Origin of the sequence: Rhodococcus (subgen. Prescottella) equi (assembly GCF_003013675.1) — a bacterium.
Taxonomy (GTDB): domain Bacteria; phylum Actinomycetota; class Actinomycetes; order Mycobacteriales; family Mycobacteriaceae; genus Prescottella; species Prescottella equi.
Map to the genome: position 1 here is coordinate 5,149,319 of NZ_CP027793.1, position 102,241 is coordinate 5,251,559.

Below are 102,241 nucleotides of genomic sequence, written 5' to 3' on the forward strand. Positions count from 1 at the left end.
GGCGAGCACGGCGTTGCGCACGTGGGCCGGGATCTGGTCGATCGTGACCTCGGTGCGGTTACCCTCCGGCGGCACGACGCGCGTGATCTCGGTGGTGCCGTCGGACGCCAGGATGGTCGCCACCTGATTCGTCTTCATGTCTCCGGGGCGTGGGACGTCCGCGAAGATGTACGCGACCATGAAGCCGAGGATCGGGACGATCAGCCCGACGGCCACCACCGCGGCGGTGACGCGTCGTGCGATCTTCCACTTGCTCGACTTGGTCTTCTTCGGCCCCTTGGGCGGCTGACCGCCCGAACCCCCACCCGACTTGCGGGCCGTCGGCGGCGGACCGACCGGCGGACGCCCACCGGGACCGCGGCCACCGCCGCCGCCCGTAGCCGGACGCGGACCACCCTGCGGAGGACGTCCACCCTGCGGGGGGCGTCCGCCCTGCGGCTGCCGCGGTGCTGCGGGGCGGCCCCCCGGCGGTGGGCCGGGGTTGCGGCGCGGCGCGGGGCCACCCACAGGTCGGCCGGGCTGCTGCCCGGCCGGTCGTCCACTCTGCTGCGGGCCGTTGGGACGTCTAGGTCCGTTGGCTCGACCCTGAGGGTTGTTGGGGGAACTCACGTACGAATCTCCAGTAATCGGGTGACTGTGGGCAGTCCTCGGTTGCGTCGGTCGGTGGGCACAGCTGTCGGATCCCTACTCGCTCGCGGTGCGGCGACGCGGGGACGAAGACCTCCGCGGCCGTTTCGGTGCAGGCACTGCACCGAGAACGTAGGACTGGACCAGGTGGTTCCAGCTGCATGTGCGGCACACCTCGACGACGTGAACCGAGAACTCCTCCTCGGTCGCGGCCAGACGAACCAGTTCCTCGGGTGTCCGTGCCGACCCCGACACCGGACCCAGCTTGTCGCCGAACACCCAAGATACGAGGGTCAACTCTTCTTTACGACAGATCGGGCACATCACCTCGCTACGGCGGCCGTGGAACTTGGCCGCACGCAGCAGGTACGGGCTCGCATCGCAGACCGCGCTGACGCCGGTCCGCCCCGAGTACACCTCGGACAGCAGGGACCGTCGCTGCAGCGCGTAATCCACGACCTGCCGCTGTATCCGCACGGAGACCAGAGTACGTGCGTCCACCGTCGGTGGGGTGGAGCGGGAGTGACCGCACGTGGGGACGAACACAAGGTCTTGACAGGCGCCGGACGGCGGGGGCGGGACGGCGTCGCCGCGTCCCTCGGGCCGTTACCTAAACTCATGACCATGTCCGGACAGGCTTCCGCACGCACACGCGCGCGCGACATCGATCGTGCGCAGACGTGTGGACTGCTCGACGCTGGATACAGCGAGGGCCAGCTGACAACCAGCGAGTACGACACCCGCACGGCCGCCGCGATGAAGGCGAAGACTCTGGGTGAACTCGACGCGCTGGTGTCCGATCTGCAGATCCCGGCGCACCTGTCCGAGGCGGTGGTCCGCGAGGCCCCCGGTTCCCGCCGCAAGCGCCGGGGTCCGGTGATCGCCGTGGCCGTCGCGGCGGTGGCCGTCGTGATCGGTCTCGTGGCCGTCGTCACACGCGGTGACGACGCGAGCCCGCAGACGGACCCCGTCCGCGAGGTCGTGGCCGCCGAACGACCGGCCGCGGCACCGGCACCCGCACCGATTCCGGGCGAGCCCGACGCGATCGTGATCGAGCCGATCGACACGACGACCGCCGAGGGGATCGAGGAGTTCCTCCAACAGTTCCAGATCAAGTTCGGCGACCAGATCGTCGACGAGCTGTATCTCAAGCAGCGCTACGCCACCTTCACCCGGATGCTGCCGGAGCAGCCGCATCGCGTCCAGCGTTGGGACTACTACCGCGGTTTCAATCCGAGTGGGTCGCCGTCCTCCCGTCCGTCCGACGCGTCGGTCGACCTCGCCGGACTCCGGATCGAAGGGCTCCGGAACCTGATCCGGGACGCACCGTCGACGTTGGGGCTGCCGGGCGGCCGGGTCGACAGCATCATCGTCAGGCCCAACCCGATCACCGACGAGCCCGAGATCCTGGTCTACGTCGAGGACCCCGGCCTGTTCTCCGGACACCTCTACGCGACGTTCGACGGGGTCGTCACCGACGTCTCCGCCCCGTCGCGCGCCGGCGGCTGACCGTGACCGCTCCTCGTGGCACGGCGACCGATTCGCCGCGGCAGCCGAACCGGCGCCTGATCGCGGTCGTCGCCGCGGCGGCCGTCGTCGTGGCCGGGCTACTCGTGGTGGTCGGGACCGGCCGGTGGGGCCACTCGGCGGGCACCGATCACACGGCGAGCTCCTCCGGCCCCGCGAAGCTGACCACCGCCGCCGGGCTCGTTCGACTGCTGGACGAGATCCAGCGAAAGTTCGGCGACTCCACGGTCGACGCGCTCGACATCTATCCCGAGTACGCGCTATTCAACCGTCCCGTGCCCGGAAAGCCCGGGATGTCGGTCTCCTATCAGTACGAGATGGACGACGGCGAAGCCCGCTTCACGGAGGCCGGCTCCCCGTCGCCGCGCAGCGGCAACGGCGTGCCGATCGATCTCGCCCCGCTGCGCCCGAACGTACCCACCGTGATCGGCCTGCTCTACGGCGCCGATCGCACGCTCGCCGTCGCCGACCCGACGTCGACGCACATCTCGATCGAACAGGACGAGCACGGGCCGACGGCCGAGATCTACCTGGGAAACGACGAGCAGGGTACGAGCGGCTTCCTGACGGTGGGCTTCGACGGTCAGGTCCGCGCCGTCCGCGGCGCCGACCGATAGACCGCTGGAACCCCGTGGACGCGGACACGCGACATTCCGACCGGTTCCCTATGATCACCGCGTGCCAGAGCGAGTCTCCGCCAGAAAGCGCGCCCGTGACATCGACCGTGCGCAGACCTGTGCGCTCCTCGACGCCGGGTACGGCGAGGGTCAGCTCGACCCCACCGAGTACCAGAACCGCACCACACAGGCCATGCAGGCGAAGACGCTCGGGGAACTCGCCTCTCTCGTCGCGGATCTGCAGATCCCTGCCCACCTCGTCGAAGCCGCACGCGAATCCACACCGACGCCACGCACTCCGATCGAGGGTCGCGCAGTAGCGGCTGTCGTCGTCGCGGTCCTGGCGATCGGCGCGACAGCGCTGTACACGAACCGGGGCGGCGACACCGCGCCGGAGACCGTGGCTGCGGCCGGAGCGGCGCCGATCCCGGCCGGCGAACCGGAGCCGATCACGGTGGAGGCGTACGACCCGGTATCCGCCGAGGGCATCCGTGACTTCCTGACTCGGTATCAGCAGAAGTTCGGCGATCTGCTGGTGGACGATGTGATCTTCTACCCGACCTACGCGTTCTTCACCAGGGCGCTTCCGGACCAGCCGCATCGGGCGCAGGACTGGAGCTTCCGGGGCGGCTTCTCGACATCGCGGGGACCGGACGGGCGCGAGCTCGGCACCGTCACCGTGGACCTCGCGACCCTCGACGTCGACCGTCTCGCCGAGGTGCTCGCTTCCGGGGCGGACCGGGTCGGGCTTCCGACCGCACACGTGGAACACGTCTTCGTACGCCCGGATCCGCCCGACGACGTCCTCGTCTCTGTCCTCTTCCAGGATCACGAGGAACGCACGGGCATGATCGACACACGGATGGACGGCACCGTCGTGGACGTCTCGCCGGCCGAGGGACGGTGACCGTGTCGAACCGGCTCCCCGGACGAACGCCGACGCGGATTCGTGCCCGCGACGTCGACCGCACCGCGGTGCGGGCGGCACTCGACGCCGCCTTCACCGACGGCCAACTGAGCGACGTCGAGCACCGGAGGCGAACGGAGGCGGCACAGTCGGCGCGCACGCTCGACGACCTCGACCGGCTCGTCGGCGACCTGCAGGCACCGCCGACCCTGAGCGGCACCACCGCGCCGACATCGATGTCGACGAGCACACGCTGGGCAGTCGCGCTGTCGGCCGCGGTCGTCGTGATCTGCGGCATCGTTGCGGTCACCTCGGATCGCGACGTCGTTCCGGCGTCGTCCGGGGCGTCGTCGGTGGAGCTGACCACGGCAGCCGGCTTCGGCCGGATGCTCGACGACATCGAACACCAGCTCGGCAGCGGGGAGGTCGACCGGCTGATCGTCTACCCGGAGTACGCGTCGATCTCTCGCGCGGTCGTCGGGGCCCCCGGCAGCGAGCAGTCGTACCGCTACGAGGACGGCCACCTCACCGACAACGGGCGCTCGCCCGGGCGTACTGCGGGTGTGCCCGTCGACCTCGCGGAGCTCCGCCCGAACGTCGCCCGGCTCATGGGTTTGCTGTACGGCGCCGACCGCACGCTGGGTGTGAGCGATCCGACCCAGGTGTATCTGATCGCGCAGCGCGACGACGACGACGGATCGATCGTGAGCGTCCATGTGACCGACGAGAACACCGGCGCACAGGGGTTCATGACGGTCGGTTTCGACGGTGAAGTGCGCAGCGTCTACCGGGCCGACCGGTAGGTCGTCCGGCGAGAATCTCGGATGACCGTGCGTCCGTATATATCGGTGCGATATAGTTGGCAATCGCATCTATCGGTTATGTTCGGGACTCTCAGGGGGTGTGGTCTTGCTCGAGCTCGCAATTCTCGGGCTGCTCCTCGAGTCACCCATGCACGGTTACGAGCTCCGCAAGCGGCTGACCGGCCTGCTCGGTGCATTCCGCGCCTTCTCCTACGGCTCGCTCTACCCGACCCTGCGCCGCATGCAGGCCGACGGGCTGATCGCGGAGGACGCAGGCGCGGACGGCACCGTCAAGCGTCGGGCGCGCCGCGTGTACGAGCTCACCCCCGCCGGTCGGAAGCGTTTCTCCGAGCTGGTGGCGGACACGGGGCCCCAGAACTACACCGACGACGGTTTCGGCGTTCACCTCGCCTTCTTCAGTCGCACCCCCGCCGAGGCGCGGATGCGAATCCTGGAAGGCAGGCGACGTCAGGTCGAGGAGCGTCGAGAAGGCCTCCGCGACGCCGTCGGGCGGGCCACCGGATCACTCGACCGCTACACCCGCCAGCTCCACCAGCTCGGTCTCGAATCGAGCGAGCGCGAGGTGCGGTGGCTCAACGAGCTGATCGCCGCCGAACAATCATCAACAGCAGCAGCACCCAAGAAGAAAGAAGGAGAACCCGACCATGGGTGAGAACAGCACCGCGGTGCGTGTAGCCATTGTGGGCGTGGGTAACTGTGCCTCGTCCCTGGTCCAGGGCGTGCAGTACTACAAGGACGCCGACGAGAACTCGACGGTTCCCGGTCTGATGCACGTCACCTTCGGCCAGTACCACGTGCGCGACGTCCAGTTCGTCGCCGCATTCGACGTCGACGCCAAGAAGGTCGGGTTCGACCTCTCCGAGGCCATCAACGCCAGCGAGAACAACACCATCAAGATCGCCGACGTCCCGCCGCTGGACGTTCCGGTCCAGCGCGGCCCGACGCTCGACGGCATCGGCAAGTACTACGCGCAGACCATCGAGGTCTCCGACGCCGAGCCGGTCGACGTCGTGAAGGTTCTGAAGGACGCACAGGTCGACGTCCTCGTGTCCTACCTGCCGGTGGGCTCCGAGGAGGCCGACAAGTTCTACGCGCAGTGCGCGATCGACGCCGGCGTCGCGTTCGTCAACGCGCTGCCCGTCTTCATCGCCTCCGATCCGGAGTGGGCCGAGAAGTTCCGCGCGGCCGGTGTCCCGATCGTCGGCGACGACATCAAGAGCCAGGTCGGCGCCACCATCACCCACCGCGTGATGGCCAAGCTGTTCGAGGATCGCGGCGTCGTGCTGGACCGCACGTACCAGCTGAACGTCGGCGGCAACATGGACTTCAAGAACATGCTCGAGCGTGAGCGCCTGGAGTCGAAGAAGGTCTCGAAGACGCAGGCCGTGACCTCGAACCTCGAGGGCCCGCTGGCCGGCAAGGTCCACGACCGCAACGTCCACATCGGCCCCTCCGACTACGTCGAGTGGCTCGACGACCGCAAGTGGGCGTACGTCCGCCTCGAGGGTCGCGCTTTCGGTGACGCCCCGCTGAACCTGGAGTACAAGCTCGAGGTGTGGGACTCCCCGAACTCGGCCGGCATCATCATCGACGCCATCCGCGCGGCGAAGATCGCCAAGGACCGCGGCCTCGGTGGCCCGATCCTGCCGGCATCGGCGTACCTGATGAAGTCCCCGCCGGTCCAGATGGCCGACGACAAGGCTCGTGCCGAGCTCGAGGCCTTCATCATCGAGGCCTGAGTCTCCGCGTAAACCTCCTGTGGCGGTGGTCGATTCCTTCGACCACCGCCACAGGTGTATTACGGGGATTCTCCGGATTAATCGGTGGTCCGGCGAATCCTCCGGTGCTACGGTGGCTTTCGTGGGCACTCTGAATCAGTAGATCGGGACGCCGCGTCGAGCTCGCTCCGCGGCGGGTCCTGAGCGCGCAGAATTCCGGTTCGGCTCGGCCGGGCCGGATTGCGCGAGGGCACCTTTCCCGATCTCCCCGGATCCTCTCCGGGTGCAAGGAGCGCTCTCATGCCCGTCTCCCAATTCTCCCTCCGTTCCGTATCGAAGCGATACGGCGACCGTGTGGTCCTCGACGCGGTCGACCTCACCATCACTCCCGGCACGAGGGTCGGCGTCGTCGGCGACAACGGGTCCGGCAAGTCGACGCTGCTCGCGCTGCTCGCAGGCCACACGCCCGCCGACAACGGCGAGGTGCATGTCGTCGCGCCGGGCGGCCTCGCGTATGCCGCACAGTCCCTGGATCTTCCGGAGGAGGCGACCGTCCAGGACGCGATCGATCACGTGCTGCGCGATGTCCGGGCCCTCGAGGCCCGCATCCGCCGCTTGGAGCGGGAACTGGCACGCACGTCGCCCACCGCACTCGACGCGTTGCTGTTCGAGTACACGTGCGCGACAGCGCTGTTCGAAAGCACGGACGGGTACACGGTCGACGAACGGGTCGACACCGGTCTGCGTGCGCTCGGCCTGCCGGATCTCGATCGCGCCCGGCCGTTCGGCACGCTCTCCGGTGGGCAACAGGCCCGGCTCGCGTTGGCCACCGGTCTGGCCGCGAACGCCGAGCTACTGCTGCTCGACGAACCCACCAACGATCTCGACGACGACGCCGTCGCCTGGCTCGAGCAGCGGCTGCTCACCCATCGCGGCACCGTCGTGGCGGTGACGCACGATCGGGTCTTCCTGGAGAGGCTGACGTCGGTGATCGTGGAGGTCGCCGACCGCACGGTGCGCCGCTACGGCGACGGGTACGCCGGGTACCTCGTCGCGAAGGCCACCGAGCGCCGGCGACGACTGCAGGAGTACGAGGACTGGAGGTCCGAACTCGCGCGCAATGCCCGGCTGGTCGACGCCAATGCGGTGCGGTTGGCGGCCATTCCGCGCAAGCAGGACAAGGCCGGATTCGGGCACGGAGCGTTCCGGGCCCGCGGACGCGATCACGGTGCGATGGGCCGAATCCGCAATGCCAAGCAGCGGATCGAACAGTTGACGACCCAGGCCGTCGCACCACCGACCGAGCCGTTGCGGTTCACCCCGTCACTGGTCCTGTCCGAGACCGCGGCACCCGAGGCGCCGGCGATACGCCTGGCCGACATCCGCGTCGGGAACCGGCTCGCCGTCGCGGGACTGCAGGTGCCGCGCGGCGGCCGGCTGCTCGTCACCGGCCCGAACGGTGCCGGCAAGACCACCTTGTTGGACGTGATCGCGGGCGAGATCGCAGCCGACACCGGGACGGTCGCGGTATCCGCCCGGGTGGGGTACCTGCGACAGGCGCCGCAGTCGTGGCCCACCGGAGCGACGCTGCTGGAGGCCTACGCCTCCCGAAGGCCCGGATACCAGGAGGACGCTGCCGCCGACCTGCTCTCGCTCGGCCTGTTCCGCCCCGACGACCTGCATCGTGCAGTCGGGGACCTGTCCTTCGGGCAGCGCCGGCGTCTCGAGGTGGCGCTGCTCGCCACCTCGGACGCCGACCTGCTGCTGTTGGACGAACCGACCAATCACCTGTCTCCGGCACTGGTCGAGGAGCTGGAGGAGGCCGTCGACTCGTTTGCGGGCACGGTCGTCGTCGTCACGCACGACCGGCGGATGCGACGGCGGTTCCGGGGGGAGCGCCTGGCACTGTGACGACCGCCCTCGGTTCACGCCATCTTGGAGACCACCGACAGCGGCAGCACCTTCATCGCCATCGACACCGGAAGCCACGGCCACGCCGGGACGTACGCCTTGTGTGGTTCCTTCTCGATGGCGGCGGCGAGAGCGCGGGAGCCGGTCTCGGTATCGACGATGAACGGCACCTTCTTCACCTTCTCGTTGATCTCCGAACGGATGAAGCCGGGGAAGATGGTGCTGACGTCGATGCCGGTCTTCGCGAGGTCCGCGCGCATGCCCTCGCCGAGCGCCGCGACCCCGGCCTTCGACGCCGCGTACGTGGTGAGGTTGCGGGGCATGCCGCGCATCGCACTCACCGACGAGATCAGTACCACGTGACCGGCGTTGCGCGGGCGGAACAACTCGAGCGCCGCCTCGCTCTGCGCGAGTGCACCGAGGAAGTTCGTGCGTGCCGTCTGCACGTTCGCGCGAAAGTAGCCGGTGCCCAACGGTTGTCCCTTGCCGAGGCCGGCGTTGACGATCACCCGGTCCAGGCCGCCGAGTTCCTCGTCGAACTCCCGGAACACGCCGAACACCTCGTCGGGGACGTCGACGTCGAGCTTTCTGATCGCGACCGTGATCTGCGGGTGCGCCGCGAGCAGTTCGCCGCGCAGCTCCTCGAGCCGTTCGGTGCGCCGGGCTGCGAGCGCGAGATTGCGCCCGCGGGCCGCGAATTCACGAGCCATGCCGCGTCCGAGGCCGGAGCTGGCGCCGGTGATGAGAATGTTCCTGCGAGGCGTGCGGCTCACTGGTTGCCCTCCGTGTCGATCAGTTCGTTGCAGCGGGTGTCGAGGTACCCGACGGCGATCCAGAAGTGCTCGAACGCCGAGTTGGTGGTCTGCCCGTGATGGAAGCGGTAGTAGATCTGTTGTGCGATCACCGCCAGCCGGAACAGTCCGAACACCTCGTAGAAGCGCCAGTTGTCTATCGGCAGACCCGTTCGCTCGCCGTAGTATTCGACGATCTCGCGACGAGTGAGCATGCCCGGCAGATCCGACGGCTGACGCTTGGTGGCCAGCATCATCGGGTGATCGTCGGCCTGCACCCAGTAGGCCAGGCTCGACCCGAGATCCATGAGCGGGTCGCCGACGGTGGCGAGTTCCCAGTCCAGCACGGCGCGTGGCCGCAGGTCGTCACCGAGGACGACGTTGTCGAGCCGGAAGTCGCCGTGGATCATCGACGACGCGACGTCGGCGGGCTGGTTGTCCGCCAGCCATCCCGTCACCCGCGCGAAGTCCGGGACGTTGTCGGTGCGGGCAGCCGCGTAGCGCTTGGTCCATCCCGCAACCTGTCGTCCGACGTAGCCTGCGCCGCGGCCGAATTCGTCGAGTCCCGACGCCGCCGGATCCACTCCGTGCAGCTCGATGAGGAGATCGACCACTCGCAGGCACAGTTCGCGGGTGTTCTCGGGAGTGAGGCCGAGGTCGTCCGGGGGAGCGGAGCGCAGGATCGTGCCGTCGACGCGTTCCATCACGTAGAAGTCGCTGCCCAGCACCGCCGGATCGGTGCACAGGCCCACCATCGCCGGTACGTGTGGATACACCGGCGCGAGCAGCGACTGGATGCGGAACTCGCGGGCCATGTCGTGCCCCGACGACGGCTTGGCGCCGGCCGGAGGCCGGCGCAGCACCAGGTCGCGGTGCGGGTAGCGCAGCAGGTAGGTCAGGTTGGACGCCCCACCGGCGAACTGGCGGACCTCGGGAACACCCTCGAAGTTTCCGGAAGCGTTGTCGCGCAGCCACCGGTCGACGGCTGCGACGTCGAACGCGTCCTCGTCGCGCACCGCGCGCGCGTTGTCGGGAAGCTCCGACGGACCGGCCGTCACTGGTACTTGCCCAACTCGAAACGGGCCACCAGGCCCTGGTGCACCTCGTCGGGGCCGTCGGCCAGCCGCAACGCCCGCGCGGCCGTCCAAGCGCCGGCGAGCGGGAAGTCGTCGGACAGGCCACCACCGCCGTGGATCTGGATCGCGAAGTCGATCACCCGCTCCGCGACGCGGGGCGCGGCCACCTTGATCTCCGACACCGCCGACCGGGCGCCGGCGATGCCCTGGGTGTCGAGCAGCCACGCGGTGTGCAGCACGAGCAGGCGCAACTGGTTGATGGCAATGCGGGCGTCGGCGACGCGTTCGCGGTTGCCGCCCAAGTTGATCAGCGGTTTACCGAACGCGAGGCGCTCGGTGCCGCGGCGGATCGCCAGCTCGAGCGCGGCCTCCGCGAGACCGACCAGACGCATGCAGTGATGCACCCGGCCCGGCCCGAGCCGACCCTGTGCAATCTCGAAGCCGCGTCCGGGACCGGCGATGATCGCGTCGAGTGGAAGCCGCACGTCGGTGAACGACACCTCGCCGTGCCCACCGGGCTCGTCGTAGAAGCCCATCGTCGAGAGCATCCGCTCGACCTTCACTCCGGGGGTGTCCATCGGGACCAGCACCATCGAATGTCGTTGGTACTTGTGTGCTTCCGGGTCGGTGAGGCCCATGAAGATGAGGATCTTGCAGTCCGGGCTGCCGATGCCGGTGCTCCACCACTTGCGCCCGTTCAACACCACCTCGTCGCCCTCGACGACCGCGGTGGCGGCCATGTTGGTGGCATCGGACGACGCGACCCCGGGTTCGGTCATACAGAACGCCGAGCGAATCTCGCCGTCCAGCAGCGGCTTCAGCCACCGCTCCTTCTGCGCGGCGCTGCCGTAGTGGTAGAGCACCTCCATGTTGCCGGTGTCCGGTGCGTCGCAGTTGAACACCGAGGCCACGAAGGGGGAGCGGCCCATCTCCTCGGCGAGCGGCGCATATTCGACGTTGCTCAGGCCGGCACCGAGTTCGGCGTCGGGCAGGAAGAGATTCCACAGACCCTGGTCCCTGGCCTTCGCCTGCAACGCGCGGAACTCGTCGGGCACCTGCCACATGTCGGCACCGGAGACGTCGGCCCGCTGCGCGAACGGGTCGACCCGCGCGGCCCGCAGCTGGGCCTCGACGGGAGCGACCTCGGTCGCGATGAACTCACGCAGTCGGTCGAGGTACTCCTGCGACCGCGCGCTCGGGGCGAAATCCATGCTGCCTCCGTCACGTCGACTAACTGAGCATTGCTCAGTTAACCTAGACGTAGACTTGCCCCGCAATCAAGAACCTGGACGGTGTCATCTCGTGTCGATCGAAACCGCGGCCCCCCGGCGGCGACTCCCGCCCGAGGAGCGTAAGCGGCAACTCGTCGCGATCGGCCTGCAGGAACTGTCCACCCGCCCCATCCACGCGCTGTCGATCGACCAGGTAGCCGAGAAGGCCGGGATCTCCCGCGGCCTGCTGTTCCGGTACTTCCCGACCAAGCAGGACTACTACGTCGCCGTCGTCGGCGCGGCCGCCCGGAGGCTGCTGCGGGCCGCGGCGCCGGACGCGGCCGCCCCCACCGACGACCAACTGCGGGCCGTCGTGCACGCCTTCGTCTCGTTCATCGACCGGCACGGCGACAACTACCAGTCGTTCTTCCACGGCGGCTTCGGCGCCGACCCGCAGATCCAGGAGATCCGCGAGAACATGAAGAACACCATGGTCGAGCGCACCCTCGCGGCCACCGGCACCGAACCGACCCCGGCCGTCCGAATGCTGCTGCGGGCGTGGTGGTCGATGGTCGAGAGCCTCGCGATCGACCGCACCACCGATCCGGTCTTCAACGTCGACGACGTCGTCGAGCATGTTCTCGCCGCGCTTCCGGTGGCCGCCGACGCCGCCTCGGGACCCGAGGCCTGCTCCTAGCGCACCACCAGATCGGTGTCGGTGGCGCTCAGGGTGATCGGCGCGATCCGCTCGCCGCGCATCCAGTCCCGGACGAACGCGTCGAGCACCGCGTCGGCGCCGCGCGCGTCGAACACCGCCTGCGGGATCTCGATCGCCCCGACGAGATGCCTGGGCTGCGCGTCGAGTCCGGCCCCGCGCGGCGCGAACCGCAGACCGTCGGCAGTGTGCAGCAGCACCGGGACAGCGGCGCCGTCGGGTGTGGTCACGACGGCGTTCCGTGTCGTGGCCGCGGGATCGAAGTGGTCGATGGACAGCCGGTAGCCGGACGGCCCGGCATGCAGTCCGGCCTGGTCGAGCAGGCGCGGATCGACCACCGAGTACGGCAGGCCGACGTCGAGCAGGAACGCGCCGTCGACGAGCGTGTCCCGGGCCGGGAGCGATGCCGACAGGTTCCACGGGGCGGGCGGCGCCAGGCTCTCCGCGGACCGGTCGTGCGGCGAGTTCTCCAGCGGCGTACCGGGCAGGTCGACGCCGGTCGCGGTGAACTCCCACGACCCGGCGTTCAGGGCCTTGTGCCAGAAGCCCGCCGTCCCCCCGCGACGCCCCGCGACACGCAACTCTCGGGCGCCCGGGCCGACGCCGGTCGAGTGCACGCTGATCGCCGACGTGATCTCGCCGGGAATCTTCGGTTGGTGCACCCAGTCCTGTGCGGGTAACCGGATCGCCGCGTAGTCGCGGTTCAGCAACTCCGCGAACAGGTTCGGCGCCGACGGCTTGCCGTCCTGGCTGTCCCAGCTGTAGCGGAAGAACACCGAATCCGAGCCCGCGGCGTCGAAATCGAAATTGCGCGTGTACATATCGCCGAACTCGTTGACCACGAACGTCGTCGAGCCCGCCGACGACAGCGCCACCGACCGGAACCGCCCGCCGAGCGGTCCGCCGATCTCGTAGCTGTCGTCGTTGGGCAGCCACGGGTCCGCGTACGTGATGCGACTGCCGTCCCCGGTGAGCGACGGGACCATCGTCATCTTGCCGAGGCCGACGTGATGGATGCGGCCGTCTGCGTCCACGTACGTCTGGTTGTCCCACGGCGACGACACGCTCAGCGCCCACCTGCCGGGGTCGGGACCGGCGACGCGTTGGCCCGTGCCCGCCCACAGCGGGGCGCCGAACGCCGACGTCCAGTTCCACAGCAACGGCGAGTGGGACACGTTGTCGAGCGTGTACATCCAGCCGTCGCCGTCGATCGCGACCAGTTCGTCGTCGTCGACCGAGATCCCCACGAGGACCCCTCGAAGGCAGTCCGGCAGCGGCGCGTATCGCCACGATTCGACGTTCTCGCCGCCGCCCGTCCGCGGCCGGGTGAGCAGGGCGCCGTCGACGAGGGCGAAATCCCAGAACCTGTTGAACTGCGTGGTCTGCGTCCGCAACTCGACCGACGCGGGGGCGGCGACACCGACGGCCTCCGGAAGCAGCCCGAGCCCGTCCCGTCCGCCCGTCGACGGCGCTCCCGGCGGGAGCTGAGCGGTTCCGAACGGCACGCAGGCCGCGGGGGCGGAGGCGCCGGCCGAGGGAGCCGCGGTCACGAGCGTCGTCACCGCGGCCGCACAGGCGAGCGCCCCGAGGAGACGGCTCCGGCCCGGGGTCGGGCATCTGTCGCGATCGCTCACGCGATCCAATATCCCCCAGAACCCCCCGGCCGGAGCAATACTCGCTACGAACGTGACCCGCACCCCGCTATCCGGGCAGAGTGATCTTCACGCCCGGCAGGATCTCGATGACCCGCGGTGCGGGCGGCGGGGGCAACTGTGGTGCGGGCGCCGCGGGCGGAGCCGCCGGGGCAGCGGGGGCAGCAGCCGACGAACTGGCGGGACTAGACCCGGAGCCGACGCCGGTGTAGGCCGGGACACCGGCCTGACCACCGATCGGGGCGGGCCACGGGAACTTCTCGACCGGGGCGTCCTCGAGTGCGCCGTCCATCGTCTTCTTCCAGATGTCCGACGGCAGGCCGGAGCCGTACACAGGGCCACCCCAGCTGTTCTCGATCGCCTGGGCGTCGGCGGTGCCGACCCACACCGCGGTGGACAGTTGCGGCGTGTAGCCCACCATCCACGCGTCCTTGTTCTTCCCGGTGTCGCCGAGCTGCGCGGTGCCGGTCTTCGACGCCGACGGCCGTCCCCCGGCAAGTCCGTGACTGCGCGAGTACGCGGCGATCGGCAGCATCGCCTGCGAAACGTTGTCGGCCACGGCCGCGTCCAGCCGGCGCTCGCCCTCGGACGCGGGCCGGTCGAGCAGCACCACCCCGTCGGCGGTCACGACCTTCTGCACGAAGTAGGGCTTGTGGTACATGCCCGACGCGGCCAGCGTCGCGTAGGCCGAGGCCATGTCGATCGGCCGGGTCAGATACTGCCCCAGCACGATTCCGTTCTCCGGCGACCCACCCTCCTGCGTGAGCGTGGGGTACTGCCACCCCGGAACGGTTTCCGGGATGCCCGCCTGGTGCGCCGCGTCGGCGATCTTCTGAGCACCGTCGTCCATCGACAACGTCAACCGGTAGAAGCTGGTGTTGAGCGAACGCTTGAGAGCCTCGGCGATGGTGCACTTGCCGCACGACTCGCCCTCGACGTTGTTGATCGTCACGCCGTAGACCGACAGCGGGGAGCTGTCGTAGGTCTGGGACAGCGGAATGTCCTGCTGGAGCGCGGCGACCAGGCCGAACACCTTGAACGACGATCCGGTCTGCAGGCCCGCCTGCGCGAAGTCGAAGCCCTTGCCGTCGTCGCCGCCGTAGTACGCGCGGACCGCGCCGGACTTCGGGTCGATCGAGACGACCGCGGTACGCAGGTTCTCCGGCTCGCCGTCGAACGTGTCGGCCACGGCCTCGAGCGCCGCCTGCTGGGCGGTGGGATCGATCGTCGTCGTGATCTGCAGACCCTCGGTGTTGAGATCCTGTTCGCTCACCCCGGATTCGGCCAGCTCGCGCAGGACCTGGGCCCGGATCAGGCCCTCCGGTCCGGGCGCGGCACCGGAGTCGGCGTTGGGCGCGGTGGGCAGCGCGTCGGGGAACACCATCGACTGCCGTTCGGTGGGCGCCAGCGCGGACATCGTCACCATGCCGTCGAGGACGTAGTTCCAGCGCGCCTGCAGCGCTTCCGGATCGGTCGTCGGGTCGAGGCTCGACGGGCTCTGGATCACCGCCGCGAGCACGGCCCCTTCCGCGACCGTGATGTCGGCCAAGGGCTTGCCGAAGTACGCGGTGGCGGCGGCCGAGATGCCGTACGCGCCGCGGCCGAAGTAGATGGTGTTGAGGTAGGCGGCCAGGATCTCGTCCTTGGACCACTCGCGCGCCATCTTCGAAGAGATGACCAGTTCCTTCATCTTGCGGGTCACCGACCGCTCCGAGCCCACCAGCGTGTTCTTGACGTACTGCTGGGTGATGGTCGACCCGCCACCCGCGCTGTCGCGGCCGAGCACGTTGTCCCGGGCGGCGCGCGCGAAGCCGGAGACCGAGAAACCCGGATTGGTGTAGAAGTCGCGGTCCTCGGCCGACAGCACCGCGTTACGGACGTGCCCGGGAATCTGGTCGATCGTGACCTCGGTGCGGTTGCCCTCGGGCGGCACCACGCGGGCGATTTCGGTGCCGTCGGACGCGAGGATCGTCGAGACCTGGTTGGTGACCATGTCGCTGGGCCGCGGAACGTCGGCGTTCTTGTACGCGACGCCGAACGCCACCAGGGGCGTGGCGATCAGCAGCAGGACGACGACGAGGCTCACGTAGAGGGCGATCCGGCGGCCCTTCCGACGCGGTTTGCGGCTGCGGGCCTTGGGCGCCGGGTCGGCCGTATGCCGACCACCGGCACCACCGGTATTGGTTGAATTCACAATCGAACTTCCGTCTCAATCAGTGCACTGCTCACGAATTTTCGCACTGCTCAGCGGCTTCGAGCCGCATTTGCTGCGACACGCAGCAGCCACCGCGCAGTGTCCCGATGCCTCCCCGGACGCCCCCAACAGGTTGACAGCGTGGGCCCGTGCATGCAACCTCTATTCCACTAATGTTGTAGTGAAATGGAGATTCGATGGTGGAGTTCCACATCAACCGTCGCTCCGGGATCCCCGCGTACGTGCAGCTCGTCCTGCAGGTCAAACAGGCTTTGCGCCTCGGCGACCTGAAGACCGGCGATCAGCTGCCCACGGCGAAGGAGGTGGTCGGGGCCGTGACCGTCAACCCGAACACCGTGCTCAAGGCCTACCGGGAACTCGAGAGCGAGGGACTGGTGGAGGCGCGGCCGGGCCTGGGGACGTTCGTGACCCAGTCGCTGGCCAAGCCGGGCATGGCCGAGCGGGACGCCCTGCAGTCCGCACTCGCCGACTGGGCCCGCCAGGGCGCGGCGGCCGGTCTGGACCGCTCGGATCTCGAGGCGCTCGTCGCGGCGGCATTGGACAACGAATTCGGTGGAGAGGTGGACAGATGAGCGAGGCGACGACCGCAGCGCTGACGATGCGTGACGTACACAAGCGGTTTCGCCGCACGGAGGCGTTGAACGGTTGTTCGTTCGAGGTCGAGCGCGGCAGCATCACCGCACTCGTCGGGGCCAACGGCGCCGGCAAGTCGACGCTCATGTCGATCGCGGTCGGGCTGCTCGAGGCCGACTCCGGTGAGGTGACCGTCCTCGGCCGCCGGCCCGACCGGCGGGGAATCTGCCCCGGACTCGCCTACGTCGCGCAGCACAAGCCGCTGTATCGAGGATTCTCCGTCGCGGACATACTGCTGTTCGGCGAGAAGACCAACACCACGTGGGACCGTGACTACGCCTCGCGACTGGTGGCCGAGGCGCAGATCCCGCTCTCCGCGCGCGTGAAGACGCTGTCTCCGGGCCATCGCGCCCGCGTCGCCCTCGCGGTGGCACTCGGGCGACGGCCCGACGTCCTCCTGCTCGACGAGCCGCTCGCGGAACTCGACCCGGTCGCGCGGCGCTCCGTGGTGCGCACCCTGATGGAGGACGCCGCCGAGCGGGGCACCACCATCGTGCTGTCGTCGCACGTGCTGTCCGAGGTCGCCGAGATCGCCGACCGGCTGATCATTCTCGGCGCCGGACGTGTCCGCCTGTCGGGCGCACTCGACGACCTGCTCGACGAGCATTACCTGCTCCGCGGCGCCGGTGACCCGCACGGCGTCGTCGGCACCGGCGCGATCGTCGAGTCGCACCAGCGCACCCACCTGGTTCGAGGCCCGCGCCCCGCCGTCTCCGACGGCTGGCACACGGAGCCTCCGAACCTCGACGACATCGTCCTGGCCTACCTGACCACGACCGACGAAGAGGCAGCATGATCTGGGTTACGTGGCGGCAGTTCCGGACGACGATCCTGGCCGCGGTCGGGGGAATCCTGACGCTGGCAGCGATCGCGCTGATCTGCGGGACGATCGTGCGGCAACGCACCGGACAGCGGTCCGCGGTGACGGCCGACTACGTGGACGAGAGCACGTTCGAGTGGCTGGTCGCGGCGAGCCTGGTTTCGATCGGAGTGCTGGCCGCACTGCTGCCCGCCGCGCTCGGGGTCCTCGTCGGTGTCACGGTGTTCTCCCGAGACATCGAACGCGGAACCCATGTCCTGGGCCTGTCCCAGTCGGTGAGCCGCGCGCGTTGGTACGGATCTCGGCTCCTCGTCGTGTTCGTTCCGGTTTCGATCGCGATGGCCGTCCTGGGGGCGGCGCTCGAGTGGACACGCACCGCCGATGCCCTCTGGCACTACGGCTACCTGTCGCGCGCCACCTGGAGCGGGCACTCCAGTCTCACCTTCCCCCTCTTCCAGTCGGGTGCGCTCACCGCAGCCACCTACACGGCGCTGGCGCTCGCCCTCGGCAGCCTCGCCGCCCTGCTGCTGCGCAACACCCTGGGTTCGATGGTCGTGACCCTCGTCGCGGTGTCGGCCTTCATGCTCGGGTTCCAGTTCGGCGCGCGACCGCACTACGCGAGCCCCGTGGTCGAGGCACGGCCACTCGATGCGCAGTACCGGGTCGCCTACACCTCGGACCAAGGATCGGTCTGGCAGTTGAGCGAGGGGTACGTCGACGCGCAGGGCCGTCGCGTCGAGTTCGACTACCGCAAGTGCAACCAGATCGGCGAGAACCTCGAGTGGAGTCAGCGTCCGGACGAGACCTTGGCCGACTACGAGGCGCGTGAGGCGACGATGATCGCCACACAGGACCGCGAGTTCGAGGCCTGTCAGCGAGCGCAGGGACTCGACCATTACGAGGTCCGCTACCACCCGGACAGCCTGTTCCGCCGATTCCAGGTCACCGAAGCGTCCCTCGCACTGGGGCTCTCACTTCTGTTGATCATTCCCTCGATGTGGGCGGTGCGCAGGCTGCGCCCCTGACAGCCGTTCCGGTCACCGATCAAACGCTCGACGTCGACTGCGGCGTCGAGCGTTTGACGTTCCACACCCTTTCGACAATCCCGGCAAACCGCCTAGGCGGAATCACTTGTGGCACCCAGGCGCTCAATAGCCCTGCAAGAAAACCGAATTCGCCGGGTAGGGCAACTCTCCGATTCCGGCCACAAATGTCCCACTGAACGGGCATGTGACTGGCGTCACGCTTTTGCGATCAGTGTGATGTGAGAGCGCCGTCGGCCGACCGAAGGTGCCACGGCGGGAACCTGCGCACCCGCCATCTCCGGAGATCTCACAGGACCCGAAAACATCTGGTCCCGTTGCTTATCGGTGTCTGAAAGGATTCCACGGAAATGGTCACCACCCCGACCGGCGGCCCCGCGCCGTCGCCCACCGACCCCTCGGGTCGGAACGCCGAGGAAGGCTGGAGCCCTCGGCTCGCCCTCTCACTGCTCTCGATCGTGCTTCTGCTCGAGCTACTCGCCGTCAGCTACATGATGATCTCGACGGCCCTGCCCGCCATCTCCATGCACTACCAAACCACTCAGGGCGCGTGGCTGCTCACCGCATTCCTGCTGGTGGGCGCCATGGCGGCACCGCTGATCGGCAAGCTCGCCGACATGTACGGCAAGCGCAAGATGCTGCTGGCCTGCGTCGGTATTTCACTCCTCGGCTCGTTCCTGTCGGCCATCGCGTCGTCGTACGCGATGATGATCGCCGGACGCTGCCTGGCCGGCCTGATGGTGCCGACCCTGTTCCTGAGCTACTCGCTGATCCGGGACGTCTTCCCGAAGAAGACCGTTGCGCTCGCCGTCAGCATCGCGACCAGCGGCATGGGCCTGATCGCGATCGCCGCGCCGTTCCTGACGGGCTGGCTGCTCGACGGCTACGGCTTCCGTTCCATCTTCTGGTTCTTCGTCATCTGCCTCGCCGTGCTCGGCGGGTTGATCCAGCTCACGACGCCCGAGTCGAACGTGCGCCTGCGCTCGCGGATCGACCTCGTCGGCGCGATCCTGCTCGGCGGCGGCATCGCGGGCATCCTCATCGCGGTGAGCTTCGGTCCCTCGTGGGGCTGGACCGACGGCGGCACTCTCGCATACCTCATCGGCGGCATCGTGCTGCTGATCGGCTGGGTGGTGTCCGCGAAGATGATCGCGGAACCGCTCATCGACCTCGACGTACTCGGCAAGCGTCCCGTGCTGCTCACCACGATCAGCGCCGGCGTGGTCTACGGGTCGTCGGGCCTGTTCACCATCCTGCTGCCGATGATGGTCATGACCCCGGCCCTGTTCGGCCTGGGCTACGGCTTCGGCGTCGACGCGGAGGGCTTCGCGCTGTACCAGGTTCCGATCGGCGGCGCCGTGGTCCTCGGTGGTCTGCTCGTCGGCATCCTGGTCGGCCGCAACATGCGTCCGCGGCCCCTGCTGGTGACCGGCCTGCTGCTCAACGCCGTCGCATTCGCCCTGATCGCGCAGACCCACGACGCCAAGGGCATCGTCATGATCATCTGTGCGATCTTCGGTTTCGGCATGGGCATGGGCTACGCGTCGATCCCGAACCTGCTGATCGAGGCCGTGCCGCCGCAGCTGCAGGCCAGCTCCGCCTCGATGGTCGGTGTCTCGCAGTCGGTGTTCCCGGCGATCCTGCCGGTGGTCGCGTTCGCGGTGATGAACAACTCGCACATCGTCCAGTTCCCGCCGGAGATCCAGGCGACGCTGCAGGGCGCGGTCTTCTACGACAACGCCGGATTCCAGGTGGCCTTCTGGATCGGCGCGGTCTTCGCGCTCGTCGGCGCAGTGGTCGCCTTCCTGCTGCCGCGCAACATCGCCCAGGTCGAGGTTCCCGCCTCGATGACGGGCCGGACCACGGACGGCGACGAACTCGTCGCCGCCGGCTGACGATCACCGATCGTCAACGTGTCGAGTGGAATTCAGCCCGGTAGGGGAATGGTGACCCCCGGGAGGATCTGAATCCCCGGCGCCGGTGCGGGGGCCGGTGCCGGGGGAGCGGGAGCAGGCGCCTGCGGTACGGGGGCGGGAGCCTGCTCCCGCTGCTGTTGTTGCGGCGCAGGCGCATTCCACTGTTCCTGGGGTGCGGTCTGCTGTTGCGGGGCGGGCGCCTGCTGGACCGGAGCCTGCGGATAGGTCTGCACGGGAGGCGTCCACGCGGGCGCCTCCTGTTGCTGCGTCTGCACCGGACGCTGTCGGGTCGGCGCCGACTCCGAGTACTGCTGCTCGCTGGTGGTCGATCCCCCTGTCGCCGGTGCCCGACTCTGCTGGCCCCCGGACTGCGGCGCGGGCTGCGTGTTCTGGAACTGCTCGTTCGACGTGCCGTTCAAGGCCCCGTCCATCGTCTCCTTCCAGATGTCCGAGGGCAGCCCGGATCCGTAGATCGCGCCGCCCCAACTGGTTTCGATGGCCTTTCCGTCGGCGGTCCCGACCCACACCGCGGTGGACAGCGACGGCGTGAAACCGACCATCCAGGCGTCCTTGTTCTCGCCGGTGTCGCCCAACTGCGTGGTTCCGGTCTTGGCGGCCGACGCCCGTCCACCGGCCAGTCCGTGGTTACGCGAGTACCCGGCGATCGGCACCATCGCCTGCGTGACGGCATCGGCGATCGCCGGATCCAACCGCTGCTCACCGTCGTTCGGTTCCCGATCGAGCAGCACCCGTCCCTCCGCGTCCACCACTTTCTGCACCAGATACGGCTCGTGGAACCTGCCCGACGCCGCGAGCGTCGCATACGCCGACGCCATGTCGATGGGCCGGGTCTGATACTGCCCCAGAACGATTCCGGTCTCGGGTGGACCACCGGCCTGGGTGAGCGTCTCGTGCTCGAGGCCCGGGATCTGCTTCGGGATGCCCGCCTGGTGGGCGGAGTCGGCGATCTTCCGCGCGCCGTCCTCCATCGACAGCGTCAGCCGGTAGTAGCTGGTGTTCAGCGAACGTTTGAGGGCCTCGGCGAGGCTGCACGTTCCGCACGTCTCGCCCTCCACGTTCTCGACGGTGAGGCCGCCGACCGTGAGCGGGGCACTGCTGTACTGCGCGCTGAGCGGGATCTTGTCCTGCAGCGCCGCGATGGCCGCGAACACTTTGAACGACGACCCGGTCTGCAGCGGCGCCTGCGCGAAGTCGTACCCGGTGCCGTCCGCACCGCCGTAGTAGGCGCGGATCGCCCCCGACCTCGGATCGATCGACACCACCGACGCCCGCAGCTGGTCCGGCTGCTTGCTCAGGGTGCGGTCGACGGCCTCGACGGCCGCCTGCTGGGCCTTCGCGTCGATCGTCGTGGTGATCTGCAATCCGCCGGTGTTCAGATCCTGCTCGCTGACCCCCGCCGCCTCGAGTTCCGCGGCCACCCGCGTCCGGATCAGGCCCTCCGGACCGGGGGCGACGTCGTCGGGGTTCGGGGGAGCGACGGGCAGGACCTCGGGGAACTGGGTGGCGGCCCGTTCGGTGGCCGCGAGGACCCCCATCTCGACCATGCCGTCGAGCACGTAGTTCCAGCGCTCACGCAACGCGTCCGGGTCGGTCGCCGGGTCGAGCAGCGACGGACTCTGGATCACGGAGGCCAGCACGGCGCCCTCCGCGAGCGTCAACTCCTCGACCGGCTTGTCGAAGAACGCGCGTGAGCCCTGCGCGATGCCGTACGCGTTGCGGCCGAAATAGATGGTGTTGAGGTAGGCGCCGAGGATCTCGTCCTTGGACCACTGCCGGGCCATCTTCGCCGACACCACCAGCTCCCGCGCCTTGCGGACCACGTTGCGATCCGTGCCGACCAGAGCGTTCTTCACGTACTGCTGCGTGATCGTCGACCCGCCGCCCGCGCTCTCCCGGCCCAGGACGTTGTCGCGGCCGGCCCGCAGGAAGCCCGAGATCGAGTATCCGGGGTTGGAGTAGAAGTTGCGGTCCTCCGCCGAGAGGACAGCGTTGCGGACGTACCCGGGCACCGCGTCGAGCGGCACCTCCGTCCGGTTGCCCTCCGGCGGCACCACCTTCGCGACGACACTGGTGCCGTCGGACGCGAGGATCGTCGCCACCTGCGCCGGACGCATCTCCGACGGGCTCGGTACGTCCGCCAGCACGTACGCGACGCCGAACAGGATCAACGGAACGATCACGACGGCGGCGGCGATACGCAGCACCGTACGACGGCGGGATCGCGGCGCTGGTCGCCGCTCGGGCTTCTCGGGTGTCGGGTTGCTCGTGGAATTCACGCGCACTACTTCCGGTCCGAAATCGGCGATCCGGCCGCGCCCTCGCACCGGGGGTGGGTCGGATCCGGTCGTCCTCCGATCGTCGCACCTCGAGGTCACGAGAGTATGTGATTGGTCGAGGTGCGAGGACGGACCCGGCATACCCGACGTCCCACTCGCCCCTCGCGTTTTGCGCACTTGTCGCGAGTTCCGGAGCGAATTCCGCGCGATAAGTGCGCAAAACGCGGGGAGGGGGACGGGGACGGAGGGGCGCGATCGGGGGGGAGGAGGGAGGCGAGGGGTCAGATGCGTCGATGGAAGACGAGCGCGCCGGCGAGTACCGCGACGCAGCCGAGCAGGATCAGCGACGCCGTCGCCGACGGCTCACCGCGGACGATGGGGACGACCGCGGCGAGGAACGCCATGAACGTGAAGAACCCGAGAATGCCGATCAGCATCTCCAGCGACTGGCGTCCCCGCGACGGTTTGCCCGACGGCATGTCAGCTCTTCACGCCGCCCGCGGTGAGGCCCGAGACGATGCGGCGCTGGAACAGCAGCACCATGATCACCAGCGGGATCGTGACGATCGTGCCGGCCGCCATGATCGCCGCGTACGGCTGCTCCCACGAATTGGCGCCGGCGAACCGGGCGATCGCGACGGTGACCGGCTCGGTCTTCTCCGTCGACAGCAGGCTCGCGAGCATGAACTCGTTCCACGTCGCGATGAACGCGAGGATCGCGGTGGTGAACAGCGCGGGCGCGGCCAGCGGGAGAATCACCAGGCGGAAGGCCTGGAACCGGCTGGCGCCGTCGATCCGGGCGGCCTCCTCGAGTTCCCACGGCAGATCGGACAGGAACGACGTCAGCGTGTAGATGGTCAGCGGCAGCACGAACGAGATGTTCGGGATGATGAGCGCCTGGTACTGGCCGATCCAGCCGAAGTCGCCGAACAGCTGGAACAGCGGCGTCATGAGCGCGACCGTCGGGAACATCGACGCGCCCAGGATGATGCCGGTGACGATGTACTTGCCGCGGAACTCGATGCGGGCGAGCGCGTACGACGCGAACACGCCGAGCAACAGTCCGACGGCCGTCGTGACGACACCGATGACGAGGCTGTTGACGATCGCACCGAGGAAGTCGTTGCCCTTGTCGGTCGACAGCGCGGCGCGGAAGTTGTCGAGCGTGACGTAGGTGGGCCACGGCGTGGTGTCGAAGGTGTGATCGACCTGTCGGAACGCGGTGACGACCATCCAGTAGAACGGCGCCAGACCCCAGATCAGGATGATCGCGACACCCAGATAGGTCCGGGCCACCTTGCCGCGGTCGGTGCGCCGGCGCGGCCTGGGGACGGCCTCCGGCTCCGGCGGGGGCGCGACGGCCGTCGCCGTCGGCACCGACGACGTGGGCGTCGTCGCGGGGTCGTCGAGTTCGTCGGGCTTGCGGTGGCGGCCCATCAGCGATCAGCTCCCTTCCGCTGCTCGTCCTGGGTGCGCACGGCATTGGCGCCGAGGAACTTCACCATCACGAACGCGACCGCGAAGATCAGCAGGAAGATCAATGTCGACAACGCCGACGCGCTCTGGAAGTTGCCCTGCCGAATGTCGGCCATCACCAGGATCGACAGCGTCGTGTTCGGCGTCGCGCCGGACGTGCCGGACAGGATGGCGGGCAGGTCGTACATCCGCAGCACGTCGAGGGTGCGGAAAAGTACCGCGACCATGAGAGCCGGCTTCACCAGCGGCAACGTGATCCGGGTGAACCGCTGCCACGCGCTGGCGCCGTCGACCTTGGCCGCCTCGTAGACGTCCTGCGGAATCATCTGCAGGCCCGCGAGGATGAGCAAAGCCATGAACGGCGTCGTCTTCCACACGTCCGCGATGATGACCGCGAACCGCGACGCCCACGGGTCGGTGGTCCACGCGATCGAGGTGCCGAGCATCTTGTTGGCGATGCCGTTCTCGGCGAAGATGAAGAACCACAGCTTCGCGGTGACCGCCGTCGGGATCGCCCACGGGATCAGCACGCTCGCGCGGAGCAGGGACCGGCCCCAGAAGGTCTTGCCCATCACCGTCGCCATCCACAGACCGAGGAGCACCTCGATCGCGACCGTGACGACGGCGAAGAAGATCGTGACACCCGCAGCGGACCAGAAGTCGTGCGCGAGGGTGCCGGGCGGACACGTTCCCGCGCCGCCGCCGCAGTCCTGCACCAGCCACTGCAGGTAGTGCTTGAATCCGGCGAACCCGCCCTCGGTGAAGCGGCCGGTGTCGGGATCGATGCCCTTGTTCGCCTGGAAGGACAGGTAGACGGCGCGCAACACCGGATACACGATGACGACGGCCAGGATCACCATCGTCGGGGCGATCAGCCAGATCGGGCGGAAGTCGCGCTTCTTGCGCGCAGCGACCACCCGCGGTTCGTCGTCGTGACCCGTGCGCGCCGTCCCGGGCTCGGGCCCGGAAGCGCGACCGCCGTGGTCGGGATCGTCGACCCCGACCACGGCGCGGGCCTCGTCTGCTCGCCTCAGCTCAGCAGAGTCAGCCATCGTGCGTTACCTGATCTCTCGTGTGTGCGGTGACTACTTGGCCGCGTTGGTGATGGCCGAGGCCATGTCGGTCGCCGCCTGATCGACCGTCACCTTGCCGTTGAGGGCCGCGCTCGCGTTGTCCTGGATGGCCTTCGAGATCGCGGTGTAGTACGGCGTGACCGGGCGCGGCTTCGCCGACTCGAGAGCAGCCTTCAGCGCCGGCAGGTACGGGTACTTCGCCTGCAGGGCCGCGTCGTCGTACACCGACTTCAGGACCGGCGGGAAGGCCGCGTCCGCGAACGACATCTGGTTCTCGTCGTTCTGGACGAACGCGATGAAGTCACGCGCGGTCGCCTTGTTCTTCGAGAAGACGTTGATGCCGTTGTTGTAGCCACCGACGGTCGATGCGCCGGCGCCGTTCGGGCCGACGATCGGGGCGACGGCGACGTTGCCCTTCACCTTCGAGCCGTCCTTCTGGGCGTTGTCCCACATGTACGGCCAGTTGTAGGCGTACATCGACTCGCCACCGACGAACGCGAGCGCGGTCTCCTCCTCGGTGAAGCCCGTCGAACGCTTGGCGATCTGGCCGGCCTGGTAGGCGTCGACCATGGCCTGCATGCCGGCCTTGGCCTCCGGCGACGTGACCTCGGGGGTGCTGCCGTCGGCGCCGACGACCGAGCCGCCCCACGAGTTGATGAACTGCGTGGTGTTGGCGGTCAGGCCCTCGTACTGCTTGAGCTGGGTGACCATGCAGTCCTGAACGCCCTTGTCCTTGGCGATCTGGCAGCTGTCGGTGAGCGCCTTCCAGTCCGCGGGAGCCGTCGGCATCAGGTCGGTGCGGTAGTACAGCAGCTGCGCATTGGTGTTCTGCGGGGCCGCGTACAGCGTGCCGCGGTAGGTCGCGGACTCGACGGTCGCGGGCAGCAGCGGCGCGGTGTCGATCGCGAGTCCACCCTCGAGCGGCTGCAGCCAGCCGTTCGCGGCGAAGCCCGCGGTCCACACGACGTCGAGGGCCATGACGTCGTAGTCGGCGTTACCCGCCTGCAGCGACTGCTCGAGCTTGTTGCGCTGGTCGTCGGCCTCGCCCGGCAGCTCCTTGAGGGACACCTTCTCGTCCGGGTGAGCCGCGTTCCACTTGTCGATCACCGGCTGCAGCTTGTCGGTGTCGTTCTTGCCCATCGCGAACGAGATCGCACCGCGGCCGTCGAGGTTCTGGTTGACGGCGTCGCCAGCGCTGGCGCTGCCACTGTCGTCGCTCGAGCAGCCGGCGAGTGCCAGCATCGCGACCGCCGAGGCCGCGATAGCAACCCGCGAGCGCGTGTTGAAAGAACGCATGGTCCACCTTTCCGATAGACGTATCCGACACCGTTCAGCTGCACCGCGATCGTGCGCAACACCCGTGTCGAGGCATATGTCGCCGCCTACTCTGGCATGAAAGACGGCTGGTTTCGGGCATTACCCCCGGACTGGACCGGTCGAGTTCACCCGATCCGGCGGCCGTCGGTCACCGAGAACAGATGCACCTCGGACGGGTCGACGTGCAGGTTCACCCGCTCGCCGCGTCGCGGCGGGTTACGCCAGTCGGTGCGCGCGACCAGCTGGTGCTCGCCGGCGCCACCGACACCGGTGCGTCCGTACACGTAGGCGTCGGAACCCAGCTCCTCGACGACGTCGACGTCCAGCGAGATACCGGTCTCCCCGGGCGCCGGTTCGAGATGCTCGGGACGGATGCCGAGCACGACCTGCCCCTCCGGAATCTCGGCGATGGTTTCACGGGAAACCGGAATCACCGCGTCGCCGAGCGCGATACCGCCGTCGGTGACCGGCAGGGTCAGCATGTTCATCGACGGCGAGCCCATGAACCCGGCGACGAACCGGTTGACCGGGCGGGCGTAGAGCTCGCGCGGCGGCGCGCACTGCTGCAGGACGCCGTCCTTGAGGACCGCGACCCGGTCGCCCATCGTCATGGCCTCGACCTGGTCGTGCGTGACGTATACGGTGGTGGTGCCGAGCCGGCGCTGCAGCTGCGCGATCTGGGTGCGGGTCTGCACCCGGAGCTTGGCGTCGAGGTTCGACAGCGGCTCGTCCATGAGGAACACCTGCGGGCTGCGGACGATCGCGCGGCCCATCGCGACGCGCTGCCGCTGGCCGCCGGACAATGCCTTGGGCTTGCGATCGAGGTACGGCTCGAGGTCGAGCATCTTGGCCGCCTCCTGCACGCGGCGCTTGATCTCGTCCTTGGGCGTCTTGGCGAGCTTGAGCGCGAAGCCCATGTTCTCCGCGACCGACATGTGCGGGTACAGCGCGTAGTTCTGGAAGACCATCGCGATGTCGCGCTCCTTGGGCTCCTGGCCGGTGACGTCGCGGTCGCCGATGAGGATGCGCCCGTCGTACACCTCCTCGAGGCCCGCGAGCATGCGCAGCGACGTGGATTTGCCGCAGCCCGACGGGCCGACGAGCACGAGGAACTCGCCGTCCTCGATATGCAGGTCCAGCTTGTCGACCGCGGGGGTCGTCGCGCCCGGGAACAGGCACGTGGTCTTGTCGAACGTCACCGAAGCCATGGTGGAACGATCCCTTCACCGGCAGGAACGTGCCGGACGATCCGAGTCAGGGTGCACGGGTGTGCGGGCCACAGCATAGGCGTCCGAAGTGCCCGGAACCATCAAGCGCGTACGGGACGCAACCTGACGAAGTGGATGTGACGGCCCGCCTCACGGAAATCCTCCGGGGTGCCGTCGACGTCGAAGCCCATGCTCTTGCACAGGCGGACGCCGATCCTGGGGTGCACGCTGCCGTAGTACGCCATGAGGTCGCCGCCCTCCTCGGTGCCCAGGAAGTCGGCCTCCACCTCGGATCTGCGGCGGCCCACCTGTACCCGGGCGCGGGGATGCGCGGTCAGGTTCCGGTACCAGTCCGACGCCGTTCCATAGCCCGCCGCGACGACCCAACTGTCGGAGGCGTCGTCGTGATCGACCACCTCGAGCACCACCTGGCGGGTCTTGCCGCTGCGGCGTCCGACGTGCTCCAGGAGCAGGAACCGGTGCCCGAGCAGGCCGCCGAGGTGCCATCGGTACAGCGTGACGGGCGCGCGGAGCAACCGCCGCTTGACGCCGGTGGGCGGGCTGGGGCGCTGCGTGTTCCGCATGTGTCCAGTGTGCTCCACACGATTCGCCCTCGCGCCCGATCGATTGACTCGAACATCAGTTCGAACTATGCTCGGGTCATGAAACCGGGGGAACTGAACAATGCGGGCGTCGCGGTCACCGTGCCGCCGACCGGCGCGGGGAAAGTTCTCCCCGAAACCTTGTTGCTGCAGTCGGTGGTCGAGATGTCCAGGGAGATCGAACGCCTCGAAGCGTTGCTGGTTGTGGCGGTCGCCGAAATCGACAGGCGCGGCATCTCGTTCGACACCCCCGGATTCCGCGGCGTCGAGCAGTGGCTCGCCGCGAATCACGATCTTTGACCGGAAGTTCTGCCGGAAAGTGTTGCCGGACGCCGCTTCCGGCCCGACCACGCGGGAATCGGATCAGCGTCATCACCACAATCGCCCCTGCACTCGTGGCCGTGCGGCGGCCAACATCGTGCAGTGCCACGACCCTGGGTCTACCGTGAGATGCAGTCTCGCCGCGAAGGAGTTCCCATGACCCGTCCCGTGCGCATCGGCATCCAGCTACAGCCTCAGCACGCCCCCGATTACGGCATGATCCGCGACGCCGTATTGCGCGCCGAGGACGCCGGCGCCGACGTCGTCTTCAACTGGGATCACTTCTATCCCCTGTACGGCGATCAGGAGGGTGCGCACTTCGAGTGCTGGACCATGCTCGGGGCGTGGGCCGAGCAGACCGAGCGGGTCGAGATCGGCGCACTGGTGAGCTGCGCCGGCTACCGCAATCCGGACCTGCTGGCCGACATGGCCCGCACCGTCGACCACATCAGCGGCGGACGTCTGATCCTCGGCATCGGCGCCGGCTGGTTCGAGAAGGATTACGACGCCTACGGCTACGAGTTCGGCACTCCGGGTTCTCGTATCAAGCTGCTGGGGGAGTACTTGCCGCGCATCACCTCTCGGCTCGGCAAGCTCAATCCGGCGCCGACCCGGGACATTCCGCTCATGATCGGTGGCAGTGGCGAGAAGAAGACGCTGCGGCTGGTGGCCGAGTACGCCGACATCTGGCACGGCTTCGGCGACCGGGACGAATTCGTCCGCAAGTCGGCGATCCTCGGTGAGCACTGCGGCGACGTACAGCGTGATCCGCACGAGATCGAACGGTCGACGTGGTGGCACGGTGTCGACGAGGCCGCGGCCTACGTCGACGCCGGGGTCACGCTGTTCACGGTGAACGCGAGCGGGCCGGACTACGACCTCACCGCCCTCGGTGAGGCCGTCGCCTGGCGCGACGAGCACACCCCGCCGCAGCTGTCCGGCCTCGCGTAGACCGAGAATTCGATGACCGCCGCCGCCATCTCCCGCGCCCGGGCGGTGGCGGTGGTGCTCGCCGGGTTGCTGCTCGCGCTCACCGCGTGCTCGTCGGGCGGCGATGCCACGTCGGGTGACCTGTGCGCCCCGCCCGGCGTCGAGAGTGCCACCGCGCTACCCGGCAACCTGGACTCCGCGGCCGCGACCTCTGCCGAGGACAAGTACACGACCCCGGACACGCTGCCGCTCGCCGACGTCGACGTGTCGAAGCTGAACCTGGCCGAACCCGGGAAGCTGACGGTCGGCACGCTGTCCGACGCACCCCCCAGCATCTGCGTCAACTCGCAGAACGTCTTCACCGGATTCGACAACGAACTGCTGCGGGCGGTGGCAGCGAAGCTGGGTCTGCAGGTCGAGTTCGTCGGAACGGACTTCGCGGGACTGCTCGCGCAGGTGGCGGGACACCGGTTCGACGTCGGCTCGTCGTCGATCACCACCACCGACGCCCGACGCGACCTGGTCGGCTTCACCAACGGCTACGACTTCGGCTACTTCGCGCTGGTGGTGCCGAACGGGAGCGCGATCAAGGGTTTCCCGGACCTGACGTCGTCGGTGCGCATCGGTGTCGTGCAGGGCACCGTGCAGGACGACTACGTCGTGAACACCCTGGGCTTGGACCCAGTGAAGTTCCCGGACTACAACACCGCGTACGCGAACCTGAAGACCGGCCAGATCGACGCGTGGGTGGCGCCGTCTCAGCAGGCGCAGGGCGCGATCACGCCGGGTGATCCGGCGTCGATCGTGCAGAACACGTTCAGCCTCAACAACTACGTCGGCTGGGCGGTGGCGAAGGACCGCCAGCCGCTGATCGACGCCCTCAACTCGGGTCTCGACGCCGTGATCGCCGACGGCACGTGGTCCCGGCTGTACTCGGACTGGGTGCCGCGGGAACTACCCGCGGGCTGGAAACCGGGCAGCAAGGCCGCGCCCGAACCGCAACTGCCGGACTTCGCGGCCATCGCCGCGCAGAACGCTTCGACTACCGAACCGTCCACCGCGCAACCCAAGTCGACGTTGCAGCAGCTGGGCGAGACGTTCTTCGACTGGGAGCTGTACAAGCGCGCGTTCCCGGATCTGCTGCGCACCGGTCTGCCGAACACCCTGATCCTGGCATTGTCGTCGGGCATCGTCGGCACCGTGATCGGCATGCTGCTGGCGGTGGCCGGCATCTCCCGCACCCGCTGGCTGCGCTGGCCCGCCCGGGTCTACACGGACATCTTCCGGGGCCTGCCAGCGGTGGTGATCATCCTGCTGGTCGGTCTGGGCGTCGGCCCGGTCGTGAAGGGCCTCACCGGCAGCAACCCGTACTGGCTGGGCGCCGCTGCGCTGTCGCTGCTGGCAGCGGCGTACATCGGGGAGATCTTCCGGTCCGGCATCCAGAGTGTGGAGCCGGGGCAGATGGAAGCGGCCCGCGCCCTGGGCTTCTCGTACCGCCGGTCGATGGCGCTGGTGGTGATCCCGCAGGGCGTGCGACGGGTGCTGCCGGCGCTGATGAACCAGTTCATCTCGCTCATCAAGGATTCGTCGCTGATCTATTTCCTGGGACTGCTGGTGACGCAGCGGGAACTGTTCGCGGTGGGCCGGGACCTCAACGCGCAGACCGGCAACCTGTCGCCGCTCGTCGCTGCCGGCCTGTTCTACCTGGCACTGACGATTCCGCTCACCCACCTGGTGAACTACATCGACCGTCGGCTGCGCACCGGTCGCGCCGACACGTCCGGCACGCTCGACGACCTCGAGCAGGCGATCGTCGTGGAAAGGGGCTGACGCGTGGACGATTCCGTCTCCCTCACCGGTACCGGGCTGCACCTGGCGTTCGGGGCCAACAAGGTGCTGCGGGGCGTGGACCTGCACGTCGACGCCGGCAAGACCGTCACGGTGATCGGGCCGTCGGGATCCGGGAAGTCGACGCTGCTGCGCGTGCTCAACCGGCTGCACGAGCCGGACGCGGGCGACATCCTACTCGACGGCCGCTCCGTGCTCGCGGACAACCCGGATCGGCTGCGGCAGCGGATCGGCATGGTGTTCCAGCATTTCAATCTGTTCCCGCACCGCACCGTCGCCGACAACATCGCGCTCGGCCCGCGCAAACTGAAGAAGCTGTCGAAGGACGCGGCCCGACAGCTGGCGGTGGAACAGCTGGAGTTGGTGGGGCTGGCGCACAAGGCGGACTCGCGTCCGGGCAACCTGTCCGGCGGGCAGCAGCAGCGGGTCGCGATCGCCCGGGCGTTGGCGATGCAACCCCAGGTGATGTTCTTCGACGAGGCGACGTCGGCGCTCGATCCGGAACTGGTCAAGGGAGTGCTGGCGCTCATGGCGGACCTGGCGGCCACGGGCATGACCATGGTGGTGGTGACCCACGAGATGGGCTTCGCGCGGTCGGTGTCGGACACGGTGCTGTTCATGGATCGCGGCGTCGTGGTCGAGTCCGGGATCCCCGACCAAATGTTCGACCATCCGGAAACCCCACGTCTCCAGGCGTTTCTGTCGGAAGTTCTCTAGAGTGTGGCGCGGATGGGTCCCATACGCCGTGGATCGCCGGGGAGTCGGGGAGAGGCAATCGATCCATCCCGCGGCCACGCGTTGACGAAGCGAGGCAGTTCTGAAAACGACACCGAGATTGAGATGGTTGCTGGTAGCGGTGCTGTCGGTGGTGACGATGGCCAGTTGCGGCGCGGGCCTGGCCCCGCAAGCCCAGGCGCAGGGGCGTGTCGAGGCCGCGTCGGACGGCCTGTACCTCGACGGCGAGAAGTGGTGGCCGGCAGGCTTCAACGCCTACCAGCTGTCCACGAACTGGGGCATCAACCGTGGTTGCGGCGGGATGGTCGATCTGCCCGAGTACTTCGACTCCCTGCCGCCGCATTCGCTCACGCGATTCAACGCCTTCCAGGAACTCGCGATCAACAAGTTCACCGGTGAACTGGACTTCACCGCCATGGACGCGGTGTTCGCGGAGGCGGAGCGCACCGATCAGATGATCATTCCCGTGTTGTCCGCTCAGGACGGCGCGTGCGAGAGCGAGAAGTTCAAGGACCGCTCGTGGTACGTGGGCGGCTGGAAGACCGACGACGAGAACGGCACCCGGCTCAGCTTCGAGGACTGGGTGCAGACCGCGGTGAACCGCTGGAAGGATTCCCCGTCCGTAGCGGCGTGGGAGCTGGTCGGCGAACCGGATCCGGGCGAGTGCGTGAACGGGAACTGCGACTGGTGGGTGCGCACCTGCCCCACCGATGCCGCGCAGGTGCTCCGCGACTTCATGGAGGAGGCGGGCGCCGAGATCAAGACGATCGCGCCGAAGCACCTGGTTACCGCGGGCCTGATCGGAGGCGGCCAGTGCGGTACCGGCGGCGACGACTACCAGTTCGTCACCGAATCCGACAACGTCGACTTCGTGCAGTACCACGACTACGGCGCCGACGGCATCCCGCTGCCGGGTGACCAGTGGAACGGTCTGGCCCGTCGGATCGATCAGGCCGAGGCCGCCGGAAAGCCGTTGCTGGTGGCAGAGATCGGCGAGAACGCGGGGTCGTGCAAGACGCTGTCCGCACGCGCGTCGAGCATCGGTCAGAAGATCACCGGTCAGCGCGCGGCCGGTACCGCCGGCGCGCTGCTGTGGGCGTTCGTCCCGGACCCGCGTCCGAACGACTGCACCATGGACATCGGGTACGACGACCCGCTGTTCCCGTTGATGGCCGGATTCAACACCTACGGCTGATCCCTCACCCCCGCGTTTTGCGCACTTGTCGCGCCGGCGGACGCCGGAAATCCGCGACAAGTGCGCAAAACGCGGTCAGGGGGCGGCCGGGGACTGGGGGGCGGCCGGGGACTGGGGAGAGGGTGTTCCCAGACCGTGGAAGGTCTTCTCCCAGTAGGACGGATTGCGCAGCAGCTGCCAGCAGCCCTTGGCGGCGGCGATGCTCATCATGAGCCAGTAGATCGGGACGGTGACGCACGCGAGCAGCAGGTGCGAGTTCCCGGTCTCGCGGCAGCCGACGATGTTCATGTAGATCGCGGCGGCGTTGCCGAACACCAGCGAGACCAGCGCACCGTAGTAGATGTACGGGGGGAACACGTCGGCCACGATCAGCGGCTGGCCGAGCAGCCACGTGAACGTGATGAACCAGAACACCAGGTTGAGGCACGCGATGATCGGCGTCCCGGCCAGCAACAGGGTGAACCGGATGAAGCTGAGCGCACCGAGTGAACGCCACGCCTCGAGCGGCCTGCGGGTGTGCACCAGCCACGACTGCAGATACCCCTTGTACCAACGGGATCGCTGCCGGATCCAGTTGATCGGATCGCTGTTGGCCTCCTCGATCGTGGTCGAGTCCAACACCGCCGTCGAGTAGCCCGACGCCGCGATCCGCACGCCCAGGTCGGCGTCCTCGGTCACGTTGTGCGGATCCCACGCGCCGATCTCGTCGAGCACCCACCGCTGCAGATGATTGGACGTGCCGCCCAACGGGATCGGCGACCTGGTCTTCATCAGCCCGGGCAGCAGGAAGTTGAACCACACCGCGTACTCGGCGGTGAACCAGCCGGTGAGCAGGTTCTGGCGGCCGTTGTCGTAGGCGAGCTTGGCCTGCACGCAGGCCACGTCGTCGGGCTGACGCGCGAACGCGGCGACGACCCGGCGCAACTGCAGCGGATCGGGCTTGTCCTCGGCGTCGTAGATGGTGACGATCTCACCGGTCGCGAAATGCAGGCCGTAGTTGCACGCCTTGGGTTTGGTGCGCGGCTGCGCGGCGGGCACCAGGATCACCGTCACGATCTCGCCGCCCGGCACAGAGATCGCGTCCTTCGCGGCCTCCACGGTGCCGTGGTCGTCCTCCTCGAGCAGCAGCAGCACCTGCAACTTCTCGCGCGGGTATTCGAGCGCGGTCATGCCCGCGACGAGGTCGTAGATCACCTCGGTCTCGTCGTACGCGGGCACGAGGATCGTGTAGGAGGGCAGTTCGTCGTCCGGAATCGCCCGGGCGTCCTCGTCGGAGACAGTGACGATGGCCTCCCGGTCGAGCCCGCGGGCGAAGATGATCAGACGGTCGATCATGGTGGCGACGTACGCGAGCGTGCACACCGCGATCAGCACCGTGAAGGTGCCGATCGGGAAGAACACCGCGCAGCCCACGACCAGCGCCGCCACCGCGAGCGCCAGGTTGCGCTGCCACGGCACGAACGCGACCGCGGCCGACGCGAGCGGATGCCGCTCCCGCAGGCCGTCGACGGCGTCGTTCAACGCCGCGGCCTTGAACTCGTCGGTGACGGCGGCCGAACGGTCGGCGCTCATGCCTCGTCCGCCTTCCACTGGGCGTCGACGAGCTGCGTTCCGACGACGGCGAGCATGTCGCGATCCTTGTACTCGGAGTTGTCGTCCACGGTGACCGCGTTGCCGCGGATCAGGACGTTGAACGTGTTGGTGACATCGGACGCCATCGAGGGCGTCGGCCGCGGGAAGATCGCGTCCGGGCGATGATCGTCGACGGTGACCAGGTTGACCCGCTGGCTGATGTCGTCTCGCGTCCACGTGAACGACAGCAGGCTCCACGTCAGCAGCGCCTCCTCGTCGACGATCGTCGAGAACTCGCCCTGCACGCCGTGACCGAGATCCACCGGCACGGTGGGGCTGCGGCGGGCGTCCCTGAGGCGGTAGAGCGTGTCGGTGGGGTACACGGTGAGCGTCGCGGGACGGTGCGTGTCGAGAGTGTCGATGACGACGCGCCGCGGCCGTGCCTTCGAATCCCAGTCCGGATTCCCCTCGTCGGCGACGATCGTCTGCCGCACGAGCGTGGCGCGGCGCCCGAAGAAGCGGTTGGCCCAGTCGAAATCCTCTACGTCCTCCTGCGTCCATCCCGACGGCACGACCAGGCCCGTGCCGGGCGTCGACGGACCGTCGGCGACGACGGTGGCCGGGGGATCGGGCAGCGGGATGAGGGAGAGCACGAAGGCGACCGCGACGACGACCAGGCCGGAGCGGACCAGGCCGGTGCGCACGGCGGTGGGGCGCTGCGGCGCCACGGAATAGGCGGCACGCCGGTCCGTGAAGTAGTACCCGTACTGCAGGTACATGCCGATACCGACCGTCACGGCCGCGACACCGGCGGGCACGAATTGCACGACCAGCCGGGGCACGTCGGGGAAGACGAACCAGATGAAGGCCAACACGGCGAGGCCCACGGCGATCGTGGCGACGGCGCCCACGATGCCGCGTCGCCGCGTCCTGCCCACCGCGATTCCGGTGGCGGCCGCCGCGAACGCAGTCAGGACGACGCTCACGTGCTGCGACTGGCCGCCCAGCATCACCACGACCATCCGGTAGGGGAGGGGAGCGATGAGCAGAAGCATCAGCCACACGGGCCAGAACCGGCCTACCGGTCGCAGCCCGAACAGCAGCACCGCAGCGCCCACGACGAACAGCAACCACGACAGCAGATCGATGCGCAGGACGCTGAACTGCTCGGCGTATCGGGGTAGCAGCAGCCACTGGACCGCAACGGAGACCAGCAGGGCCATCCCGCCGACGAGGCTGTCGATCTGCCGGTCGTGAATGGGTAATTCGCCGGCGCGGCGTCGGGCGATGCCGATCGCCGCCACGGCGGCCAGGAACGGCATCACCAGGATGTAGCCGAGGAAGTCGCCGCCACGAAGGTCGTCGACGGTCCGGACCACCGAGGGCCAGAACGCGGCGAGCGAGCAACCACCGATGAGCAGCCACCGCAACAAGATCGACGTGCCGGTGAACGGTGCCGGTGCCGAGGACTTCCCGCCCGCGGTCGCCGGCGCAGCGGCGGCGGCCTGGGCCTCCTCGCCGTCGCCCACGGGGGAGGTTTCGATGCCCGGGGTGGCATGCGTCATCGTGGTTTTTCCTCCCCGCTCGCTCGAACACATGTGCAGTCGAGACTATTTCGCAATCGTCGAGCGACGCGGTCTACACCGGACCGTTTGCACTTCCATCTTGACTCATCACGGCAGCGATCGGAGTGTTACACGAAGTGACAGGTGTCGCTCCGTGACCAACCTCTCCGAATCACACCGATGAAACTTCAACTTTTGAACCAGCGTTTGGTACAAACCCGTGATTGAATGGTCGCGACGAAGGTGAGCGTGGTGGCCGTTCCGACGGGCCCTGGCTGCGCACAAGAAGTTTCGGATTCGGGTTCCTTCGTTCAGCCGACCGTCGTCGACCCACTCGACCGGATGCCGGCAGCACGTAGAGGACGATCTGGGGAGAGTTCATGGCAAGGACGGGGGCGCCCTCGCGCGCGCCGCGACGCAGGCTCGCAACGCTCGTGACGGGCACGCTCGTCGCGATCGCCGCGCTTCTGCCGGGAGCCGGCACGGCGTCGGCTCAGGACTCCAGCGACGCGACTGTCCCTACCGGACAGTCAGTTCCGTTCCCCGAGCTGGGACGCCCCGCCGACCTGCAGTTCGTGTCGGACTCCGCGCCCGTGACCGTCACTCTCCCGGTGCCGGACGGGCTGCAGGCCCGCCGGCTCGCCGGAAGCCTCACGACCCCAATGGACTTCCGGCAGGGGTGGCTCGAGGTCCGGTCCGACGCCCGTGTGGTCCAGCGGGTGGAGATCCCGGCCGCGAACGAGGGCGGCATCCCGCTGTCGGTACCGCTCGACGGCCTGCCCGTGACCGACCGGTCGGTGAACCTCACGATCACGAGCCACTACATTCCCGTCGACAACCGCTGCTACGACCGCAGCCAGTTCGCCCCGCTGACCCTGCGTGACGCGGCCGTGGACTACGCCGGCGCCGAGCGTCAACCGGCGTCCCCCGCCGAGTTCCTGCCGCCGATTCTCCGGAAGCTGACGATCTACGTCGCGGACCCGTCGTCGGCGGCCGAGCAGAACGCCGCATTGACGTTGAGCACGGCCGTCGTCAACCACTACGGCAATCAGCCCACCCGCGTCGAGGTGGCCCAGCTGCCCGCCGGTGCCGGTGTGCCGCCGGTGGCCCCGGCCCTGTTCGAGCGATCGATCGCCGTCGGTGGCGCCTCCGACGCCGGAATCGGGCTGGAGCCGACTCCCGCCGGTGCGCCGGTACTGCGCATCACCGGCAACGAGAGCGCACTCTCGTCGCAGGTGGACCTGTTCGTGGCGAATCTCGACGGCTACGCGGCCGCCAGTCGCGCGATCGCGGCTCCCGAGGTGAAGGTGCCGGAGGTGGCCCAGGACGTGGTGACGCTCGAGCAGCTGAAGATCGGCTCGCTCACGGCGTCCGGCCTCAACCGCATCGCGGTGCCGATCGAGGTCAATCAGACCCAGCTCGGCCGGCCGATCCGCGACCTGTCGGCGCACCTGTTCGGTACCTACGTCCCGCTGCCGCCGTCCCGGAGCGGCATCCTCACCGTGAGTCTCGGTGGTACCCAACTGGCCAGTGCGCCGCTCGACTCGACGGGCAGGTTCGACGTCCGCGCCGACGTGCCGAACAACCTGCTGTCCCGCTTCATGACGCTCACGGTGGCGCTCGACATCACCGGGGACTTCCAGTGCGGAACCAGCGACGCGTCGTCGCTCACGGTCGATCCGCGCAGCACCGTCTCGTCGCACCTCGCGTCGCCGCCGCTACCCGGCGGATTCGCGTCGCTGCCGCAGACCCTGCTGCCGACCGTCGACGTCGGCCTCGGCGACAACGGCCTCGGCGACCTGCGCCGGGCCAACCAACTCCTGGTCCAGATGCAGCACAGTAGCTACCTGCCGCTGCAGCCGCGGGTGCGTCCGCTCACCGAGGCCGCCACCGACACGCTGCCGGCGATTCTGGTCGCCGCCGACGGCAATCTGCCGCAGTCGGTGCGGCCGCCGCTCGCGTCGGCCGACCCCGCACTGCTCGCCCTGCAGGGCGTCGCCGGGACCACCCCGTACGGCACGCTGCAGGTGACCGAGCAGGGCAACCGCACGGTGGTGCTGGCGACGTCCAACGGCGAACCCGGCGACCTCGACGCGTTGCTCGGCTGGCTCGACGCCGATCCGTCCCAGTTCCCGCGCCTCACCGGCGACGTCCTGATCGGTCCGCGTGACGCGCAGCCGTTCGCGATCGGCGTCAAGGTCACCGACGTGGCCGCGCAGGCCGACTCCGAGGAGGACTCCGGTATCGGAACCGGCGCGATCGTCGCGATCGTCGCGGGGACCGCGGTCCTCGCCGTGATCGTGGTCGGCGCGACAGTGTGGCTGCGCCGGCGCCGGTCGTGACCTCGACGACGGCCCTGCGTCCGGCGCCCGCGCAGGGGGGCGCCGGACGCGGAACCCCACGCGTCCGCGAGCGGCGGAAGCCGTGGACGCTGTACGGGATTCTGTTCACCGCCTACGTCGCGGTGGGCGTGTGGATGAACGTCGGTGTGGGATTCATCTTCACCGACTCGCTGTCCCGCGTCGCGGCGGTCTCGGGCGTGCTCCTGAGCCGGGACCCGCACCTCGCGGCGATCGGATTCGTCTTCACACCACTGACCGCGTTCGCGCAGTTGCCCCTCGGCTTCCTCGGGCACTGGTGGCCGGAGTTGTTGCGCTGGAACCTGACTGCGGCGGTGATGTCGGCCGCGTTCATGGCCGGCGCCGTCGTCCAGATCCGCGGAATCGCGCGTGACCGTGGCTGTTCCACGGTTCTGGTGGTGGTGCTCACCGCGCTGTTCGCCCTCAACCCCATGATCGTCATGTACGCGGCCAACGGCATGAGCGAGGCGCCGTTCGTGTTCTTCGTGTGCTGGGCCGTCCGCCGGCTCATGCGGTGGATGCGCAGCGACGGCGTGCACGACCTCATCGCGGCGGGCATCGCGCTGGCGCTCGCCTATCTCACCCGCTACGACGCGATCGCCCCGATGATCGTCGCCGGCGCCCTCGTCGGCCTGGTCACCGTGATCCGTCATCGCCCCACCCCGCAGTCCGCGCGGGGAGATCGCTGGTGGGCGGCCGCGGTCGAGGTGTCGATCGTCGTCGGACCCGGTATCGCGGCCTTCGTCGCGTGGTCGTTCACGAGTTGGCTGATCACCGGCACCGCGTTCCAACAGTTCTCGTCGGTGTACGGCAACAGCGCGATTCTCGAGCAGTCCGGCGGCGGTGCCACGACCACGGGCGTCGACCGGGCGGTGTTCTCGCTGACGGAGATGGCGGTGCTGGGGCCGGCGGTCCCACTGCTGCTGATCGTCGCGGCCGTGCTCGCCTACCGCCGCCGCGACGCCGAGATCCTGGTCCCGTTCACGATCTTCGGCGCGGTCCTCGGCACGCAGTCGCTGCTGTACCTGATGGATTCGACGTTCCCGTTCCTGCGCTTCTACATCACGATCATCCCGTTCGCGTTCGTGCTCGTCGTCCTGCTCACCCCCAGCCGGGCGCCCGTGATCTCGCACCGCCCCGGGCATTTCGCACCCGAACCCCGTCCGATCCCGGCCTACCCGGGACCGTCACCACTGGTCGCGTTCGCGGTGTGCCTGCTCGTCGGATCGACCGCGGTGACGACCGTCGCGATGGGCAACGCCCGGCTGGCCGCGCTCGAGCACTCCATCGCGAGCGCGATCGTCCCGGGCCGGCAGGACCCCACCGAGCTGGCGATCCTGCGCACATTCGGTGCCGAACGGCGCATCGCCGACTACCTCGACCGCCTCGACCTGCCCGAGGGCTCCGTCCTGCTCGACACCGTCGAGGGGTTCGCGGTGGTGACGGCGTCGGCGAACCCCAAGCAGTTCGTCATCACGTCGGACACCGACTTCGCGGAGATCCTCGACGACCCGGCCGGGAACGGCGTCCAGTACATCCTGGCGGTCCCGAACACCAAGCGCGGCGTGGCCGACGCCGTGAACCGTCGGTACCCGACGATGTTCGAGACCGGCTCCGGTGGCGTCGGCGCTCTCGTGCTCGAGATGCGCAACGACGGCGGCACCGAGCCCGAGATGTGGCGGCTCTACCGGGTGACCGGTCAGCTCACCCCGGGTGGCTGAGAGCTACGCCTGGTCGGGCGTGGCCGCTCCGATCAGGTCCGCGATCGACGGGTTCCGGCGCAGCGTCTGCCCACCGCTGACGTGCAGCATCTGGCCGGTGACGAAACCGGATTCGTCGCCGGCCAGCCACGCCGCCACGTTCGCGACGTCCTCGGCGATGCCGACCCGCCCGAGTGGGATCTCGCGCAGGTAGAGCGAGCGGATCGGTGGGTAGTTCAGTCCACCGCCCGACATCGGGGCGTCCGCGACGCCGCCGGGCGCGATCGAGTTGGCGCGGATCCCGCGCTCACCGTATTCGTTGGCGATGCACCGGATCACGTGGTCGATACCGGCCTTGGTGCCCATGTAGGCGGCGTGGTTCTCGAACATGATCGACGCCGTGACCGACGAGATCTGGATGATCGAGCCGCCGTTCGGCATGTTCGCGACCAACCGCTGGAAGAACTGGAAGGGCCCGGTGAACTGGACCGCCGCCATCCGCTCGAGATCCTCGCGGGTGGTGTCCTCGAACGGGGCGAGCAGACCCCACCCGGTGGCGTTGACGCCCACGTCGATGTGTCCGAACAGGTTCCGCGCGCGCTCGACGAGCGCATCCAGGTCCGCCTCGGACGTGATGTCGCACGGCTGCCACTGCGCACCGATCCCGTCGGCCACCTCGGCGAGCGCGTCCGGGCGCCGACCCGCGACGAGCACGGTGGCACCGTCGTCGGCGTACCGACGGGCGATGGCGTGCCCCACGTTGCCGGGCGCCACGCCCAGCACGATCGCGGTCTTTCCACTCAGCTTCGTCATACCGGCGCGCACTCAGCTACCGAAGAAGTTGCGCGCGTACATGTTGAGATCGCCCATCGCCCCGCTGTAGACGTTGAGGTCGATGGCGGCGTTCACCCCCGGGATGCGGCCACTGTCGGTGTACTGCCAGAAGGCCCAGTTCTTCCACCCACCCGGCAGCGGGCCGGGGTAGTTGCCGCCGTTGTAGTCGGCGATCCACAGTGGGTAGTTGGAGAACTCGGTGGTGTTCGCCATCGCGGTACGCCAGAAGTTGGGGTACGTGTAGATGATCGGCTGACGGCCGGTGAGAGCCTGCACCGAATTGAGGTAGCGGCGCGTCCAGTCGATGAGTTGCGGCGCCGCGAGACCGCCGGTGCTCTCGAGGTCGAGCACCGGGGGCAGGCCGCCGATCTGGTTGACCGCCAGCGCGTTCGCGGCGAAGAAGGCCGCCTGCGCCTCGGGTGACGCCGACGGGTCCGCATAGTGGTACGCGCCGCGCGCCACTCCGGCGATGCGCATCGCGATCGAGTCCTGCGCGAAGTACGGGTTGGTGTAGAACAGGCCTTCGGTGGCCTTGACCATGCCGAACTCGTAGCCGGCTCCGCGCACTGCCCCCCAGTTGATGGGCGCACCCCCCGGATGCTGCCACGATGCGACGTCGACGCCCTGCGGCGCCGCCACCGCGACCGCGGGGGCTGTCAGCGTCACCGCCCCGGCCATGGCCAGTATTGCGACACGCGACAGGGAGCGACGACGGTTCCTCGGCATTGCCCGAGACTAGACGACTTCCTCACCGCGCGCGCCTGTTTCGCACCGGGTATCGGTATCTCACAGACAGTTCACAGCGGCGTTCCACACGGTTCATCAGCCGAGCCAGTCCAGCACCGCGGCCGCGGTCCACGACTGCTGCATACTGCCGAGCGGCTCACCGGTGAACGGCTCGTAGTACTCGGCGAAACTGCCGTCGGCGGCCTGCCGCAGTCCCTCCGCACGCAGCATCAGCGACCGCTCGGCCCAACCGCGACGCGCGAACGCCCACGAGAACAGCCACGTCATCACGGGCCACACCGGTCCGCGCCAGTACTCGCGCGCCCGGAAGTCCCGCGACACCGGCGACGTGGACGGCGGCACCGCGTACCGCAGATCCGGATGGGTGCAGAAACGCGGACCCTCGAAGGTGTGCAGCAGGCCTCGCTCGGTATGCCGGTCCAGGCCACCGCACAACAGGGGCGCGAACATCGCGATGGTGTCGGTGGCGATCCACCGCCCGGTGCGCAGGTCGAGGTCCCGGGCCGCGCCGGAGCGCGCGTCGGTGGTGGCCACGACGCCCTTACGGAAGTGGTCGGCCCAGGAGTGCAGTTCGCGGACATCGGCGTTGGGTCGGGAATGCTCCTCACCGATCGTGGCCAGCACGTCGCACGCGAGCGCGAAGACGGCGCTGACGAATACGTCCTCGACCGCGAAGCTCATCTTCTCCGGCAGCGCCTCGTCGTCGTAGCGGACGCTCTTCATCTCCTCCAGCAGCCACAGGTAGCGGTCGTACTCGCCGTTGCTCGGGCGCTGCGAGGCATCGGTTACGACGGTGACGTCCTCGCGCCGATACGCCGGGACAGGGCCCGGAATCACGTTGCCGTACGGGATATCCCACCGGGGCGAATTGTCCATTCCGGACTCCCACCCGTGGAACAGCGTGATGCGCCCGTTCCCGTCGCGGTCCCGTGCCCGCGCGAGCCACCGGTGCCAACGCATCAGGTCCGGCCACCGGCGGTCCAGGAACTCCTCGGCGACCGCCCGGGTGCTGCGGCCGTGCCGCCGGGCGTGGTCGAGGATCCGCTGCACCGCGATCGCGTGCACGGGCGGTTGCGTGATGCCGGAGGTGTCGACACCGATCGGCGCATGTCCGGCCAGTTCCCCGCACTGCCAGCGCGCGGGGCCGGGGAAGTAGCCGTCGACCCCGTTCGCGAACACGATGTGCGGGATCATGCCGTTGCTCCACTGCGCCGACAGCAGCGTGTCGAGTTCGGTGACCGCCCGCTCCACGCTCAGCGGCGCCAACCCCACGGCCACGAACGCCGCGTCCCAGCTCCACATGTGCGGGTACAGCCGCGGCGCGGCGGTGGTCATCGTCCCGAGGTCGTTGCCGCGCAGCAGGTAGGCAGCTCGCGCCGCGAGCTGGGTGGGCGTGAATCCCGGGTCGATCATCGTCCCATTCTGCGACTCACCCCGCGAACGCGCGCGTCCAGGTGAGCAATTCGTCGACGGGCCACGTGTTGACGACCCGCGCCGCCTCCACACCGCACCGGATCGCGCGCTCACAGCCGAGCCCCTGCCACGCCAGCTGCCCGGGCGCGTGCGCGTCGGTGTCGATCGCGAAGAGACAACCGATGTCGACGGCCAGATCGATCAGGCGGCTCGGCGGGTCCCGACGCTCCGGCCGGCTGTTGATCTCCACCGCGACGTCGTGGTCGCGACACGCCTCGAAGACCTTCTCGGCGTCGAACTTCGACTCCGGACGGCCGCCGCGGGCGCCCTCGACGAGGCGGCCCGTGCAATGCCCGAGCACGTTCACCCGCGGATTCCGTACCGCGCCCAGCATTCTGCGCGTCATCTCCGCCCGGTCGGCGCGCAGGTGCGAGTGGACGCTCGCGACCACGACGTCCAGTTCGTCGAGCAGCTCCGGCTCCTGGTCGAGCGCGCCGTCGTCGAGGATGTCGACCTCGATGCCGGTGAGGATCCGGAACGGCGCGAGTTCCCGATTGAGCTCCCGCACCGCCGTCAGCTGGGTGCGCAGCCGCTCCGCGGACAGGCCGTTCGCGATGGTCAGCCGCGGCGAGTGGTCGGTGAGCGCGCAGTACTCGTGGCCGATGGTCGCCGCGGCGCGCATCATCTCGTCGATCGGGCTGCCGCCGTCGGACCAGTCCGAGTGGACGTGCAGATCGCCGCGCAGCGCGGGCTGCAGGTCGCCGCCGTAGCCGATGGGCTCGGCGGCGTCACGGAGCTGTTGCAGGTAGTCGGGCACCTTCCCGGCGACCGCCTGTTCGACGACGGCGGCGGTCTTCGCGCCCACGCCGGGCAGCGACGTCCAGTCGCCGGAGCGCTCCCGGGCTCGGCGTTGCTCGTCGGTGAGACCGGCGACCACGTCCGCGGCCCGCCGGTACGCCTTCACCCGGTACGTGACGGCCCGGTCGCGTTCGAGCCAGAACGCGACCTCCCGCAATGCCTCGACCGGCCCCGGATTCGCCATGCCTCCATGGTGCCTCCGGGACCGGCGTCCGGCAGGGCTATTCGTCGTCGGCGACGGTGAGGGTGACCTCGATGTTGCCGCGGGTGGCGTTCGAGTAGGGGCACACCTCGTGCGCCTTCTCGGTGAGCGCGAGGGCCTCTCCGCGCTCGAGGTGCGGCAGCGAGACCTCCAGCGTCACGGCCAGTCCGAAGCCGCCGGAACCGTTGGGGCCGATACCGACCCGCGCGCCCACGGCGGAATCGGTGACGTCGGCGCCGGCCTGCCGCGCGACCAGCTGGAGGGCGGAGTGGAAGCACGCGGCATACCCCGCCGCGAACAGCTGTTCGGGATTGGTGCCGTTGCCGCTGCCACCCATCTCGGTCGGGATGGCGAGCTCGAGATCGAGACGTCCGTCGGACGTCCGGGCGCGGCCGTTGCGGCCCTCGCCGGTAGCCAGTGCTTCTGCGGTGTAGACGATGTTCACGGTGCCTCTTCTCGGTTGTCGGTGGAGGGGGTGTCGAAATCCGCGTGGTGGAGATTGCGGCCGACGGCCATGAGGACGTCGCGTAGCCGTTCCAGCTCCGGTACATCGAGCCCGGTGGCCTGCGCGAGGCGGGCCGGGATGTCGGAGGCCCGGTCACGCAGGGCCGCCCCGGCGGGGGTGAGCCCGACGGTGACGCGCCGATCGTCGCCACCGGCCCGCTGCCGGTCGACGAGACCGCTGGCCTCGAGGCGTTTGAGCAGCGGCGACAGTGTGCCGGTGTCGAGCTGGAGAGCATCGCAGATCTCCTGGACACCCCGGCCGTCCCGCTCCCAGAGCACCAGCATCACGAGGTACTGCGGGTAGGTCAGGCCGAGGTCGGCGAGCAGCGTCCGATAGGCCGCAGTGGTGGCGCGCGACGCCGAGTACAGCGCGAAGCACACCTGCCGGTCCAGTGCGAGGTCGTCGGTCACACCATGAATGTAGACCACAACAATGTTGTGCACAACCTACATCTGCACACGGCGCCTGCCGGTGCCATGCTGGAGAAGGGGCTGCCGAGCACTTGCACGAAAGGCAGAGCCATGAATCGACAGACGATCGAGCACCGAGGCTGGATGGTCGCGGCAGCGGCCGCCACGGCCGTCGCATCGGGACTGCTCGGGGCCGCCGTCGCCGGAGGCGACGACCAGGCCGAGTCGAATCCCGCCACGCTCACCACCGAGGAGGAAGGCACCGACTCGCCGGAGGACCCGAGCGGTCTCGAGCAGACCAATTCCTTCGGCTACATCCCCGAGCACGAGACGACCCTCGAGACCGATCCCATCGGACCGGAGGGTGGCGGCATCGAGGACGACCCGTTCGAACTCGGCGGCGGGCGCATCGACCCGGCCGTCGTCGTCCCGGCGCCCGCAGACGCGACCCTCACCACCCCGGCCGGTTGAGCGGAGGCGACCCATGACCCCGACGAACCACTCACCGCTTCCCCGGCGGATCGCCGTCGGCGCCGTCGCCGCACTCGCAGTCGCGAGCCTCGGCCTGGCGGGATGCGACCGCGCGGCGCAGACGGCCAATCACGGATTCCCGCAGCAACCGACGTCGACGACCGACGAAACCGGTCTGCAGCAGACGAATTCCTTCGGTTACATCCCCGAGCACGAGACGACGCTGCCGACCAACGGCAACGGCCCGGGCGCCCCCGGCCCGTTCAACGACAACCCCTTCGACAATCCCGGCCCGCCGTTGCCGGGTGGCCCCGGTCTACCTGCGCACGGCACGGTACAGCCGACACTCACGACCCCGGCCGGGTGATCGTCGGTCTAGTCTCGGGGCATGGTCTCCCAGCATCCGACGGCCCTCGTCACCGGCGGCAGCCGCGGTCTCGGTGCCGCCATCGCCCGCGAACTCGCACCCACCCATCAGCTGATCCTCGGTGGTCGCAGCGCCGAATCGCTCGAGCAGATCGTGGGCGAACTGGGCGCCGCACCGTGGCCGGTCGACCTCACCGACCACGCGGCCGTCGCGGACGCCGTCGCCGACATCGACCGGCTCGAGGTGCTGGTGCACAACGCCGGCGTCGCCGAACTGGGAACGCTCTCGGAGACGTCGGTCGACATGTGGCGGAAGACCTTCGAGGCCAACGTGGTCGCGGTGGCGGAACTGACCCGGCTGCTGCTGCCCGCCCTGCGGGCCGCGAACGGGCACGTGGTACTGATCAACTCAGGCGCGGGATTACGTGCCAATGCGGGCTGGGGCGCCTATGCCGCAAGCAAATTCGCGCTGCGTGCCTTCGCCGATGCGCTGCGGCTCGAGGAGCCGGGGTTGCGCGTCACGTCGATCCATCCCGGCCGCATCGACACCGACATGCAGCGCGCGATCGTCGCATCCGAGGGCGGCGAGTACGACGCCGACGCCTTCCTCACCCCGCAGACGGTCGCGCGAGCGGTCCGGAATGCCGTCGAGACGCCGCGAGACGCGCATCCGACCGAGATCGTGCTGCGCCCCGTACCGCGATAGGACGTCCCGTCAGGGACGGGCGAGTGCCGTGACCGTGACGATCGCGCAGGGGCTCGTGAACTCGACGGTGTCGCCGCTCCCGGGCGGCAGCAGCAACGCGAGTTCCGTCACCGGATCCACGAGGACCACCAGCTCGGCGGGATCGGCGGTCCGGGGCGGTTCGCCGAACCGCATCGTCGCGGTGGCCGCGCCGCGCCGCACCATGACGTTGAGTGCCCGGGTGGGGGTCTCCACCCGGCACGCCGGGGCCCACTCGCCGGCAAAGGCCGTCGTCTCCAGCGGCGCGACGGTGCGAGGGGCCGCATCACCGGCACCCGTCAACTCGACGGGCACCCCACCGATCGGCATGAACAGTCGGTCGTAGCCGTCGATCACCGAGAACGTCGACGCCGTCGGCTCGTCCGCGATGCTCACCCGCCACGTCTCGGTCTCGGCGACAACCTGCGTGGTGCCCTGACCGTTGCGCCACCGCACCGTTGCGCGGTCGTCACGTGTACTGCGGAGCGCCGGGGCGCCGGGCGAGTACGGTCCGTCGTTCACAATTCCTCCGCTGACATCGCCCACCATTGCCCGTCCAGTCTTGTATAGACAACCAGGGGGGTCAAAACGTCGGTGGGGTGTGGCCCGGACTCGGACCACACCCCACCGCGCGACATGTCGCCGTCAGCTGACGATCATGTCCTCCTGCGCCCAGTACGCGCGGGTGCTGGTGATCTTGGCGTCGTCGTCGAAGGTCATGACGTCGATCGGCTCCATGACGTAGGTCTGGCCGCCGACCTTCGAGACCGTGCGGAAGTGGAAGGCGGCACTGTTGCCGGCGACGCGGATGGTCAGCAGCTCGGCCGTCTGGTCCATCGCCTCGATGGCCTTGAAGAACGCGCGGATCTCCTCGACGCCCCGCTTGGGCTCGGTGCCGACCGGGTCCTCGACCGTGGCACCCTCCGCGAACAGGGCCGCAACCTGGTCGGCGCTCTTGCTCTCGAGTGCCTTCATGTAGGAGGCGACGGTGTTCTTGATGTCCTCTGCGGATGCCATGCTCGCGAACCTTTGCTCGTGGAACGGATTTCGGGGTCGTGCGCGCGGAGCGTAACCCGGCTCACACGCTGCCCACATCGCTCGATCCCGCCCACCGGACACCGGTGCCCTCACCGACGGCGTGGGCCTGCGCCACCCCGGGGACCGACCGGCCCGAATCATCCCTTTTACGCGCATTAGGTTAGGCTCACCACTGTCGCGGGGAGGGGGTCGCCGCGGCGGCACGTCCCATCGGCACGAAGCAAGGAATCACGTAGATGAAAGCGCCCCGGCTGTACCGCAGCGCGGCTGCCCTCGCACTGGCAGCCCTCGCCCTCACCGCCTGCTCGAGCACGACCTCCGACGAGGCCACCTCCGGCGAGACCACCACCGTGACGGTCGAGGACAACTTCGGTTCGCAGACGGTCACCGTGCCGGCGGCGTCGGTCGTCGCCACCGACAACACCACGTTCGAGACCCTCTCCGCGTGGGGAGTGCCACTGAAGGCCGGTGCCGTGGCGCTGATGCCCGACACGATCTCGTACAAGCAGGACTCGAGCATCGTCGACCTCGGCACCCACCGCGAACCGAACCTCGAGGCGATCGTCGCGGCCGATCCGGATCTGATCGTCAACGGCAACCGCTTCGCGCAGTTCCGCGAGGACTTCCGCAAGCTCGCCCCGAACGCCGCCATCGTCGACGTCACCCCCCGCAAGGACCAGCCGCTGGATGCCGAACTCAAGCGCGGCACCACCGTCCTCGGCGAGGTCTTCGACAAGCAGGCCGAGGCGCAGCAGCTCAACGACCAATTCGATGCATCCATCGCCCGGGTGAAGGCCGCCTACGGTGCCGACACGACGGTGATGGGCGTCATCGTCTCCGGCGGCAAGATCGGCTACGTCGCCCCGCACACCGGCCGGACGATCGGCCCGATGTTCGACATCTTCGGTTTCGAGCCCGCGCTCGAGGTACCGCAGGGTTCCGACAACCACCAGGGCGACGACATCTCGGTCGAGGCAATCGCACAGTCGAACCCGGGCCTGATCATCGTCATGGATCGTGACGCCGCCACCACCGATGCCAAGAAGGACGGCTACATGCCGGCCGCCAAGGTGATCGAGGGCTCCGCCGCCCTGCAGAACGTGGAGGCGGTCAAGAAGGGCAACGTCATCTACATGCCCGCCGACACCTACACCAACGAGAGCATCCAGACGTACACCGCGTTCTTCGACGCGCTGGCCGACCTGCTCGAGAAGAACAGCAACAGCTGAGCCCCCGGCTACCCCGTGGTGACGGCACGGAGCCGGACCACGGGGTAGCCACTTGCTCGCAGTACGGAAGTTTCTCCGATGAGTGCACCGACCGTCACGGTCCGCGACAAGGGTCGCCTGTTCGACTGGAAGCTGTTGCTCGGCTTCCTCGGCGTCGGCGTATTGCTGACGCTCTCGCTGTTCACCGGCGTGTTCGACATTTTCGGCGGCGAGGCCGGCTGGGAGATGTTCAACATCACCCGCATCCCCCGCACCGTCGCGCTGGTACTCGCGGGCGCCGCGATGGCGATGTCCGGCCTGGTCATGCAGCTGCTGACGCAGAACCGGTTCGTCGAACCCACCACCACCGGCACCACCGAGTGGGCGGGGCTCGGCCTGATGATCATGATGATCGTGGCACCGGGCGCCGGGCTGATGCCGCGGATGATCGGCGCCATCGTCGCCGCCTTCGTCGGCACCCTGATCTTCTTCCTGTTCCTGCGCCGCGTCCAGCTGACCTCGTCGCTGATCGTGCCGATCGTCGGCATCATGCTGGGCGCGGTGGTCGGCGCCATCACCACCTACCTCGCGCTCGCCACCGACCTGCTGCAGAGCATGGGCATCTGGTTCGCCGGCAGCTTCACCTCCGCCATCCGCGGCCAGTACGAGGTGCTGTGGATCGTGGCGATCGTCGCGGTGGCCGTGTTCGTCGCCGCCGACCGGTTCACCGTCGCGGGGCTCGGCGAGGACGTCGCCACCAATGTCGGCCTCGACTACAACCGCATCATCCTCCTGGGTACGGGCCTGATCGCGATCGCCACCGGCGTCGTCACCGTCGTGGTGGGCAACCTGCCCTTCCTCGGGCTGATCGTGCCGAACATCGTGTCGATGATCCGCGGCGACGATCTCCGCAGCAACCTGCCCTGGGTGTGCCTGCTGGGCGTCGCGATCGTCACCGTCTGCGACCTGGTGGGCCGGACGATCATCGCGCCGTTCGAGGTCCCCGTGTCGCTCATCCTCGGTGTCGTCGGATCGATCGTCTTCGTCGCCATGCTGCTCCGGAGCCGCCGCCATGCTTGAGATCCAGCCGACCCCGGCCGTCGTCGAGACGCCGGCCACGCGCGAGCGAGCCGGCAGCGGCGCCTTCGCCACCGTCCGCGACCGTCGTCGCTACTGGGCCGTGGTGAGCGGGCTCGCCGTTCTCGCAGTCGCATTCGCGTTCGGCGTGCTGGCATGGGACAACCCGTTGCCGGTGGGCAGCCCCGGCTTCTGGCGGGTCGCCGAACTGCGGGCGACCAGCCTGGTCGTCATCGCGATCGTCGTGATCTGCCAGGCGATGGCGACCGTCGCGTTCCAGTCGGCGACGAACAACCGGATCGTCACGCCGTCGATCATGGGATTCGAAGCCCTGTACGTCGCCGTTCAGACCGCCTCGGTGTTCTTCCTCGGTGCCGCGGGAGTGGTTGCACTGCAGGGCGTCCCGCAATTCGCGCTGCAGCTGACGATCATGGTGGTCTTCGCGATGCTGCTGTACGGCTGGCTGCTGTCCGGAAAGTACGGGAACATGCAGGTGATGCTGCTGGTCGGCATCATCCTCGGCGGCGGGCTCGGGTCGGTGTCGGCATTCATGCAGCGGCTGCTGACACCGAGCGAATTCGACGTCCTCACCGCCAAACTGTTCGGCTCGATCTCGAACGCCGAGGTGGCCTACCTGCCGCTGGCTGTGCCCCTGTGCCTCGCGGCGGCGGGAGCGCTGTGGTGGCGGGCCCGACGGCTCAACCTGGTGGCGATGGGCCGGGACGTCACGACGAACCTGGGACTGGACCACCGTCGCGAAGTCATGATCGTGCTGTTCCTGGTGTCCGTGCTGATGGCCGTGTCCACCGCGCTCATCGGCCCGATGACCTTCCTCGGCTTCCTGGTCGCCACGCTGGCGTACCAGTTCGCGGGCACCCACGACCATCGCTACATCTTCCCGGTCGCGGTGCTGACCGGCTTCGTCATCCTCACCGGCGCCTACTTCGTGCTCAAGAACATCTTCTACGCCCAGGGCGCGGTGTCGATCATCATCGAGGCCGTCGGCGGCGCCACGTTCCTCATCGTGATCCTGCGGAAGGGCAGACTGTGATCGAGATCAAGGGCATCCGCAAGGACTACAGTCGAGCGGTGACGATCGGCCCGATCGACCTCCGGATCCCGGCCGGCGGCATCACCGCACTCGTCGGCCCCAACGGCGCCGGCAAGTCGACGCTGCTCACGATGATCGGACGACTGCTGAGTCCGGACGCGGGCAGCATCGAGATCGGCGGCCACGACGTGACACGCACGCGCTCGAAGGATCTCGCCAAGATCGTCTCGATCCTGCGGCAGGAGAACCACTTCGTCACCCGACTCACGGTGCGCCAACTCGTCGGGTTCGGCCGGTTCCCGCACACCAAAGGCCGGCTCACCCGCGTCGACGAGGAGGCGGTCACCCGGGCGATCGACTTCTTCGGCCTCTCGGAACTCGAGGGCCGGTACCTCGACCAACTGTCCGGCGGGCAGCGTCAGCGCGCCTACGTGGCGATGGTGCTGTGCCAGGAAACCGACTACATCCTGCTCGACGAGCCGCTCAACAACCTCGACATGAAGCACTCGGTGCAGATGATGAAGCACCTGCGGAAGGTGGCCGACGAACTCGGACGCACCGTGGTGATCGTGCTGCACGACATCAACTTCGCCGCGCACTACGCAGACCGGATCTGCGCGATGAAGGACGGCCAGGTGGTCGAATTCGGCACGCCGACAGAAATTTTGGTCGACGAGACGCTGGGCCGGGTCTTCGACACCCCGGTCTCGTGCATGCCCGGCCCGAACGGCCCGATCGCCGTCTACTACTGAGGCGCCTTCGGCACCCGTGCGCCTTTTTGGTAGCCGAGTCCACCGAAAACGCGCACGGGCACGAAGTGCCTTGGGTAGGTTCCCGCGCATGCCAAACCAGCGTGGGGGATTCTGGGGTCGGATGGTGGTCACCGCACTCGCGGTGAGTGTCGTGGTCGGGGGAGGTTCCGGCGCCGCGGCCGCACAGTCGAGCGGGAGCGCCCTTCCGGACACCAGTATCGGCGGAGTGGGATCGACGGGCAGCGCGGCCGGGCAGGGCTTCATCGGGCCCGGATCGCTCACCGACGGAACAGGTTCGGACGGTACCGGCTCCAACGGCACCACCCCGATCACCGGCTCGTGGGGAACCGCGTCGTTGGCTCGGTCGGCGTTCGGATCGTGGATCCCCGGGCTGGTGGGCTCGGTGGTGCCGGAACCCGATCTGGCCCCGCCGCCGCTCGAGACCCTGCACCAGGAGTCGCTGCCGTCGCCGATCGGCGAGGCGTTCTTCGACTACTTCCCGCCCGGGCTGCCCGGCATGGCGAACGGCGAGCTCGTCGAGGTCCGCGACGTCACGCCCGTCGCGAAGAATCTGCTGCTCGGGCCGGTGCGCGAGGTCAAGCAGATCAAGGTGAAGACCACCGACGCGTCGGGGGCACCCACGTTTGCGACCGCGACGCTCGTCATCCCCGCCGGCGTCTGGCCCGGTCCCGGACCACGTCCGGTCCTGGTCAACAACGTGCCGATCAACAGCCTCGGACGGGCCTGCACACCGTCCCACACCATGGCCAACGGCATCACCCCGTCGACCAACTTCGTCGAGTTGGTCCGCCCCGTCACGGCGAAGGCCGAGGAACGCGGTTACGCCGTCCTCATCCCCGACCACGAAGGGCCGTCGATGGCGTACGGCGAACCGTACGCCGCCGGACACGCCATCCTCGACACCATCCGCGGCATGCGGAACGCCTTTCCCGCCGAGTTCGGCACCAGCAAGATCGCCATGATGGGCTACTCCGGCGGGGCGATCGCCACACACGGCGCAGCCAAACTGCTCGACGGGTATGCGCCGGAGCTGGCGCCCGACATCGTCGGCGCCGCGATGGGCGGGGTGCCGGCCGACTTCGAGATGCTCGGACGCACCATGAACGGCAACCTCGCGAGCGGGCTGTTCCTCGCCGCGGTGTTCGGGATCTCCCGGCAGAACCTCGAGATCCTGCCGCTGATCAACGGCCTCGGCCAGCGCATCGGCATCTCGTCGATCAAGGATCAGTGCATGCTCAACCTCGGCGCGTCGGGCGTGTTCGGGATCCCCGCCGAGGCGCTCGCGAACGTCGTCGACGCATTGAATTCACCTGTCGCCCACGACATCTACACCAAGATGAAGATGGCCGACCTCGTCTCCGGCACCCCGTTGTACATCTACAACGGCGGGCAGGACTTCTGGATCCCCGCCCTGGGCGCCCGCAACCTGTACGACGAGCAGTGCGGCTACGGTGTCGCCGCCGTCTACCGGCAGGTGCCCGGCGAGCACTTCCTGGGGGAAGCGCTCGGCAACTCCGGTGCGTTCGAGTGGATCGACGCCCGCCTGCGCGGCGAACCCGCGCCGTCGGAGTGCTGAGGCGGCTGCGCCACCCGTGCGCCTTTTTGGTAGCTGGAACTACCGGAAAGGCGCACGGGTGCGAAGCGCCTAGAGGACGATATTGACCATCTTGCCGGGCACGACGATCACCTTGCGGGGATCGTTGCCGTCCAGCAGCGCAACGATCTTCTCGTCCGCGAGGGCGATCTTCTCGATGTCCTCGCGGGCCGCGTCGGCGGCGACGTTGATGCGGCTGCGGACCTTGCCGTTGACCTGGATCGGGTACTCGACGGTGTCCTCCACCAGCCACTTCTCGTCGGCGGTGGGGAACGGGCCGTGCGCGAGCGACTCGGTGTGGCCCAGGCGCGACCACAGCTCCTCCGCGAGGTGCGGGGCGATCGGGCCGAGCATCAGCGCCAGCGGCTCCACCACGGACCGCGGCGCACCGGCCGGGTACTCCTTGGTGAGGTGGTTGGTGTACTCGATCAGCTTCGCGACCGCGGTGTTGTCGCGCAGCGCCGCGTAGTCCTCGGCGACGCCGGCGATCGTCTTGTTGAGGGCACGCAGCGTGTCCTCGGACGGCTCCGCGTCGGTGACGCGCAGGTCACCGGTCTCCTCGTCGACGACGACGCGCCACGCACGCTGCAGGAAGCGGTGCGCGCCGATGACGTCCTTGGTCGCCCAGGGACGCGAAGTGTCCAGCGGACCCATCGCCATCTCGTAGACGCGCAGGGTGTCGGCGCCGAACTCGTCGCAGATCTGGTCGGGCGCAACGGAATTCTTGAGGCTCTTGCCCATCTTTCCGTATTCGCGCTTGACCTCGGCGCCCTGGTAGAAGAACTTGCCGTCCTTCTCGGTCACCTCGGCGGCCGGGACGTAGACGCCGCGGTCGTCGGTGTACGCGTACGCCTGGATGTAGCCCTGGTTGTACAGGCGGCGGTACGGCTCGCTGGAGCTGACGTAGCCCAGGTCGAACAGCACCTTGTGCCAGAACCGCGAGTACAGCAGGTGCAGCACGGCGTGCTCGACGCCGCCGACGTACAGGTCGACGCCGCCGGGATCGCCCGGACCGTGGATGTCCGGGCGCGGACCGGTCCAGTAGGCCTCGTTCTCGGGCGCGACGAACTGCTCGCTGTTGGTGGGGTCGATGTAGCGCAGCTGGTACCACGAGCTGCCCGCCCACTGCGGCATCACGTTGGTGTCGCGGCGGTAGTCCTTGAGGCCGTCGCCGAGATCGAGCTCGACGTTCACCCAGTCGGTGGCCTTGGCCAGCGGGGGAGAGGGCTCGGAGCTGGCATCGTCCGGATCGAACGACACTGGCGCGTAGTCCTCGACCTCCGGAAGTTCCACGGGCAGAGCCGATTCCGGCAGCGGGTGCGCGACACCGTCGGCGTCGTACACGATCGGGAACGGCTCGCCCCAGTAGCGCTGGCGCGCGAACAGCCAGTCGCGCAGCTTGTACTGAATGGTGCCGGTGCCGACGCCGTCGGCCTCGAGCCGTGCGATGACGGCCTTCTTGGCGTCGGCCACGTCGAGGCCGTCCAGGTAGTCGCTGTTGACCAACGGTCCGTCACCGGTGAACGCGGCCTCGGACAGGTCACCGCCCTTGATGACCTCGACGATGTCGAGACCGAAGGCGGTCGCGAACTCCCAGTCGCGCTGGTCGTGGCCGGGCACGGCCATGATCGCGCCGGTGCCGTAGCCGGTGAGCACGTAGTCGGCGATGAACACCGGCAGCTTGTGCCCGTTGACCGGGTTCACGGCGTAGACGCCGAGGAAGACGCCGGTCTTCTCCTTGTTCTCCTGGCGCTCGAGGTCGGTCTTGGCCGCGATCGACGCGCGGTACGCAGCGACGGCCTCGGCCGGCGTGGCGGCCCCACCGGTCCACCGGGGATCGACGCCCTCGGGCCACTCCGCTGCCACCAGCCGGTCGACCAGGTCGTGCTCGGGGGCCAGCGTCACGTAGGTGGCACCGAACAGCGTGTCCGGACGCGTGGTGAACACCTCGATGTCGTGGCCGTTCGAATCGAACTTCACCTGGGCACCGTGCGAGCGCCCGATCCAGTTGCGCTGCATGGACTTGACCTTCTCCGGCCAGTCCAGGTGCTCGAGGTCGTCGACCAGGCGGTCGGAGTACGCGGTGATGCGCATCATCCACTGCTGCAGGTGCTTCCGGAACACCGGGAAGTTGCCGCGCTCGCTGCGGCCGTCCGCCGTGACCTCCTCGTTGGCCAGCACGGTGCCCAGTCCGGGGCACCAGTTGACCATCGAATCCGAATGGTAGACAAGGCGGTACGAGTCCAGGACCTTGCTACGCTCCACAGCGTCCAGCGACGACCAGTCGCGGCCGTCTTCGAGAGTGCGCTCACCCGAGGCGAACTCGGCCTCGAGCTCGGAGATGGGCCGGGCCTTGCCCTGCGCGGTGTCGTACCAGGCGTTGTAGATCTGCAGGAAGATCCACTGCGTCCAGTGGTAGAAGTCGACGTCCGTCGTCGCGATCGAGCGGCGCTCGTCGTGGCCCAGGCCCAGACGACGCAACTGACGCTGCATGTTCGCGATGTTCGCCTCGGTCGTGGTGCGCGGATGCGTGCCCGTCTGCACCGCGTACTGCTCGGCCGGCAGACCGAACGCGTCGTAACCGAGGGTGTGCAGGACGTTGCGCCCCTGCATGCGGTGGTACCGCGCGAAGACGTCGGTGGCGATGTACCCGAGCGGGTGGCCCACGTGCAGACCCGCACCCGACGGGTACGGGAACATGTCCTGCACGAACAGCTTGTCCGCGGGAACCGGGGACCCGTCCGTCGGCGCCAGCGGCCCCACCGGGTTGGGGGCGTCGAAGGTCCCGCGCTCGCTCCACAGGTCCTGCCAGCGCTTCTCGATCCGGCCGGCGAGCTCCGCGGTGTAGCGGTGCTGCGGCGTCGAGTCGTCGGGGGATGCGGCTTGCTGAACTGGCTCGGTCACTGTGGTCGCTATCTACTTGGATGACGGGAATACCGTCAACCAGGGTAAAGCGTCGGCGGACCCCGAGGACAGCCAGGAACACCCAGGAACCCCGGCCCGCTCCACCAGGCTCTATCGTGGATGCGTGGTCATCGTCGCTGTCGTGCTGTTCATCGCCGCTCTCGCGCTCGGCGCCATCGGAGTCGCCGGACTGACCGGTCGGCTCGAACGTAACCGATGGTTCGGCGTCCGCACCCCCCAATCGTTGCGCGACGAAGAGACGTTTGCGCTGGCCAACAAGGTTGCCGCCCCCACGATGCTGGCCGCGGCGGGTGTCCTGGTGATCGGTGGCCTCGCCGCCGTCCTGCTCGACGGCGTGCTCCCGATCGTCGCGGTGATCGTGGCGCTCGTCGCGGCCCTGTTCACGATCGCGGCCGGCGGCACCCTCGGATCCAAGGCCGCCGGGGCGCTGCCCGAGACCAGTGGCTGCGGCACCTCGTGCGGCGCATGCAGCCTCAAGGGCGCGTGCGAACCGGCCTGACTGGTTGAATCCGGGGTGTGACCACACCCACACCCGGCCCGCGTGTCATCGACCCCGCAGGGGCCGTCTTCGGAATCGTCGTTCCGGTGCTGGCCGCAGCGGCCGGCGTCGTCACGACGTACGCCCTCGCATCCCGTCTGCCCGCGCAGATCGCCACCCACTGGTCCGGTGACTCGCCCGACGGGTTCATGACGCCTTCCGCGAGTGCCTGGTCGATGGCGGCGATCGTGCTGCTCGTCGGCGGCGGCTGCAGCGCCGTTGCCACGCTGGCGCAGGCACGCCTGGTGACGCGCCGGACGATGCTCCTGATCGGCTCGGCGGTGGTCGGGGTGATCGTGGCCGCCGAGTTCTCGATGATCCTCGGGCAGCTCGATCTCACCGACGGCTCCGACGCCGAGATGTCCGCCGGCCTGATCGTGCTGGGCCTGGTCGCCGGCACGGTCGTGGGCCTGATCGGCGCGTCGCTTCTGCGTGACTACCGGACCCGCACCCCCGCCACCGAGGCGCCGGCCGCCGCGCTGCCCCGCGGCGCCGTCGAACTGCCGATCGCCGACGAGGTCGGAATGACCGCGGGCGGACTCGCCGCGACCGCTCTCGTCCTCGCCGCACCCGCGGTCCTGGTCTGCTGGTTCGCGGGCGCATGGTGGCCGCTGGGCGTGTATCTGCCGGTGGTGTTGCTCGCCGTCACCCTGCTGCAGTTCCGGCTCGTCGTCGACGCCGACGGCATCCGCGTCCGGAACCTGGGTATGACGGCGATCGAGTACGGCACCGACGAGGTGCTCGGCGCTCGGGTCGACGAGATCCGCCCGTTCCAGGACTTCGGCGGCTGGGGCATCAAGGTGAAGGCGCGCGGCAACTGCGGCGTCGTCACCCGCACCGGGCCCGCCGTCGTGATCACCTTCGCGTGCGGGGACCGGCTCACCGTCACCACCCCGCGCGCCGAGGAGATCGCCGGGGCGCTCAACACCCTCGCGGACCGGCGCCTGGCTCGGTCCTAGTACCTCACAGCCCTCACAGCGCCGACGCCCGGATCGCCTCCATCAGCGCCACCTCGGGCTCGCTGGGGGTGCTCGCGCGGCTCAGCAACACGAACTCGACATCGCCCGGGTCCGGCAGGCCCAGGCTCTCGCCGACGGGCCGCAACTCGGTCGGCAACAGCGACTGCGCGTGCACGATGAACCCCAGCCCGGCCAGGACAGCCGCTCGCAGTCCGGCGCGGCTGTTCGCCAGGCACGTGATGCGGCTGGGCAACCGCGCCGCTTCGAGAGCTCCGAGCGCGCACGCACGGGTGATACTCGGCGGCGGGTACGCGACGAGCGGCACCGGCGTCGCCGGGTCCCATTCCGCCTCGGCCGTGCCACCCCACACCAGCCGGTCCCGCCACACCAGGTCGCCGTGCGGCTCGCCGGGCCGTCGCATCACGAACGCGAGGTCCAGGTCGCCGGCCCGCAACTGCGCGTGCACGGCGCGACTGAGCCCGACGGTGAGCTGCAGGTCGACGAGCGGATGGGTGCGCCGGAAATCGCGGAGGATCTGCGGCAGCCCCTTGGCGACGAGGTCCTCGGCCGCCCCGAACCGCAGCCGTCCGGTGAGCGTCGAGCCCTCGAAGTAGCGGGCGGCGCGATCCTGCGCATCGAGGATCGACCGCGCGAAGCCCACCATCGCCGTGCCGTCCGCGGTGAGCTCCACGGTGTGGGTGTCGCGGCTGAGGAGGTGCCGTCCCGCGGCCTTCTCGAGCCGTGCGATGTGCCCGCTCACCGTCGACTGCCGCAGACCCAGCTGGCGCGCGGCGGCGGTGAACCCGCCCGCCTGCTCGACGGCGAGGAACGTCCTGAGGAGCACCGGATCGAACATCGGTCCTGCTTATCACGAAATACGATCGCAGTTAACGGGGTGAACGGCTTTCATGATCAAGTTCGGGAAAGATACCGTTGACCGGTGAAGTTTCTGAGCAGGTTCTACATCGATGGATTCATTCTCGCCATCGTCGCGGTGGCGATCCTCGGGAGCCTGTTCCCCGTATCCGGCGGCGGACAGACCGTCCTCGACTGGGCCACCAAGATCGCGATCGGCTTCCTGTTCCTGCTCTACGGCGCGCGCCTGTCGCCCGCCGAGGCGCTGCAGGGACTCAAGCACTGGCGCCTGCACTCGGTGGTGTTCGCCGCGACGTTCGTGCTGTTCCCGCTCATCGGCTTGGCGCTGCGGATCCTGGTGCCGACGGTCATCACCGACGAGATGTACACCGGCATCCTGTACCTGTGTCTGGTGCCGTCCACGGTGCAGTCGTCGATCGCGTTCACATCGATCGCGCGGGGCAACGTCGCGGGCGCGATCGTGAGCGCGTCGTTCTCGAACCTGCTGGGTGTCTTCGTCACGCCGCTGCTGGTGATCCTGTTGATGAACACCACCGGTGAGGCCACCGTCGACTTCTCGTCGGTGCTCGACATCGTGTTGCAGTTGCTGCTGCCGTTCATGGTCGGCCAGCTCATCCGCCCGCTCGTCATCGACTGGCTGAAGAAGTACGCGGAACCGACCAAGCTCGTCGACCGCGGGTCGATCCTGCTCGTCGTGTTCTCGGCGTTCAGCGAGTCGATGAACGAACACATCTGGAGCACCGTGACGGTGCTCGAGGTCGCGGCGGTGGTGGCGGTCTGCTGCGGCATCCTCGCGGTCGTGCTGGGGGCGACCGCGTTTGCCGGCAGAAAGCTCGGGTTCTCGCTGCCCGACCGGATCGTCATCATCTTCTGCGGCTCCAAGAAGAGCCTCGCGACGGGCCTGCCGATGGCGTCGGTGCTGTTCGCCGGGCAGCCCGTGGGACTGATCGTGCTGCCGTTGATGATCTTCCACCAGATCCAGCTGATCGTCTGCGCGGCACTGGCCCAGCACTACGCGAAGCGGACCGACCCGGACCCGGTCACCGCCTGACCGCACTCGCGTTCGCCCACACCGGCGTCGCTCCTGGGGTTCAATGGGGACAGGTCAGGTGTGTCCGAGGTAGCCGCAGTCCCATCGGAGGCGAGCGTGAGCAACAACCACCACCATCACCATCACAACCACGAGTCCCGCGACGTCATCATGCCCGCCTACACGGGCCGCATCGCGACGAATCCGGTTCCCGCGCTGCGGTTGCCCGACGACGACATGGACCCGCGCGCGGCCTACCGCTTCATCCACGACGAACTGATGCTCGACGGCAGCTCGCGCCTGAACCTCGCGACGTTCGTCACGACATGGATGGACCCCGAGGCGGGCACCCTCATGGCCGAGACGTTCGACAAGAACCTCATCGACAAGGACGAGTATCCGGCCACGTCGGCGATCGAACAGCGCTGCGTCAACATGGTCGCTGCCCTCTTCAACGCCCCCGACCTGGTCGACGACGATCCCGCGTCGGCCACCGGCGTCTCCACGATCGGCTCCAGCGAGGCCGTCATGCTCGGCGGCCTGGCGATGAAGTGGCGGTGGCGACAGGCCCGCGAGAAGGCCGGCCTCGACGCGTCCAGGCCGAAACTCGTGATGGGCAGCAACGTCCAGGTGGTGTGGGAGAAGTTCTGCCGCTACTTCGACGTCGAGCCGGTGTACCTGCCGATGGAACCCGGGCGCTACGTGATCACGCCCGAACAGGTGACGGAGGCGGTGGACGAGAACACCATCGGCGTCGTCGCGATCTTCGGCACCACCTACACCGGCGAACTGGAACCGGTGAAGGAGATCGCGGAGGCCCTCGACGCCGTCGCGGCGGGCGGCGGGCCCGACGTCCCGCTGCACGTCGACGCGGCCAGCGGCGGATTCGTCGTACCCTTCCTGAATCCGGAGTTGGAGTGGGACTTCCGGATTCCTCGGGTCGTGTCGATCAACGTGAGCGGTCACAAGTTCGGGCTGACCTACCCGGGTATCGGGTTCGTGATCTGGCGCGACAGTGAGCATCTGCCGGAGGAACTCGTGTTCAGGGTGAACTACCTCGGCGGCGACATGCCGACGTTCACCCTCAACTTCTCGCGGCCCGGCAACCAGATCGTGGGTCAGTACTACAACTTCCTGCGCCTGGGCCGATCCGGCTATCACAACATCATGAAATCGCTGCGCAGCACCGCGATGTGGTTGAGCGGCAAGCTCGCCGACGACGGGAACTTCCGCGTCATCAGCGACGGATCGGACATCCCGGTGCTCGCGTTCGAACTCACCGGCGAACAGGACTTCACCGTCTTCGACATCTCCCACGAGCTGCGCGCCCGCGGGTGGCAGGTGCCCGCGTACACGATGCCCGCGAACGCCACCGACGTCGCGGTGCTCCGCGTCGTGGTCCGCGAGGGCTTCAGCGCCGACCTCGCGCGTCTGCTGTTCGACGACATCCGCACGGTCCTCGACTACCTGAGCCAGGACGGGGTAGCCATCCACTCGAAGGCGAAGCACTTCGCACACTGAGACAGGCCCGCCCAGAGACGGACGAAGGAGCCCACCATGTCCGCACTGCCCGATCCACCCGATCCCGTACTCGAATCAGCCGCACAGGAACTCGCCGACGCGACCGCACCCCACCCGCGAATCTACGAGGTTCCGCCCGAACAGGGACGCGCGATCCTCGCCGATCTGCAGGCCGGGGAGGGTGTTCCGAAACCGCTCGTCGAGGAACAGTGGGTGAACGTCGACGCCGGCGAACGCGGCACGGTCCGTACCCGGATCGTGCGCCCGGTGGAGGGGTCCGGTGACCTGCCTGTCCTGATCTACATCCACGGTGCCGGTTGGGTGTTCGGTGACGAGCACACCCACGATCGCCTGGTCCGCGAGCTCGCCGTCGGTGCCGGCGTCGCCGTCGTCTTCCCGGTGTACGACCGGGCACCCGAGGCGAAGTACCCCGTCCAGATCGAGCAGAACTACGCGGTTGCGCAGTGGGTCGCGAAACAGGGCCGCGAGTACGGGCTCGACACGTCCCGCCTCGCGGTGTGCGGGGATTCGGTGGGCGGGAACATGGCGACGGTGCTGGCGCTGATGGCCGCCGAACGCGGCGACGTGGATCTGCGCGCGCAGGTGCTGCTGTACCCGGTGACCGACGCGAACTTCGACACGGCGTCGTATCTGCAGTTCGCCGACGGCTACTACCTCACCCGCGACGGCATGAAATGGTTCTGGGATCAGTACATTCCGGATCCGGAGCAGCGCGGCGACGTGTACGCATCCCCGCTGCGCGCGTCGGAGGAGCGGCTGGCCGCGCTGCCGACGACGCTGGTGATCACCGACGAGGCCGACGTCCTGCGCGACGAGGGCGAGGCGTACGCCGCGAAGCTGCGGGCCGCGGGCGTCGATGTCACCGCCGTCCGCGTCGAGGGCATGGTGCACGACTTCCTGATGCTCGACAGCCTGCGGGACTGCCGGGCCACCGTCGTCGCGCGATCACTCGCGATCGACGCCGTGCGCCGGGCGCTCGTCGAGTAGTCGCGCAGTCAGTTCAGGTCGACGTCGATGGGGTGCGTCGCGAGCAGCGCCAGCGGCATCGGCTGGCGGCGCAGCACCTGACCCCACACGTCCACACGCGGCGGGCTGATCACGTCGGACGCCAACGCGGACAGCACGATCCAGTCGTCGTTGTCGATCTCGGCGTCGAGCTGGCCGATGGTCCACCCGGCGTAGCCGGCGAAGACGCGCAGCCCGTCGATCACCGCGGCGATCGGTTCGGGGTCGGCGTCGAGGTCGACCATCACCACACGGCCGTCGATCCGGCGCAGTCCCGGCACCCCGCTGACGTCGACGCCGGCGCGGACGGTCGCCAGGCACAGCGCGGCGTCCCGGGTGACCGGGCCGCCGATGTAGAGCGCCTGCGGCGCGGCCGCGAGCGGCGCCCACTGCGGGAGCACCTCCTGCACGGAGGTCTCACTCGGCCGGTTCAGGACCACACCGAGGCTGCCGGCGTCGTTGTGTTCGAGCATGTACACGACCGTGCGACGGAACGTGGGCTCGAAGAGTTCCGTCGAGGACAGCAGTAGGGTGCCCGGCCGCACCACCGGTTGCGCCGATGCCGTGCGGTCCTCAGGTTCGTCCGAGTGCGCCACCGGGCCATCATCTCACCGTCGGCGCGCCGACGGGAGGTACGAACCGTGATCGGTCGGTCCGCGTGGCGTTCCGACAGTCGCGTCAGACCAGAGGCTCCGCATACAGGTACACGTTGTCCGAGTAGTCGCCCACACCGTTGTCGAACTGCAGTTCGCCGCCACAGGTGACGACGGCCAATCTGCGCGGTCCGTCCGTGCCCGCCAGCACGCTCTCCTCGATGCCGTCCGACTTGGGTCGGGTCGCCACCGCCGTCACCCGCCACGCAGTGGTCGTGCCGCCCGCATCGGAGGTGCGGATCACCTCGCCCGGCTCGATGGTTCCCAGTTCGAACAGCGCGCCATTGCCCTGGCCCACCAGATTGACGTGCCCGACGATCAGCGTCGTCCCCGCGACCGCGTCCAGGGGTGCTCCGTCGAGCCAGATCCCGACGTCGCGGACGTCGTTCGGCGGGGTGAGTACACCGTTCGGCACGGTGGCGTCGAGGATCCGCGCCTGGACGCCGACCGGATCGAGAGACAGGGTGACGGGCGTCGTCAGCGGCGCACCGCTCGGTACCGCTCCCACCGAGCGTGACGCGCCGACGCCGGGCGGCACCGCGGAGGCATCCTCCGTCCGATGGAGACCGACGACCGCCATCCATCCGCCGGCCACGACGACCGCGGCGATCAGTGCGGCGGCCGCGAGGCGCCCACCCGCGGATCTCGCGGGCGGGCGCCCGGTCGGACGTTCATCGGTCAGGACGACCTCCTACGTGCGATGGCCACCGCACCAGCCCCCGCCAGTCCGAGCAGAACCAGCCCGGCCGCGGTGATGCCGAGGTTGCGGACGGTGTGCCGTTCGGCTGCGCCGCCGTCGATCGCATTCGGACGCGGGCCGCTCGAGGGCGGTGCTGGTGTGGGGGTGGGAGTCGACGTGCCGGGCGGCGGCGGAGTGCTGGTCGACGGCGGCGGAGTCGGGGTCGGAGCAGGCCCCGGCGGGGCCGGCGGCACGGGAGGGATCACCGGTCCGGCGGAGCCTGCGGAGCCGAGAGCACCGAGGGAGCCCAGCGAACCGAGCGAACCGACGGAGCCTGCGCCGAGCGAGCCCACGTCCAGCGAACCGCCTTCCAGCGAACCGAGGGAGCCCACGCCGAGCGACCCGAGGGAACCGACCCCGAGAGATCCGAGCGACCCGACCCCGAGAGATCCCAGCGAGCCGCCGGGCGGCGCTGCCTCACACGAGACCGTGTTCGTCACCAGGTAGGTGTTCGACAGCCCGGCGAGATCGTCCGAATAGGGCAGGTCGGCGTCGACAGCTGTGCCGTTCCGCTCGGTCACGCGGGAGTCGTCGAGCACACAGGCCTCGTCGGCGATCGTCGTCGTCTCGTCGAACTGGATCGCTTCGCCGAGGTCGTAGCCGCCGCGAGGGACGCCCCACGACTGCTCCGTCAGCGGTGCGCCGCCGGGTCCGGACAGGGTGAGCGTCGCGTCGAGACCGTCGGGCTGGCTGCCCTCGCGGTACGTGACGCCGTCGACGATCCACTCCTTGTCGACGGTCACTTCGACGGCGGGGGCCCGGTTGTAGACGGTGCAGGTGACGGCCGAATCGAAGTCAACAGTGATGTCGAACCCGGTTTCACCCGAATTCGTCACCGCCACAGGGTCGCCGGTGACGCGGTCGACACAGGATGCGTTGAGCCCGTCCTGAGTGACCAGCGTGTAGTCCGGTTTCTGCGTCTCCGTGACGGTGACGCCGCCCGAGGTCTGTCCCTGAGGAAAGCCGACCTCGAACGAAACTCCACCTGTCTCGTCGGTCGTCGCAGCGGGCGGGTCGACCGTGACTCCGTCCGCTCCCGCGGCATCGAATTCCCAGCCCGGGGCCGGAACCGCGTCGGTGAGGTCACCACCGGCCGGCACCACCTCCTTGACCACCGATACCGACCCCGTACAACTCGCGGTCGCGAACTCCCTCAGCGTTTCGCCCGCACCCTCGAAGTTCGGGATCTGGAAGTAGTCGGCATCGACGACGTTGGTGCCGTCGTACGCCGTCTGTCCGGATATCGCGGCCAGATTGAGGCCCGAGACGCCGCTGACGCCTCTACCGATACCGAACGAGACGACCCTCGTCTCGTTCTTCTTCAGGAGGTTGGCCGAGAAGATCGCCTCCTCGACGTCCGCCAAATGCGTGTTCGACCCGTCGCCGGACGGGGTGACCGGCGGCCCCTGCAGGCCCCAGCGGGTGGGGTTGCCGTCGGTGAGGACGATTGTGGCGTCGTAGTGGACGCCCGAGGTGGCGACCCGGTACAGCGCCTGGTCCCAGTTGGTGCCGCTGCCCAGCCCCCAGTCCGCGTACTGCGATTTGAATTCGTCCGCTCCGGCCTGCGTCGAGACCGACTGCAGCTCAGGGTGGTTCGGATAGATTTCGTTGGTTGTGGCGTTCTGGTTCGGCGAGTAGCGCGCGAACCCGAACACGGCCATCCGGCTCGGCGTGCCGACGAAGGCGTCGACGAGCTGGTCCGTAGCGGACTTGAGGATGGGCAGATTCGTCGCCCCGACGGAGGCGGAGAGATCGAGGACGACGGCGATGTCCAGTCCACATCGCGACGGCAGTGGCGGATTGACGCGGGAGTTCTGCCAGACGCCGTTGGAGGCCGTGTAATTGGAGCCGAGTGTGGAGCTGAACATGAAGTCGGACTGTGACGAGTAGGTCGATCCGGCCTCGAGAGTCGGAGTCTGGAAGACGTAGGGCGAATCGACGGATCCGCTCCCGCTGCCGGGGCCGGTCCGCAGGCTCGGATTCACGAACCACCCACCGGGAGCCGCGATCTGCTTGACGAAGGGCCGTGTCCCGATGAGATTCGACGCGTCCTCGACGACGAAGTTGCAGTCGCCGTCGCCGTCGGACACGCACTCGAGCGCCGGGACGGCGTCGGACTCCGTCGGGTACAGACCGAGCGTCACGCCGGGGAGCGGTACAAGCGAGCCGTCACCGGCGCGATCACCACCGGTCTTGACCGTGACGACCGCCCCACCCGGTGGCGGCTGCGGAACTGCCATTCGAGCGGGCGGAGCGGCGGCGACCGGGACGGCAGGCGCTGCCAGCAGCACCGTCCCGATCGTCGTCGCCAATGCGGCAGCCAATCGCCGAGCGTTCATGGATCCCCTTCGTGCGCAGTCCGCGCCGCCACCGGCACGGCCGCAAACACTGTGGGGGGAGGCGTGCTCGGGCGGCGGCTAGGTGATCTTCACGAGGGAGGCTAACCGGTCATCACGGAGAAATCGGGGAAGTCGGGGCGCTGTCCACCGGCGTCGCCGGGCCGGAACGCGCTGACCTCTCGGCGAGCGCGTCACCGACACCGAATCGTTACCGGGCACAACGCGATACCGCTCCGGATGGGACTACCCCTGCGCGCTGTCCGCACGCGTCGCGGGCACCGGGCAGGTCGCCCCGCGCGGCACACCCAGCTTCTGCAGGAGCAGGCTCATCGGGCACCAGCCGACGATCCCGTAGAGCACGAGGTTCGCGGACGCGAAGGCAGTCAGCCCCCGCCATTTCGGTGAGTGCTTGCGGCCGAGCAGCAGGCTCGTGCCCACCACGGACCCGCCCAGCAGCGGGACGATGCGTTCGACGGTCCAACCGGAATGCTTCGGCAGTGCCATGTTCGTGTACTCCTCGTGTGACGTGGCGGTCAGTCCGGAGTGGTGATCGCGAGGCCGGCGCGGCGCCAGGCGTCGAACCCGCCGCGCACCAGGTAGGTCTCGGCTCCCAGCCGGGACAACTGACGTGCCGCGTTCGCCGATCGCCCGCCGGAGCGGCAGATCACGACGACGGGTCGCCCGCCGACCACGTCGATGCCGTGATCGACCACCTCGTGCAGCGGCAGGTGCGTGGCACCCGGCACGTGGCCGGTGTCCCACTCCGGACGTGATCGCACGTCCAGCAGGACCGCGCCCTCTTCGACGAGGCTCTGCGCCCTGTGCACGTCGACCGTTCCGTACGACTTCCGAAAGATGCCCACGACGTCCGACCCTAGGGCCACCGGGCCCGCTCTCTCCAGACCCCCTGGGGGGATCCTTTCTCCACCCCAGACTTTATACCCCTAGGGGTATGTGGTCGACGTGTCGTCGGCCACTCCGCCCGGCCTCAACTCAGCCCGAGGATCTGGTCCAGGACCGCCAGATGGTGCTCGAAGAGCGCGGCCGGATCCGTGAACGTGTCGGCGCCGTACTGTCCGAACACCTCGAAGTTCACCGCGCCGAACAGCGCAGCCCAGACCAGGACCCCGCGGGCGAGCAGAGCATCGGACACCGTCAATTCCATCTCCGCGCGGATCCGGTCGAGGTCGGCGGACAGCACCGGGTCGACCGCCTCGTCCGGCACCGTCAGCGCCCCCATCCGCTGCGCGTCCTCGATGAGCCCCACCAGCGCGACGATCACCCGCGTGCCCGGTCCCGTGGTGCGCTCCGCGGGGGCGTGATAGCCGGGCACGGGGCTGCCGAACAGCAGCGCGTACCGCGCCGGCTCACGCAGGGCCCAGGCGCGGACCGCGCGAGCGAGCGCGTGCAGCCGGCCGCGGTGGTCGTCGACCGGGAGCGCGCCGACGGCCGCATCCACCTCCGCACCGAGCTCGGTGTAGGCGTCGATCACCAACAGGGTCAACAGTTCGTCGCGGCTGGCGACGTACCGGTACACCGCCGACGACACCACCCCGAGATCTCGGGCGACGGCCCGCAGCGACAACCCCGCCGCGCCGTGCGTGGCGAGGTGCTCGCGGCCGATCCGGGTGATCTCGGCGAGCGTCTGCTCGCGGGCTCGTTCGCGCGGGGTGACGGTCATGGCACCACCCTGCCGGAATAACGAGAGCACTGTCAACAAAAGAGAGCACCGCTCTTGACAGCGCGGTCGGCGAGGCGCATGGTGAGAACAGAGAGCAGTGCTCTCGTTTCCCAAACCTCACTCGAGAAAGCGAGCACGTCATGTCGAATCTGCAGGTAGTGACCGGAGCCGGACCCGTCGGCTGGACGGTCGCAGAGCAACTCGCCGACGTCGGCTACGACGTCCGCGTGCTCACCCGCTCGGGCAGCGGGCCGGACCATCCGCGGATCCAGCGGCTCCGCGTCGACGTCTCCGATCCCGCCGCGCTCGCCCCGGCGCTCGACGGCGCCACCGCCGTCTTCCACTGCATCCACGGCTCCGCGTACGACGCCCGCGCGTGGGAGCGGGAGTTGCCCGCGGCCGAGCAGGTGGTGATGGACGCCGCGCAGCGCGTCGGCGCCGTGGTGGTGTTCCCGGAGAGCCTGTACGCGTACGGCCGCCCGGACGGGCCCATGACCGAGGCCGGCCCACGCGACGCGACCACCGGCAAGCTGGGGGTCCGCACCCGCCTGCTCGCCGCCCGCGCCGCGCATCCCGTGCCGACCGTGAGCGTCGTCGCGTCCGACTTCTTCGGTCCGCACGTGCTGACCGCCCATGCGGGGGAGCGGATGGTGCCGTCGGTGCTCGACGGGAAGACCATCCGGGTGATGGGCCGCGCCGACGTCCCGCACTCGTTCACGTACGTGCCGGATCTGGCGGCGGCGATGATCGCGGCGGCGCACGATCGGCAGTTGTGGAACTCGGTGCTGCACGCGCCCACGGCGCCGGCCGTCACGCAACGCGAGATGGTGGCGGCGTTCGCGGACGCGGCCGCGGTTCCGGAGCCGCGGGTGGGAACGCTGCCCGGGTGGCTGCTGCGGGCCGTCGGCGTCGCGCATCGTCCTACCCGGGAACTGGCCGAGACGCTGTACCAGTTCGAGTCACCGTTCGTGATGGACTCGACGCGCAGCGAGCAATTGCTGGGGCTCGCACCGACCCCGCTCGGCGACGCCGCGGCCGCCACGGTGCGGTGGTGGCGGAACGAATTGACCGCACGAGCCGCCCGATAGGGTCACCGTGTGCGCAGATGGAGTTCGATTCGGGGATCGTGGGCGGCCGCCGCCACGACTCTGCGCCACTCACCCGGCCTGGCCCGGCTCACCGCCGTCCGGTTCGCCAGCCAGTACGGGGACGGGCTGTTCCAGGCCGCGCTCGGCGGAGCGATCCTGTTCAACCCGGAAAGGGAGACCGAACCGCTCGCGATCGCGGCCGGCTTCGCGGTCCTGCTGCTGCCCTACTCGGTGATCGGCCCGTTCGCGGGCGCGCTGCTCGACCGCTGGGACCGCCGTGCCGTGCTGCTGTGGGCGAATGCCCTGCGCGGCCTTCTCATTCTGGTGATCGCGGCGGCCCTGATCGCGGGAGCGGGAGAGACGCCACTGCTGCTGTTGGCGCTCGCCGCGATCGGCGTCAGCCGGTTCGTCCTCGCCGGTATCTCCGCGTCACTGCCGCACGTGGTGCGTCAGAGCTGGCTGGTGCCAACCAATTCGGTGCTCGCGACGGCCGGTTCGGTGTTCTCGGCGCTGGGCGCGGGCACCGCGGTGGCGGTGATCGGCTTGGTGGGCGAGGGCGACGTCGGGTCCGGAACCGCCGTCGCGGTCGGCGCCGTGGGCTCGGTGATCGCGGTGACCGCAGCCCGCGGATTCGCCCGGCACGCCCTGGGCCCCACCGACACCGTCGCCGACACCCGGGGCACCGCACTCGCGATCCTCGAGGGCCTGCGCGTCGGCGCGACCGCGGTGTGGCAGGCTCCCGGCGTCACCACCGCAATGCTCGGAATCGGGGCGCACCGCATCGCTTTCGGCGTCAATACCCTGCTGTTCGTGTTGATCCTGCGGGACCCGGCCGCCGGCGGAGCGCTGCCGGGAGGCCTCGCCGGATTCGGTGTGGCGGTGGCCGCCACGGCCGCCGGCCTGTTGTTCGCCGCGCTCGTCACCCCGTGGCTGATCCCGCGCCTCGGCCGCCCCCGGACCGTCACCGTCGCGATCGCGTTCGCCCTCGTCGTGCAGGTCACGATGATCGCGACGCTGTCGCAGGTGTGGCTGCTCGCCGGCGCCTTCCTCCTCGGATTCGCCGGCCAGACCGTCAAGCTCACCGGCGACGCCGCGATGCAGATCGAAATCGACGACGACCGCCGCGGCCAGGTGTTCGCGCTGCAGGACACCGTCTTCAACGTCGCGTTCTGCCTGGCCATCGCCGCAGCCGCCACCGTCGTCCCCACCGACGGGCGTTCCCTCGGTCTGGTCCTCGCCGCCGGTGGCGTGTACGCCCTGAGCCTGCTCGGTATCGGGCTGAACTCGCGCCGGACTCCGCTCACCGGCTAGATGCCTTCCCGCCGCGCCGTGTCCAACCGTCCGTCTCCGTCGCTGTCGCTCAGCCGCATCGATATCCGTTCCGGCTCCTCCTCCGCGACGAACAATGTGTCGTACCGGGACGAATCCCGCGTCGCGACGAGGACGTAGTCGGGGGTGCCGTCACCGTCGGCGTCGACGCTCGCGTCGTCCCGCTCGCCGTCGCCGTCGAAGTCGACGCGCCCCCACCCCTGCGGCGGACCGGACGGCTCCGGCTGCGGAATTTGCCGTGCCCACAGCCCGTTTCGGGCCGGATCGACGAAGTAGCGGGCCTCGGGAGCGCCGACGTCGAGGACCGCGTGGTCGGCACTCCCGTCACCGTCGCTGTCCCACATCGCGTCGTCGACGAGACCGTCGCCGTCGAAGTCGAGGCGTACCGCGTCGAGCCCACCGTCCGCATCGATGTCCAGATCCGCGGGCGAAGTCCATGTGGTCGTCGCCCCGTCCCCCGTGCCGAACCAGTACTCGAGTCCGTCCATACCCTTGTTCGACGCACCACGCCGCGACACGGTTCCGTCACGGTCGTCATCGTTGCGCCGCGGGTGAGGGACCCGCCGATGTTAGGTTCGGCGCACACCGCTGCCGGACGGAACTGATGGTCGTGCCACGGACTCTGACGTCGCTACTCGCCGCCACCGCCACCGGACTGGCGCTCGCCTCGGCACCCGCCGCAGCCCAGACTCCCGGCCCGGCGGCCTTCACGAACGCGTGCGGCGAGCAGGGCTTCGACCCGTCCGCGCGCGACCCGCAGCCGGCGCCGACGGATCCGCCCTTCGTCGACGTGCCGCTGCCGTACCCCCGACTGGTCCCGGTGCCGCTGCCCGACCCTGTTCCCGATCAGACGCGGGTACCGCAGGACCCACTGCCCGCCGACCCGTGCACCGATCCGTGCCCGGATCTCGCCGATCCCGTCGACCAGACGCCCCCACCCGATGCCGGGCCATCACCCGGATCGGGCTCCGGGTCCGGTTCGTTCTCGTTGCCGCGGATCGAGATCCAGCCCAGACCGGAGACGATTCCGATCCCGATACCGGGCGACGACCCGGGGCCCGAACCGCAGCCGGCACCGCCGCTCGACGTCGGCACCATCGAGCCCGGACCGCCCACCGCACCGATCGGCGCCCCGCACGTGCGCAACGTCGAACTGGTCTCGCAGGTGACGGGCCCCGGCTCCGAGAACCGCACCGACAAACGCTGGCAGGTGAGCGGCACCGACCTCGGTATCACCTGGGAGAGCCGTCCCGGCGAGGTCTCCGTCGTCTTCGGCGACACCTTCGGGCTCGACTGGGCCCCGCCGGGTGCGAACGGGCAGGACTGGCGCAGCAACGTGCTCGGGCACAGCACCGACACGGACCTCGCCGACGGCCTCACGATCGACTCGATGGTGCAGGACCGCCGCTGTCATGCCGCCGAGATCATCGCCTCCCGACACATTCCCAATTGGGAGACCACCACGATCCCGACGTCCGGTTTCGCGATCGGCGACCGTCAGTACCTCTCCTACATGTCGGTGCGACGGTGGAGCGTCGTCCCCGGCATGTGGTACACGAACTACGGTGGCATCGCCTACTCCGACGACGGCGGACGCACCTGGACCGAGGATCAGCATGCCAAGTGGGACAACATCTTCGGAATCGGACGCTTCCAGGTGACAGCGATGGTCCCGCAGGGCGACCACGTGTACATGTTCGGTACCCCCAACGGGCGCATGGGCGCCGTCGGCCTCGCGCGGGTCCCGGTCGACAAGCTGCTCAACCCGAGCGCCTACCAGTACTGGGTGTCCGGGTCCTGGGTGCCGGTGATCGAACACCTCGCGACACCGCTCGTCGCCGGTGCGGCGAGCGAGTTGTCCGTGCGCTACGACGCCACCGAGAAGCACTGGCTCATGAGCTATCTCGATCCGGCGGCCGGCCGGATCGTCCTGCGCCGCTCGGCCAGTCCCCAGGGCGTCTGGTCCGACGGTGCCACGCTCGCGGACGCCGCCGAGTACCCCGGGTTGTACGGGGGTTTCATGCATCCCTGGTCCACTCCGGACGCGCTGTACTTCACCATGTCCGAGTGGGACAGCTACAACGTCTATCTCATGCGGGCCGAAGTCGGGTAGACCGCGACCTCGGTGGCCTTGACGGCGAACCACACGTCGTCCCCGGGGGCCAGGTCGAGCTGGGCGACAGCAGCGGCGGTGACGTCGGCGACCGGTCCGGCGGTGCCGTCGGAATGATCGACGGCGCGGACCCGGATCGCGTGACCGTGCCGTCCGAGACCCTCGATCTCCGCGATTCGCACCCGGAAGACGTTGCGCGGGCTGCCTTCCGGGTGTACGCGGTGTACCGCCACGGCAGTGGGGCTGAACACCGCGACCGCGGATTCGCCGTCCGTGCAGCCTTCCTCCGCGATCCCGTACACGGCTCCGGCGACGGTGTCGAGGAACCCGTCACGCACCTTGCCCGCCATCAGGTTGATACCCGCGATCCGGGCCGCGAACGCGCTGCGCGGGCGGGCCAGGACCTGCTCCACCGGCCCCTCCTCGACGATCCGGCCGGCGTCCAGCACGACAACCCGGTCGGCGAGCGAAAGAGCGTCCAGCACATCGTGGGTGACCACGATCGCGGTGCGGTCGCCGGTGCGCAGGACCCGCCGCAGCAGCGCCCGCACGGCGGGCCCCACACCGACATCGAGAGCCGCCATCGGCTCGTCGAGCAGGAGCAACCGCGGTCCGGCCGCGAGCGCCCGCGCGATCGCGACCCGTTGCGCCTGCCCGCCCGACAGTTGCCGGGGCCGCCGGCCGGCGAGTTCGGTCGCGTCCACCTCGCCGAGCCACCGGTCCGCGACGGCGTACGCCTCCCGGCGGCCGGCGCCGGCACTACGCGGCGCGAACGCGACGTTCTCGCGCACGGTCAGGTGCGGGAACAGCAGCGCCTCCTGCGCGAGCATCGCGACGGAGCGCTGATGTGACGGAACCACAACGCCTTTCGAGAGGTCGGTGAGCACCCGATCGTCGAGCACGACGCGGCCCTCATCGGGGCGCAGCAGCCCAGCGGCGACGTCGAGGAGTGTCGACTTGCCGGCGCCGTTGGGCCCGAGGAGCGCGACCACCTCGCCGGGCGCCACCTCGAGCGCGACATCCACGCCGCGAGCCGCCACCCGGGCCCGCAACTGCAGGCCGCTCACAGCGCCCCCACCATGCGGCGGGTCCGCGTGCCCAGCACGATCACGACCGCCACCACCACCAGCACCAGCGACAGCGCCACCGCCGCCTCCGGGTCGGTCTCCCGCTGCAGGTAGATCTCCAGCGGCAGCGTCCGCGTCACACCCTGCAGGCTCCCGGCGAATGTCAGGGTGGCGCCGAACTCGCCGAGAGCGCGGGCGAACGAGAGGACCGCACCCGAGATCAGTCCGGGCAGCACCAGCGGGATCGTGACGCGGCGCAGCACCGTCGTGGGGCGGGCGCCGAGAGTGGCGGCGACGGCCTCGTAGCGGCGGCCCGCGGTGCGCAGCGCACCCTCGAGGCTGATCACCAGGAACGGCAGCGCCACGAACGTCTGGGCCAGCACCACCGCGGTGGTCGAGAACGCGATCTGAATGCCGGCCACCTCGAGGTGCCGCCCGATCAGGCCGTGCCTGCCGAAGGTGTAGAGCAACGCGAGCCCGCCCACGACCGGCGGAAGCACCAAGGGCAGCAACACGAGTGCGCGCAGCGCCGCCAACCCGGGGAACTCGCACCGTGCCGACACGAGCGCCATCGGCACGCCGAGCAACAGGCACAGCACCGTGCTGATCGACGCCGTCTTCAAGCTCAGCAGCAGGGCGTCCACCGACGACTCGGAGGTGACCAGACTCAGGAAGTTCGCCCAGTCCACGCCCACCAGCATCGCGACGAGCGGCAGCACCACCAGCAGGCCGCCGGCGGCCGCGGGCACGTAGATCCATACCGGCAACCCGGCCGGGACCCGTACCCGCGCCGCGACGGTCACGGTGCGCCGAATCCCGCCGCCGACAGCACATTCCGACCGTCGGGTCCGATCACGAAGGCCGCGAACTCACCTGCAGCGTAGGGATCGCCGGACTTCTGCAGCACGGCGATCGGATACGTGTTCACGATTCGCGCGGACTCCGGGAAGGGGACCGACTCGACCTTGTCGCCCGCTCCGGCGGCGTCGGTGACGTACACGAGTCCGGCGTCGGCCTGCCCGGTCACGACCTTGCCGAGCACGTCGGTCACCGACGACTCCTCGCTGACCGGGGACAACCGCACCCCCGTCAGATCCTCGATGCGCTGGGTCGCGTTGCCGCACGGCACCTGCGGCGCGCACACCACGACGTCCAGGCCCGGTCGGGCCAGGTCGGCGAACGACGTGACACCGCCCGGGTTCCCGGGCGGCACCACGATCGTCAGGGTGTTGGTCGCGAAGTTCACCGGATCCGACGCGGTCAACCCGGCCCGGACGGCCTTCGTCATGTTCGCGGTGTCCGCGGACGCGAACACGTCGGCCGGTGCGCCCTGGTCGATGCGGGTGAACAGGTCCGACGAGCCCGCGAAGTCGAACACCACCCGGGTGTCCGGGTGCTCGGCCTCGAACAGCCGGCCCAACTCGGTGAACGTCGACTTCAGCGACGCCGCGGCGAACACCGTGATCGTGGCACCGGAATCGGACTCCGTCCCCGAATCGGCGGTACCGCTGCAGCCCGTGAGCAGCACGGTCAGCGCCAGCACTCCCACCGCCGCGGCCGCCCGCACGCGCCTCACGCCGACACCGCCGGCGTCTCGACGATCACCGTGGTGGCCTTCACGACGGCGACCGCGATGCTGCCGGGCTCGAGCTTCAGCTCGGTCGCCGACTCGGCGCTCATCAGCGAGACCACGGAGAACGGCCCGCACTGCATCTCTACCTGCGCCATCACTCCGTCGGCCACTACCCGGGTCACCAGGCCGGTGAAACGGTTCCGCGCCGAACTGCCCACGCCGAGCGGATCCTCCGGCGCCGGCGCCGCGTTGGCCCTCGCGAACTCGGCGAGCTGCCGGCCGTCGACGACCATGCGGCCGGCGTCGTCCTTGTGCGAGGTGATCGTTCCCGCGTCGATCCACCGTCGGACGGTGTCGTCGCTGACACCGAGTAGCTGGGCCGCGTCACGTATCCGGATGTCAGGCATGACAGGAGTCTAGATCCGCATCTGCGGGGGTCTCAAAGATTTCGTTCCGCAGATGCGAACGGTCAGCCCTTCGGCTGGTCCGCCCACCACTTCAGCAGTTCGGCCTCGGCCTCGTCGCGCTCGAGGGGACCGCGGTCCAGACGCAGCTCCTTGAGGAACTTCCACGCCTTGCCCACCTGCGGACCGGCCGGGATCCCGAGCAGCTCCATGATCGCGTTGCCGTCGAGGTCCGGACGCACCCGCGCCAGATCCTCCTGCTCAGCGATCCGCGCGATCCGTCGCTCCAGGTCGTCGTACGTGGCCTGCAGCTTCGCCGCGCGCCGCTTGTTGCGGGTGGTGCAGTCCGCGCGGACCAGCTTGTGCAGGCGGGGAAGCAGATCGCCGGCGTCGGTGACGTACCGGCGGACCGCCGAATCGGTCCACTGGCCCTCGCCGTAGCCGTGGAAACGCAGGTGCAGGAACACCAGCTGGCCCACCTCGTCGACCATCTGCTTGGAGTACTTGAGCGCCCGCATCCGCTTGCGCACCATCTTCGCGCCGACCACCTCGTGGTGGTGGAAGCTGACGCCACCGCCCGGCTCGTTGCGCTTGGTGTCCGGCTTCCCGATGTCGTGCAGCAACGCCGCCCAGCGCAGCACCAGGTCCGGGTCACCGTCCTCGAGGTCGATGGCCTGCTTGAGCACCGTCAGCGAATGCCAGTACACGTCCTTGTGCTGGTGGTGCTCGTCGATCTCGAGCTTCAACTGCGGGATCTCGGGGATCACTCGGGCCGCGAGCCCCGTCTCGCACATGACGTTCACACCGTCGATGGGGAACTCGCCGAGGATCAGCTTGTCGAGCTCGGTGCGCACCCGCTCGGCGGTGATCCGCTCGATCTGCCCGGACATCTCGACGATCGCCTCGTGCACGCGCGGCGCGAGCGTGAAGCCGAGCTGCGAGACGAAGCGGGCCGCCCGCAGCATCCGCAGCGGATCGTCGTTGAACGAGATCTCCGGGGCGGCAGGGGTGTCGAGGACACCGGCCAGGAGCGCGTCCATACCGTTCAACGGGTCGACGAACTCGAACGTGCCGGTCCCGTCGACCCGCACCGCCATCGCGTTCACGGTGAAGTCGCGTCGGACCAGGTCCTCGTCGAGCGTCGTGCCGTACTGCACCTCCGGGTTACGGGTGACCCCGTCGTACGTGTCGGTGCGGTAGGTCGTGATCTCGATCTGGTCGGCGCCCTTGGCCGCGCTGATGGTGCCGAACGCGATGCCGGTGTCCCACTGGTTGTCGGCCCAACCGCGCAGGATCTGCTGTACCTGCTCGGGGTGCGCGTCGGTGGTGAAGTCGAGGTCGGTGCCCAGGCGGCCCAGAACCGCGTCGCGCACACTGCCACCCACCAGGTACAGCTCGTGCCCGGCCTCGGTGAACCTCGCACCGAGCGGGTCCAGCACGTCCGACAGACTGCTCAGGGTTCGATGCGCACCGTTCAGCAGTCGGGCACGCCGCTCGGCATCGGGGGTGGGGGCATTCACGTCAGCAAACCTTACCGAGGTCGCCGGGGCGCCGAACGCACCTCCGGCGAGGACGCCGCGCGGTCCGGCCCGGCCTCTGGCGTGGGAGTCCGGCAGGTCGCGCCGGGTCAACTACGATCGATGAGGTGTCCGCCGCCGAACGTGCCAACCGCAACCGCCGCTCCTCGCGGCGTCGTGGCACGACCGCGGATCCCGTCAAATCCAAGACCCCGCACCTGCGGACCGTCCGCGAAACCTCCGCCGGCGGACTGGTCGTCGACGGCCTCGGCGGGCCCGAGGACAAACTGTGCGCCGCCCTCATCGGCCGCACCGACCGGCGCGGGCGTCTGCTGTGGTCGCTGCCCAAGGGGCACATCGAGCAGGGCGAGACCGCCGAGCAGACCGCGATGCGCGAGGTCGCCGAGGAGACCGGCATCCGCGGCTCCGTCGTCGCCTCCCTCGGCAGCATCGACTACTGGTTCGTCACCGAGGGCCGGCGGGTCCACAAGACCGTGCACCACTATCTGATGCGGTCCCTCGGCGGTGAGCTGTCCGACGCCGACATCGAGGTCACCGAGGTCGCGTGGGTGCCGCTGTCGGAGCTGGATTCCCGGCTCGCCTACGCGGACGAACGCAAGCTCGCCGAGATCGCCGGCCAGCTCATCGCCGAGATGGGCGCCTCCCCGGTGAGGGAGACCGACGCCGAATGACCCTGGCATCGCGTCCCGCACGGAGACGACCCGGTGCCGCGATCCACACGGTGCTGGCGCTCGTCCTGATACTGATCGGCGCCGTCACCGGAACCGCCGCAGTCGGTGTGGCGACCGCGCAGCCGCTGCCGGCGGGCTCGCCCGCCCGCGCCGACGCCGCGCCGATCCCGGACCGCACGCAGACCACGAAGGCACGCAGCCAGCCCAAGTTCCTCGAACTGCACATCGACGACGTCGCCCCGTCGACCGTCACCACGACGTCCGATCCCGTCGTCACCGTCACGGGCACCGTCGCGAACATCGGCGACCGCCCGGTGACCGACGTCGGCGTGCGGTTGCAGCGGGCGCCCCGCGTCGATTCGAGTGAGGAACTGCGCACCTCACTCGACATGGATCAGGGCGAGTTCGACGTCGTGGGCCCCTTCGTGCAGGTTGCCTCCGAACTGGCCGAGGGTGAGCGCAAGCAGTTCGTGCTGTCCCTGCCGCTGCGCTCGCTCACCGGCTCGTCGCTCGACGTCACCGAGCCCGGGGTCTACCCGCTCCTGGTGAACGTGAACGGCACCCCCGAGTACGGCGGCCAGGCCCGACTCGACGACGCCCGTTTCCTGCTCCCGGTGCTCGGGCTGCCGCGGGCCGCCGGTAGCGCCCCGGAGACCACACCCCAGGTCACCGAGAACTCGCCCACCGCGCCGGTGCCGCCCGACACGTCCGCTCCCGTGGCGCTGACGATGCTGTGGCCGCTCGCAGATCGGCCCAGGCTCGCGGCCGGGGTTCCGGGATCGGTCACCGAGAAGGTCCGGCTCGTCGACGACGAGCTCGCCGGCTCCCTGTCCTCGGGCGGCCGCCTCGACCAGCTCCTCGCCGCCGCCGAGTACGCGACCGGGCCGGACGTCGACCGGGACCGCCGCCTCACCGACAGCCTGTGCTTGGCCGTCGACCCGGATCTGCTGATCACGGTCAGCAACATGACGCAGGGCTATCTCGTCGTCGACGATCCGGCCGTGCCGAACGGGCCCGCCCGCGAGGGGACCGGATCGGCCGCCGCCGCCGCGTGGCTCGACCGACTGAAGGAACTCGCCCGCACGATGTGCATCACATCGGTGCCGTTCGGCCAGGTGGACCTGTCGGCGCTGAGCCGCGTCGACGAGACCTCGCTCACCGACAGCGCGCTGCGGGCGCCCGCCGACATCGTCGACTCGATCCTCGGCGTCACCTCGCTACGGAACGTCACCTGGCCCGACTCCGGCGTCCTCGACGACGCGTCCGCGCAGCTGCTGCACGGGATCGGACCGACGACGACGCTGCTGGCCGCCAACGCCGTCGAGTCGTCGGCCACGGCGGGCAGCAAGGTCGTCGTGGCCGGCGGGGGAGCGGACGCCGTCACCGCCGGACTGTTCGACGTCTCCACCGGCGCGGCCCTCGCGGCGGTCGGCGCGGACCCACAGACACCGTCGTACGTGCCGGACCGCGCGCGCTACAACGTGGACGGCGATTCGCGCACCGCCCGCCTGCAGGACGCGCTGGGTGCGATGTCGTGGACGGCTCTGCAGTCGGCGGGATCCACCGAGGGTTCCGCCCGGCGAGTGAACCAACCACCCGACCGGCCGATGCTGATCGTGCCGCCGCAGCTGTGGTCGGCGGACGGCGACGAGGCCGCCGCCGTCCTGTCGACGGCGTCGACGTTGCTGCGCTCGGGTCTGGCCACCCCCAAGCCGCTGGCGCGGGTCGCCGAGCAGCCGCCGACGTCCCCGGACCCCTCGTCCCTGGCGTATCCGGAGCAGGCGATCGTCGAGGGGACACCCCAGTCGGTCGAGAAGGGAGTGGGTGCGCAGGCACCGCGGATCGACGAACTGATGGACGCCCTCGTCGACGATCCGCAGGCGGCGCTGACGCCGACCCGGTTCCTCGCCCCGCTGCGCGAGGACCTGCTGCGTGCCATGACGCTGGCCGGGCGCAGCGAACAGAACGGTGCCGACGTCGCGGCCGACACGGTCGCGCAACAGCGGGTCGACGCGGTCGCCACCACGATCGACGGGATGTACGCGTCGGTGACGATCCTGGCGCCGGGCGGCGTGTACACGCTGGCATCGGAGCAGAGCCCGCTGCTGCTGGTGGCCCGCAACGAACTGCCCGTCGCTATCACCGTGCAACTGCGGGTCGACGCCCCCGCCGAGATGCACATCACCGACATCGGGCCGCAGCAGTTGCCGCCGCGGGGGAGCCGGTCGCTGCAGGTTCCCGCCGAGATCGCCGACTCCCGCACCATGGTGGTCGACTTCTCACTCGCCACGGAAAGCGGCCAGAGCCTGGGCGAACAGACGTCCGTCACGGTGCGGTCGAATGCGTACGGTCAAGCTTTGGCGATAATTACGGCGTGCGCTGGTGCACTTCTGCTGTTCCTGGCCGGGCGACGACTCTGGCACCGGTTCCGTGGCCAGCCCGATAAAGCCGACGAAGGGTATGAACGTCCATGACCGAGAACTCTCGCGACGAGGGCGCTCGGTCGTCGGCGCGGCCGGAACCGTGGAACCGCGGTCCTGCCCCCGATCGCCGTTCCCCTGAGCAGCCCGCCCGACGCCCGGTCCCGCCGCCGCAGAACGGCCCGGTCCCGCCCGGCGCGCCACGCCGGATGCCGCCGCGCCCGATGCCGGGCGCACCGCGTCCCGTGCCCCCCGGAGCGCAGCGACCTGGTCAACCCGGAGCCCAGCGACCCATGCCTCCAGGCGGACCGCGCCCGATGCCTCCCGGCGGACCGCGCCCGATGCCTCCCGGCGGACCGCGCCCGATGCCGCCGGGCATGCGACGCCCGCAGCCCCAGGGCGGCCCCCGCCCGCAGCCGATGCCGCCGCGCGCGGCCGCGACCCAGGCCGTCCCCCGGCCGGCCCAGCCGCGTCCGGCGGTCGAGAACGCACCCGAGCAGGCGTCCGAGCCGACGGCGAAGAAGCAGCAGAAGGGCCTGCTGGCGGCCACGGGATCGATCGCGATCGCGACCCTGATCAGCCGCATGACCGGGTTCCTCAAGCAGCTGCTGCTGCTGACCGCGCTCGGTCCCGCGGTCGCCAGTGCCTTCACGGTCGCCAGCCAGATCCCGAACATGATCTCCGAGCTGGTGCTCGGCGCGGTGCTCACCGCGATCGTCGTGCCGGTGCTGGTGCGCGCCGAACGTGAGGACCCCGACCAGGGTGCGGCGTTCGTCCGAAGACTCTTCACGGCCGCCCTGGCCCTGCTGGGGACGGCCGCCCTGTTCGCGACCGCGGCCGCGCCGATCCTCACGACGCAGGTCTTCCTGCCGGACGACGGCGAGGTCAACACCGCCCTCACCACGGCGCTGTGTTTCCTGTTGCTGCCGGCGATCCTGTTCTACGGCCTGTCCGCGCTGCTCACGGCGATCCTCAACACCCGCCAGGACTTCAAACCGGGTGCGTGGGCGCCGGTCCTGAACAACCTGGTGGTGCTCGGCATCCTCGCCGCGTACTGGCTGATCCCGGGTGAGATCTCGCTCGACCCGGTCCGGATCAGCGACCCGCACCTGCTGCTGCTGGGTCTGGGCGTCACCGCGGGTGTCGTGACGCAGGCGGTCAGCCTGATCCCGGCGATCAAGCGCAACGGCATCTCGCTGCGCCCGCTGTGGGGTCTCGACGACCGCCTCAAGCAGTTCGGCGGGATGGCCGTCGCGATCGTGCTGTACGTGCTGATCAGTCAGGCGGGCATGGTCTTCGCGACCCGTGTCTCGGCGCACGCCGACGAGGCCGGCCCGGCGATCTACAACAACGCCTGGCTGCTGCTGCAGCTGCCGTACGGCGTCCTCGGCGTCACGGTGCTCACCGCGATCATGCCGCGGCTGAGCCGCAACGCGGCCGCCGACGACACCCCCGCCGTCGTCGACGACCTGTCGGTGGCCACCCGTCTGACGATGATCGCGCTCATCCCGGTCATCACGTTCCTGACGTTCGCGGGCCCCCAGGTGGGCCACGCGCTGTACGGCTACGGCAACTTCGGGGCCGGTAACGCCGAGCGGCTCGGCGAGGCGGTCAGCTGGTCGGCGTTCACGCTCATCCCGTACTCGCTGGTGCTGATCCACCTCCGCGTCTTCTATGCGCGCGAGCAGGCCTGGACCCCGACCTGGATCATCCTCGGCATCACCGGTGTGAAGATCGCGCTGTCGGCGCTGACGCCGCTGGTGGCCGCGGACAACCAGCAGGTGGTGATCCTGCTCGGCGCCGCGAACGGTGTCGCGTTCATCGCGGGCGCGTTCATCGGCGGCTTCCTGCTGCACCGCAGCCTCGGCGACCTGAGGATGGCGAACGTCGGCAAGACGGTGTGGCTGGTGCTGCTCGCGTCCGCGGCCGGTGCGGTCGCGATGTTCGCGGCCGACAAGCTGCTCGGGCTCGAGAAACTGTCCGACTCGTTCGGCGGGCCGGGCGCGATGGTCCGCGTCGCGATCACCGGCGCGATCATGCTGGTCGTCACGTTCGTCCTGATGTGGCTGGCGAAGGTGCCCGAGGTGATGGCCGTGACCGTCGCGGTGGGCCGCAAGGTGTCGGCGCTGCGCGGCCGCGGCGGCGGAGCGGACGAGGACACCACCGCGGCACCGCAGCCGTACGAGGCTGATACCGAACTGATTCCGGTTGTCCGGGACCTGCCGCGGTCACTCGATAGGCCCGATGGCCTCCCGTACCCTGGACGCAGCGAGGCATACGTCGGCGCGGATTACATTCCCGACGAGTTCATTGAAGGAGCGAGTGTGAGCGACGACGACGGTGCCGGCAAGCGCAACGGTACGTCCACCGACGTCGAGGACGGCACCACCAAGGTGGTGAACGCCGATGGCGCTTCGACGGATTCGTCGGACGAGCAGCCGGACGCCACCACGTCGAACGAAACCGGCTCGGCGGCAGAGTCTTCCGACGCGTCGGATGCGGACCCGCAGGCGGAGGACGCCGACCGGACGTCGGATCGCCGTCGCCGCGCCCGGGATCTGAACGTCGACACCGGCGTCTTTCCGATCGGTTCGCCGCAGCTTCCGCCGTTGCGCGTCACGGGCGCGGTCTCCGAGCCCCGCCGCCCGCTGCGCGGACCCCAACTGGTGCCGGGCGCCTCGGTCGCCGGCGGCCGCTACCGGCTGCTGGCACCGCACGGAGGCGCCCGTGGGCTGCAGTTCTGGCAGGCCCTCGACATCAAGCTCGACCGCGAGGTGGCGCTCACGTTCGTCGATGCCGATCAGCAGGCCGAAGGTCCGGCCGCTACCGGCCCCGATGGGCCGCAGGCGATCCTGTCGCGCACGCTGCGCCTGGGACGGATCAATTCGCCCGGCCTCGCCCGCGTGCTCGACGTGGTCCGAGGTTCCTCGGGCGGCATCGTCGTCGCCGAGTGGACGCCGGGTCGCTCGCTCAAGGAGATGGCGTCCACCCAGCCGTCACCGATCGGCGCCGCCCGCGCCGTCCGCGCTCTCGCCGGGGCGGCCGAGGCCGCGCACCGCGGCGGCAGCGCGCTGTCCGTCGACGACCCCGACCGCATCCGGATCAGCGCGGCGGGCGACGCAGTGCTCGCGTTCCCCGGCACGCTCTCCGACGCCGACCCGGCCTCCGACGTGCGCGGACTGGGCGCGATGCTGTACGCGCTCATCACCGACCGCTGGCCGCTCGACGGCCCGGGCAACCGGCCCGACGACGGCGACGCGATGCTCCCGGCGGACCGGGACGCGTCGGGCCGTCCGGTCGAGCCGCGCGAGGTGCGCCCGGACGTGCCGTTCGAGATCTCCGCGGTGGCGGCCCGCGCGCTGGGCGGCGACAGCGGAATCCGTGCGGCGGGAACGGTGCAGCACATTCTCGACCAGGCGACGGTCGTCGACCAGAAGACCGACCTGATGCCGGCGCTGCGCCTGGGCCAGCGGGCGCCCGGCAGCACCGGGCACGCACTGCCGGAGGATCCCGAGACGGCGGCCGCCGAGAAGCAGAAGTCGGACCGCACACTCATCGCGCTCGTGTCCCTCGGTGTGCTGACCGTGGTGGTGCTCGCCCTGATCGGCTGGTGGCTCGTGAGCCTGCTGACGGGCGGCAACTCCGACGAACCGCTCAACAAGCAGAACCTGGGCCTGACGACGTCCGCCGTGGCGCCCGAGCCGTCGTCGGAGGCGTCGCCGTCCGCTGCGCCGTCCGCGACCACGACGGTCCGGCCCGTGAACGCGGCCGTGTTCTCGCCGCAGGGCACCCCGGACAATGCCGCGAACGCCGGTATGGCGATCGACGGCAACCCGGCGACGGTGTGGAACACCGATGCGTACTTCCAGCCGTTCCCGGCGCTCAAGAACGGCGTGGGGCTGATGGTGACGCTCCCCGACGCGGCGAAGCTGACCAGCATGCAGATCACCTCGCCCACGCCGGGCACCCAGGTGGAGATCCGCACGGCGCCGTCCCCGAACACGTCGCTGGACCAGACGCGGGTCATCGGGAACGCCACCCTCAAGGACGGTGTGACGGAAATCCCACTCACCGCGGAGGGCGCCACCAAGAACGTCCTCGTGTGGATCACCGATCTGAGCGCAACGAGCGGAAAGAACCAGTCCGGCATCGCCGAGGTCGCGTTCACCGCGGCGTCCTGACATACCGTCCGACCCGATCCGGCACGGCATGTCGGGCAACCGATCAGCTAGCATCCGCCGGTGCGAATCTTCAGGGGGGTCGCCAAAGCTGGTCTGTCGGATTCGGAACTCTTGGCAGCGCACGCGTCGGGTGATGGGGACGCGTTCGCGGAGTTGCTGAATCGGCACTACGACCATCTCTGGCACGTTGCGAGGAGAACGAGTTACACGGCCGAGGACGCCGCGGACGCGCTGCAGGAGGCGCTGCTGTCGGCGCATCGGACGGCGGGCTCGTTCCGAGAGGACGCGGCCGTGCGCAGCTGGCTGCACACGATCGTGGTGAACGCGTGTCTCGACCGGATCCGGCGCAACCGGGTGCGGCAGACGGTGTCGCTGTCGAACGACGACGCGGAGGATCCGGGCGACGACCGCGACCGCATCTCCGAACGCGAGACGTCGATCCTCGTCGACCAGGCCCTGCAGCGGCTCTCCCCGGACCAGCGGGCGGCCGTCGTGGCGGTCGACATGGAGGGTTATTCGGTGGCCGAGGCCGCCCGGCGGCTCGGCGTGCCCGAGGGGACCGTCAAGAGCCGCTGTGCACGCGCCCGTACCAAGCTCGCATCTCATTTGGAATACTTGCGCGATGTAGGGAACCGATCTTGATTCTCCCGCGTCAGAACAGATTGAAGGCACAATCGTGCCCCGGGAACTGCGGGTAGGAGGTGAGATGACGCTCCACGACGACGACGCCGTTCTCGGCCCCCCGTTCTCCACCGATCTGCTCGCCGACCTGCACGCCGGTGTCCTTCCCGACGCCGTGAGCGACAAGCTGTGGCCGCTCGTCCGGCAGGACCCGGAGGCGGTGGCCGTGCTCGACGCGCTCGACGCGGTCAGCGCGCGCCTCGCCGAGGTCGGCCGCGATCACAGCGTCGAGACACCAATTCCTCACGACGTCGCGGCGCGCATCAATTCGGCGCTGGGGCTGAATGTTTCGGCACCTCGTTCCGACGTCGTGCCGCTGGCCGACGCCACCGCGAAGCGGCGGAGAATGGCCTGGCTCGGCGTCGCGGCCGCGTCGATGGCTGCGGCGGTGGCGGTCGTCTTCGCCCTCACCGGCGTCGACCGCTCCGGCTCCACGGGGCCCGAGGCCGTCGCGTCGGCCACCACTACTGCGCCCGACGTGGCGCCGGCCCGGGTCGAACTGAGCGGCGAGCTGGATCGCGGGCAGCTCCTCGCACTGGTCGGAGATACGGAATCCGCTGCCGACGGAGTCGGAGCCCTCGCCCGCCCGGAGGTGCGGTCGGCCTGCCTGTCGGCCGTCGGTGTCGGCGCCACCCGGCCCGTCCTGGGTATGCGTGCCGTGCGCTTCCAGGACACCGACGCCGTGCTGTTGCTGGTCGCGGGGCCCACCCCGCCCACCCTCCTCGCGCTGGTCGTCGGCACCGGCTGCGACGCGACGCACCCCGACCTGATCGACAGCACCGAAATCGGCTGAACCGAACTATCTTTCGGACTGGGGTCGACGTCGCTCCGCGACCGGCGCGAGCAGTTCGAGGATGCGCGCTCGCAGCTCGGGCGTGGCATCGTCGCCGACGATCAGGCTCGAGAACAGGGCCGATCCCGCGGCCATCACCAGCACCGCTCGGGCGTCGAGCAGATCCCGACGCCGCTCATCCTCCGACTCACCCGGCCCCGCGTGCGCCGCGAAGAGCTCGGCCGCCGGTCCACTGAACCCTTGCCACAACGCTTTTCGGAGGTCGTCGTGATCCCGCAGGGCCGCCAGCAGTCCCGGCGCGGCGGCCCGGACGTCGGGGCGCGAGAAGATCTGCGCACTGCCGGCGACCACCCAGTCGATCCAGCCGGCGCGGTCGGTGCCCTCGAACGGCGCGAGGTCGGGGGTCGATCCGAGGATGGAGTCCAGCACCAGGTGCGCCTTGGACGGCCAGCGCCGCGACAGCGCCGCCCGGCTGACGCCCGCCCGGGTCGCGATTGCACGCAGGCTCAACTGGTCCCAGCCGACCTCCACGAGCATGTCGCGGGTCGCCGCGAGGACCTCGGCGTCGATTCTCGGGTCGCGGGGCCGTCCGGACTGGACGGAACTGCCGTTCACGTGTGCACTCATCGCCTCGAATTGTCGGCCACGGACAGCCCGTTGCGCCATCCTCTCGGTTTGCGAAGCCGGCCGCCTCTTCTGTGCGCGGTGCGGCGAGAGGAACGTCACGACTGTTACCGACACGGTGTTGGTATATTTGCCGACAGGCCGTCGGGAAGATGTCGATTCGTCGAGCATCGCGGGCGGTTGTCGTCAACACCCCACAAACACCCCACACCGACCAGGAGTTCGAGAATGTTCCTCGCCCTGCGGGAGCTACGGTTCGCGCGTTCCAGATTCGGCCTGATGGGTGGTGTCATCGCTCTCATCTCCGTGCTGATGGTGCTGCTGTCCGGCCTGTCCTCCGGCCTCGTCGAGGACGGCGTTTCCGGCCTGAAGGCCACGCCCGTCGACGGGTTCGCCTTCAACGAGGGGACCAAGACAGACTCGGCCTTCTCGCGCAGCGTCGTCACCGACACGCAGGTCGAGGCCTGGCGCGAGCAGCCCGGCGTCGAAGAGGCCGCGCCCTTCGGCAACATGCTCGTCAACGCCCACAACGACAAGGACGTCCCCGTCGACCTCGCGCTGTTCGGCGTCCCGGTCGACTCCTTCCTCGCGCCGAGCGCCGCGCAGGGGACAGGCCTCGGCGATCCGAACGGCATCGTCGTCAGCAAGAGCGCACTCGACGAGGGCGTCGCGCTCGGCGACACCGTCACGATCGATCGCCTCGGCACCGAGCTGAAGATCGTCGGCATCACCGAGGGCAAGCAGACTTTCGGCCACGTCGATGTCGCGTACCTGCCGATCGAGATGTGGCGCCAGCTGCATTCCGGCGTACGCCCCGGCGAGCCCGTGCCCGCCCAGTCGATGACGGAATCCACCGCGGTCGCGCTGAAGGCCGAGCCGGGTGCGACGCTCGACTACGCGGCCGGTGACGCCGCCGCCGGAACCTCGACGGTCGCGCTCGAGGACTCGTTCGCGTCGTCGCCCGGCTACAGCGCCGAGACCATGACCCTCAACCTGATCAAGGTGTTCCTGTACGCGATCTCCGCGCTCGTCGTCGGTGCGTTCTTCACCGTCTGGACGATCCAACGCAAGCACGAGATCGCCGTCATGCGGGCGATGGGTGCCTCCACCGGCTACCTGCTGCGCGACGGCCTGGCGCAGGCGTTCATCCTGCTGCTCGGCTCCGTCGCCGTCGGTGCCGCCGTCGGATACGGCTTCGGATCGCTGATCGGCGGGGGAGTGCCGTTCCTGCTCGAGCCCGGCGCAGTCGCCGTCGCCGCCGTCCTGCTGATGGTGCTCGGCCTCGTCGGTGCCGCGATCGCGATCGTCCGCATCGCGTCGGTCAATCCGTTGAACGCGCTGGGAGGCCAGCGATGAGCGCCGGAAAGGACTCCGCCGTGACCACGTCCGCAGAAACCCGTATCGACACTGCCGCGCTGGAGATCGTCGACGCGAACCTGACCCTCGGCGACGGTGAGCAGACCGTCACCGCACTGGACGGTGTGAGCCTGACCGTCCGCCCCGGCGAGATGGTGGCCGTCGTCGGACCGTCGGGCTCCGGCAAGTCGAGCCTGCTGGCCGTCGCCGGCGCACTCACCACTCCCGACTCGGGCGCCGTCCGTGTGGGCGGCCACGACCTGCTGACGATGAAGAAGTCCGAGGCGGCGAAGTTCCGGCTCGAACAGATCGGCTTCGTCTTCCAGAGCGGCAACCTCATCCCGTCGCTCACCGCCGCCGACCAGCTGCGCCTGGTGTCGCACCTCGGCAACACGAAGGGCCGGAAGTTCCGCGACCCGCTCGCGCTGCTCGAGCAGGTGGGCCTGGCCCACAAGGCCGACCGCCGTCCCGATCAGCTCTCCGGCGGCGAGCGTCAGCGGGTGGGCATCGCTCGCGCGCTGGTGTCGACACCGTCGCTGCTGCTCGTCGACGAACCCACCGCGGCCCTCGACCGGGCCCGCAGCCACGAGATCGTGCAGCTGCTGGCGCGCGAGACCCGGGAATCGAAGGTCGGGACCGTCATGGTGACTCATGACTACGATGTCCTCGACTATTGCGACCGCGTGGTCGAGATGACGGACGGGCGGCTCACACCGCGATAGTCCGGAAGATCCCCAGCGAGAGGAGGGCACGTGCCGCGGATCAATGCACCCACCGTCGGTGAGCATCGAGCCGCCCAGCAACGTGCCCTCCTCGACGCTGCCCGCGAGGTCCTCGCCGAAGGGGCCACCGACATCCCGTCGTTCGGTGAGGTGGCCGCTCGGGCCGGGCTCGCGCGGTCGAGCATGTACCAGTACTTCAAGTCCCGTCAGCACCTGCTCGAGGCGCTCATCGAGGACGCCTTCCCCCGATGGTCGGCCCGCGTCGCCGCAGCCATGGCACATGCCGGCGCCCCGGAGCGCCGGGTTCTGGCGTACATCGACGCGAACCTCGACCTGGTCGCGGAGGGGGAACACGCCATCGCGACCGCGCTCGCGCAGCTGGCGCCCGGACCCGAGATCAACGCCAAGAGTCGCGCGATGCACGACGACCTCTACACCCCGCTGTCCGACGCGCTGCGCGAGCTGGGCGCGTCCGACGTCCCGGCCATGTCCGAGCTGATCAACGCGGTGCTGCACGCCGCGACCCGCCAGGTGGAGCGCGGCGAGGACGTCGAACAGGTGCGACGTACCGCCGCCGACCTCGTCCGGCCGTACGTCGCCGACCTCGCCCGGCGGGCCGACTGAGCGCACCCGCGCCCTATGACGCGCTCCACACGTCTGGTTCCACGTGAAACGTTCGACAGCGGGGTCCCGTCGCGGCACACCCCCGCAGGGAACAACAGCCACTAATCTGTTGTTGACCTGACCGACTCCGCGAGCCACGCCTTCCCGGGCGCGTCCGCGTGAGCTATCGACACGAACGCAGCGCAGGACAGACAGGAAAGGCCCGCATGACTACTCCGACCACGGTCCGTGACCTCATCATCGTCGGCTCCGGACCCGCCGGGTACACGGCCGGCGTCTACGCCGCCCGTGCGGAGCTCGAGCCCCTGCTCTTCGAGGGCACCCAGTTCGGTGGCTCGCTGATGACCACCACCGAGGTGGAGAACTTCCCCGGGTTCCGGGAGGGCATCATGGGCCCGGATCTCATGGACGAGATGCGCGAGCAGGCCAAGCGTTTCGGCGCGGACATCCGCACCGAGGACGTCGAGGAGATCGAGCTGGACGGGCCGGTCAAGAAGGTCGTCGCGAACGGCGAGACCTACTACGCACGCGCCGTCATCCTCGCGATGGGTGCCGCCGCGCGCTACCTCGGCATCCCGGGCGAGGAGCGCCTGCTCGGTCGCGGTGTGAGTGCCTGCGCCACCTGTGACGGCTTCTTCTTCCGCGACCAGGACATCGTCGTGGTCGGCGGCGGCGACTCCGCGATGGAGGAGGCCACGTTCCTGACCAAGTTCGCCCGCAGCGTCACCCTCGTGCACCGTCGCGAGGAGTTCCGCGCGTCCCGGATCATGCTCGAGCGCGCCAAGGCGAACGAGAAGATCCGCTTCGTCACCAACGCCGAACCGGTCGAGGTGCTGGGCGAGAACAGCGTCACCGGCCTCGTCATCCGCGACACCGTGACCGGCGAGCAGTCCACGCTCGACGTCACCGGCATGTTCGTCGCGATCGGCCACGACCCGCGCAGCGAGCTCGTCAAGGGCCAGGTCGACGTCGACGACGCCGGCTACGTCAAGGTGCAGTCGCCCACCACCGCCACCTCCGCCGCGGGTGTCTTCGCGGCCGGCGACCTGGTGGACCACACCTACCGTCAGGCCATCACCGCGGCCGGAACCGGCTGTTCCGCCGCGATCGACGCCGAGCGCTGGCTGGCCGATCAGGGCGACATCACCGACAACACCCTGGCCGCCGCGGGCGAACCCGTCGCCGTCGACGCCTGATCTGCTCGACCCCTTCCGTCAACCCACCCGGATCAGATCCCAGGAGGATTCTGTGGCGAACACCATCACCATCAACGACGACTCGTTCAAGCAGGACGTTCTCGACGCCGAGAAGCCCGTGCTCGTCGATTTCTGGGCCACCTGGTGCGGCCCGTGCAAGATGGTCGCCCCGGTCCTGGAGGAGATCGCCGGTGAGCACGGCGACAAGCTCACGATCGCCAAGCTCGACATCGACCAGAATCCGGGCGCGGCCCGCGACTTCCAGGTGATGTCCATCCCCACGATGATCCTGTTCCAGGGCGGCAAGCCCGTGAAGACGATCGTCGGCGCGAAGGGCAAGGCCGCGCTGCTCAAGGACCTCGCGGACGTCCTCTGACGCGTCCCGTTCGACCCGTTGGACCCTTTGCCGGGCCACAGTGTGACCACAGCCTTGTCACACTGTGGCCCGAGCAGATTTCCGGGGCCGAGCGCCGTCTGAGAGAATCGACAAACGTACGCGCAACGAAAGGCCCGCGAGCATGCAGCTACTCCGTCACGGCGATCACGGCCCCGCCGTCGCCGAGATTCGGGGTACTTTGACCGGCCTGGGCTTCCTCCACAACGGGGTGGCCGAGACGCAGCGCGAGTCCGTCAACGGCTCGCACTGGGTGTCACCCGACGCAATGTTCGACCACCATCTCGATTCCGCGGTCCGGGCATTCCAGCAGCAACGTGGGCTGCTCGTCGACGGCATCGTGGGTCCGGCAACGTACCGCTCCCTCAAGGAGGCGTCGTACCGGCTCGGTGCCCGCACCCTCATCTACCAACTGTCGGCGCCGCTGTACGGCGACGACGTCGCCGCGCTGCAGACGCGCCTGCAGGACCTCGGCTTCTACGTCGGACGCGTCGACGGCTACTTCGGGCCGAAGACGCACGAGGCGCTCAGTTCGTTCCAGCGTGAGATCGGCATCGCCGCCGACGGCATCTGCGGTCCCGCGACGCTGCGGTCGCTGGAACTGCTCGGCACCCGCGTCTCCGGCGGTTCCCCGCACGCGATCAGCGAGGAGGAGTTGGTCCGCCGCTCCGGCCCGCAGCTGAGCGGCAAGCGGATCGTCATCGATCCCGGGCTCGGCGGCGCCGACACGGGCCTGGTCGTGCAGACCCCGAACGGCCCGGTCAGCGAGGCCGACATCCTGTGGGATCTGGCGAGCCGGCTCGAGGGCCGGATGGCCGCGACCGGGATGGAGACGTTCCTGTCCCGGCCCCAGCACGCCAATCCGTCCGAGGCCGAGCGTGCCGAGACGTCCAACGGCTTCGACGCCGATCTCATGATCGCGCTGCGCTGCGACAGCCACTCCAGCCCCGCCGCGAGCGGCGTGGCCAGCTACCACTTCGGCAACTCGCACGGATCCACCTCGATGATCGGACAGATCCTCACCGGGTTCATCCAGCGCGAGATCGTGGCCCGAACTCCTTTGCGGGACTGCAGGACTCACGGCCGTACCTGGGAACTGTTGCGGCTCACCAAGATGCCCACCGTTCAGGTCGACATCGGTTATCTCACAAACGAATCCGACGTGCGGGTACTCACGGATCCGCGGTCGCGGGACACGATCGCCGAAGCAATCCTGATCGCCGTCAAGCGCCTGTACCTACTGGGACAGGACGACGCCCCGACGGGCACGTTCACGTTCGCCGAGCTGCTCGCCGAGGAACTGTCGAGCGCACCGCAGGCGCGCTGACCCTCCCACAGCTGGACCTGCCCGACTGCCGGGACGCCCGAAAAGCCCTCTAGCGGACCGCTACAGGGCTTTTCTCGTCGATGTCGAGCATCGACAGGGCCGCGACCTCCAGGAGGCGATCCAGGGCCGCCTCGACGTCCGCCTTCCACAGGTGGTCGCGATCGAGCTCGAGGCGAAGCCGCGGGAAGCGGTGGTGGGGCGCGATCACCTCGAAGCCGACGTCCTCGAGGAAATCGGCGCTGATCATGCATTCCTGCGGGGAGCAGTCCAGCGCCGCGGTCGCAGTCGGGACGTCGCTGGGTGCCTCGCCCCGGATACCGAACGCCTCGAGCGCCCGGACACCGCGTCGGACGAGATCACCGACGGCAGCCTGGATCAGCGTCGCACCGAGACCGTGCTCGTCGCCGATCGGTTCGAGCCGCATCGTGGTGAGCAGCACCGCGTCGGCGCTGACGGGGGAGGTGGGAAACAGGTCGGCACGCGGAACCATGCTCGGCGGCGCGTACAGCGCGCATCCGGCCGGCTTGTCGTCGACCATCGCCACCTGACCGCACGATCCCCACTGGAGCATGACCATCGACAGCCACGCTTCCTTCTCGAACTCGGGATCGTAGAAGTTGCCGGTCTCGCGCGCCGCGCGGACCGCGGCGGGATCGGTCTCCCAGAAGACGCATCGCCGGGCATGTGAGGACAGTTTGTCGAGACCGTCCAGGGTGAGAGACGTGACGCTAGTCGACACCGTGTACGCCAGCCTCCATGCCCCCAGCCTCCAGACCACTCGGGGAGGTTCACCCGCCTCGACGGAACTATCCCCTCCAGAATAGGGGATAGTTCCGTCGGCGGCGCGACAGTCGGACTTGCCCCGCGCGCCCGTCCCGCGTCCCGGGCGCGACACTGCCGTGTCCGGTTCCCGACCGGGCACCACGACCGGTTATGTCACTGTGACGTATCGCCCCGGGGCGCCGGGGCGATGTCAGCTACCCGCCTGCTGCTCCATCATCTTCACGATGCGCTCGAGGTCGTCCACCGAACCGAACTCCACGGTGATCTTGCCCTTGCGCTTGCCGAGGCTCACGGTGACGCGGGTATCGAACGAATTCGACAGCCGCTCGGCGACATCCTGCAGGCCCGGCATCTGGATCGGCTTGCGCTTCACCGGCGGGGTAGGGGAGGGGCCCTCACGGTTGGCGAGCATGACCGCTTCCTCGGTGGCGCGGACCGACATGCCCTCGGCGACGATGCGTGCCGCGAGCACCTCCTGAGCGTCGGCGCCGGCCTCGAGCGACAGCAGCGCCCGTGCGTGCCCCGCGGACAGGACGCCCGCCGCGACCCGCCGCTGCACCGGAATCGGCAACTTGAGGAGTCGGATCATGTTGGTCACAACCGGACGCGAACGTCCGATCCGGGACGCCAACTCCTCGTGGGTGACCTCGAACTCCTCGAGGAGTTGCTGGTACGCGGCTGCCTCTTCGAGCGGATTGAGCTGCACCCGATGGATGTTCTCCAGCAGCGCGTCACGAAGCATGGAGTCGTCGGTGGTCTCGCGGACGATCGCGGGGATCGTCTCGAGCCCGGCGAGCTGGCTGGCCCGCCACCGACGCTCGCCCATGACGAGCTGGTACTGCTCCGGTCCGATCCGGCGCACCACGATCGGCTGCATGAGACCGAACTCGCGGATCGAGTGCACCAGCTCGCCGAGCGCCTCCTCGTCGAAGACGCTGCGCGGCTGCTTGGGGTTGGGCTGGATCTGCAGCGGCGGGATCTCGTGGTACACCGCCCCGGTGGGGGAGAGGGGCTCGCCGTCGGTACGGACGGCGGGCGCCGGCGTGGGCGCGGTGGCCACCACGTCGTCGGACGACGCCGCCTTCGCCGCGGTCTTCGACGCCGCCTTCGCGGGTGCCTTGGCCGGCGCCTTCTTGGCGGGCTTCGACGCCTTCGCCGGCGCCTCCGTCTCCGCCGCGGTGTCGGCTGCGGTCTCGACCGCGGCGGCGTCGGTGGTCGGGGCGGAGGTGCCGATGATGACGTCCGCGGCGGCGGTCCCGAGACCCGGCCCGCCGCCCGCGGGCCCGGTGGGGATCAGTGCGGCCAGCCCGCGTCCGAGGCCGCCCTTGCGTGTCTGCGCCATCTCACTGCTCCTGAGTGTTGGTGGACATGCTGCGCGCCGCGAGTTCGCGGCCGGCGTCGAGGTAGCTCATGGCGCCCCGGGATCCGGGGTCGTAGTCGAGGACCGTCATGCCGTAGCCGGGGGCCTCCGACACCTTGACGCTGCGCGGGATGACCGCCCGCAGCACCACGTCACCGAAGTGCTTGCGCACCTCCTCGGCAACCTGGTCGGCCAGCTTGGTTCGGGCGTCGTACATCGTCAGCAGGACGGTCGACACGTGCAGATCGGGGTTGAGATGCGCCTGGACGAGCTCGATGTTGCGGAGCAACTGCCCGACACCCTCGAGGGCGTAGTACTCGCACTGGATCGGGATCAGCACCTCCTTCGCGGCGACCATCGCGTTGACCGTCAGCAGTCCGAGGGACGGTGGGCAGTCGATGAGGATGAAGTCGAAGTCGAGGTCGGCCAGCGCCTTCTCCGACAGCGCGTTCTTGAGCCGGTTCTCGCGCGCCACCATCGAGACGAGTTCGATCTCGGCGCCGGCCAGGTCGATGGTCGCGGGGATGCAGTAGAGGCGCTCGTTGTGCGGGCTCTGCTGGATCGCCTCCTTCGCCGTCACCTCACCGAGGAGCAGTTCGTAGCTCGACGGCGTCCCCGACGTGTGCGGGACGCCGAGCGCAGTGCTCGCGTTGCCCTGGGGGTCGAGGTCGACGACGAGGACGGTGAGTCCCTGGATCGCCAGCGCGGACGCAAGGTTGACGGTGGACGTCGTCTTGCCGACACCGCCCTTCTGATTGGCGATAGTGAAGACGCGACGTTCGGGTGGTCGAGGCAGGCTCACCGACCCCGGGTGGAGCACCTGGCTGGCTCGCTGCGCGGCTGCCCCGATCGGCGTGTCCGCGAGCGAGATCCCGGAATAGGGGGAGTGGGCATAACCGTCTCCGCTGCCGCCGTTCGGCGCGTCGGACGACGTTGAGGTTTCACGTGAAACTGTTTCCCGTGAAACGGCGGACTCCGATCCAGCCGACATCTACTGCTCCTTCACTTGATGACCACTCATGCGGTAATTCTCAACCCTCGAGCCCTCGAAAGCCCGCAACTCAGCGGTGCCGACGACCGTGTTGGGCAACACGCTCCGCGCTCACCACGATCGTCGGCACCGGCAGTGCTTCGACACCACACTCGACGACGTCCAGCTTGCCAGCCCCCAGCCGCGTGAGGGAAGCGCGGTCGCGGGAGATCTCCTCCGCTGCACTCGAACCCTTCAACGCCAACATCTGACCACCGACCCGCACCAACGGCAACGACCACCGCGCCAACTTCTCCAACGGCGCCACCGCCCGCGACGTCACCACATCCGCGCCGCCGACCTCCTTGACGACACCGGGTTCCTCGGCCCGCCCCCGCACGACCCTCACGTTGTCGAGTCCGATGTCGTCGACGATCTCCTGTAGGTACACCGACCGCCGCAGCAACGGCTCCACCAACGTCACCCGCACATCCGGACGCGCAATCGCCAACGGCACACCCGGCAACCCCGCACCCGAACCCACATCCACCACAGACTCGTTCGCCCCCACCAACTCACCCAACACACCACAATTGAGCACATGCCGCGACCACAACCGCGGCACCTCCCGCGGACCGATCAACCCCCGCACCACACCATCCGACGCCAACGACGCGTGATACGCCTCCGCCAACGGCGCCCGCTCACCGAACACCCGAGCCACCGCACCAACCACATCCCACTGCTCATCAACCAGTTCCACGTGAAACATCCTCCCCAACCCACCACCACACAACAAACCCGGGCAGGCGTTGCCGCACGGGGTGAGCTCGTCGTGTGCGTCGCCCGATTCAGTGGGGGAGTGTCCGGCAGGGTGTTTCACGTGGAACACCGCGCGGGGATACGGCGACCGTTTCACGTGAAACGGTCGCCCCTCGGCGCCCCTCTGACGTCTGCCGGCGGTCGATCACGACCCTTTCGACGGCCACGCCGAGCAAAACTCGGAACCGTTTGTCACAGTGACGAAATCGCCCGGTACCCCCGGGTGGGTGTACGACGCGGGCGCTCGGCCAAACCTGCTTGATCTCGCTATTTCCTTGCCGTACAACATGATTCACGTGAAACAAGGCGGCCCGCCCGAAACGGCCCGCGCGGGCCCGGGTCGTCGCGCTTCGGTCGGCCGGAAAGCGCACTTTCGACGAGCCGGCGACAAGAACCCCTCCGGAGCGGAGATGAAAGCGGAGGAGGACCGCGGCGGCAGCTCCACGTGGGACTCATTTGCCGGCGGTCCGGATGCCGCCACTGCGGGAGTCCGCGAACCGTACCCCGCCGGACTACGCTCGCGTGCCGCACTAGTCCATGGAGTCGGCGCCCCCGATCCGACGACGCGTCGTGCCCGCCAGCTCAGGACCACCCGGCCGCGTCATGCTCGTACACGACACGAGTGCCGATCGAATCGACGCGGCACAGGTGCGGTCCGAGCAACACGACGGGGAGACTCGGGGGCGGCGGACCACCTGCACGACTCGACGCGTCTCACGAAGGTGCACCAGGGACGGGTTGCACGCCCCGGGTGTCGACGGCCCTCGGCATCGTCATGCACGCCTTGTCTTCGCGGCGTCCCCACCACTTAGCTCTACTCGCCTGCAGGGTCGCACCGTCCCGACACCTTCGATCCGGGACAGTCGTGACCGGTGCAGGGGAGGGGAGGATCATCACGTTGATTCACGTGAAACACGTCGGACGTCGCTTCGGTCGCCACGCCGACGCGACATCCGTGGGCCCCAATGCCGGATTTTGCTGTCACAGTGACGAAACACCAGGAGGTTCATGGACAGGCAGGCGACGCCGCCGGTCCACCCGGTACAACCGTGTGGATTTATCCCTGTCGCACAACATGATTCAGGTTTACGGCGAATGGATTCTCCGAATCAACTCCCAGAAACCGCCCGACCCGTACTGTTCCCTTCGAACCGGGCAACTCGAGGGGGCAGACACCATGACAGTTACACAGCAACCACGCAGATGGCGGACGGCGATCGCCGCAGCACTTACGCTCGTCGCATCCGTCGTCACCGTCGGGATGTCTCCCGCGGCGGCGAGCGCGCGAGAGCCGTACCCGGTGCCCTACTTCCTCTTCGTGCAGGACGAGTTCACCAACCCCGGCGGATCCGCGGCAGGATCCAACGACTGGTCGTGCAAGCCGACCGCGGAACACCCGAACCCCGTGGTGCTCGTCCACGGCACTGCCGGCAATCGACTCAACAACTGGACCACGTTTGCACCGCTGCTCGCCAACGAGGGCTACTGCGTCTTCGCGCCGACCTTCGGCAACTACGCAGACCAGCCGTACCCGATCAGCGCAATCGGGGGGATGCTCCGCGCGGAGGACAGCGCAGCCCAGATCGGCGCCTTCGTGGACGAGGTGCTCGCGGCGACCGGCGCGGAACGCGTGGACATCCTGGGTGTCTCACAGGGATCGGTCGTGCCCAACTACTTCGTCAAGTACCTCGGTGGCGCAGCCAAGGTCGACAAGTACATCTCGCTCGGTCCGGCGTGGAACGGCAGTGCCCTCACCGGACCTGACGGCGGCGCAACGCTCCTCGCGCTCGGCACCGACGATGCCCGTGGCGTGCTGCCGTTCTGCCAGGCGTGTGTCCAGTTCCTGCCCGCATCGCAGTTCATCGCGAAACTGCACGAGGGCGGCCTGTACGCACCGGAAGTCACCTACACCAACATCATGACCCGTTACGACGAGGGCATCTGGCCGTACACCAGTGGCTACGTGGAGGGCCCCAACGCGACGAACATCGTAGTCCAGGACGGATGTTCGCAGGACTACTCGGACCATATCGCGCTCTTGGCCTCCCGCGTCACAGCCGGCCATGTGCTCAACGCACTGGATCCGGACCATCCCCGGCCCGTGCCGTGCGTGTTCGTCGCGCCGTTCGTGGGTGGTTGACCGCGTCACGACCGAATCGGCGGTGGGGGAGGGGAGGGGTCGGGGCGATGCGGACTCAGCGGCGCTGGCCGCGATGACGATGGTGCGCAACGCGTTCGGCACTCACCACGATCGTCGGCACCGGCAGCACATTGCCACCGCACTCGAGCACTTCGAGTTTCCCGGCGCCGAGTCGGGTCAGCGCCGCGCGGTCGCGGGAGATCTCCTCCGCTGCACTCGAACCCTTCAACGCCAACATCCGACCACCGACCCGCACCAACGGCAACGACCACCGCGCCAACTTCTCCAACGGCGCCACCGCCCGCGACGTCACCACATCCGCGCCGCCGACCTCCTTGACGACACCTTCCTGTTCCGCGCGGCCGCGGACCACGGTGACGTTCGACAGCCCCACCGAGTCGACGAATTCCTGTAGGTACACCGACCGCCGCAGCAACGGCTCCACCAACGTCACCCGCACATCCGGACGCGCAATCGCCAACGGCACACCCGGCAACCCCGCACCCGAACCCACATCCACCACAGACTCGTTCGCCCCCACCAACTCACCCAACACACCACAATTGAGCACATGCCGCGACCACAACCGCGGCACCTCCCGCGGACCGATCAACCCCCGCACCACACCATCCGACGCCAACGACGCGTGATACGCCTCCGCCAACGGCGCCCGCTCACCGAACACCCGAGCCACCGCACCAACCACATCCCACTGCTCATCAACCAGTTCCACGTGAAACATCCTCCCCAACCCACCACCACACAACAAGAGAAAGGGCCGCGACTCCCCGGGGGAGTCGCGGCCCTTCCACGATTTTCGGGCGAGCCCGCTACGTCAGTCCTTGATAACGACGACGCGGCGGTTGGGCTCGGCGCCCTCGCTCTCGCTCGACACGCCGGCAACCTTCGCCACCGCATCGTGGACGATCTTGCGCTCGAACGGCGTCATCGGCGCCAGCGACTCACGCTCACCCGACTCCAGCACGCGCTCGGCGGCCTCCTTGCCCAGAGCGGAGAGCTCCGCACGACGACCGGCACGCCAGCCGGCGACGTCGAGCATCAGCCGGCTCCGGACGCCCGTGGACTGCTGTACCGCGAGGCGCGTCAGCTCCTGCAACGCGTCGAGAACCTCGCCCTTGCGGCCGACGAGCTTGGCCAGATCGTCACCGCCGTCGATGCTCACGACCGCCCGGTCGCCCTCGACGTCCAGGTCGATGTCGCCGTCGTAGTCGAGCACGTCGAGCAGCTGCTCAAGGTAGTCACCGGCGATCTCGCCTTCCTCGATGAGGTCGTCCTCGCCGTCGGTGGCCACATCAGGAGTCTCGACTACCACGTCCGTGTTCTCCCTGTCCTCACCCTCCCGGGCAATGTCCTGCTCACTGGTCATCGTCGATCTCTTTCTCGAGGTCAGCGCCGCTTGCGCTTGTTGCTCTTGGGACGGTTCGCGGCGGGCCGGGGTTTCGGCTTGGGCCGGTTACCGGCCGCACCTCCGCCCGAGCCCGAACTGCTCTCCGTGTCGTCCGTCGAGCCGGCATCCTCGGACTCCGCGTCTACGACGGGGGAGGACTGCTGCGCGGACGCCTTCTTCTTGTCGACCTTGGGGCGCGCTCCCGGCTTGGGGGCGTTGTCGGCCCGACGCTCGATCACGGCCTGCTTCTTCGCTGCTTCCTCCGCGTCGATGCGGCGGAAGACGATGTGCTGCTGCGCGTACGTCCAGATGTTGTTCGAGACCCAGTACAGGAGGATCGCGATCATCAGGAACGGGCCACCGACGAGCACGCCGAGCGGGAACACCCACAGCGCGAGCTTGTTCATGATCGCCGACTGCGGGTTGGCGGCGGCGGCCGCGCTCTGGCGGGCGACCGAGGCACGCGAGTTGAAGTGGGTCGCGACGGACGCGATGACCATGAGCGGGATCGCCACGGCCGCGATGTTCAGAACCGTCGGGACCGTGCCGTACAGACCGAACGCCTCGAGCTGTGCCTGCGGGGTGGTGATCGCAGCCGAGATCGGGGCACCGAACAGACGGGCACTCAGGAAGGACTGGACGTCGTCCGGGCTGAACGCGTAGTTGCCGATGGCGGCGTTCTGCTCCGGCGTCATGCCCAGCTGTCCCATACCGGTGCCGGTCCGGTTGAACGAACGCAGCACGTGGAACAGGCCGATGAACACGGGCGCCTGGAGCAGCACGGGCAGACAGCCCATCACGGGGTTGAAGCCGTGCTCCTTCTGGAGCTTCTGCATCTCCAGCGCCATACGCTGGCGGTCCTTGGAGTACTTCTTCTGCAGCGCCTTGATCTGCGGCTGCAACTCCTGCATCTGCCGGGTGGTGCGCACCTGCTTCACGAACGGCTTGTACAGAATGGCACGCAGCGTGAAGACGAGGAACATGACGGCCAGCGCCCAGGCGAAGCCGTTGTCCGGGCCGAGTACGGCGCCGAACACCTTGTGCCAGACCCAAAGGATCCAAGACACCGGATAGTAGATGAAGTCGAGCACGACTCTAAGCACTCCTCTGTTCGTCCACGTTCACCACGCCGTGGAGTTGGGCAAGTTCCGGGCGAGCGGGACGCGTCATTCCTGGCTCACATGGTGGAGGTGCCGTCCGCGTCGTTCCGGGACGGGATCCCACCCACCAGGGTGCCAGGGCGCGCACTTCGCGAGCCGCACGACAGTCAGTGCCGAGCCTTTGATCGCACCGTGGGTCCGCATCGCGTCGACCGCGTACTCGCTGCAGGTCGGCGTGAACCGACAGGTCGGCAGGCGGAGTGGGGACACGTACGTCCGGTACAGCTCGATGAGGAAGATCAGGACCCGCGCGGGGAAACTTCGCAGCGTGGTCCACACAGTGCCGAGAAACGACGACGAGCGCGGACCGGGCTCGGTCCGCGCCTCATCGTGTTCGCTGCTCATGCCGGCTTGCCTTCGTCAGCCAGCAGATCCATCCGTCGCAGGACCGATCGCAGCTGTTTGTCGAGTTCCCGGGAAGTTGCGGTCGCCGATCCCGGCAACGCGCGAATCACCACGTCGGTGTCGACGGGGAGAGTGTCGACCAAGCCGGCGCAGATATGACGAAACCGGCGGGCGACTCGATGACGAATCACCGCCGGTCCGACAGCCTTGCTCACGACGAGCCCGAAACGGGGCCCGTCGATGCTCACCAGGGTGTCGGTCGCACCACGCTCGCGAGCGTGGACGACCAGATCCCGTCTACCCATACGACGCCCGCCACGCACCGTCGCGGAGAAATCCGCGCGGCGACGCAGGCGGTACGGCTCAGGTAACACCCCGAGCTCCTGACGTCAGGATCGAATCAGGCGGTGAGCTCGGCGCGGCCCTTACGGCGACGCGCCGAAACGATTGCACGACCCGCACGGGTCCGCATACGAAGACGGAAGCCGTGAACGCGCGCGCGGCGGCGATTGTTCGGCTGGAACGTCCGCTTGCCCTTGGCCACGGTCAACACTCCTCGAAGATCGGTGACGCCGGACGGCGTCGGTCTAACATTTCACTGGAAATCGGGGGGCCACTCGCGGCATCCGGGGCACCGACCTGCGGTCAGCGCGCATCCTTCACCATCGGGTGACTGTTCGAGGGTACTGACCACCGGAGTCGAGGTCAAACCGGGGTCGGCGCCGGCTTGCGCGACGGGACGTCGGTGTGAGATTCGGGCGCCCGAATCCTTCGAATCGCAGTGAACCGACCTATCGGTTGTTACCGTCCGTGAATGGCCTTGTCGACCTGCGCGCACGTCTCGAGAAGTGGACCGCGCCGGCTGCGTGATCGCACCGCACTCGAGAAGCAGGACTGTAAGACAACTAACACCCCCGCCCGCGGCCCGGGTCCGGACCCGCGCAGGTAGGCGCGTCGCCCCTCGGGAAACCATTCCACCTGGTGAGAGCCTCGAGGGCTCGACGTGAGTGAACATCCCGAGCCGCCGAGCCCACACTCGAGCGTTGTCCACATCTGTGGATAATTGTGTGGAAACAGTGATCAGGTGGCATATTCGTTGCCCAGCAGTTCAGGGGTTCAGCCTCACCCGGGGGAGCTCAACAGACAACCACGGCAACCTGCCGAGCAGACCCGCAGACGGGGAGGACACAGA

Annotated in this window: 96 protein-coding genes (1 of these 96 only partly in view); 47 read left to right on the forward strand and 49 right to left on the reverse strand. The window is 69.0% G+C overall.

Features of this window, described 5'->3' with window-relative positions; translation table 11 throughout:
• Window positions 1-216 carry the 5' portion of a transglycosylase domain-containing protein gene (locus C7H75_RS23880; protein WP_414477678.1) on the reverse strand. Its footprint begins 1,926 nt before the window's first position, so 216 of the gene's 2,142 nt are visible here — the first part of the coding sequence; it begins with the start codon at window positions 214-216; its stop codon lies beyond the left edge, outside the window.
• A 468-nt stretch (window positions 217-684) separates the two neighbouring features.
• A complete protein-coding gene (locus tag C7H75_RS23890; protein WP_005516753.1) occupies window positions 685-1,104 on the reverse strand; it encodes a DUF5318 domain-containing protein in 420 nt (139 codons plus the stop codon).
• A gap of 147 nt (window positions 1,105-1,251) precedes the next feature.
• Here C7H75_RS23890 and C7H75_RS23895 point away from each other — a divergent pair, with 147 nt between their 5' ends.
• The 7 genes from C7H75_RS23895 (at window position 1,252) to abc-f (ending at window position 8,131) form a co-directional block, all read left to right on the forward strand.
• Entirely contained in the window at window positions 1,252-2,136 is an 885-nt protein-coding gene (locus C7H75_RS23895) for a DUF1707 SHOCT-like domain-containing protein (RefSeq protein ID WP_233281823.1), read from the forward strand.
• Window positions 2,137-2,138: 2 nt separating this feature from the next.
• Entirely contained in the window at window positions 2,139-2,771 is a 633-nt protein-coding gene (locus C7H75_RS23900) for a hypothetical protein (RefSeq protein ID WP_081206312.1), read from the forward strand.
• 61 nt (window positions 2,772-2,832) lie between these two features.
• Entirely contained in the window at window positions 2,833-3,678 is an 846-nt protein-coding gene (locus C7H75_RS23905) for a DUF1707 SHOCT-like domain-containing protein (RefSeq protein WP_106851941.1), read from the forward strand.
• 2 nt (window positions 3,679-3,680) lie between these two features.
• Window positions 3,681-4,481: a DUF1707 SHOCT-like domain-containing protein gene (locus C7H75_RS23910; protein WP_233281824.1), complete on the forward strand. Its 801-nt coding sequence runs from the start codon at window positions 3,681-3,683 to the stop codon at window positions 4,479-4,481.
• A 106-nt stretch (window positions 4,482-4,587) separates the two neighbouring features.
• Window positions 4,588-5,154, forward strand: coding sequence for a PadR family transcriptional regulator (locus C7H75_RS23915; protein ID WP_013417640.1), 567 nt, complete (start codon window positions 4,588-4,590; stop codon window positions 5,152-5,154).
• Window positions 5,147-6,241, forward strand: coding sequence for an inositol-3-phosphate synthase (locus C7H75_RS23920; RefSeq protein WP_005516744.1), 1,095 nt, complete (start codon window positions 5,147-5,149; stop codon window positions 6,239-6,241). Before C7H75_RS23915 ends, C7H75_RS23920 begins: the two co-directional genes overlap by 8 nt.
• 279 nt (window positions 6,242-6,520) lie before the next feature.
• Window positions 6,521-8,131 carry a ribosomal protection-like ABC-F family protein gene (gene abc-f, locus C7H75_RS23925; RefSeq protein ID WP_106851942.1) on the forward strand — a complete coding sequence of 537 codons (1,611 nt, stop codon included), beginning with the start codon at window positions 6,521-6,523 and terminating at the stop codon, window positions 8,129-8,131.
• 14 nt (window positions 8,132-8,145) lie between these two features.
• Here abc-f and C7H75_RS23930 read toward each other — a convergent pair whose 3' ends face one another.
• From C7H75_RS23930 to C7H75_RS23940, 3 genes are read right to left on the reverse strand one after another with little or no spacing between them, the layout of a single operon-like run.
• Window positions 8,146-8,904 carry an SDR family oxidoreductase gene (locus C7H75_RS23930; RefSeq protein ID WP_106851943.1) on the reverse strand — a complete coding sequence of 253 codons (759 nt, stop codon included), beginning with the start codon at window positions 8,902-8,904 and terminating at the stop codon, window positions 8,146-8,148.
• Entirely contained in the window at window positions 8,901-9,980 is a 1,080-nt protein-coding gene (locus C7H75_RS23935) for a phosphotransferase family protein (RefSeq protein WP_106851944.1), read from the reverse strand. Before C7H75_RS23935 ends, C7H75_RS23930 begins: the two co-directional genes overlap by 4 nt.
• Entirely contained in the window at window positions 9,977-11,209 is a 1,233-nt protein-coding gene (locus C7H75_RS23940) for an acyl-CoA dehydrogenase family protein (protein WP_081121877.1), read from the reverse strand. The genes C7H75_RS23935 and C7H75_RS23940 overlap by 4 nt, the downstream gene beginning before the upstream one ends.
• Window positions 11,210-11,300: 91 nt before the next feature.
• On the opposite strand from C7H75_RS23940, the gene C7H75_RS23945 reads away from it, so the two are divergent.
• Window positions 11,301-11,906, forward strand: coding sequence for a TetR/AcrR family transcriptional regulator (locus C7H75_RS23945; protein WP_106851945.1), 606 nt, complete (start codon window positions 11,301-11,303; stop codon window positions 11,904-11,906).
• Here the strand turns inward: C7H75_RS23945 and C7H75_RS23950 are convergent.
• Both C7H75_RS23950 and C7H75_RS23955 read right to left on the reverse strand, forming a co-directional pair.
• Entirely contained in the window at window positions 11,903-13,486 is a 1,584-nt protein-coding gene (locus C7H75_RS23950; RefSeq protein WP_106851946.1) for a hypothetical protein, read from the reverse strand. The two genes, C7H75_RS23945 and C7H75_RS23950, sit on opposite strands and share 4 nt — an antisense overlap.
• A gap of 139 nt (window positions 13,487-13,625) precedes the next feature.
• A complete protein-coding gene (locus C7H75_RS23955) occupies window positions 13,626-15,770 on the reverse strand; it encodes a transglycosylase domain-containing protein (RefSeq protein ID WP_044991495.1) in 2,145 nt (714 codons plus the stop codon).
• A 197-nt stretch (window positions 15,771-15,967) separates the two neighbouring features.
• Between C7H75_RS23955 and C7H75_RS23960 the strand changes: the two genes are divergently transcribed.
• From C7H75_RS23960 to C7H75_RS23975, 4 genes are all read left to right on the forward strand, one after another.
• Complete coding sequence (locus C7H75_RS23960; RefSeq protein WP_013417646.1) at window positions 15,968-16,363, forward strand: GntR family transcriptional regulator; 396 nt, start codon at window positions 15,968-15,970, stop codon at window positions 16,361-16,363.
• Window positions 16,360-17,220 (forward strand): ABC transporter ATP-binding protein, encoded by an 861-nt coding sequence (locus C7H75_RS23965; RefSeq protein WP_005516725.1) that lies wholly within the window; start codon window positions 16,360-16,362, stop codon window positions 17,218-17,220. The genes C7H75_RS23960 and C7H75_RS23965 overlap by 4 nt, the downstream gene beginning before the upstream one ends.
• Entirely contained in the window at window positions 17,217-18,269 is a 1,053-nt protein-coding gene (locus tag C7H75_RS23970) for an ABC-2 membrane transporter-related protein (RefSeq protein ID WP_106851947.1), read from the forward strand. Before C7H75_RS23965 ends, C7H75_RS23970 begins: the two co-directional genes overlap by 4 nt.
• A 368-nt stretch (window positions 18,270-18,637) precedes the next feature.
• The gene (locus C7H75_RS23975; RefSeq protein WP_106851948.1) at window positions 18,638-20,182 is read left to right on the forward strand and encodes an MFS transporter; all 1,545 of its coding nucleotides are present in this window, start codon (window positions 18,638-18,640) and stop codon (window positions 20,180-20,182) included.
• A gap of 32 nt (window positions 20,183-20,214) precedes the next feature.
• Here C7H75_RS23975 and C7H75_RS23980 read toward each other — a convergent pair whose 3' ends face one another.
• From C7H75_RS23980 to C7H75_RS24010, 7 genes are all read right to left on the reverse strand, one after another.
• Window positions 20,215-22,500 carry a transglycosylase domain-containing protein gene (locus C7H75_RS23980; protein ID WP_041674874.1) on the reverse strand — a complete coding sequence of 762 codons (2,286 nt, stop codon included), beginning with the start codon at window positions 22,498-22,500 and terminating at the stop codon, window positions 20,215-20,217.
• Between the two features lie 281 nt (window positions 22,501-22,781).
• Window positions 22,782-22,979 carry a hypothetical protein gene (locus C7H75_RS23985; protein WP_041674487.1) on the reverse strand — a complete coding sequence of 66 codons (198 nt, stop codon included), beginning with the start codon at window positions 22,977-22,979 and terminating at the stop codon, window positions 22,782-22,784.
• Window position 22,980: 1 nt separating this feature from the next.
• Window positions 22,981-23,937 (reverse strand): carbohydrate ABC transporter permease, encoded by a 957-nt coding sequence (locus C7H75_RS23990; protein ID WP_106851949.1) that lies wholly within the window; start codon window positions 23,935-23,937, stop codon window positions 22,981-22,983.
• The gene (locus tag C7H75_RS23995) at window positions 23,937-25,028 is read right to left on the reverse strand and encodes a carbohydrate ABC transporter permease (protein WP_005516719.1); all 1,092 of its coding nucleotides are present in this window, start codon (window positions 25,026-25,028) and stop codon (window positions 23,937-23,939) included. The genes C7H75_RS23990 and C7H75_RS23995 overlap by 1 nt, the downstream gene beginning before the upstream one ends.
• Before the next feature lie 33 nt (window positions 25,029-25,061).
• Window positions 25,062-26,345 (reverse strand): ABC transporter substrate-binding protein, encoded by a 1,284-nt coding sequence (locus C7H75_RS24000; RefSeq protein ID WP_005516718.1) that lies wholly within the window; start codon window positions 26,343-26,345, stop codon window positions 25,062-25,064.
• Window positions 26,346-26,491: 146 nt separating this feature from the next.
• Window positions 26,492-27,574 (reverse strand): ABC transporter ATP-binding protein, encoded by a 1,083-nt coding sequence (locus tag C7H75_RS24005; RefSeq protein ID WP_005516717.1) that lies wholly within the window; start codon window positions 27,572-27,574, stop codon window positions 26,492-26,494.
• 101 nt (window positions 27,575-27,675) lie between these two features.
• On the reverse strand, window positions 27,676-28,158 hold the full coding sequence (locus tag C7H75_RS24010) for a nitroreductase family deazaflavin-dependent oxidoreductase (RefSeq protein WP_037085875.1): 483 nt from the start codon (window positions 28,156-28,158) through the stop codon (window positions 27,676-27,678).
• 78 nt (window positions 28,159-28,236) lie between these two features.
• On the opposite strand from C7H75_RS24010, the gene C7H75_RS24015 reads away from it, so the two are divergent.
• The 5 genes from C7H75_RS24015 (at window position 28,237) to C7H75_RS24035 (ending at window position 33,205) form a co-directional block, all read left to right on the forward strand.
• On the forward strand, window positions 28,237-28,476 hold the full coding sequence (locus C7H75_RS24015) for a hypothetical protein (RefSeq protein WP_022598619.1): 240 nt from the start codon (window positions 28,237-28,239) through the stop codon (window positions 28,474-28,476).
• Window positions 28,477-28,653: 177 nt separating this feature from the next.
• A complete protein-coding gene (locus tag C7H75_RS24020) occupies window positions 28,654-29,448 on the forward strand; it encodes an LLM class F420-dependent oxidoreductase (protein ID WP_106851950.1) in 795 nt (264 codons plus the stop codon).
• Window positions 29,449-29,460: 12 nt separating this feature from the next.
• The gene (locus C7H75_RS24025) at window positions 29,461-31,257 is read left to right on the forward strand and encodes an ABC transporter substrate-binding protein/permease (RefSeq protein ID WP_084969562.1); all 1,797 of its coding nucleotides are present in this window, start codon (window positions 29,461-29,463) and stop codon (window positions 31,255-31,257) included.
• Window positions 31,258-31,260: 3 nt separating this feature from the next.
• Window positions 31,261-31,992 (forward strand): amino acid ABC transporter ATP-binding protein, encoded by a 732-nt coding sequence (locus C7H75_RS24030; protein ID WP_005516713.1) that lies wholly within the window; start codon window positions 31,261-31,263, stop codon window positions 31,990-31,992.
• Window positions 31,993-32,149: 157 nt separating this feature from the next.
• Window positions 32,150-33,205: a cellulase family glycosylhydrolase gene (locus tag C7H75_RS24035; RefSeq protein ID WP_044991518.1), complete on the forward strand. Its 1,056-nt coding sequence runs from the start codon at window positions 32,150-32,152 to the stop codon at window positions 33,203-33,205.
• 75 nt (window positions 33,206-33,280) lie between these two features.
• Here the strand turns inward: C7H75_RS24035 and C7H75_RS24040 are convergent, their stop codons facing one another.
• The gene (locus C7H75_RS24040; RefSeq protein ID WP_069855370.1) at window positions 33,281-34,777 is read right to left on the reverse strand and encodes a glycosyltransferase; all 1,497 of its coding nucleotides are present in this window, start codon (window positions 34,775-34,777) and stop codon (window positions 33,281-33,283) included.
• The gene (locus tag C7H75_RS24045; protein ID WP_106851951.1) at window positions 34,774-36,342 is read right to left on the reverse strand and encodes an exosortase/archaeosortase family protein; all 1,569 of its coding nucleotides are present in this window, start codon (window positions 36,340-36,342) and stop codon (window positions 34,774-34,776) included. The genes C7H75_RS24040 and C7H75_RS24045 overlap by 4 nt, the downstream gene beginning before the upstream one ends.
• Window positions 36,343-36,722: 380 nt before the next feature.
• On the opposite strand from C7H75_RS24045, the gene C7H75_RS24050 reads away from it, so the two are divergent.
• Both C7H75_RS24050 and C7H75_RS24055 read left to right on the forward strand, forming a co-directional pair.
• Window positions 36,723-38,684 carry a hypothetical protein gene (locus C7H75_RS24050; protein WP_106851952.1) on the forward strand — a complete coding sequence of 654 codons (1,962 nt, stop codon included), beginning with the start codon at window positions 36,723-36,725 and terminating at the stop codon, window positions 38,682-38,684.
• 134 nt (window positions 38,685-38,818) lie between these two features.
• The gene (locus C7H75_RS24055; RefSeq protein ID WP_226347429.1) at window positions 38,819-40,423 is read left to right on the forward strand and encodes an ABC transporter; all 1,605 of its coding nucleotides are present in this window, start codon (window positions 38,819-38,821) and stop codon (window positions 40,421-40,423) included.
• Between the two features lie 3 nt (window positions 40,424-40,426).
• On the opposite strand, the gene C7H75_RS24060 is transcribed toward C7H75_RS24055, so the two are convergent.
• From C7H75_RS24060 to C7H75_RS24085, 6 genes are all read right to left on the reverse strand, one after another.
• The gene (locus tag C7H75_RS24060) at window positions 40,427-41,215 is read right to left on the reverse strand and encodes an SDR family NAD(P)-dependent oxidoreductase (RefSeq protein WP_172504549.1); all 789 of its coding nucleotides are present in this window, start codon (window positions 41,213-41,215) and stop codon (window positions 40,427-40,429) included.
• Window positions 41,216-41,227: 12 nt separating this feature from the next.
• Window positions 41,228-41,962 carry a glycoside hydrolase family 25 protein gene (locus C7H75_RS24065; protein WP_022598631.1) on the reverse strand — a complete coding sequence of 245 codons (735 nt, stop codon included), beginning with the start codon at window positions 41,960-41,962 and terminating at the stop codon, window positions 41,228-41,230.
• 96 nt (window positions 41,963-42,058) lie between these two features.
• Window positions 42,059-43,396 (reverse strand): glucosylglycerate hydrolase, encoded by a 1,338-nt coding sequence (ggh, locus tag C7H75_RS24070; protein ID WP_005516701.1) that lies wholly within the window; start codon window positions 43,394-43,396, stop codon window positions 42,059-42,061.
• 16 nt (window positions 43,397-43,412) lie between these two features.
• Window positions 43,413-44,438 carry a PHP domain-containing protein gene (locus tag C7H75_RS24075; RefSeq protein WP_013417662.1) on the reverse strand — a complete coding sequence of 342 codons (1,026 nt, stop codon included), beginning with the start codon at window positions 44,436-44,438 and terminating at the stop codon, window positions 43,413-43,415.
• Window positions 44,439-44,475: 37 nt separating this feature from the next.
• Window positions 44,476-44,901: an organic hydroperoxide resistance protein gene (locus C7H75_RS24080; RefSeq protein ID WP_005516699.1), complete on the reverse strand. Its 426-nt coding sequence runs from the start codon at window positions 44,899-44,901 to the stop codon at window positions 44,476-44,478.
• The gene (locus C7H75_RS24085; protein ID WP_081183856.1) at window positions 44,898-45,371 is read right to left on the reverse strand and encodes a MarR family winged helix-turn-helix transcriptional regulator; all 474 of its coding nucleotides are present in this window, start codon (window positions 45,369-45,371) and stop codon (window positions 44,898-44,900) included. The genes C7H75_RS24080 and C7H75_RS24085 overlap by 4 nt, the downstream gene beginning before the upstream one ends.
• 111 nt (window positions 45,372-45,482) lie before the next feature.
• Between C7H75_RS24085 and C7H75_RS24090 the strand changes: the two genes are divergently transcribed.
• The 3 genes from C7H75_RS24090 to C7H75_RS24100 are packed head-to-tail and all read left to right on the forward strand — an operon-like array spanning window position 45,483 to window position 46,914.
• Complete coding sequence (locus C7H75_RS24090; protein WP_022598637.1) at window positions 45,483-45,842, forward strand: hypothetical protein; 360 nt, start codon at window positions 45,483-45,485, stop codon at window positions 45,840-45,842.
• 13 nt (window positions 45,843-45,855) lie between these two features.
• Window positions 45,856-46,209, forward strand: coding sequence for a hypothetical protein (locus tag C7H75_RS24095; protein WP_022598639.1), 354 nt, complete (start codon window positions 45,856-45,858; stop codon window positions 46,207-46,209).
• A gap of 21 nt (window positions 46,210-46,230) precedes the next feature.
• Entirely contained in the window at window positions 46,231-46,914 is a 684-nt protein-coding gene (locus tag C7H75_RS24100) for an SDR family oxidoreductase (protein WP_005516695.1), read from the forward strand.
• A 9-nt stretch (window positions 46,915-46,923) separates the two neighbouring features.
• Here C7H75_RS24100 and C7H75_RS24105 read toward each other — a convergent pair whose 3' ends face one another.
• Both C7H75_RS24105 and C7H75_RS24110 read right to left on the reverse strand, forming a co-directional pair.
• Window positions 46,924-47,454: a HutD family protein gene (locus C7H75_RS24105; RefSeq protein ID WP_233281825.1), complete on the reverse strand. Its 531-nt coding sequence runs from the start codon at window positions 47,452-47,454 to the stop codon at window positions 46,924-46,926.
• Window positions 47,455-47,577: 123 nt separating this feature from the next.
• Window positions 47,578-47,949 (reverse strand): nuclear transport factor 2 family protein, encoded by a 372-nt coding sequence (locus tag C7H75_RS24110; protein ID WP_005516693.1) that lies wholly within the window; start codon window positions 47,947-47,949, stop codon window positions 47,578-47,580.
• A gap of 257 nt (window positions 47,950-48,206) precedes the next feature.
• Here C7H75_RS24110 and C7H75_RS24115 point away from each other — a divergent pair, with 257 nt between their 5' ends.
• From C7H75_RS24115 to C7H75_RS24135, 5 genes are all read left to right on the forward strand, one after another.
• A complete protein-coding gene (locus C7H75_RS24115; RefSeq protein WP_106851954.1) occupies window positions 48,207-49,199 on the forward strand; it encodes a siderophore ABC transporter substrate-binding protein in 993 nt (330 codons plus the stop codon).
• Between the two features lie 78 nt (window positions 49,200-49,277).
• A complete protein-coding gene (locus C7H75_RS24120) occupies window positions 49,278-50,258 on the forward strand; it encodes an ABC transporter permease (protein ID WP_005516691.1) in 981 nt (326 codons plus the stop codon).
• Window positions 50,251-51,306 (forward strand): iron chelate uptake ABC transporter family permease subunit, encoded by a 1,056-nt coding sequence (locus C7H75_RS24125; RefSeq protein ID WP_005516690.1) that lies wholly within the window; start codon window positions 50,251-50,253, stop codon window positions 51,304-51,306. Before C7H75_RS24120 ends, C7H75_RS24125 begins: the two co-directional genes overlap by 8 nt.
• On the forward strand, window positions 51,303-52,058 hold the full coding sequence (locus C7H75_RS24130) for an iron ABC transporter ATP-binding protein (RefSeq protein ID WP_064076010.1): 756 nt from the start codon (window positions 51,303-51,305) through the stop codon (window positions 52,056-52,058). The genes C7H75_RS24125 and C7H75_RS24130 overlap by 4 nt, the downstream gene beginning before the upstream one ends.
• 88 nt (window positions 52,059-52,146) lie before the next feature.
• Window positions 52,147-53,655: a lipase family protein gene (locus C7H75_RS24135; protein WP_233281826.1), complete on the forward strand. Its 1,509-nt coding sequence runs from the start codon at window positions 52,147-52,149 to the stop codon at window positions 53,653-53,655.
• A gap of 69 nt (window positions 53,656-53,724) precedes the next feature.
• Here C7H75_RS24135 and leuS read toward each other — a convergent pair whose 3' ends face one another.
• Window positions 53,725-56,577 carry a leucine--tRNA ligase gene (gene leuS, locus C7H75_RS24140; RefSeq protein ID WP_106851956.1) on the reverse strand — a complete coding sequence of 951 codons (2,853 nt, stop codon included), beginning with the start codon at window positions 56,575-56,577 and terminating at the stop codon, window positions 53,725-53,727.
• A 124-nt stretch (window positions 56,578-56,701) separates the two neighbouring features.
• On the opposite strand from leuS, the gene C7H75_RS24145 reads away from it, so the two are divergent.
• Window positions 56,702-57,097: an SdpI family protein gene (locus tag C7H75_RS24145; protein ID WP_013417673.1), complete on the forward strand. Its 396-nt coding sequence runs from the start codon at window positions 56,702-56,704 to the stop codon at window positions 57,095-57,097.
• Between the two features lie 17 nt (window positions 57,098-57,114).
• On the forward strand, window positions 57,115-58,095 hold the full coding sequence (locus C7H75_RS24150) for a DUF1648 domain-containing protein (RefSeq protein ID WP_084968873.1): 981 nt from the start codon (window positions 57,115-57,117) through the stop codon (window positions 58,093-58,095).
• Window positions 58,096-58,108: 13 nt separating this feature from the next.
• Here C7H75_RS24150 and C7H75_RS24155 read toward each other — a convergent pair whose 3' ends face one another.
• Window positions 58,109-58,951, reverse strand: a complete 843-nt coding sequence (locus C7H75_RS24155) for a LysR substrate-binding domain-containing protein (RefSeq protein WP_005516683.1) — start codon at window positions 58,949-58,951, stop codon at window positions 58,109-58,111.
• An 84-nt stretch (window positions 58,952-59,035) separates the two neighbouring features.
• Between C7H75_RS24155 and C7H75_RS24160 the strand changes: the two genes are divergently transcribed.
• From C7H75_RS24160 to C7H75_RS24170, 3 genes are all read left to right on the forward strand, one after another.
• Complete coding sequence (locus C7H75_RS24160) at window positions 59,036-60,022, forward strand: bile acid:sodium symporter family protein (protein ID WP_005516682.1); 987 nt, start codon at window positions 59,036-59,038, stop codon at window positions 60,020-60,022.
• A gap of 150 nt (window positions 60,023-60,172) precedes the next feature.
• Window positions 60,173-61,522 (forward strand): glutamate decarboxylase, encoded by a 1,350-nt coding sequence (gene gad / locus C7H75_RS24165; protein ID WP_044991521.1) that lies wholly within the window; start codon window positions 60,173-60,175, stop codon window positions 61,520-61,522.
• Window positions 61,523-61,558: 36 nt separating this feature from the next.
• Window positions 61,559-62,530 (forward strand): alpha/beta hydrolase, encoded by a 972-nt coding sequence (locus C7H75_RS24170; RefSeq protein ID WP_005516680.1) that lies wholly within the window; start codon window positions 61,559-61,561, stop codon window positions 62,528-62,530.
• Window positions 62,531-62,538: 8 nt separating this feature from the next.
• On the opposite strand, the gene C7H75_RS24175 is transcribed toward C7H75_RS24170, so the two are convergent.
• From C7H75_RS24175 to C7H75_RS24200, 6 genes are all read right to left on the reverse strand, one after another.
• Entirely contained in the window at window positions 62,539-63,144 is a 606-nt protein-coding gene (locus C7H75_RS24175; protein ID WP_005516678.1) for a YqgE/AlgH family protein, read from the reverse strand.
• A gap of 82 nt (window positions 63,145-63,226) precedes the next feature.
• The gene (locus C7H75_RS24180) at window positions 63,227-63,781 is read right to left on the reverse strand and encodes a class F sortase (RefSeq protein ID WP_087587296.1); all 555 of its coding nucleotides are present in this window, start codon (window positions 63,779-63,781) and stop codon (window positions 63,227-63,229) included.
• Between the two features lie 98 nt (window positions 63,782-63,879).
• Window positions 63,880-66,279, reverse strand: a complete 2,400-nt coding sequence (locus tag C7H75_RS24185) for a vWA domain-containing protein (protein ID WP_106851957.1) — start codon at window positions 66,277-66,279, stop codon at window positions 63,880-63,882.
• 243 nt (window positions 66,280-66,522) lie between these two features.
• Window positions 66,523-66,783, reverse strand: coding sequence for a YgaP family membrane protein (locus tag C7H75_RS24190; protein WP_005516673.1), 261 nt, complete (start codon window positions 66,781-66,783; stop codon window positions 66,523-66,525).
• 29 nt (window positions 66,784-66,812) lie between these two features.
• Entirely contained in the window at window positions 66,813-67,142 is a 330-nt protein-coding gene (locus C7H75_RS24195) for a rhodanese-like domain-containing protein (RefSeq protein ID WP_081121858.1), read from the reverse strand.
• A 125-nt stretch (window positions 67,143-67,267) separates the two neighbouring features.
• Entirely contained in the window at window positions 67,268-67,960 is a 693-nt protein-coding gene (locus C7H75_RS24200) for a TetR/AcrR family transcriptional regulator (RefSeq protein ID WP_081187727.1), read from the reverse strand.
• A 140-nt stretch (window positions 67,961-68,100) separates the two neighbouring features.
• On the opposite strand from C7H75_RS24200, the gene C7H75_RS24205 reads away from it, so the two are divergent.
• Both C7H75_RS24205 and C7H75_RS24210 read left to right on the forward strand, forming a co-directional pair.
• Window positions 68,101-69,048 (forward strand): NAD-dependent epimerase/dehydratase family protein, encoded by a 948-nt coding sequence (locus C7H75_RS24205; protein WP_081187728.1) that lies wholly within the window; start codon window positions 68,101-68,103, stop codon window positions 69,046-69,048.
• 9 nt (window positions 69,049-69,057) lie between these two features.
• A complete protein-coding gene (locus C7H75_RS24210) occupies window positions 69,058-70,359 on the forward strand; it encodes an MFS transporter (RefSeq protein WP_064079021.1) in 1,302 nt (433 codons plus the stop codon).
• On the opposite strand, the gene C7H75_RS24215 is transcribed toward C7H75_RS24210, so the two are convergent.
• Entirely contained in the window at window positions 70,356-70,865 is a 510-nt protein-coding gene (locus C7H75_RS24215) for a hypothetical protein (protein WP_064079022.1), read from the reverse strand. The genes C7H75_RS24210 and C7H75_RS24215 overlap by 4 nt on opposite strands.
• A gap of 116 nt (window positions 70,866-70,981) precedes the next feature.
• On the opposite strand from C7H75_RS24215, the gene C7H75_RS24220 reads away from it, so the two are divergent.
• Window positions 70,982-72,490 carry a glycoside hydrolase family 183 protein gene (locus tag C7H75_RS24220; protein WP_064079023.1) on the forward strand — a complete coding sequence of 503 codons (1,509 nt, stop codon included), beginning with the start codon at window positions 70,982-70,984 and terminating at the stop codon, window positions 72,488-72,490.
• On the opposite strand, the gene C7H75_RS24225 is transcribed toward C7H75_RS24220, so the two are convergent.
• The 5 genes from C7H75_RS24225 to C7H75_RS24245 all read right to left on the reverse strand — a co-directional run bounded on the left by C7H75_RS24225 (window position 72,463) and on the right by C7H75_RS24245 (window position 77,054).
• The gene (locus tag C7H75_RS24225; RefSeq protein WP_064079024.1) at window positions 72,463-73,557 is read right to left on the reverse strand and encodes a sulfate/molybdate ABC transporter ATP-binding protein; all 1,095 of its coding nucleotides are present in this window, start codon (window positions 73,555-73,557) and stop codon (window positions 72,463-72,465) included. The two genes, C7H75_RS24220 and C7H75_RS24225, sit on opposite strands and share 28 nt — an antisense overlap.
• Window positions 73,554-74,360 (reverse strand): ABC transporter permease, encoded by an 807-nt coding sequence (locus tag C7H75_RS24230; RefSeq protein WP_013417684.1) that lies wholly within the window; start codon window positions 74,358-74,360, stop codon window positions 73,554-73,556. Before C7H75_RS24230 ends, C7H75_RS24225 begins: the two co-directional genes overlap by 4 nt.
• On the reverse strand, window positions 74,357-75,124 hold the full coding sequence (gene modA, locus C7H75_RS24235; protein ID WP_081183815.1) for a molybdate ABC transporter substrate-binding protein: 768 nt from the start codon (window positions 75,122-75,124) through the stop codon (window positions 74,357-74,359). Before modA ends, C7H75_RS24230 begins: the two co-directional genes overlap by 4 nt.
• Window positions 75,125-75,129: 5 nt before the next feature.
• Entirely contained in the window at window positions 75,130-75,537 is a 408-nt protein-coding gene (locus C7H75_RS24240; RefSeq protein WP_081121852.1) for a TOBE domain-containing protein, read from the reverse strand.
• 62 nt (window positions 75,538-75,599) lie between these two features.
• Complete coding sequence (locus tag C7H75_RS24245) at window positions 75,600-77,054, reverse strand: CCA tRNA nucleotidyltransferase (RefSeq protein WP_005516659.1); 1,455 nt, start codon at window positions 77,052-77,054, stop codon at window positions 75,600-75,602.
• 125 nt (window positions 77,055-77,179) lie between these two features.
• Here C7H75_RS24245 and C7H75_RS24250 point away from each other — a divergent pair, with 125 nt between their 5' ends.
• The 5 genes from C7H75_RS24250 (at window position 77,180) to C7H75_RS24270 (ending at window position 85,818) form a co-directional block, all read left to right on the forward strand.
• Window positions 77,180-77,743: an NUDIX hydrolase gene (locus C7H75_RS24250; RefSeq protein ID WP_005516657.1), complete on the forward strand. Its 564-nt coding sequence runs from the start codon at window positions 77,180-77,182 to the stop codon at window positions 77,741-77,743.
• Window positions 77,740-80,217, forward strand: coding sequence for a glycoprotein (locus C7H75_RS24255; protein ID WP_081183813.1), 2,478 nt, complete (start codon window positions 77,740-77,742; stop codon window positions 80,215-80,217). Before C7H75_RS24250 ends, C7H75_RS24255 begins: the two co-directional genes overlap by 4 nt.
• Window positions 80,218-80,582: 365 nt before the next feature.
• Complete coding sequence (locus C7H75_RS24260; RefSeq protein ID WP_106852066.1) at window positions 80,583-84,344, forward strand: lipid II flippase MurJ; 3,762 nt, start codon at window positions 80,583-80,585, stop codon at window positions 84,342-84,344.
• 60 nt (window positions 84,345-84,404) lie between these two features.
• A complete protein-coding gene (gene sigM / locus C7H75_RS24265; RefSeq protein ID WP_005516652.1) occupies window positions 84,405-84,986 on the forward strand; it encodes an RNA polymerase sigma factor SigM in 582 nt (193 codons plus the stop codon).
• A gap of 64 nt (window positions 84,987-85,050) precedes the next feature.
• The gene (locus C7H75_RS24270) at window positions 85,051-85,818 is read left to right on the forward strand and encodes an RsmA family anti-sigma factor (protein WP_013417689.1); all 768 of its coding nucleotides are present in this window, start codon (window positions 85,051-85,053) and stop codon (window positions 85,816-85,818) included.
• A gap of 6 nt (window positions 85,819-85,824) precedes the next feature.
• Here the strand turns inward: C7H75_RS24270 and C7H75_RS24275 are convergent, their stop codons facing one another.
• Complete coding sequence (locus C7H75_RS24275) at window positions 85,825-86,445, reverse strand: helix-turn-helix domain-containing protein (RefSeq protein WP_081121849.1); 621 nt, start codon at window positions 86,443-86,445, stop codon at window positions 85,825-85,827.
• Window positions 86,446-86,670: 225 nt separating this feature from the next.
• Here C7H75_RS24275 and C7H75_RS24280 point away from each other — a divergent pair, with 225 nt between their 5' ends.
• The 6 genes from C7H75_RS24280 to C7H75_RS24305 all read left to right on the forward strand — a co-directional run bounded on the left by C7H75_RS24280 (window position 86,671) and on the right by C7H75_RS24305 (window position 92,061).
• The gene (locus C7H75_RS24280; RefSeq protein ID WP_005516646.1) at window positions 86,671-87,798 is read left to right on the forward strand and encodes an ABC transporter permease; all 1,128 of its coding nucleotides are present in this window, start codon (window positions 86,671-86,673) and stop codon (window positions 87,796-87,798) included.
• Window positions 87,795-88,520 carry an ABC transporter ATP-binding protein gene (locus C7H75_RS24285; RefSeq protein ID WP_005516644.1) on the forward strand — a complete coding sequence of 242 codons (726 nt, stop codon included), beginning with the start codon at window positions 87,795-87,797 and terminating at the stop codon, window positions 88,518-88,520. Before C7H75_RS24280 ends, C7H75_RS24285 begins: the two co-directional genes overlap by 4 nt.
• 30 nt (window positions 88,521-88,550) lie before the next feature.
• On the forward strand, window positions 88,551-89,144 hold the full coding sequence (locus C7H75_RS24290) for a TetR/AcrR family transcriptional regulator (RefSeq protein ID WP_005516643.1): 594 nt from the start codon (window positions 88,551-88,553) through the stop codon (window positions 89,142-89,144).
• A 206-nt stretch (window positions 89,145-89,350) separates the two neighbouring features.
• Window positions 89,351-90,340: a thioredoxin-disulfide reductase gene (trxB, locus tag C7H75_RS24295; RefSeq protein ID WP_064076442.1), complete on the forward strand. Its 990-nt coding sequence runs from the start codon at window positions 89,351-89,353 to the stop codon at window positions 90,338-90,340.
• A 52-nt stretch (window positions 90,341-90,392) separates the two neighbouring features.
• Window positions 90,393-90,716, forward strand: a complete 324-nt coding sequence (gene trxA / locus C7H75_RS24300) for a thioredoxin (protein ID WP_013417694.1) — start codon at window positions 90,393-90,395, stop codon at window positions 90,714-90,716.
• Window positions 90,717-90,858: 142 nt separating this feature from the next.
• Entirely contained in the window at window positions 90,859-92,061 is a 1,203-nt protein-coding gene (locus tag C7H75_RS24305; protein WP_005516639.1) for an N-acetylmuramoyl-L-alanine amidase, read from the forward strand.
• A 49-nt stretch (window positions 92,062-92,110) separates the two neighbouring features.
• Here the strand turns inward: C7H75_RS24305 and C7H75_RS24310 are convergent, their stop codons facing one another.
• The 4 genes from C7H75_RS24310 to rsmG (C7H75_RS24325) form a co-directional block, all read right to left on the reverse strand.
• Window positions 92,111-92,800: a hypothetical protein gene (locus C7H75_RS24310; RefSeq protein WP_022598717.1), complete on the reverse strand. Its 690-nt coding sequence runs from the start codon at window positions 92,798-92,800 to the stop codon at window positions 92,111-92,113.
• Window positions 92,801-93,034: 234 nt separating this feature from the next.
• Window positions 93,035-94,186 carry a ParB/RepB/Spo0J family partition protein gene (locus C7H75_RS24315; protein WP_084924176.1) on the reverse strand — a complete coding sequence of 384 codons (1,152 nt, stop codon included), beginning with the start codon at window positions 94,184-94,186 and terminating at the stop codon, window positions 93,035-93,037.
• A 1-nt stretch (window position 94,187) separates the two neighbouring features.
• Window positions 94,188-95,195: a ParA family protein gene (locus C7H75_RS24320; protein WP_013417697.1), complete on the reverse strand. Its 1,008-nt coding sequence runs from the start codon at window positions 95,193-95,195 to the stop codon at window positions 94,188-94,190.
• A 70-nt stretch (window positions 95,196-95,265) separates the two neighbouring features.
• Window positions 95,266-95,946, reverse strand: a complete 681-nt coding sequence (gene rsmG / locus C7H75_RS24325) for a 16S rRNA (guanine(527)-N(7))-methyltransferase RsmG (protein ID WP_106851958.1) — start codon at window positions 95,944-95,946, stop codon at window positions 95,266-95,268.
• A gap of 1,227 nt (window positions 95,947-97,173) precedes the next feature.
• Between rsmG (C7H75_RS24325) and C7H75_RS24330 the strand changes: the two genes are divergently transcribed.
• Window positions 97,174-98,136: an esterase/lipase family protein gene (locus C7H75_RS24330; RefSeq protein ID WP_064059512.1), complete on the forward strand. Its 963-nt coding sequence runs from the start codon at window positions 97,174-97,176 to the stop codon at window positions 98,134-98,136.
• 55 nt (window positions 98,137-98,191) lie between these two features.
• Here the strand turns inward: C7H75_RS24330 and rsmG (C7H75_RS24335) are convergent, their stop codons facing one another.
• From rsmG (C7H75_RS24335) to rpmH, 6 genes are all read right to left on the reverse strand, one after another.
• Window positions 98,192-98,878: a 16S rRNA (guanine(527)-N(7))-methyltransferase RsmG gene (gene rsmG, locus C7H75_RS24335; protein ID WP_060934534.1), complete on the reverse strand. Its 687-nt coding sequence runs from the start codon at window positions 98,876-98,878 to the stop codon at window positions 98,192-98,194.
• A 93-nt stretch (window positions 98,879-98,971) separates the two neighbouring features.
• Window positions 98,972-99,523 carry a Jag family protein gene (locus C7H75_RS24340; protein ID WP_005516625.1) on the reverse strand — a complete coding sequence of 184 codons (552 nt, stop codon included), beginning with the start codon at window positions 99,521-99,523 and terminating at the stop codon, window positions 98,972-98,974.
• 20 nt (window positions 99,524-99,543) lie between these two features.
• Entirely contained in the window at window positions 99,544-100,635 is a 1,092-nt protein-coding gene (gene yidC, locus C7H75_RS24345) for a membrane protein insertase YidC (RefSeq protein ID WP_005516624.1), read from the reverse strand.
• 75 nt (window positions 100,636-100,710) lie between these two features.
• On the reverse strand, window positions 100,711-101,049 hold the full coding sequence (yidD, locus tag C7H75_RS24350; RefSeq protein WP_005516623.1) for a membrane protein insertion efficiency factor YidD: 339 nt from the start codon (window positions 101,047-101,049) through the stop codon (window positions 100,711-100,713).
• Window positions 101,046-101,423, reverse strand: coding sequence for a ribonuclease P protein component (rnpA, locus tag C7H75_RS24355; RefSeq protein WP_080559294.1), 378 nt, complete (start codon window positions 101,421-101,423; stop codon window positions 101,046-101,048). Before rnpA ends, yidD begins: the two co-directional genes overlap by 4 nt.
• A 26-nt stretch (window positions 101,424-101,449) precedes the next feature.
• Window positions 101,450-101,593 carry a 50S ribosomal protein L34 gene (rpmH, locus tag C7H75_RS24360; protein ID WP_005516618.1) on the reverse strand — a complete coding sequence of 48 codons (144 nt, stop codon included), beginning with the start codon at window positions 101,591-101,593 and terminating at the stop codon, window positions 101,450-101,452.
• Between the last annotated feature and the right edge of the window lie 648 nt (window positions 101,594-102,241).

Coding starts and splice junctions, on each gene's coding strand:
- C7H75_RS23895 (WP_233281823.1), top strand. CDS start 1,252: ATGTCCGGACAGGCTTCCGCACGCACACGCGCGCGCGACATCGATCGT.
- C7H75_RS23920 (WP_005516744.1), top strand. CDS start 5,147: ATGGGTGAGAACAGCACCGCGGTGCGTGTAGCCATTGTGGGCGTGGGT.
- abc-f (WP_106851942.1), top strand. CDS start 6,521: ATGCCCGTCTCCCAATTCTCCCTCCGTTCCGTATCGAAGCGATACGGC.
- C7H75_RS23940 (WP_081121877.1), bottom strand. CDS start 11,209: ATGGATTTCGCCCCGAGCGCGCGGTCGCAGGAGTACCTCGACCGACTG.
- C7H75_RS23960 (WP_013417646.1), top strand. CDS start 15,968: ATGGTGGAGTTCCACATCAACCGTCGCTCCGGGATCCCCGCGTACGTG.
- C7H75_RS23965 (WP_005516725.1), top strand. CDS start 16,360: ATGAGCGAGGCGACGACCGCAGCGCTGACGATGCGTGACGTACACAAG.
- C7H75_RS23970 (WP_106851947.1), top strand. CDS start 17,217: ATGATCTGGGTTACGTGGCGGCAGTTCCGGACGACGATCCTGGCCGCG.
- C7H75_RS23975 (WP_106851948.1), top strand. CDS start 18,638: ATGGTCACCACCCCGACCGGCGGCCCCGCGCCGTCGCCCACCGACCCC.
- C7H75_RS23985 (WP_041674487.1), bottom strand. CDS start 22,979: ATGCCGTCGGGCAAACCGTCGCGGGGACGCCAGTCGCTGGAGATGCTG.
- C7H75_RS23990 (WP_106851949.1), bottom strand. CDS start 23,937: ATGGGCCGCCACCGCAAGCCCGACGAACTCGACGACCCCGCGACGACG.
- C7H75_RS23995 (WP_005516719.1), bottom strand. CDS start 25,028: ATGGCTGACTCTGCTGAGCTGAGGCGAGCAGACGAGGCCCGCGCCGTG.
- C7H75_RS24000 (WP_005516718.1), bottom strand. CDS start 26,345: ATGCGTTCTTTCAACACGCGCTCGCGGGTTGCTATCGCGGCCTCGGCG.
- C7H75_RS24005 (WP_005516717.1), bottom strand. CDS start 27,574: ATGGCTTCGGTGACGTTCGACAAGACCACGTGCCTGTTCCCGGGCGCG.
- C7H75_RS24010 (WP_037085875.1), bottom strand. CDS start 28,158: ATGCGGAACACGCAGCGCCCCAGCCCGCCCACCGGCGTCAAGCGGCGG.
- C7H75_RS24015 (WP_022598619.1), top strand. CDS start 28,237: ATGAAACCGGGGGAACTGAACAATGCGGGCGTCGCGGTCACCGTGCCG.
- C7H75_RS24020 (WP_106851950.1), top strand. CDS start 28,654: ATGACCCGTCCCGTGCGCATCGGCATCCAGCTACAGCCTCAGCACGCC.
- C7H75_RS24025 (WP_084969562.1), top strand. CDS start 29,461: ATGACCGCCGCCGCCATCTCCCGCGCCCGGGCGGTGGCGGTGGTGCTC.
- C7H75_RS24035 (WP_044991518.1), top strand. CDS start 32,150: ATGGCCAGTTGCGGCGCGGGCCTGGCCCCGCAAGCCCAGGCGCAGGGG.
- C7H75_RS24040 (WP_069855370.1), bottom strand. CDS start 34,777: ATGAGCGCCGACCGTTCGGCCGCCGTCACCGACGAGTTCAAGGCCGCG.
- C7H75_RS24045 (WP_106851951.1), bottom strand. CDS start 36,342: ATGACGCATGCCACCCCGGGCATCGAAACCTCCCCCGTGGGCGACGGC.
- C7H75_RS24050 (WP_106851952.1), top strand. CDS start 36,723: ATGGCAAGGACGGGGGCGCCCTCGCGCGCGCCGCGACGCAGGCTCGCA.
- C7H75_RS24055 (WP_226347429.1), top strand. CDS start 38,819: ATGAACGTCGGTGTGGGATTCATCTTCACCGACTCGCTGTCCCGCGTC.
- C7H75_RS24060 (WP_172504549.1), bottom strand. CDS start 41,215: ATGACGAAGCTGAGTGGAAAGACCGCGATCGTGCTGGGCGTGGCGCCC.
- C7H75_RS24065 (WP_022598631.1), bottom strand. CDS start 41,962: ATGCCGAGGAACCGTCGTCGCTCCCTGTCGCGTGTCGCAATACTGGCC.
- ggh (WP_005516701.1), bottom strand. CDS start 43,396: ATGATCGACCCGGGATTCACGCCCACCCAGCTCGCGGCGCGAGCTGCC.
- C7H75_RS24075 (WP_013417662.1), bottom strand. CDS start 44,438: ATGGCGAATCCGGGGCCGGTCGAGGCATTGCGGGAGGTCGCGTTCTGG.
- C7H75_RS24090 (WP_022598637.1), top strand. CDS start 45,483: ATGAATCGACAGACGATCGAGCACCGAGGCTGGATGGTCGCGGCAGCG.
- C7H75_RS24095 (WP_022598639.1), top strand. CDS start 45,856: ATGACCCCGACGAACCACTCACCGCTTCCCCGGCGGATCGCCGTCGGC.
- C7H75_RS24100 (WP_005516695.1), top strand. CDS start 46,231: ATGGTCTCCCAGCATCCGACGGCCCTCGTCACCGGCGGCAGCCGCGGT.
- C7H75_RS24110 (WP_005516693.1), bottom strand. CDS start 47,949: ATGGCATCCGCAGAGGACATCAAGAACACCGTCGCCTCCTACATGAAG.
- C7H75_RS24115 (WP_106851954.1), top strand. CDS start 48,207: ATGAAAGCGCCCCGGCTGTACCGCAGCGCGGCTGCCCTCGCACTGGCA.
- C7H75_RS24120 (WP_005516691.1), top strand. CDS start 49,278: ATGAGTGCACCGACCGTCACGGTCCGCGACAAGGGTCGCCTGTTCGAC.
- C7H75_RS24125 (WP_005516690.1), top strand. CDS start 50,251: ATGCTTGAGATCCAGCCGACCCCGGCCGTCGTCGAGACGCCGGCCACG.
- C7H75_RS24135 (WP_233281826.1), top strand. CDS start 52,147: ATGCCAAACCAGCGTGGGGGATTCTGGGGTCGGATGGTGGTCACCGCA.
- C7H75_RS24155 (WP_005516683.1), bottom strand. CDS start 58,951: ATGTTCGATCCGGTGCTCCTCAGGACGTTCCTCGCCGTCGAGCAGGCG.
- gad (WP_044991521.1), top strand. CDS start 60,173: ATGCCCGCCTACACGGGCCGCATCGCGACGAATCCGGTTCCCGCGCTG.
- C7H75_RS24170 (WP_005516680.1), top strand. CDS start 61,559: ATGTCCGCACTGCCCGATCCACCCGATCCCGTACTCGAATCAGCCGCA.
- C7H75_RS24180 (WP_087587296.1), bottom strand. CDS start 63,781: ATGGCGGTCGTCGGTCTCCATCGGACGGAGGATGCCTCCGCGGTGCCG.
- C7H75_RS24185 (WP_106851957.1), bottom strand. CDS start 66,279: ATGAACGCTCGGCGATTGGCTGCCGCATTGGCGACGACGATCGGGACG.
- C7H75_RS24190 (WP_005516673.1), bottom strand. CDS start 66,783: ATGGCACTGCCGAAGCATTCCGGTTGGACCGTCGAACGCATCGTCCCG.
- C7H75_RS24200 (WP_081187727.1), bottom strand. CDS start 67,960: ATGACCGTCACCCCGCGCGAACGAGCCCGCGAGCAGACGCTCGCCGAG.
- C7H75_RS24205 (WP_081187728.1), top strand. CDS start 68,101: ATGTCGAATCTGCAGGTAGTGACCGGAGCCGGACCCGTCGGCTGGACG.
- C7H75_RS24215 (WP_064079022.1), bottom strand. CDS start 70,865: ATGGACGGACTCGAGTACTGGTTCGGCACGGGGGACGGGGCGACGACC.
- C7H75_RS24220 (WP_064079023.1), top strand. CDS start 70,982: ATGGTCGTGCCACGGACTCTGACGTCGCTACTCGCCGCCACCGCCACC.
- C7H75_RS24240 (WP_081121852.1), bottom strand. CDS start 75,537: ATGCCTGACATCCGGATACGTGACGCGGCCCAGCTACTCGGTGTCAGC.
- C7H75_RS24255 (WP_081183813.1), top strand. CDS start 77,740: ATGACCCTGGCATCGCGTCCCGCACGGAGACGACCCGGTGCCGCGATC.
- C7H75_RS24260 (WP_106852066.1), top strand. CDS start 80,583: ATGCCGCCGCGCGCGGCCGCGACCCAGGCCGTCCCCCGGCCGGCCCAG.
- C7H75_RS24270 (WP_013417689.1), top strand. CDS start 85,051: ATGACGCTCCACGACGACGACGCCGTTCTCGGCCCCCCGTTCTCCACC.
- C7H75_RS24275 (WP_081121849.1), bottom strand. CDS start 86,445: ATGAGTGCACACGTGAACGGCAGTTCCGTCCAGTCCGGACGGCCCCGC.
- C7H75_RS24280 (WP_005516646.1), top strand. CDS start 86,671: ATGTTCCTCGCCCTGCGGGAGCTACGGTTCGCGCGTTCCAGATTCGGC.
- C7H75_RS24285 (WP_005516644.1), top strand. CDS start 87,795: ATGAGCGCCGGAAAGGACTCCGCCGTGACCACGTCCGCAGAAACCCGT.
- trxB (WP_064076442.1), top strand. CDS start 89,351: ATGACTACTCCGACCACGGTCCGTGACCTCATCATCGTCGGCTCCGGA.
- C7H75_RS24305 (WP_005516639.1), top strand. CDS start 90,859: ATGCAGCTACTCCGTCACGGCGATCACGGCCCCGCCGTCGCCGAGATT.
- C7H75_RS24315 (WP_084924176.1), bottom strand. CDS start 94,186: ATGGCGCAGACACGCAAGGGCGGCCTCGGACGCGGGCTGGCCGCACTG.
- C7H75_RS24320 (WP_013417697.1), bottom strand. CDS start 95,195: ATGTCGGCTGGATCGGAGTCCGCCGTTTCACGGGAAACAGTTTCACGT.
- rsmG (WP_106851958.1), bottom strand. CDS start 95,946: ATGTTTCACGTGGAACTGGTTGATGAGCAGTGGGATGTGGTTGGTGCG.
- C7H75_RS24330 (WP_064059512.1), top strand. CDS start 97,174: ATGACAGTTACACAGCAACCACGCAGATGGCGGACGGCGATCGCCGCA.
- rsmG (WP_060934534.1), bottom strand. CDS start 98,878: ATGTTTCACGTGGAACTGGTTGATGAGCAGTGGGATGTGGTTGGTGCG.
- C7H75_RS24340 (WP_005516625.1), bottom strand. CDS start 99,523: ATGACCAGTGAGCAGGACATTGCCCGGGAGGGTGAGGACAGGGAGAAC.
- yidD (WP_005516623.1), bottom strand. CDS start 101,049: ATGAGCAGCGAACACGATGAGGCGCGGACCGAGCCCGGTCCGCGCTCG.